The organism is Parafannyhessea sp. LCP19S3_B1, from assembly GCF_052121955.1.
Lineage (GTDB): Bacteria > Actinomycetota > Coriobacteriia > Coriobacteriales > Atopobiaceae > Parafannyhessea.
Genome location: NZ_JBQKDH010000005.1, coordinates 1 through 114,115, shown reverse-complemented (window position 1 = coordinate 114,115; position 114,115 = coordinate 1). Strand labels below are relative to the sequence as shown.

110 protein-coding genes and 2 tRNA genes (1 of these 112 cut by a window edge) are annotated in these 114,115 nt (G+C 65.0%); 54 read left to right on the top strand and 58 right to left on the bottom strand.

The annotated features are described in order from the left end of the window. From ACTQWE_RS03710 to holA, 12 genes are all read left to right on the top strand, one after another. On the top strand, positions 1–727 hold the 3' portion of the coding sequence (locus tag ACTQWE_RS03710) for an aspartate carbamoyltransferase catalytic subunit (RefSeq protein WP_090845656.1). The gene continues 212 nt to the left of window position 1, outside the view; 727 of the gene's 939 nt are visible here — the last part of the coding sequence; the start codon falls outside the window, past its left edge; its stop codon occupies positions 725–727. Further along, positions 711–2,006 carry a dihydroorotase gene (locus ACTQWE_RS03705; RefSeq protein WP_441855622.1) on the top strand — a complete coding sequence of 432 codons (1,296 nt, stop codon included), beginning with the start codon at positions 711–713 and terminating at the stop codon, positions 2,004–2,006. The genes ACTQWE_RS03710 and ACTQWE_RS03705 overlap by 17 nt, the downstream gene beginning before the upstream one ends. Positions 2,007–2,070: 64 nt before the next feature. Next, complete coding sequence (locus tag ACTQWE_RS03700; protein WP_441855624.1) at positions 2,071–2,862, top strand: dihydroorotate dehydrogenase electron transfer subunit; 792 nt, start codon at positions 2,071–2,073, stop codon at positions 2,860–2,862. A gap of 11 nt (positions 2,863–2,873) precedes the next feature. Further along, complete coding sequence (locus ACTQWE_RS03695; protein WP_441855776.1) at positions 2,874–3,782, top strand: dihydroorotate dehydrogenase; 909 nt, start codon at positions 2,874–2,876, stop codon at positions 3,780–3,782. Beyond that, positions 3,776–4,501 carry an orotidine-5'-phosphate decarboxylase gene (pyrF, locus tag ACTQWE_RS03690; protein WP_373576659.1) on the top strand — a complete coding sequence of 242 codons (726 nt, stop codon included), beginning with the start codon at positions 3,776–3,778 and terminating at the stop codon, positions 4,499–4,501. The genes ACTQWE_RS03695 and pyrF overlap by 7 nt, the downstream gene beginning before the upstream one ends. Positions 4,502–4,682: 181 nt before the next feature. Then, entirely contained in the window at positions 4,683–4,991 is a 309-nt protein-coding gene (gene mihF, locus ACTQWE_RS03685; RefSeq protein WP_090845650.1) for an integration host factor, actinobacterial type, read from the top strand. Positions 4,992–4,994: 3 nt separating this feature from the next. After that, on the top strand, positions 4,995–5,570 hold the full coding sequence (gene gmk, locus ACTQWE_RS03680; RefSeq protein WP_441855626.1) for a guanylate kinase: 576 nt from the start codon (positions 4,995–4,997) through the stop codon (positions 5,568–5,570). Further along, complete coding sequence (locus tag ACTQWE_RS03675) at positions 5,571–5,864, top strand: DNA-directed RNA polymerase subunit omega (RefSeq protein ID WP_154540251.1); 294 nt, start codon at positions 5,571–5,573, stop codon at positions 5,862–5,864. 3 nt (positions 5,865–5,867) lie between these two features. Then, on the top strand, positions 5,868–7,154 hold the full coding sequence (thiI, locus tag ACTQWE_RS03670) for a tRNA uracil 4-sulfurtransferase ThiI (RefSeq protein WP_441855628.1): 1,287 nt from the start codon (positions 5,868–5,870) through the stop codon (positions 7,152–7,154). Between the two features lie 217 nt (positions 7,155–7,371). Next, positions 7,372–8,070 carry a helix-hairpin-helix domain-containing protein gene (locus ACTQWE_RS03665; protein ID WP_441855629.1) on the top strand — a complete coding sequence of 233 codons (699 nt, stop codon included), beginning with the start codon at positions 7,372–7,374 and terminating at the stop codon, positions 8,068–8,070. Then, positions 8,063–10,423: a ComEC/Rec2 family competence protein gene (locus ACTQWE_RS03660; protein ID WP_441855631.1), complete on the top strand. Its 2,361-nt coding sequence runs from the start codon at positions 8,063–8,065 to the stop codon at positions 10,421–10,423. The genes ACTQWE_RS03665 and ACTQWE_RS03660 overlap by 8 nt, the downstream gene beginning before the upstream one ends. Before the next feature lie 47 nt (positions 10,424–10,470). Next, positions 10,471–11,433, top strand: coding sequence for a DNA polymerase III subunit delta (holA, locus tag ACTQWE_RS03655; RefSeq protein WP_441855633.1), 963 nt, complete (start codon positions 10,471–10,473; stop codon positions 11,431–11,433). Between the two features lie 128 nt (positions 11,434–11,561). Here holA and rpsT read toward each other — a convergent pair whose 3' ends face one another. Continuing rightward, positions 11,562–11,825: a 30S ribosomal protein S20 gene (gene rpsT / locus ACTQWE_RS03650; protein WP_090845637.1), complete on the bottom strand. Its 264-nt coding sequence runs from the start codon at positions 11,823–11,825 to the stop codon at positions 11,562–11,564. 293 nt (positions 11,826–12,118) lie between these two features. Between rpsT and lepA the strand changes: the two genes are divergently transcribed. The 27 genes from lepA to hflX all read left to right on the top strand — a co-directional run bounded on the left by lepA (position 12,119) and on the right by hflX (position 44,733). After that, a complete protein-coding gene (lepA, locus tag ACTQWE_RS03645) occupies positions 12,119–13,930 on the top strand; it encodes a translation elongation factor 4 (RefSeq protein WP_441855635.1) in 1,812 nt (603 codons plus the stop codon). Further along, positions 13,927–15,012, top strand: coding sequence for a tRNA dihydrouridine synthase (locus ACTQWE_RS03640; protein ID WP_441855637.1), 1,086 nt, complete (start codon positions 13,927–13,929; stop codon positions 15,010–15,012). The genes lepA and ACTQWE_RS03640 overlap by 4 nt, the downstream gene beginning before the upstream one ends. Before the next feature lie 8 nt (positions 15,013–15,020). Beyond that, positions 15,021–16,241 carry a coproporphyrinogen-III oxidase family protein gene (locus tag ACTQWE_RS03635; RefSeq protein WP_441855639.1) on the top strand — a complete coding sequence of 407 codons (1,221 nt, stop codon included), beginning with the start codon at positions 15,021–15,023 and terminating at the stop codon, positions 16,239–16,241. A gap of 188 nt (positions 16,242–16,429) precedes the next feature. Next, entirely contained in the window at positions 16,430–17,563 is a 1,134-nt protein-coding gene (locus tag ACTQWE_RS03630) for a DnaJ domain-containing protein (RefSeq protein WP_441855641.1), read from the top strand. A gap of 75 nt (positions 17,564–17,638) precedes the next feature. After that, positions 17,639–18,832 (top strand): molecular chaperone DnaJ, encoded by a 1,194-nt coding sequence (gene dnaJ, locus ACTQWE_RS03625; protein ID WP_441855643.1) that lies wholly within the window; start codon positions 17,639–17,641, stop codon positions 18,830–18,832. Continuing rightward, positions 18,829–20,109 carry a MiaB/RimO family radical SAM methylthiotransferase gene (locus ACTQWE_RS03620; RefSeq protein WP_441855644.1) on the top strand — a complete coding sequence of 427 codons (1,281 nt, stop codon included), beginning with the start codon at positions 18,829–18,831 and terminating at the stop codon, positions 20,107–20,109. Before dnaJ ends, ACTQWE_RS03620 begins: the two co-directional genes overlap by 4 nt. Positions 20,110–20,169: 60 nt before the next feature. After that, positions 20,170–21,165 (top strand): PhoH family protein, encoded by a 996-nt coding sequence (locus tag ACTQWE_RS03615; RefSeq protein WP_441855646.1) that lies wholly within the window; start codon positions 20,170–20,172, stop codon positions 21,163–21,165. Beyond that, positions 21,155–21,658 carry an rRNA maturation RNase YbeY gene (gene ybeY / locus ACTQWE_RS03610; protein ID WP_441855648.1) on the top strand — a complete coding sequence of 168 codons (504 nt, stop codon included), beginning with the start codon at positions 21,155–21,157 and terminating at the stop codon, positions 21,656–21,658. Before ACTQWE_RS03615 ends, ybeY begins: the two co-directional genes overlap by 11 nt. A gap of 2 nt (positions 21,659–21,660) precedes the next feature. Continuing rightward, the gene (locus tag ACTQWE_RS03605; protein WP_170103538.1) at positions 21,661–22,047 is read left to right on the top strand and encodes a diacylglycerol kinase family protein; all 387 of its coding nucleotides are present in this window, start codon (positions 21,661–21,663) and stop codon (positions 22,045–22,047) included. Between the two features lie 99 nt (positions 22,048–22,146). Beyond that, positions 22,147–23,085, top strand: a complete 939-nt coding sequence (gene era, locus ACTQWE_RS03600) for a GTPase Era (RefSeq protein WP_235927272.1) — start codon at positions 22,147–22,149, stop codon at positions 23,083–23,085. Between the two features lie 6 nt (positions 23,086–23,091). Beyond that, entirely contained in the window at positions 23,092–23,844 is a 753-nt protein-coding gene (recO, locus tag ACTQWE_RS03595) for a DNA repair protein RecO (protein WP_441855650.1), read from the top strand. Between the two features lie 203 nt (positions 23,845–24,047). Continuing rightward, positions 24,048–24,326 carry a 30S ribosomal protein S15 gene (gene rpsO, locus ACTQWE_RS03590; RefSeq protein ID WP_090845618.1) on the top strand — a complete coding sequence of 93 codons (279 nt, stop codon included), beginning with the start codon at positions 24,048–24,050 and terminating at the stop codon, positions 24,324–24,326. Positions 24,327–24,415: 89 nt separating this feature from the next. Continuing rightward, entirely contained in the window at positions 24,416–26,629 is a 2,214-nt protein-coding gene (locus ACTQWE_RS03585) for a polyribonucleotide nucleotidyltransferase (protein WP_441855651.1), read from the top strand. 558 nt (positions 26,630–27,187) lie between these two features. Continuing rightward, entirely contained in the window at positions 27,188–28,852 is a 1,665-nt protein-coding gene (locus ACTQWE_RS03580; protein ID WP_441855653.1) for a ribonuclease J, read from the top strand. Further along, positions 28,853–31,567: a DNA translocase FtsK 4TM domain-containing protein gene (locus tag ACTQWE_RS03575; RefSeq protein WP_441855654.1), complete on the top strand. Its 2,715-nt coding sequence runs from the start codon at positions 28,853–28,855 to the stop codon at positions 31,565–31,567. It begins immediately after the preceding gene. Positions 31,568–31,570: 3 nt separating this feature from the next. Continuing rightward, complete coding sequence (locus ACTQWE_RS03570) at positions 31,571–33,325, top strand: helix-turn-helix domain-containing protein (RefSeq protein ID WP_441855656.1); 1,755 nt, start codon at positions 31,571–31,573, stop codon at positions 33,323–33,325. Between the two features lie 69 nt (positions 33,326–33,394). After that, entirely contained in the window at positions 33,395–33,892 is a 498-nt protein-coding gene (locus ACTQWE_RS03565) for a YajQ family cyclic di-GMP-binding protein (RefSeq protein ID WP_170103544.1), read from the top strand. After that, positions 33,858–35,219, top strand: a complete 1,362-nt coding sequence (gene rimO / locus ACTQWE_RS03560; protein WP_441855658.1) for a 30S ribosomal protein S12 methylthiotransferase RimO — start codon at positions 33,858–33,860, stop codon at positions 35,217–35,219. Before ACTQWE_RS03565 ends, rimO begins: the two co-directional genes overlap by 35 nt. A 4-nt stretch (positions 35,220–35,223) precedes the next feature. Next, a complete protein-coding gene (gene pgsA / locus ACTQWE_RS03555; protein ID WP_170103546.1) occupies positions 35,224–35,823 on the top strand; it encodes a CDP-diacylglycerol--glycerol-3-phosphate 3-phosphatidyltransferase in 600 nt (199 codons plus the stop codon). Between the two features lie 219 nt (positions 35,824–36,042). Further along, positions 36,043–37,143, top strand: coding sequence for a recombinase RecA (gene recA / locus ACTQWE_RS03550; protein WP_170103547.1), 1,101 nt, complete (start codon positions 36,043–36,045; stop codon positions 37,141–37,143). A gap of 2 nt (positions 37,144–37,145) precedes the next feature. Continuing rightward, positions 37,146–37,802, top strand: coding sequence for a regulatory protein RecX (locus ACTQWE_RS03545; protein WP_441855661.1), 657 nt, complete (start codon positions 37,146–37,148; stop codon positions 37,800–37,802). A 268-nt stretch (positions 37,803–38,070) separates the two neighbouring features. Beyond that, positions 38,071–39,621, top strand: coding sequence for a ribonuclease Y (gene rny, locus ACTQWE_RS03540; RefSeq protein ID WP_441855662.1), 1,551 nt, complete (start codon positions 38,071–38,073; stop codon positions 39,619–39,621). Between the two features lie 5 nt (positions 39,622–39,626). Beyond that, positions 39,627–40,709: an ATP-binding protein gene (locus ACTQWE_RS03535; protein WP_441855664.1), complete on the top strand. Its 1,083-nt coding sequence runs from the start codon at positions 39,627–39,629 to the stop codon at positions 40,707–40,709. Positions 40,710–40,809: 100 nt separating this feature from the next. Continuing rightward, positions 40,810–41,127 (top strand): stage V sporulation protein S, encoded by a 318-nt coding sequence (locus ACTQWE_RS03530; RefSeq protein WP_441855666.1) that lies wholly within the window; start codon positions 40,810–40,812, stop codon positions 41,125–41,127. 61 nt (positions 41,128–41,188) lie between these two features. After that, positions 41,189–42,499 (top strand): tRNA (N6-isopentenyl adenosine(37)-C2)-methylthiotransferase MiaB, encoded by a 1,311-nt coding sequence (miaB, locus tag ACTQWE_RS03525; protein WP_441855668.1) that lies wholly within the window; start codon positions 41,189–41,191, stop codon positions 42,497–42,499. Beyond that, the gene (gene miaA / locus ACTQWE_RS03520; protein ID WP_441855670.1) at positions 42,496–43,437 is read left to right on the top strand and encodes a tRNA (adenosine(37)-N6)-dimethylallyltransferase MiaA; all 942 of its coding nucleotides are present in this window, start codon (positions 42,496–42,498) and stop codon (positions 43,435–43,437) included. Before miaB ends, miaA begins: the two co-directional genes overlap by 4 nt. After that, positions 43,438–44,733, top strand: a complete 1,296-nt coding sequence (gene hflX, locus ACTQWE_RS03515) for a GTPase HflX (RefSeq protein ID WP_441855671.1) — start codon at positions 43,438–43,440, stop codon at positions 44,731–44,733. A gap of 24 nt (positions 44,734–44,757) precedes the next feature. Here hflX and ACTQWE_RS03510 read toward each other — a convergent pair whose 3' ends face one another. Together ACTQWE_RS03510 and lexA are read right to left on the bottom strand one after the other, a co-directional pair. Further along, the gene (locus ACTQWE_RS03510) at positions 44,758–45,519 is read right to left on the bottom strand and encodes a heparan-alpha-glucosaminide N-acetyltransferase domain-containing protein (RefSeq protein WP_441855673.1); all 762 of its coding nucleotides are present in this window, start codon (positions 45,517–45,519) and stop codon (positions 44,758–44,760) included. A gap of 7 nt (positions 45,520–45,526) precedes the next feature. Continuing rightward, positions 45,527–46,192, bottom strand: a complete 666-nt coding sequence (gene lexA / locus ACTQWE_RS03505; protein ID WP_170103556.1) for a transcriptional repressor LexA — start codon at positions 46,190–46,192, stop codon at positions 45,527–45,529. A gap of 181 nt (positions 46,193–46,373) precedes the next feature. On the opposite strand from lexA, the gene ACTQWE_RS03500 reads away from it, so the two are divergent. The 6 genes from ACTQWE_RS03500 (at position 46,374) to trxB (ending at position 51,660) form a co-directional block, all read left to right on the top strand. Continuing rightward, on the top strand, positions 46,374–46,850 hold the full coding sequence (locus ACTQWE_RS03500) for a hypothetical protein (protein ID WP_441855675.1): 477 nt from the start codon (positions 46,374–46,376) through the stop codon (positions 46,848–46,850). 112 nt (positions 46,851–46,962) lie between these two features. Continuing rightward, positions 46,963–47,415, top strand: coding sequence for a transcriptional regulator NrdR (nrdR, locus tag ACTQWE_RS03495; RefSeq protein WP_373576693.1), 453 nt, complete (start codon positions 46,963–46,965; stop codon positions 47,413–47,415). Next, positions 47,408–47,854 (top strand): dUTP diphosphatase, encoded by a 447-nt coding sequence (gene dut, locus ACTQWE_RS03490; protein WP_441855677.1) that lies wholly within the window; start codon positions 47,408–47,410, stop codon positions 47,852–47,854. Before nrdR ends, dut begins: the two co-directional genes overlap by 8 nt. A 63-nt stretch (positions 47,855–47,917) precedes the next feature. After that, on the top strand, positions 47,918–49,249 hold the full coding sequence (locus ACTQWE_RS03485) for an NCS2 family permease (RefSeq protein WP_170103560.1): 1,332 nt from the start codon (positions 47,918–47,920) through the stop codon (positions 49,247–49,249). Between the two features lie 63 nt (positions 49,250–49,312). Next, entirely contained in the window at positions 49,313–50,590 is a 1,278-nt protein-coding gene (locus tag ACTQWE_RS03480; protein WP_170103561.1) for a uracil-xanthine permease family protein, read from the top strand. 128 nt (positions 50,591–50,718) lie between these two features. Then, positions 50,719–51,660 (top strand): thioredoxin-disulfide reductase, encoded by a 942-nt coding sequence (gene trxB / locus ACTQWE_RS03475; RefSeq protein ID WP_441855680.1) that lies wholly within the window; start codon positions 50,719–50,721, stop codon positions 51,658–51,660. A gap of 676 nt (positions 51,661–52,336) precedes the next feature. Here trxB and ACTQWE_RS03470 read toward each other — a convergent pair. The 9 genes from ACTQWE_RS03470 to ACTQWE_RS03430 form a co-directional block, all read right to left on the bottom strand. Then, positions 52,337–53,989, bottom strand: a complete 1,653-nt coding sequence (locus tag ACTQWE_RS03470; protein WP_441855682.1) for a chloride channel protein — start codon at positions 53,987–53,989, stop codon at positions 52,337–52,339. Positions 53,990–54,085: 96 nt separating this feature from the next. Next, complete coding sequence (locus ACTQWE_RS03465; protein ID WP_373576699.1) at positions 54,086–54,619, bottom strand: adenine phosphoribosyltransferase; 534 nt, start codon at positions 54,617–54,619, stop codon at positions 54,086–54,088. Between the two features lie 42 nt (positions 54,620–54,661). After that, entirely contained in the window at positions 54,662–55,384 is a 723-nt protein-coding gene (ftsR, locus tag ACTQWE_RS03460; protein ID WP_441855684.1) for a transcriptional regulator FtsR, read from the bottom strand. Between the two features lie 3 nt (positions 55,385–55,387). After that, positions 55,388–55,816: an FHA domain-containing protein gene (locus ACTQWE_RS03455; RefSeq protein WP_090847664.1), complete on the bottom strand. Its 429-nt coding sequence runs from the start codon at positions 55,814–55,816 to the stop codon at positions 55,388–55,390. Positions 55,817–55,861: 45 nt separating this feature from the next. Further along, entirely contained in the window at positions 55,862–56,242 is a 381-nt protein-coding gene (locus tag ACTQWE_RS03450) for a Rid family detoxifying hydrolase (RefSeq protein ID WP_441855686.1), read from the bottom strand. Continuing rightward, positions 56,239–57,468: a MalY/PatB family protein gene (locus ACTQWE_RS03445; protein WP_441855688.1), complete on the bottom strand. Its 1,230-nt coding sequence runs from the start codon at positions 57,466–57,468 to the stop codon at positions 56,239–56,241. The genes ACTQWE_RS03450 and ACTQWE_RS03445 overlap by 4 nt, the downstream gene beginning before the upstream one ends. Positions 57,469–57,531: 63 nt before the next feature. Continuing rightward, entirely contained in the window at positions 57,532–58,389 is an 858-nt protein-coding gene (locus ACTQWE_RS03440) for a hypothetical protein (RefSeq protein WP_441855690.1), read from the bottom strand. 8 nt (positions 58,390–58,397) lie between these two features. Then, on the bottom strand, positions 58,398–59,447 hold the full coding sequence (locus tag ACTQWE_RS03435; protein ID WP_441855692.1) for a D-alanyl-D-alanine carboxypeptidase family protein: 1,050 nt from the start codon (positions 59,445–59,447) through the stop codon (positions 58,398–58,400). A gap of 100 nt (positions 59,448–59,547) precedes the next feature. After that, positions 59,548–60,435, bottom strand: coding sequence for a CDP-alcohol phosphatidyltransferase family protein (locus tag ACTQWE_RS03430; RefSeq protein ID WP_441855694.1), 888 nt, complete (start codon positions 60,433–60,435; stop codon positions 59,548–59,550). Positions 60,436–60,622: 187 nt separating this feature from the next. Between ACTQWE_RS03430 and larA the strand changes: the two genes are divergently transcribed. Then, positions 60,623–61,879, top strand: coding sequence for a nickel-dependent lactate racemase (gene larA, locus ACTQWE_RS03425; RefSeq protein WP_441855696.1), 1,257 nt, complete (start codon positions 60,623–60,625; stop codon positions 61,877–61,879). Positions 61,880–61,970: 91 nt separating this feature from the next. Here larA and ACTQWE_RS03420 read toward each other — a convergent pair whose 3' ends face one another. After that, positions 61,971–62,747 carry a helix-turn-helix domain-containing protein gene (locus ACTQWE_RS03420; protein ID WP_441855697.1) on the bottom strand — a complete coding sequence of 259 codons (777 nt, stop codon included), beginning with the start codon at positions 62,745–62,747 and terminating at the stop codon, positions 61,971–61,973. Positions 62,748–62,899: 152 nt separating this feature from the next. Here ACTQWE_RS03420 and ACTQWE_RS03415 point away from each other — a divergent pair, with 152 nt between their 5' ends. Together ACTQWE_RS03415 and ACTQWE_RS03410 are read left to right on the top strand one after the other, a co-directional pair. Next, entirely contained in the window at positions 62,900–63,409 is a 510-nt protein-coding gene (locus ACTQWE_RS03415; protein ID WP_441855699.1) for a pyridoxamine 5'-phosphate oxidase family protein, read from the top strand. A gap of 149 nt (positions 63,410–63,558) precedes the next feature. Continuing rightward, a complete protein-coding gene (locus ACTQWE_RS03410; protein WP_441855701.1) occupies positions 63,559–63,855 on the top strand; it encodes a DUF1292 domain-containing protein in 297 nt (98 codons plus the stop codon). 180 nt (positions 63,856–64,035) lie between these two features. Here ACTQWE_RS03410 and ACTQWE_RS03405 read toward each other — a convergent pair whose 3' ends face one another. The 10 genes from ACTQWE_RS03405 to ACTQWE_RS03360 form a co-directional block, all read right to left on the bottom strand. After that, entirely contained in the window at positions 64,036–64,662 is a 627-nt protein-coding gene (locus tag ACTQWE_RS03405) for an NUDIX hydrolase (RefSeq protein ID WP_441855703.1), read from the bottom strand. A gap of 48 nt (positions 64,663–64,710) precedes the next feature. Continuing rightward, positions 64,711–65,355 carry a flavodoxin family protein gene (locus tag ACTQWE_RS03400; RefSeq protein WP_441855705.1) on the bottom strand — a complete coding sequence of 215 codons (645 nt, stop codon included), beginning with the start codon at positions 65,353–65,355 and terminating at the stop codon, positions 64,711–64,713. 230 nt (positions 65,356–65,585) lie between these two features. After that, on the bottom strand, positions 65,586–66,605 hold the full coding sequence (locus ACTQWE_RS03395; protein WP_441921260.1) for an aldo/keto reductase: 1,020 nt from the start codon (positions 66,603–66,605) through the stop codon (positions 65,586–65,588). Positions 66,606–66,874: 269 nt separating this feature from the next. Beyond that, the gene (locus ACTQWE_RS03390; RefSeq protein WP_441855709.1) at positions 66,875–68,017 is read right to left on the bottom strand and encodes an aldo/keto reductase; all 1,143 of its coding nucleotides are present in this window, start codon (positions 68,015–68,017) and stop codon (positions 66,875–66,877) included. A 54-nt stretch (positions 68,018–68,071) separates the two neighbouring features. After that, a complete protein-coding gene (locus ACTQWE_RS03385; protein WP_441855711.1) occupies positions 68,072–68,629 on the bottom strand; it encodes a cyclophilin-like fold protein in 558 nt (185 codons plus the stop codon). Positions 68,630–68,644: 15 nt separating this feature from the next. Next, complete coding sequence (locus ACTQWE_RS03380) at positions 68,645–69,163, bottom strand: flavodoxin family protein (protein ID WP_304120779.1); 519 nt, start codon at positions 69,161–69,163, stop codon at positions 68,645–68,647. 1 nt (position 69,164) lies between these two features. Further along, positions 69,165–69,524 (bottom strand): cyclophilin-like fold protein, encoded by a 360-nt coding sequence (locus ACTQWE_RS03375; RefSeq protein ID WP_441855713.1) that lies wholly within the window; start codon positions 69,522–69,524, stop codon positions 69,165–69,167. 188 nt (positions 69,525–69,712) lie between these two features. Then, positions 69,713–70,192: a flavodoxin gene (locus tag ACTQWE_RS03370; RefSeq protein WP_441855715.1), complete on the bottom strand. Its 480-nt coding sequence runs from the start codon at positions 70,190–70,192 to the stop codon at positions 69,713–69,715. 78 nt (positions 70,193–70,270) lie between these two features. Next, a complete protein-coding gene (locus ACTQWE_RS03365; RefSeq protein ID WP_441855716.1) occupies positions 70,271–70,819 on the bottom strand; it encodes a flavin reductase family protein in 549 nt (182 codons plus the stop codon). An 8-nt stretch (positions 70,820–70,827) separates the two neighbouring features. Further along, positions 70,828–71,769 carry an aldo/keto reductase gene (locus tag ACTQWE_RS03360; protein ID WP_441855717.1) on the bottom strand — a complete coding sequence of 314 codons (942 nt, stop codon included), beginning with the start codon at positions 71,767–71,769 and terminating at the stop codon, positions 70,828–70,830. Positions 71,770–71,924: 155 nt separating this feature from the next. On the opposite strand from ACTQWE_RS03360, the gene ACTQWE_RS03355 reads away from it, so the two are divergent. Then, positions 71,925–72,383: a MerR family transcriptional regulator gene (locus ACTQWE_RS03355; protein ID WP_441855719.1), complete on the top strand. Its 459-nt coding sequence runs from the start codon at positions 71,925–71,927 to the stop codon at positions 72,381–72,383. A gap of 441 nt (positions 72,384–72,824) precedes the next feature. Here the strand turns inward: ACTQWE_RS03355 and ACTQWE_RS03350 are convergent, their stop codons facing one another. Next, a complete protein-coding gene (locus ACTQWE_RS03350) occupies positions 72,825–73,436 on the bottom strand; it encodes a hypothetical protein (protein ID WP_441855720.1) in 612 nt (203 codons plus the stop codon). A gap of 66 nt (positions 73,437–73,502) precedes the next feature. Further along, positions 73,503–73,877, bottom strand: coding sequence for a hypothetical protein (locus tag ACTQWE_RS03345; RefSeq protein WP_441855721.1), 375 nt, complete (start codon positions 73,875–73,877; stop codon positions 73,503–73,505). Between the two features lie 305 nt (positions 73,878–74,182). On the opposite strand from ACTQWE_RS03345, the gene ACTQWE_RS03340 reads away from it, so the two are divergent. After that, a complete protein-coding gene (locus ACTQWE_RS03340; RefSeq protein ID WP_441855723.1) occupies positions 74,183–74,425 on the top strand; it encodes a hypothetical protein in 243 nt (80 codons plus the stop codon). Between the two features lie 446 nt (positions 74,426–74,871). Here the strand turns inward: ACTQWE_RS03340 and ACTQWE_RS03335 are convergent, their stop codons facing one another. Genes ACTQWE_RS03335 through ACTQWE_RS03325 form a run of 3 tightly spaced genes read right to left on the bottom strand, consistent with a single transcriptional unit; the run spans position 74,872 to position 77,537 of the window. After that, positions 74,872–75,258, bottom strand: coding sequence for a hypothetical protein (locus tag ACTQWE_RS03335; protein WP_441855725.1), 387 nt, complete (start codon positions 75,256–75,258; stop codon positions 74,872–74,874). Between the two features lie 37 nt (positions 75,259–75,295). After that, positions 75,296–76,429, bottom strand: coding sequence for a nucleotidyltransferase domain-containing protein (locus tag ACTQWE_RS03330; protein WP_441855727.1), 1,134 nt, complete (start codon positions 76,427–76,429; stop codon positions 75,296–75,298). Then, positions 76,422–77,537 (bottom strand): SAVED domain-containing protein, encoded by a 1,116-nt coding sequence (locus ACTQWE_RS03325; RefSeq protein ID WP_441855728.1) that lies wholly within the window; start codon positions 77,535–77,537, stop codon positions 76,422–76,424. The genes ACTQWE_RS03330 and ACTQWE_RS03325 overlap by 8 nt, the downstream gene beginning before the upstream one ends. Positions 77,538–77,819: 282 nt before the next feature. On the opposite strand from ACTQWE_RS03325, the gene ACTQWE_RS03320 reads away from it, so the two are divergent. Both ACTQWE_RS03320 and ACTQWE_RS03315 read left to right on the top strand, forming a co-directional pair. After that, positions 77,820–78,284: a hypothetical protein gene (locus ACTQWE_RS03320; protein WP_441855730.1), complete on the top strand. Its 465-nt coding sequence runs from the start codon at positions 77,820–77,822 to the stop codon at positions 78,282–78,284. A gap of 501 nt (positions 78,285–78,785) precedes the next feature. Next, entirely contained in the window at positions 78,786–79,268 is a 483-nt protein-coding gene (locus ACTQWE_RS03315) for a hypothetical protein (RefSeq protein ID WP_441855732.1), read from the top strand. Between the two features lie 490 nt (positions 79,269–79,758). Here ACTQWE_RS03315 and ACTQWE_RS03310 read toward each other — a convergent pair whose 3' ends face one another. From ACTQWE_RS03310 to ACTQWE_RS03295, 4 genes are all read right to left on the bottom strand, one after another. After that, positions 79,759–80,757, bottom strand: a complete 999-nt coding sequence (locus ACTQWE_RS03310; protein WP_441855734.1) for a restriction endonuclease — start codon at positions 80,755–80,757, stop codon at positions 79,759–79,761. A 120-nt stretch (positions 80,758–80,877) separates the two neighbouring features. Continuing rightward, positions 80,878–84,204, bottom strand: a complete 3,327-nt coding sequence (locus ACTQWE_RS03305) for a DEAD/DEAH box helicase family protein (RefSeq protein WP_441855736.1) — start codon at positions 84,202–84,204, stop codon at positions 80,878–80,880. A gap of 2 nt (positions 84,205–84,206) precedes the next feature. Next, positions 84,207–86,291 (bottom strand): Eco57I restriction-modification methylase domain-containing protein, encoded by a 2,085-nt coding sequence (locus tag ACTQWE_RS03300; RefSeq protein ID WP_441855738.1) that lies wholly within the window; start codon positions 86,289–86,291, stop codon positions 84,207–84,209. 3 nt (positions 86,292–86,294) lie between these two features. Beyond that, on the bottom strand, positions 86,295–86,501 hold the full coding sequence (locus tag ACTQWE_RS03295; RefSeq protein ID WP_441921258.1) for a hypothetical protein: 207 nt from the start codon (positions 86,499–86,501) through the stop codon (positions 86,295–86,297). A gap of 291 nt (positions 86,502–86,792) precedes the next feature. Between ACTQWE_RS03295 and ACTQWE_RS03290 the strand changes: the two genes are divergently transcribed. Beyond that, complete coding sequence (locus ACTQWE_RS03290) at positions 86,793–87,077, top strand: hypothetical protein (protein WP_441855742.1); 285 nt, start codon at positions 86,793–86,795, stop codon at positions 87,075–87,077. 91 nt (positions 87,078–87,168) lie between these two features. Here ACTQWE_RS03290 and ACTQWE_RS03285 read toward each other — a convergent pair. Both ACTQWE_RS03285 and ACTQWE_RS03280 read right to left on the bottom strand, forming a co-directional pair. Continuing rightward, a tRNA-Pro gene (locus ACTQWE_RS03285) sits at positions 87,169–87,245 on the bottom strand. Positions 87,246–87,365: 120 nt separating this feature from the next. After that, positions 87,366–87,899, bottom strand: coding sequence for an acyl-CoA thioesterase (locus ACTQWE_RS03280; protein ID WP_441855744.1), 534 nt, complete (start codon positions 87,897–87,899; stop codon positions 87,366–87,368). A gap of 73 nt (positions 87,900–87,972) precedes the next feature. Between ACTQWE_RS03280 and ACTQWE_RS03275 the strand changes: the two genes are divergently transcribed. Next, the gene (locus ACTQWE_RS03275; protein ID WP_441855746.1) at positions 87,973–88,290 is read left to right on the top strand and encodes an MGMT family protein; all 318 of its coding nucleotides are present in this window, start codon (positions 87,973–87,975) and stop codon (positions 88,288–88,290) included. 88 nt (positions 88,291–88,378) lie between these two features. Here the strand turns inward: ACTQWE_RS03275 and ACTQWE_RS03270 are convergent, their stop codons facing one another. From ACTQWE_RS03270 to ACTQWE_RS03155, 24 genes are all read right to left on the bottom strand, one after another. Further along, positions 88,379–88,762 (bottom strand): DUF1667 domain-containing protein, encoded by a 384-nt coding sequence (locus tag ACTQWE_RS03270; protein ID WP_441855748.1) that lies wholly within the window; start codon positions 88,760–88,762, stop codon positions 88,379–88,381. Between the two features lies 1 nt (position 88,763). Beyond that, positions 88,764–90,125: an NAD(P)/FAD-dependent oxidoreductase gene (locus ACTQWE_RS03265; RefSeq protein WP_441855750.1), complete on the bottom strand. Its 1,362-nt coding sequence runs from the start codon at positions 90,123–90,125 to the stop codon at positions 88,764–88,766. Then, positions 90,118–91,605 (bottom strand): NAD(P)/FAD-dependent oxidoreductase, encoded by a 1,488-nt coding sequence (locus tag ACTQWE_RS03260; RefSeq protein WP_441855752.1) that lies wholly within the window; start codon positions 91,603–91,605, stop codon positions 90,118–90,120. The genes ACTQWE_RS03265 and ACTQWE_RS03260 overlap by 8 nt, the downstream gene beginning before the upstream one ends. Positions 91,606–91,691: 86 nt before the next feature. Next, entirely contained in the window at positions 91,692–93,542 is a 1,851-nt protein-coding gene (locus ACTQWE_RS03255) for an ABC transporter ATP-binding protein (protein ID WP_441855754.1), read from the bottom strand. Continuing rightward, positions 93,542–95,284, bottom strand: coding sequence for an ABC transporter ATP-binding protein (locus ACTQWE_RS03250; protein WP_441855756.1), 1,743 nt, complete (start codon positions 95,282–95,284; stop codon positions 93,542–93,544). Before ACTQWE_RS03250 ends, ACTQWE_RS03255 begins: the two co-directional genes overlap by 1 nt. Positions 95,285–95,327: 43 nt before the next feature. Beyond that, positions 95,328–97,148 carry an ABC-F family ATP-binding cassette domain-containing protein gene (locus ACTQWE_RS03245; protein WP_441855758.1) on the bottom strand — a complete coding sequence of 607 codons (1,821 nt, stop codon included), beginning with the start codon at positions 97,146–97,148 and terminating at the stop codon, positions 95,328–95,330. A 2-nt stretch (positions 97,149–97,150) separates the two neighbouring features. Beyond that, positions 97,151–97,999, bottom strand: coding sequence for a deoxyribonuclease IV (locus ACTQWE_RS03240; RefSeq protein ID WP_441855760.1), 849 nt, complete (start codon positions 97,997–97,999; stop codon positions 97,151–97,153). Position 98,000: 1 nt separating this feature from the next. Next, a complete protein-coding gene (gene coaBC, locus ACTQWE_RS03235) occupies positions 98,001–99,212 on the bottom strand; it encodes a bifunctional phosphopantothenoylcysteine decarboxylase/phosphopantothenate--cysteine ligase CoaBC (protein ID WP_441855762.1) in 1,212 nt (403 codons plus the stop codon). Next, on the bottom strand, positions 99,212–99,925 hold the full coding sequence (locus ACTQWE_RS03230; protein WP_441855763.1) for a zinc ribbon domain-containing protein: 714 nt from the start codon (positions 99,923–99,925) through the stop codon (positions 99,212–99,214). Before ACTQWE_RS03230 ends, coaBC begins: the two co-directional genes overlap by 1 nt. A gap of 2 nt (positions 99,926–99,927) precedes the next feature. Continuing rightward, on the bottom strand, positions 99,928–101,100 hold the full coding sequence (locus ACTQWE_RS03225) for a cysteine desulfurase family protein (protein WP_441855765.1): 1,173 nt from the start codon (positions 101,098–101,100) through the stop codon (positions 99,928–99,930). 2 nt (positions 101,101–101,102) lie between these two features. After that, positions 101,103–101,783: a ribulose-phosphate 3-epimerase gene (gene rpe, locus ACTQWE_RS03220; protein WP_441855767.1), complete on the bottom strand. Its 681-nt coding sequence runs from the start codon at positions 101,781–101,783 to the stop codon at positions 101,103–101,105. 23 nt (positions 101,784–101,806) lie between these two features. Beyond that, positions 101,807–102,826, bottom strand: coding sequence for an NAD(P)H-dependent glycerol-3-phosphate dehydrogenase (locus ACTQWE_RS03215; protein ID WP_170104140.1), 1,020 nt, complete (start codon positions 102,824–102,826; stop codon positions 101,807–101,809). Positions 102,827–102,828: 2 nt separating this feature from the next. Next, positions 102,829–103,506 (bottom strand): glycerol-3-phosphate acyltransferase, encoded by a 678-nt coding sequence (locus tag ACTQWE_RS03210; RefSeq protein WP_170104139.1) that lies wholly within the window; start codon positions 103,504–103,506, stop codon positions 102,829–102,831. 1 nt (position 103,507) lies between these two features. Further along, entirely contained in the window at positions 103,508–104,830 is a 1,323-nt protein-coding gene (der, locus tag ACTQWE_RS03205) for a ribosome biogenesis GTPase Der (protein WP_170104138.1), read from the bottom strand. A 151-nt stretch (positions 104,831–104,981) separates the two neighbouring features. Continuing rightward, the gene (gene ispH / locus ACTQWE_RS03200; RefSeq protein WP_441855769.1) at positions 104,982–105,872 is read right to left on the bottom strand and encodes a 4-hydroxy-3-methylbut-2-enyl diphosphate reductase; all 891 of its coding nucleotides are present in this window, start codon (positions 105,870–105,872) and stop codon (positions 104,982–104,984) included. Positions 105,873–105,881: 9 nt separating this feature from the next. Then, the gene (gene cmk / locus ACTQWE_RS03195) at positions 105,882–107,489 is read right to left on the bottom strand and encodes a (d)CMP kinase (protein WP_441855771.1); all 1,608 of its coding nucleotides are present in this window, start codon (positions 107,487–107,489) and stop codon (positions 105,882–105,884) included. After that, a complete protein-coding gene (locus ACTQWE_RS03190; RefSeq protein WP_441855772.1) occupies positions 107,486–108,160 on the bottom strand; it encodes a histidine phosphatase family protein in 675 nt (224 codons plus the stop codon). Before ACTQWE_RS03190 ends, cmk begins: the two co-directional genes overlap by 4 nt. After that, complete coding sequence (locus ACTQWE_RS03185) at positions 108,153–109,061, bottom strand: pseudouridine synthase (RefSeq protein WP_170104135.1); 909 nt, start codon at positions 109,059–109,061, stop codon at positions 108,153–108,155. Before ACTQWE_RS03185 ends, ACTQWE_RS03190 begins: the two co-directional genes overlap by 8 nt. Continuing rightward, the gene (scpB, locus tag ACTQWE_RS03180; protein WP_170104133.1) at positions 109,061–109,804 is read right to left on the bottom strand and encodes an SMC-Scp complex subunit ScpB; all 744 of its coding nucleotides are present in this window, start codon (positions 109,802–109,804) and stop codon (positions 109,061–109,063) included. Before scpB ends, ACTQWE_RS03185 begins: the two co-directional genes overlap by 1 nt. Then, the gene (locus ACTQWE_RS03175; RefSeq protein ID WP_170104131.1) at positions 109,804–110,622 is read right to left on the bottom strand and encodes a segregation and condensation protein A; all 819 of its coding nucleotides are present in this window, start codon (positions 110,620–110,622) and stop codon (positions 109,804–109,806) included. Before ACTQWE_RS03175 ends, scpB begins: the two co-directional genes overlap by 1 nt. Beyond that, positions 110,623–111,288 (bottom strand): site-2 protease family protein, encoded by a 666-nt coding sequence (locus ACTQWE_RS03170; RefSeq protein ID WP_235927340.1) that lies wholly within the window; start codon positions 111,286–111,288, stop codon positions 110,623–110,625. A 7-nt stretch (positions 111,289–111,295) separates the two neighbouring features. Next, positions 111,296–111,847 (bottom strand): hypothetical protein, encoded by a 552-nt coding sequence (locus ACTQWE_RS03165; RefSeq protein ID WP_170104130.1) that lies wholly within the window; start codon positions 111,845–111,847, stop codon positions 111,296–111,298. Next, positions 111,840–113,846: a ribosomal protection-like ABC-F family protein gene (gene abc-f / locus ACTQWE_RS03160; RefSeq protein ID WP_441855775.1), complete on the bottom strand. Its 2,007-nt coding sequence runs from the start codon at positions 113,844–113,846 to the stop codon at positions 111,840–111,842. The genes ACTQWE_RS03165 and abc-f overlap by 8 nt, the downstream gene beginning before the upstream one ends. A 185-nt stretch (positions 113,847–114,031) precedes the next feature. Then, positions 114,032–114,107 (bottom strand) — tRNA-Ile (locus ACTQWE_RS03155). Positions 114,108–114,115: the final 8 nt, after the last annotated feature.

The following is a 114,115-nucleotide window of genomic DNA, read 5'->3' as shown; positions in this document are numbered from 1 at the left end:
CGCGGACTCGCTGTCCATGGGCGGCAGCACGTCCTCCGTCGTGAAGGGCGAGAGCCTGGCGGACACCATCCAGACCATCGACGCCATGAACGTCGACATGTTCATCTGCCGCGCGAGGCTCGCCGGCACCCCGCAGAAGATCACCGAGAACACCGACGCCGTGGTCATCAACGCAGGAGACGGCAAGCACCAGCACCCGACGCAGGCCATGCTCGACCTGTACACCATCCGCAAGCACTTCGGCCACCTCGACGGCCTGAAGGTCGCCATCGTGGGCGACCTCGCGCACAGCCGCGTGTGCGGCTCGCTTGCCCCCGCGCTCAAGACCATGGGCGCCGAGGTCACGCTCGTGGGGCCCCCGACGTTCCAGGTGGACGACCCCGACTGGTTCGGCTGCCCGCAGACGTGGAGCCTCGACGAGGTCATCGACTCCGTCGACGTCGTATACATGCTCCGCGTCCAGCTGGAGCGCATGGAGGGCGCGACGATCCCGTCCCGCCGCGAGTACAACCGCCTGTACGGCCTCGACATGAAGCGCGTCAGCCGCATGAAGGACAACGCGATCATCTGCCACCCCGGCCCCATGAACCGCGGCATGGAGATCAACGCGGACGTAGCGGACTGCGCACGCTCCAGGATTCTTGACCAGGTCAACGCCGGTGTCCTCACCCGCATGGCCGAGATGTACCTGCTTCTGGGAGGAGAGAACAATGGCATTTCTGCTTAAGGGCGCACACGCCGTCGACCCGCAGATCGGACTCGACGAGGTAGTCGACGTCCTTCTCGACGGAAAGGAGATCGTCGAGGTGGGCCATGGCCTGGAGGCCCCCGAGGGTGCCGAGGTCATCGATGCCGCGGGCAAGTACCTGGTTCCCGGCCTCGTCGACATGCACGTGCACTTCCGCGACCCCGGCTTCGAGTACAAGGAGACCATCGAGACCGGCTCTCGCGCGGCGACGCACGGCGGCTTCACGGACGTGGCGACCATGCCGAACACCGACCCCGTGACCGACACGGGCACGGGCATCCGCTACCAGATCGACCGCGGCCGAGCGGCCGGGCTCTGCCACATCCGCCCGATCGGCGCGCTCACCCGCGGCGAGAAGGGCGAGGCCCTCGCGGAGATCGGCGACATGGTGCTCGAGGGCGCCTGCGCCTTCAGCGACGACGGCCACGGCGTGCAGGGCGCCGGCATGATGCGCACCTGCATGGGCTACGTGTCGCAGTTCGACCGCGTCGCGATCGCGCACTGCGAGGACGAGTCCCTCACGGCCCACGGCGTCATCAACGAGGGCAAGGCCTCCACGCGCCTTGGCATGTTCGGCTGGCCGGCGCTGGGCGAGGAGCTCGAGATCTACCGCGACATCGAGCTCTGCCGACTCACCGGCTGCCCGCTGCACATCGCGCACATCTCCACCGAGAAGGGCCTGGACCTGGTGAGGGCCGCGAAGGCCGAGGGGCTGCCCGTCACGTGCGAGGTCACCCCGCACCACCTGTTCCTGAACGAGGACGACATCGACAGCACCTACAACACCAACCTGAAGATGAACCCGCCGCTGCGCCTGAAGAGCGACATGCTCGCCCTGCGCAAGGGCATCGTCGACGGCTCGATCGACTGCCTCGTGACGGACCACGCGCCCCACGCCCAGCACGAGAAGGACTGCGAGTGGGAGATCGCGTTCTTCGGGACCATCGGCCTCGAGACCTCGCTTCCCCTCATGCTCACGAACATGGTCCGCACCGGCGAGATCAGCTGGAGCAGGCTCGTCGAGGTCATGGCTGTCAACCCGCGCCGCGTGCTCAGGCTCGCCGACGTGAAGATCGAGAAGGGCTCCAAGGCCGACCTCACGCTGATCGACCCCGAGAAGGAGATCACCGTGACCGAGGACTACTTCGAGAGCAAGTCCAAGAACTCCGCGTTTTTGGGCGATACGCTCATGGGCGTCGCCTCGGACGTCTTCGTCGACGGCAAGCGCACGCTCGCCAACGGCGTGGTGGCCCAGTAACGCACTATCATGGTGGCGCGGGGCGCTGGGCCTCGCGCCACCATTCTCTTGAAAGGAGGCCGCCGTGCAGCCAAGTGCCAAGGTGCACCTGTACGACTTCAGCGTGCGCTCGAACGAGGCCGTGGGCAGGGACGTCTTCCGCATGGTGATGGAGTCGCCGGAGCTCGCGGGCGAGCTCGCGCCCGGCCAGTTCATGAACATCGCCGTGCCGGGCGACGCGTCGCACATCGTGAGGATCCCGCTGTCGTTCTCTGGCGCGGACGCGGGCGCCGGGACGATAGAGCTCGTGTACGCGGCGGTCGGCGAGGGCACGCGCCGCCTTTCGCAGATGGGCGCGGGGTCCGGCTCGACCGTGGTGGGCCCGTGCGGCAACGGCTGGCGCGTGGCGCCGGGCGGCCGTGCGCTCGCCGTAGCCGGGGGCGTCGGCGCGCCCCCCGTCATAGCGGCGGCGCGGGCGCTCGTGGCGGCCGGGCGCGACGTGGACGTCATCCTCGGCGCGCAGACGAAGGACCGCCTCTGGGGCGAGAAGGACGCACGCGACCTCGGCGCGAGCGACGTCGTGGTCACGACCGACGACGGCTCGTACGGCCGGAGGGGCTTCACGACCCAGGCGATGGAAGACCTTCTCGCCCAGCGAGACTACGACCTCGTGGTGACGTGCGGCCCGTCCGTCATGATGGCCGGGGTGGCCCGGCTGGCCGAGGCCGCGCACGTGGCATGCCAGGCGTCGCTCGAGCGGATGATGACCTGCGGCTTCGGCGCGTGCAGCACGTGCAACGTCGCCATGCGCGCCGGCGGCTACAAGTCGTGCTGCATGGACGGTCCGGTGTTCGACGCGGAGGAGGTGGCGTGGTGAGCAAGGTCTCCATGGCCGTCGACCTGGGCGGCATAAGGATGAAGAACCCCGTGAACACCGCGTCCGGCACGTTTGGAAACGGCTGGCAGTTCGAGGGGTTCTACGACGTGGGAGAGCTCGGAGCCATCACGACGAAGGGATGCGCGGCCAAGGCATGGGACGGGAACCCCGTGCCGAGGATGTGCGAGCTGCCCTCGGGCATCATGAACTCCGTGGGGCTCCAGAACCCCGGCGTTCGCGCCTTCGTTGCGAGCTACGGCGAGTACCTCGCGGGACTGGAGCGGCGCGGCTGCAGGGTCATCTGCCAGGTGGCCGGACACTCCGTAGAGGAGTACGTGCGGGCGCTGGAGCTCTTCGAGGAGCTGGCGCCGTTCGCGTCCGGCTTCGAGATCAACATATCGTGCCCGAACGTGAGCAAGGGCGGTGCGGCCATGGGCGCTACGCCCGCCGCCGCGGCTGAGGTCATGGCCGCGGTGAGGCCGGTCACGAAGCGGCCCATCGTGGTGAAGATGGCGCCGCACGACGTGGGCGAGATCGCGCGGGCCCTCGAGGCGGAGGGCGCGGACGCGCTCTCGCTCATCAACACGATCCCCGGGATGGCGATCGACGTGCGCACGCGCAAAAGCAAGCTCTCGCGCCCGACTGCGGGCGTATCCGGCCCGGCCATACACGCGATCGCCGTGCGCATGGTGTGGGAGGCGCACAAGGCCGTAGACATCCCGCTCTGCGGCATCGGCGGCGTCACGAGCGGCGAGGACGCGGCGGAGTTCATCCTGGCGGGCGCGACGGCGGTATCTGTGGGAACGGCGAACCTGGTTGACCCGACGGCCGCGCCCCGCGTCGAGCGCGAGCTGGAGGCCTGGGCGGAGTCCCAGGGCGTGAGTGACATCAACGAGCTGATTGGAGCCTTCGAATGCTAAGTGACGACGAGGCGCGCGAGTCCATCATCATCGCGCTCGACTGCGACCGAGACACCGCCATCGACCTTGCGACGCGCCTTCAGGGCAAGGCACGCTGGGTGAAGGTGGGCATGACGCTGTTCTACGCGGAGGGGCCCTCCATAGTGAGGGAGATGCGCGACCGCGGATTCAAGGTGTTTCTCGACCTTAAGCTGCACGACATCCCGTTCCAGGTGAGGGGCGCGGCGCGTTCCGCGTCGCTCACGGGGGCGGATCTGCTCTCCATCCACGGCATGGGCTCGTCCGAGATGGTGCGCCAGGCGCGCGCCGGCGTGGAGGACGCGGCCGAGCGGCGCGGCGGCGACAGGACGCGCCTGGTCGCGATATCGGTGCTGACGAGCATGGACCAGGACGCGCTTGCAGAGATCGGCATCGACGTGCCCGTGGAGCGCGAGGTGGAGCGCCTGGCCGGGATGTCCGTGGGCGCGGGCGCAGACGGCATCGTGTGCTCGCCGCGGGAGGCCGCGCAGATGCGCGAGCTTCTGGGGCCGAAGGCGCTCATCGTGACGCCGGGCGTGAGGCCTAAGGGCGCGGCCGTGGGCGACCAGAAGCGCATCGCCACGCCGGCGAGCGCCATCGGCGCGGGCGCGTCGATGCTCGTCATTGGAAGGCCGATCACCCAGGCGGACGACCCCGTGGAGGCCTACGAGGCCGTCGTGAGCGAGCTTTGCGAGGCGTAACTACCGCCTTTACGTGGAGAAATAGGGCCCAATTGTGGTTTTAGGACCCTGCGAGAACCTATTTGGGAACAATACCCTTGTAAAATGGGTGCCCAATTGGCAAACTATGTGCTTGCGATTGATGACCTGCCCATTTGCGAACGGGCATGCATAGATGTGAAACCTACTGTTTGGAGGAACCATGGCACTACCTCAGCTTACGGACGAGCAGCGCAAGGCCGCGCTTGAGAAGGCCGCACAGGCTCGCCACGAGCGCGCTGAGCTTCGCGACAAGATCAAGAAGGGCGAGATCTCCCTGGAGGACGTTCTCGACTCCGAGGATCCCATCGCGAGCCGCATGAAGGTCTCCGCCCTCATCGAGTCCCTTCCCGGCTATGGCAAGGCCAAGGCCTCCAAGATCATGGACGAGCTCGGCATCTCTGCCACGCGCCGCGTCAAGGGCCTGGGCGCGCGCCAGCGCGAGCAGCTCCTCGAGGTGCTCAACAAGTAAGCGATGAGGAAGCCTCGTTTATTCGTCATCTCCGGACCGTCAGGCGCAGGGAAGGGCACGCTCGTCTCCGCAGTGCGAGAAGAGCGTCCGGACCTGGGCCTGACGGTTTCTGCGACGACGCGTCCGCCTCGGCCCCACGACATTCCGGACGTCTCGTACCACTTCCTCTCGGAGGAGGAGTTTGACCGTCGCATCGAGAGAGGCGATTTCCTGGAGTGGGCCGAAGTGCACGGGCACAAGTACGGTACCCTGCGCAGCGAGGTGGACGGCCTCATGGCCGCCGGCAAGTCCGTCATCCTCGAGATCGACGTCCAGGGCGCGTTCAACGTGAGGCGCATCTACCCGGACGCCGTGCTGGTGTTCATAGAGCCGCCGTCGCTCGAGGTGCTCGAGCAGAGGCTGAGGGGGCGCGGCACCGAGGACGAGGCGTCGATAGAGCTTCGCCTTGCGAACGCCCGCCACGAGATGGACCTTGCGAAGGACTACGACGCGCGCGTGGTGAACGACGACCTCGCGACCGCCGTGAGGGACCTCGCGAACGTTCTTGAAAGCTACGAGATGGATGGAGGCAACTCCTAAATGGCAGTTACCAAGCCAGAGATCGACGATCTTCTCGCCAAGACCGAGCACAACCCCTTCCTGCTGTGCGCCCTTGCGAGCAAGCGCGCCTGCGACATCAACAACATGATCCGCGGGCAGCACCTGCGTGTGACCGCAATCCAGGACTTCGACGACATCACGACCGTGGTGAGCGGCGAGGACACGGTGTCCGTCGCGATGAACGAGATCGAGGACGGCACGCTGAGCTACGACAAGGACGAGTTCGACGAGGAAATCAAGGGTTCGAACGCACTCGTCGACCACAACCTGTAAGCCATGGCTGACAGGGTTTGCCTCGTCCACTACCACGAGATCGGCCTGAAGGGCAAGAACCGCTCCACGTTCGAGAACCAGCTGGTGACGAACCTGCACAGGGCCCTGAGATCGTTCGACGTAGCGGACATCAAGAGGATATCCGGCCACATCCTGGTGACGGCCGCCGACGGCATGGCCACCGACGACATGGCGCACGCCATATCGCGCGTGCCGGGCGTCGCGCGGGTGTCCGTTGCCTACGTGTGCCGCCAGGATCCGGACGAGTACTGCGCGGCCGCGGTGAGGGCGCTTGGCGAGGCCGGGGAGTTCGGCTCGTTCAAGGTGCACGCCAGGAGGTCCTCAACCAACTACGAGCTGCACACGCTGGACATCAACCGCCTTGTGGGAAGCGTCCTGTGCGAGAAGTTCCCCGACAAGAAGGTCGAGATGCACCACCCTGACGTCACGGTCATCGTGATGGTGGTGAACGCGAGCGTGTACGTGTACACGGACACCGGCGTGGGCGTGGGCGGCCTTCCCGTGGGGACGGCCGGCAAGGTCGTGACGCTTCTGTCCAGCGGCTTCGACTCTCCCGTCGCGACGTGGATGGTCGGGCGCCGCGGCGCCGTGTGCGTGCCCGTGCACTTCTCGGGCCGGCCGATGACGGCGGACACGAGCGAGTACCTGTGCCAGGACATCATCAACGCGATGGCGCCCTCCGGCATGGTAGGCCGCCTGTACGTGGTGCCGTTTGGGCAGAAGCAGCGCGAGATATCGCTGTGCGTGCCGCAGAGCCTGCGCATCATCACGTACCGCAGGGTGATGTTTGCCGTGGCGGAGCGCATAGCCCGCCTGGAGGGCGCGAAGGCGCTGGTGACGGGCGAGTCGCTGGGCCAGGTGGCGTCGCAGACGCTCGAGAACATCTCCGTCGTGAACGAGATGGTGAGCATGCCCGTGCTGCGGCCGCTCATAGGCTCCGACAAGCAGGAGATCATGCGCCGCGCGCAGGAGATCGGCACGTACGACATATCCGCGCAGGACGCGGCGGACTGCTGCACGCTGTTCATGCCGCGCCGCCCGGAGACCCACGCGAAGCCGGACATGGTGCACGAGGCGTGGGACTCCTTCGACCACGACGCCATGATCGAGGAGCTGGTGCAGAGCGTGGAGTACGTGGACTTCGACCAGTGCCCCTCGTACAAGCCGCCCCGCCAGCTGAGGGCGCGCCACCGCGAGCTTGCCCCGGCGGTGTTCGAGCGCCGCGGCGAGAAGGACGCGACGGGCGAGAGGGGCGCGGCCACGGAGTAGCGATGCTCCCGGTGGACGGACCTTCTTGCACCTGCCTTTGCGCGACGTGCGCAGACGGGCGAAAGACATCCGCAATGCCGATTTGAACAGACGGACGCATGCGCCACCCCCGGTCCCATGATGGGACTGGGGGTGGTTTGCTATGGCGCAGAGGGCGAGGGGACCCGCGGGAGGGCTTCCGGAGAGATACGGCCTGAGGGGGCGGAAGGGTCCCGTCATGGCAGCGGTGGTGGCGGCCGCGGGCCTGGCGGTGGTGGGGGCGCTGCTGCTGCCCGGAAGGGGCGGGGGCTTCGAGGTGACGCGCGCCGACGCGGGAGGCGAGGTTGCGCAGGAGAAGGCGAAGGGAGGGCGGGACGCGAGCGAGAGCGCAGGGAGGGGTCGTGACGAGGGCGACTCCGCGCAAAAGGCAAAGGCGGAGGAGACGAAGGTCGCCGCCGTGATCGTGCACGTGGACGGTGCCGTGGAGAACCCAGGCGTGTACAGGGTCTACTCGTCGAGCCCGAGGGTGAACGACGCGGTGAGCGCGGCGGGCGGGCTCGCGAAGGACGCGGACACCACGGGCATCAACCTCGCCGCGTCGCTTTCCGACGGACAGAAGGTGCACGTTCCGAGGCAAGGCGAGGAGGTGCCCGAGGAGGCCGCGCAAGACGCCGCTGGCGCGCCGGGCGCGGACGCGGGCGCGGCGGGAAGCGACGGAGGGGGAGCGGGGGACTCCACGGGCTCCGGCCTCGTCGATATCAACACGGCCGACACGACGGAGCTGCAGCGGCTGCCGGGCGTGGGCGAGGCGACGGCCGCGGCCATCGTGGAGGACCGCACGAGGAACGGGCCGTTCGCGAGCCCGGAGGACATCATGCGCGTATCGGGCATCGGCGAGAAGAAGTTCGAGCGGATGCGGGCGATGATACGTGTCTGACCACGAGTGGGTTCCGAACAGGCCGTGCGTGCCCTTCTCGCTCTACCTCCTGTGCGCGTGCGGGGTGGCGGCGCAGACCGTGCTTGCGCTTCGACTGCGCGCGGGCCGGCCGTGGGCGCCGGCAGCGGCGTGCGTGGTCGCGATGGCCCTGGCGTGGCGCGGTGTGGGGAGCACCTCGTGCGCGACGGCGACGCTCTCGCGCGTCGTGCTTGCGGCGGGGACGTGCGGCCTTTGCGCCTGCCTCGCGTCCGCGCAGGTGGGGGTGGCGGAGGGAACGGCGCGTGCGATGGAGCGAAGCGCCGTCTCGTCGTGCGAGCTCGAGGTGTGCTCGGACGCCTCGCTCGGCACGAGGGGATACCGGGCGCGCGCCCACGTGTGGCGCGGCGGCGTGCGCATGGGCGACGTGTGGGTGCGAAGCACGGAGCGATACGACATGGGTGAGCGCCTGCGCGCGGTGGGGAGGTTCGGCAGGGGGGCGGGAGAGTGGAGGCTCGCGTCGGAGCGGCAAGGCGTGTGCGGTACGGTCTCCGTCGTGCACGCGTTGGGCGTGACGCAGGCGCCGGGCCTTCGCGCCTGGGTGAACGAGAGGAGGCGCGTGGCGCTTCTGGCCATGGAGCCGGACCGCTCGTCCGCGCGCGCGATTCTGGCGGGCAGCGTGTGCGGCTCGAAGGACGCCATGGTGCGGGAAGGCTTGGACAAGGTGTTCGCCGCGTGCGGCGTCGCGCACCTCGTCGCGGTGTCCGGGGGGCACATCGCCATCGTGGGTGCGCTCGTGGAGCGGCTGCTGGGCAGGACCAGGCTCGGCCCCGTGTCGCGGACGATCGTGTTGCTTGCCGCGACGGGCCTCTTCGTGCTGTTCTGTGGGGCGCCGGTCTCTGCGGTGCGCTCGTGGCTCATGTGCGTGGTCGCCTTTGGCTCGCGGGTCGCGGGACGGCGCGGGCATTCGCTCTCAGCGGCGTGCGCGGTCGCGCTGGGGATGGTGATGGTGGACCCCTCCGTCACGGGCCAGGTGGGTTTCGTGCTGTCCGTCGCCTCGGTCGTGGGGCTCTGCCTGCTCTCGCCCTACTTCGGCTACGTCATGCGCCAACTGGTGGTTCGTCCGCGGCTTCACGCGCGGGTGCCGCGACCCGTGAGGCGAGGGATGGACGGGGTCGTGGACTTCGCGCGCGACACGCTGTCCGCGTGCCTTGTGGCGCAGTTTGCGACGGGGGCGATAACGTGCTCGATGTTCTCGCAGCTCTCGCTCGTGGCGCCGCTCGCGAACCTCGCGCTTGCCCTGCCGTTCACGGTCATGGTGGGTGCGGGCATGGCGGTCGCGTGCCTTGCCGGGACGCCGCTTGCGGTCGTCGCGCTCGTGCCGTGCGACGTGGCGGGGACGGCGGTCTCTCGCCTGCTTGGGTGGATGGGTCGGCTGCCGTACGCGTGCGTCTCCGTAAGCTGCGACATGGCGGTTGCCGGCGCGGTGACGGTCGGCGTGACGGCCGCGATCCTCGTCTGCTGGCCGCGGGTCAGGCGCGGCCCCGTGCTCGCGGCGTTAGGGGCGCTCGCCGCCGTATCGCTCTGCCTGCTGCTGAGGTGGCGGTTCTTCTCGCCCGCGCGCGTCTGCGTGCTGGACGTGGGACAGGGGGACGCCATCCTCGTGCAGCAGGGGGCGTCGGCCGTGCTCGTGGATGCGGGGCCGGACCAGGCGGCGGCCGCGGAGCTCGCGCGTCTGCACGTGATGCACATCGACGCCGTCGTGGTTACCCACATGCACGACGACCACTTTGGGGGCGTGGGCCAGGTGCTGGGGGAGGTCCCGTGCGACGCCGTGCTTGTTGCAAGGGGCGTTCGCGGCAACGTTCCGGAGGAGCTTGCGGCAGAGCTCGAACGACGCGGGATGGGGGACGTGCGGGAGGTGGGCCTGGGCGACGAGCTCGCGGTGGGCGACTTCAGGCTGAGGGTGGTCTGGCCGGAGGCGCCGGTGGACGGCAGTGAGAACGCAGACTCCATAGAGCTCGCGCTGACGTACGACGACGGGTCGAGGACCATGTCCGGGCTGCTTACGGGCGATGCCGAGAAGGACGAGACCGGAGGCGCCCTCGCGGCGGGCCGCGTTGGCGACGTCGACTTTCTGAAGGTGGGGCACCACGGCTCGAAGGTCTCCGTCACGCCGGACGAGGCGCGCGAGCTGGCGCCGGAGGTCTCAGTCGCGAGCGCCGGCGCCCACAACCGCTACGGCCACCCGTCGGCGGAGTGCCGACGCGTGCTTGAGCGGGCCGGCTCGCGCTTCCTGTGCACGATGGACGCGGGCACGGTGACGCTGGAGCCGGGCGAGAGGGGCGTGCGCGTCGTTACGGAGCGGTCCCCTTGAGCGCGGTCGGGTGTAGTATGGATGTCCTGACGATGGGAGGAGGAAGCATGGCGAAGGCGGCGCTCTTGCCCGCATACCTCATAGTGGGTTCGGACGAGCTCAAGAGCCGGCAGGCAGTGACCAGGCTGAAGGGTCGGCTCGAGCCCGGGCTTGCCGCGTTCAACCTGGACGAGCACGTGGCGGGACCGGACCTCGTGCCCGGGGACGTCGTGGCCTCGCTCAACACCATCCCCATGGGGGCGGGATTCAGGCTCGTGCTCATAACGAAGGCCGAGAAGCTTCCGAAGCCTGTCTCGGAGGCGATCATCGCATACCTGAAGGATCCGAACCCTGGGTGCACGCTCTGCCTCGTGGCGACGACTCTCGCGAAGTCGACGCGCCTGTACAAGGCCGTCAAGGCGGTCGGCGCGCACTCGATAATCGACTGCGCCCCGAAGAAGCGCTGGCAGCTGGCTCCCACGGTCGTGCGCATGGCCGCGCACTACGGCATGCAGACGGACGAGGCGGCGGCGGCGGAGCTCGTGAGCCGCGTGGGAGAGTCGACCACGATGATCGACGCGCAGCTGAGGTCCCTCGCGGCGCTCTGCCGCGACCGCGGGCGCATCACCGTGGCGGACGTGGAGCAAAACGTCGCAAGAACGGCCGAGGTGAAGCCGTGGGACTTCCTGGACGCGGTGTGCGCGCGCGACGCCGCGAAGGCGCTCGGTCTGTACCACCTGATGCAGAACCCGTCGCAGATCGCGCTGACGTCGCTTCTGTGCGGACGCCTCCGCGAGCTGGTGTGCGCGAGGTCGCTTGCGGCCAGGGGGGAGGGCGGGCTCCTCGCCTCAGAGCTCGGCAAGCAGCAGTGGCAGGTGAAGAACCACCTCTCTTGGGCGCGGCGCTTCGCGGACGGCGAGCTCGAGGGCTCGCTCGAGCGCTGCGCGCGGTGCGAGCGCGCGCTCAAGGGTGGCGACGACCCGGAGACCACGTTCGTCTCGCTCGTCCTCTACGTGTGCGGGCGGGCTTAGCGCGAGCGTCGAGGGGGCGGTGACGGCGCCGTGCCCGGCACCGTGCGACGTCATGCGTGAAGACCCCCGATATACAAAAAGACCCCGTCCGTGCGGGCGGGGTCGAGAAGGCAAACTGTCGAGGTGGCCTACTTCAGGGAGTTGACCAGCTTCTGCACGCCAGACTTGCGGTTAGAGGCCTGGTTCTTGTGGATGATGCCCTTGGAGGCTGCCTTGTCGAGGAGGCGGTTGGCCTTGTTGGCGGCAGCCTGTGCGGCGTCGGCATCCTTGGCGGTGACGGCGGCGCGGACGTCCTTGACGGCAGTCTTCAGCTCGGAGCGGACTGCCTTGTTGCGCATGCGCGCCTTCTCGGCGGTGATGATGCGCTTCTTCTGAGACTTGATGTTAGCCACGTGCGGTTCCTTTCGGTTCTGATCCTTGAGGCCTCTATTTTGAGGTGAAGGACGTGGGGTATCCGACACCTGACACGGCGAGGTCGACTTACGGAGTATAGCAGAACCGGTCCCGCATGGTGCCGCGCATCTTGCCTGCGCGCAGGTGCGGGCATAAATTCACATTCTGTCCAACGCGCGGGCGCGTGCGGGCGGGCGATTGGGTTTTGAAAGGCGCCTGCGGGCGAGAAGAGCACGAAATCTGCTTGGGACGTGGCCTCGACTGCGGCCGCGCGTGGGTTATCATGGGTCGCATGAACAAGACAGACCTTTCACTCATCCGCAACTTCTCGATCGTTGCGCACATCGACCACGGCAAGTCGACCATCTCGGACAGGATCCTCGAGCTCACCCACACGGTGGACGAGAGGGACCTGTCGTCGCAGATGCTCGACTCGATGGACATCGAGCAGGAGCGCGGCATCACCATCAAGAGCAACGCCGTCCGCGTTATGTACGCGGCCGACGACGGCAACACCTACCAGTTCAACCTGATAGACACGCCGGGACACGTCGACTTCACGTACGAGGTGTCGCGCTCCCTCGCCGCGTGCGAGGGCGCCGTGCTCGTGGTGGACGCCACGCAGGGGGTCGAGGCCCAGACGGTCTCGAACGCGAACCTCGCAATGAACGCGAACCTGGACATCGTGCCGTGCATAAACAAGATCGACCTTCCCTCCGCGCACCCGGACGAGGTGAAGGAGGAGATAGAGGAGGACCTCGCCATACCGGCGGACGACGCCGTCTGCGTGTCCGGCAAGACGGGCGAGGGCATCCACGACCTGCTCGAGGCCATCGTCTACCTGGTGTCTCCCCCCAAGGGCGACGCGGGCGCGCCGCTGAAGGCGCTCATCCTGGACTCGTACTTCGACGAGTACCGCGGCGTCGTCGCGACGGTCCGCGTGTTCGACGGCGTCATGCGCAAGGGCGACCGCCTGAAGATGATGGCCCTGGGCGACACGTTCCTGTGCGACGGCGTCGGCTGCAAGCGGCCGCTGGAGACCTCGCTGGACGAGCTTGGCGTGGGCGAGGTCGGCTACGTCGTCACGGGCCTGAAGGACCCGGCGCTCGTTAAGACCGGCGACACCATCACGTACGAGGACAGGCCGTGCGCGGAGCCGTGCCCCGGCTACCACGAGGCGAAGCCCATGGTGTTCACGGGCCTGTTCCCCATCGACAACAAGCAGTACGAGAACCTGCGCGACGCGCTCGAGAAGCTGAAGGTGAACGACCCGTCGCTCACATGGACGCCCGAGACGTCCGTCGCGCTTGGCTTTGGCTTCCGCGTGGGATTCCTCGGCCTTCTCCACATGGAGGTCGTGAAGGAGCGCCTGGAGCGCGAGTTCGGCCTGGACCTCATCGCGACGAGCCCGTCCGTTAACTACCACGTGTACAAGACGGACGGCAGCATGATAGAGATCACGAGCCCGCAGGACCTGCCCGACGTCACGCGCATCGAGCGGATCGAGGAGCCGTACCTCAAGGCGAAGGTCATCGTACCGCCCGACTTCATGGGCGCCGTGATGCAGCTGGTGATCGACCACCGCGGCGAGACCCGCGACATGGTGTACCTGTCCGAGAAGTCGGTCGAGATGCACTTCGACATCCCGCTGGCCGAGCTGATTCTGGACTTCTTCGACCAGCTGAAGAGCCGCACGAAGGGCTACGCCTCGCTCGACTACGAGATGGGCGAGTACCGCGAGAGCGACCTGGTGAAGCTTGACATCCTGCTCGCCGGCGAGGTCGTGGACGCGCTCAGCTTCATCGTGCACCGCGACAAGGCGTACGACATGGCCCGCGCGCTGTGCGACAGGCTGAAGGAGATCATCCCGCGCCAGCAGTTCGAGGTGCCCATCCAGGGCGCCATCGGCAACAAGATCATCAGCCGCTCCACCGTGAAGGCGCACCGCAAGGACGTGCTCGCCAAGTGCTACGGCGGCGACATCAGCCGCAAGCGCAAGCTGCTCGAGAAGCAGAAGGAGGGCAAGAAGCGCATGAAGTCCATCGGCTCGGTCGAGGTGCCTCAGGAGGCGTTCCTCGCCGTGCTGAAGGTGGACGACGAATGACGCGGCCGATGCAGCCGCAGACCCCCGCGCAGGTGCTGGAAGAGTTCGCCCCCGCGGCGGCGCTGGGCGAGAAGATCAGCCCGTTTCCGCGCGAGGGCGACCTTCGCTCCAGGCTCGAGGCGGCCCGCTACCTCATGGCGCCGATGGCCGGCGTCACTGACGCGGCGTACCGCCTGATGGCGCGCAGCGCTGGCGCAGGCCTTGCGTACACGGAGATGGTCTCCGTCGCCGGGATCCACTACGGCGGCGAGACCGGCGGCCAGAAGACATGGGACCTGGTGATGCCGCATGACCCCGAGCCGGACATCGCGGTCCAGCTGTTTGGCAGCAAGCCGGAGCAGTTTCGCGAGGCGGCTTCCCGCGTGCAGGAGCGCCTGCAGGGGCCGCTCGCCCTCATAGACGTCAACATGGCCTGCCCCGTGCCGAAGGTCACGCGCAAGGGCGAGGGCTCCGCGCTCCTGGACGAGCCCGGGCTCGCGGCGGAAATCGTGCGCGCGTGCGTGGAGGAGGCGGACGTCCCCGTGACGTGCAAGATCCGCCGCAGCCGCCAGCCGGGCCCCGAGCAGGCGCCGGACTTCGCGCGCGCGATGGAGCAGGCGGGCGCGGCCGCCATCGCCGTTCACGGCCGCACGGCGAGCCAGCTGTATCGCGGCAAGGCGGACTGGGACGCCGTGCGCCACGTGGTCGAGGCGGTCGACGTGCCCGTCATCGGCTCCGGCGACGTGCTCGACGCGCATGCGGCATCGGCCATGAGGGCCTCGACCGGCGTCGCCGCCGTCATGGTGGCACGCGGCTCCTACGGAAACCCGTGGATCTTCTCGGCAGCGCGCGCCTTGGACGAGGGGCGTGAGCCCGCGCAGGTTGGTCCCGCGGAGCGGCTTGCCGCGTTCGAGTGCCACGTGCGGCTGCTTGCCGCCACGGGCGCGCACCTGGCGCGTGCGCGGAGCCTCGCGGGGTGGTACTTCAAGGGCATGCCGTACGCGGCGGAGTGGCGAAACCGCGCGATGGCGTGCGTGACGCTCGAGGACTACCTGGCGCTGGTCGGGGTGCTGCGCGAGCGGCTTGCGGCGGCCGGGCGATAGCGGTGGGCGTGGGTGCGCTGTACGTGCACGTGCCGTTCTGCCGCAGCAAGTGCGCGTACTGCGACTTCTCGTCGTGGGCCACGCGCGCGGGCGACCCGCTCATGGGGGCGTACGCGGCCTCCGCGGCGCGCATGGTGCGCCAGGCGGGGTCGCTGGGGCTCCTCCATGGCTGCCGCACGGGCTATCTGGGCGGGGGCACGCCCACGTACCTGGGCGCGGACGTGCTCGGCGGGCTCGTGGCGGCCATGGCGCCGCACTGCCCGAGCGAGCTTACCGTCGAGGCGAACCCGGACTCGCTTACCGATGACACGCTGGGAGCGCTCCTTGGCGCGGGTGCGACGCGCGTATCTGTGGGCGTGCAGAGCACGAACGCGGCCGAGCTTTCGGCGCTGGGCCGCGTGCACGGGCCAGCCCAGGCGCTCGACGCGCTCTCGCGGGGCGTGGCGGCGGGGCTCGACGTATCGTGCGACCTCATGTGCGCGACCCCGCTGCAGACGGACGAGTCGTGGGAGAGGAGCCTTGCGGACGTGCTGTCCTGCGGCATCGGCCACGTGAGCGTGTACCCGCTCCAGATAGAGGACGACACGGCTCTTGGACGGCGCTACGCGGACGGGGACCCCGCGTTCAACGCGGAGGACGTGCAGGCTGCGCGCATGGAGGCGGCGGAGCGCGCCCTTGGCGCGGCGGGCCTTGCGCGCTACGAGGTGGCAAGCTACGCACGGCCCGGCAAGGCGTGCGCCCACAACCGGGCGTACTGGACGGGCGTGCCGTACCTTGGCATAGGCACGGGCGCGTCTGGCATGCTGTGCGCTGGCGACTACGCGATCCTGCGCACCGCGGCGCCGCGCCTGCCCAAGGCGCCGGACGGCACGTGGCGCGTGCGCCTGACCGTCACGAGCGGGCGCCGCGCGTTTGCGGAGGCCGCGGGCATGGGAGACCTCTCGTACGACCTCGAGTTCCTGACCGAGCAGCAGGCCACGGCCGAGGACCTGATGCTGGGGATGCGCCTTGCCAAGGGCGTGGGAGAAGGACTTCTCGCCCATGCGCGCCGCGCCCTCGGCGCGCAGGCGGTGGACGCGGCCGTGGCCGAGGCGCGGCGCGAGGGTCTTGCGCAGGAGCGCCCGGACGGCGGTCTTGCGCCCACGCGCCGCGGATGGCTCCTGGGAAACGAGCTCTTTGGCATCATGTGGGACCTTGCCCCGGGCACGGTGCTTGAGGCGAGCGCCTGAGCGGGGGCGGCGAGACGAGCCGCGCGCGGCCGCCCCTGCGCGTGACCTGGGGGCATGGGGCGCGAGGTGGGGATTTCCTGCGCGGCGGCGCCGCATGAATAACGGGCGGCCGCATTGGATAGAATTTTGACCGCATGCGCCGTTGGCGCGTGGGAACGCAGACAGGCGGCATGGATTCGGAGCCCCGCATGGCATCAATGAATGAGAAGGACTACTACGCGATCCTGGGCGTGAGCAAGGACGCGTCCACCGACGAGATACGCAAGGCCTTCCAGCAGAAGGCGCGCAAGCTCCACCCGGACGTGAACAAGGCGCCGGACGCGGAGGAGCGCTTCAAGGAGGTGTCCGAGGCCTACGCGGTGCTCTCGGACGAGCAGAAGCGCAGCCGCTACGACGCCATGCGCTCCGGATCCCCGTTTGGCGCGCCCGCGTACGGCGGCGGCTCGCAGGGCTACGGCGCGCCCGCGGACCCGTTTGGCGGCGCGGACCCGTTTGGCTGGGGCTTCCCGTTTGGCGGCGGCGCCTATCGCCGCACGAGCGCCCGCCGTTCGCGCGCGTACAACCCGCGAGCCGGCGCGGACGTCACCATCGACGTGGAGCTGGACCAGGAGACCGCGCGCAAGGGCACGCGCCGCGGCGTCATGTACCAGCGCTACGTCGCGTGCGACGTGTGCCACGGCAGCGGGTCGGTCGAAAGCGAGCACGCGGAGACGTGCCCCACGTGCGGCGGCTCCGGCCACATCAGCCTTGACCTGACGGGGCTGTTCGGTTTCGGCGTGATGGAGATGGAGTGCCCGGAGTGCGAGGGCGCGGGCAAGGTCGTCGCGGACCCGTGCGAGGCGTGCGGCGGGTCCGGGCGCGTGCTCTCCGCGAGCGAGGTCGTGGTGGACATCCCCGCCAACTCGCACGACGGCGACGAGGTGCGCGTGAGGGGCATGGGCAACGCCGGCACGAACGGCTCGTCCTCCGGCGACTTCGTCTGCCGCGTGGGCGTGGCGGCGGAGCGCGTGAACCCGCTGCAGGCGCGCGGGTTCCAGACCGTGGGCTTCATGCTGCCGTTCGTGGTGCTGGGCGCCGTGTCGGGCACGATCGTGTCCATGCTGCCGTTCCTGGCCATCATGGCGGTCATCGCGGGCATGCAGATCAGCCGCGGCGGCGGCGTGGGCCATGGCGGCACGTGGTGGAGGAAGGCCGCGACGCACGTGGGCAACGGCGTGCTGTCGGGCCTTTTGCTCGCGCTGCTCATGGTGTTCATGTTCCAGTGCAGCCCGTACGCGCGCTACTCCGGCGGAGCGGTCGCGCCCGGCGGCGCGAGCTTCTAGCGCGTCCGGCTGGCGCGTTTGCAAAGGTTCCTGCGGGCCTTGGCCCGACGTTCGACATGTGGGAGATAGGTAAGAGTGGCCTCTAAAGACTATTACGAGATTCTGGGCGTCGAGCGAGACGCCGACGCGAAGACGATCAAGCGCGCGTTCCTGAAGAAGGCGCGCGTGCTCCACCCCGACGTCAACAAGGAGCCCGACGCGGAGGAGAAGTTCAAGGAGGTCAACGAGGCGTACTCCGTCCTGTCGGACGAGCGCAAGCGCTCGAACTACGACCGCTACGGCACCGCGGAGGGACCGGGCGGCTTCGGCTCGGACTACGTGGACATGTCGGACATCTTCGGCGGCGGCTTCGGCATCAACGACATCTTCGACTCGTTCTTCGGCGGCGGGCAGGGCGGAGGCTCTTCTCGCGCCGCCCGCACGCGCGGACGCGACATGGGCATCACCCTCAGGGTCACGCTGGAGGAGGCTGCGGCCGGCTGCACCAAGACCATCGCGTACGACCGCCTTGCCCCGTGCGACGACTGCGGCGGCACCGGCGTGGCGGAGGGCGGCCACGTGAAGACGTGCGACAGGTGCCACGGCACCGGTCGCGTGGTAGAGGTGCAGCGCACGATCTTTGGCCAGATGCAGACACAGACGACGTGCCCCGCGTGCCACGGTTCGGGCAAGGTCGTCGACAAGCCGTGCGAGACCTGCGAGGGCCAGGGCCGCACCCCCTCGCGCGAAACGGTGGACGTGAAGATCCCCGCCGGCGTGCACTCCGGCCAGTCGCTCACCGTGAAGGGCAAGGGCGAGGCGGGCGTGCGCGGCGACGCGTCCGGCGACCTCGTCGTGCGCGTGGAGGTCGCGGAGAGCGAGACGTTCCAGCGCCAGGGCGACGACCTGTTCTGCCGCGTGACGGTCGACTCGCTCGAGGCCATCGTGGGCACGACGGTGCGCATGCGGGGGATACTTCCGGACGACGAGGTCGTGGTCGAGGTCCCCGCGGGCTGCTCCTACGGCCAGCAGGTGCGCGTGGAGCGCATGGGCATGCCGCGCGTGGGCACGACGGCTCGCGGCAGCCTCATCGCGGTCATCCAGGTCGTGCCGCCGAAGGACCTTACCGCCGAGCAACTCGAGAGCATCCGCAAGATCGTGGACGCGCGGGGCGAGAAGGACGCGGCGCGCGAGGGCGCGGCAGGTCCGGCGCGGGACGGCGCCTCGGCGGAGACCCGCAGGAAGCCGAAGTTCAAGGGCCGCGGGCGTCGCAACGGAAGGTCGAAGTGACGGCCGCCCCGCGACCGAGGGTCGCGTTCGTGAACCTGGGCTGCCGCGTCAACCGCGTCGAGACCGACGTGATCGCAAGCGAGCTCGAGCGCCACGGCTGCGAGCTCGTGCCGGAAGGCGAGGCACAGGCCATCGTCGTTAACACGTGCGCCGTCACGGGCGAGGCGGAGGCGAAGACCAGGAAGACCGTCCGGCACGCGGCGGGCCTGCCGGGATGCCCCACCGTCGTGGCGACCGGCTGCGTCGCGAGCCTGTTCGCGGAGGAGCTCTCGGCCATCGCGGACAACGTGGTGGTGGAGCCCAACAAGGCGCGCGTCGCGGCGCGCGTTCTGGAGCACCTGGGCATCGTGGACGGCGGCGTGGACGACGCCGGCTCCGTCGTGAGCGTCACGCCCACGCCGACGGGCCGCATGCGCCCGGGAATAAAGATCCAGGACGGCTGCGACAACCGCTGCACGTACTGCATCGTGTGGAAGGCGCGCGGCGCCTCGCGCTCCATGGGCGTGGAAGAGGTCGTGGCGCGCGTGCGCGACGCGCAGTCCCGCGGCGCGCACGAGGTGGTGCTCACGGGCATCAACCTCGGGCGCTTCGGCGCCGAGGCGCCGGACGGCACGAGGGTGGGCCTGCCGGGGCTCATCGAACTTCTCCTGAGGGAGACCTCGATCGAGCGCCTGAGGCTCTCTTCCATCGAGCCGCCGGACGTGACGGACGAGCTGCTGCGCGTCATGGGCGAAAACCCGGAGCGCGTGGCACCGTTCCTGCACGTGTGCCTGCAGTCCGGCTGCGACGCGACGCTGCGCCGCATGGGCCGCGTGTACGACACGGCGTACTTTGCCGACGTCGTGCGGCGCGCGCGGCGGGCGGTCCCCGGGATCGCGCTCGGCACGGACCTCATCGTGGGGTTCCCGGGCGAGAGTGACGAGGACTTCGAGCGGTCGCTCGAGTTCTGCCGCGACATGGCGTTCGCGAAGATGCACGTGTTCCGCTACTCAAGGCGCCCGGGCACGCCGGCGGCGCGCGCGGAGGGCCAGGTGGACCCCCACGTCATGGCGACGCGCAGCCACCGCATGCGCGAGCTTGCGCAGCGGATGCGCCGCGAGCAGGCGCTTGCGCACGTTGGCGAGGAGGAGCTCGTCGTGGTGCAGTACCCGGGCCGCGGCGTCACGGGCGGGCTGTTCGACGCGCTCGTGGACCCGGGGATCGCGCTCGACTCGCTCGTGCGCGTGCGCGTGAGCTCCGTGATGGGCGACGGAACGCTCGTGTGCGCCCGCGCGTAGGTTGGGCGCCGGCGCGAAAGCGTCTATCATAGGGACAACGCATCGTCCGTCAGGAGGAACATGGAACCCACCCACGTCAGGCTCACCATACCGGACTCCGTCGACCCAACGCTGCTCATGGGGCCGGCGGACTCGCTCCTTCGCAGGATAGAGGGGGCGTTCGACGCCATGGTCACCGTGCGCGGCAACCAGGTGAGCGTGATCGGGCCCACGGACGTGGTGGACCAGGTGGTGTCCGTCTTTTCTCGCCTGATAAGGTGCGTGGAGAAGGGCGACGTCCCGACGACCGAAGACGTCGACCTGCTGATAGGCCAGGTGAGTCACGGGGCGAGCGACTCGGCGGACCTTTCGGACGACATCCTGCTCACGTACCGCGGGCGCGCCATACGCCCGAAGACCGCCGGGCAGAAGCGCTACATAGACTCCATCCGCGACAACACCATCACGTTTGGCATAGGCCCCGCGGGCACCGGCAAGACCTACCTCGCCATGGCCATGGCCGTGAGCGCGCTCAAGCGCCGCGAGGTGGGGCGCATCGTGCTCGCTCGGCCCGTGGTCGAGGCGGGGGAGTCCCTGGGCTACCTGCCCGGAACGCTGCAGGAGAAGCTGGACCCGTACGTGCGGCCGCTGTACGACGCGCTGTTTGACATGACGGACATGGAGAAGGGCAACGCCCTCATCGAGCAGGGCGTCATCGAGATCGCCCCGCTTGCGTTCATGCGCGGGCGCACCATGAACGACGCGTTCGTGATCCTGGACGAGGCCCAGAACACGACGCCGGACCAGATGAAGATGTTCCTCACGAGGCTGGGCTTCGGGTCGAAGTTCGTCGTGACCGGCGACCTCACCCAGCGCGACCTGCCCGGCCGGAACGGGCTGGAGTCCGCCCGCGCCGTGCTTGGGGACGTGGACGACGTGAGCTTCGTGGACCTTGGCAGAAACGACATCGTGCGGCACTCGCTCGTGGCGAAGATCGTGGACGCGTACGACAGGGCGCAGGGCGCGCACGCCGCGGGGACCGCCGCGGGAAGGGAGACCACCCGACATGGGGAATAGCTACGACATCGTGCTCGAGGAGGGCATCGTGTGCCCGGTGGACACGGACGAGATCCGCGAGGACTGCGACTTCGTGCTCAGGAGCGAGGGCGTAGGGAGGCCGTGCATGGTCTCCGTCTCCATCGTGGGGGACGCGCGCATGCGCGAGCTCAACGCCGAGTGGCGCGACCAGGACCGCGTGACGGACGTGCTGTCGCTGGAGTGCGAGCGTCCGGACGACGCGGACCTCGCGCCCGGCGAGCCGTGCGAGCTTGGCGACATCGTGCTCGCGCCCGCCTACATCGAGCGACAGGCCAAGGGCTTTGGCACGACGCCTGCGGACGAGTTCCGGCTGCTCTTGGTGCACGGCATGCTGCACCTCCTGGGCTACGACCACCTGGAGGACGACGAGGCCGAGGTCATGGAGGCCCGCGAGGACGAGCTGCTGCGCCAGATCAGGACGGACCGCGCCATCGACCACGTGACCCTCACGCGCCACCGGGGCGGTGAGTAGCGATGATACCCGGCCGCTCGCCGAGCCATCCCTCGTTCAGGCGGAGCTTCCTCTTCGCGCTGCAGGGCTTTCGAACAGCGCTTCGGCAGGAGCGCAACATCAAGGTCATGCTCGCGGGCGGAGCGTTTGCCGTGGCGATGGGAATCATCCTGCGGATTGACGCCGTGAGCTGGGCCATCGTGCTCGTGTGCTGCGGCATGGTCATCGCGGCCGAGCTCCTTAACACCGCGATCGAGACCGTGGTCGACCTGGTGTCGCCGGAGTTCCACCCGCTTGCGGGCCAGGCGAAGGACATCGCGGCCGCGGCGTCGTGGGTGCTGAGCCTGACCGCGGCCGTCGTGGGCGTCATCGTGTACGCGAACGCCCTCGTGAGGCTGTTGGCCGGCTAGGCGCCGCACGAGGAAAGACCGGCACCCGGAGCCGGTGCCTTGGCCGTGCACGGCGCGGCCAAGAACGTAGAGGACGCAATCACCCAGGGGGTGCGCTCCATGGAGAAGGACGAGAAGGGCCAGATGGGCGAGAAGGGCGAGGCGCCGTTCAGGAGTGGCTTCGTCGCGCTGGTGGGACGGCCTTCGGTCGGAAAGTCGACGCTTTTGAACGCCGCGGTGGGCGGCAAGCTCGCCATCACGAGCCCCGTCGCGCAGACGACGCGCAGGCGCATGCGGGCCGTCGTGAACACGCCGGGCTCGCAGCTCGTGATCGTGGACACGCCGGGCCTGCACAAGCCGAAGGACGCCCTGGGCAAGGAGCTGAACAAGGTGGCGCTCGGCGAGCTGGGCGACGTGGACGTGGTGGCGTTTCTCGTCGACGCGACGAAGCCCGTCGGCAGGGGCGACGAGTGGGTCGCGAAGCACGTGGCGGCCTCGAGGGCGCCGTTCAAGCTGCTCGTGATCACGAAGGCGGACCTCGCGAAGCCCGAACAGGTGAGGTCGCAGCTCGACGCGGCGTCCGCGCTCGCGAGGTTCGACGACGCCATGGTCATATCCGCGAAGGAGGGCTTCAACGTCGACTCGTTCGTGAGCCTGGTGGGCGAGCACCTGCCCGAGGGCCCGCGGTGGTTCCCGGAGGACATGGACTGCGACGCGACGGACGAGGAGCTCGTGGCGGAGTTCGTGCGCGAGAAGGTGCTGAACAACCTGCGGCAGGAGGTCCCGCACTCCGTGGGCGTCATCTGCGACGACATCGACTGGCGCAAGGACGGGCTCGCCTCGATACGCGCGACCATCATCGTCGAGCGCGAGGGCCAGAAGGGCATCGTAATCGGCAAGGGCGGCCAGATGATCAAGCGCATCGGCACCCAGGCGCGCCGTGACGTGGAGCGGCTGTTCGACACGAAGGTGTTCCTGGACCTTCAGGTGCGCGTGCAGCCGCAGTGGCGCCGCGACCAGAACGAGATCCGCCGCCTGGGCTACGACTACGAGGAGTAGCGTCCCGTGGCCGGAAGGAGGAGCGTCCGCACCAGGGCGATCGTGATCGACAGGAGGACCCGCCTGAAGGAGCAGGACCTGATCCTGACGCTGCTTACGCAGGACGGCCAGCGCGCGGACGTGATCGCGAAGGGCGGCCTGAAGCCGGGAGGGCGCCTCGCCGCGCGCGTGGAGCTCTTCAGCGAGACGGACTTCCTCATCGCAAGCGGGCGCAGCCTCGGCATCATCACGGAGGCCGCGACGGTAAACCCGCACGCGGGGCTTCGCGGCGACATGGCGCGCGTGAGCGCGGCGTCGTGCGTGTGCGAGGTGGCGCGTCTCACGTGCTTCGAGGACATGCCGGACCCGTACCTGTTCGCGATATGCTCGCGCGCGCTCACGGCGTGCGAGCAGGCGCCGGACCAGGAGCGCCTCGACCTCGTCGTCGCCGCGTACACGTTCAAGGTAACGGCGCACGGCGGCTGGAGGCCGGAGCTGCGGCGTTGCACGCTCTGTGGCGACGAGGACGTCGCGTTCTTCTCGCCCCGCGCCGGAGGCATGCTGTGCGCGAGCTGCGCCAAGGACGTGGCCGGCGCCGTGCCCATGGGGCCTTCGGGCCGCGACCGCCTGCAGGCGCTCGTGAAGTTCACGTTCGACGACATCCTGCGGATGGAGCTTGGCGTCGACGTGACGACGGAGCTCGTCTCGCTCGCGCACGTGTGGGCGGCCACGCACCTGGACGCGCGCCTGCGCGCGTTCGAGTTCATGCTGAGCCTTTAGGGCCGAGCCCGCCGTCCGAGTTGTGTCGCAGTTGTGTTCCAAATGCGGTGATTGCGCCCGGGGCGAGAAAAGACGCGGGCGTCGCGGCTACGGCGTCCCCTCACGTGATACTATCAACCAGTCCGTACCCCCTACTTGGTGGCCCGCCCAATGCCAGACGGCCAACCCAGTTCGGGGCGTATCTATGTGAAAGGGGTTTTACCATGGCAGTAAGCAAGGAGCGCAAGGCCGAGCTCATCAAGCAGTACGGCAAGGACGAGCACGACTCCGGTTCCGCGCAGGTGCAGGTCGCGCTTCTGACCGAGCGCATCAAGGGCCTGACCGAGCACGTCAAGTTCCACAAGCACGACCACCACACCCGTCGTGGCCTGCTGATGCTCGTTGGCCAGCGTCGTCGCCTCCTGTCCTACATCAAGAAGCAGGACATCGAGGAGTACCGTCGCCTCATCAAGAGCCTCGGCATTCGCGACAACATCCAGTAACAAGGTGTTAAGAGGAGGGCGCCGGCATGGCGCTCTCTTTGTTTGTCGGCCCGCCTGCAAAGGGGCAGGCGGAGATAAGAGGAAAAGTAATGGCAAAGGTTACGCACGAGTTCGACCTCTACGGAAAGCACTACAAGCTGGAGACGGGCGAGCTCGCAAAGCAGGCGACGGGCGAGTGCCTGGTTTCCTGCGGCGACTCCACCGTCAACGTGACGGTCGTCGTCTCGAAGGAGCGCAAGAACTACGACTTCTTCCCCCTGACCGTCGACTACATCGAGAAGATGTACGCCGTCGGCCGCATCCCCGGCGGATACCTGAAGCGCGAGGCGCGTCCGAGCGAGAAGGCCACCCTCACGGCTCGCATGATCGACCGTCCCATCCGCCCGTCCTTCCCCGACGGGTTCAGGAACGAGGTCCAGATCGTCGCGATGCCGCTCGTCGCGGACCAGGTGAACTCCGTCGACACCATCTGCATCATGGGCGCCTCCGCGGCGCTGACCGTGGGCGGCGTGCCGTTCGAGGGCCCGCTCGCGGGCGTGCGCATCGGTCGCGACGTCGAGACCGGCGAGTTCATCGTGAACCCGACGTACGAGGAGCGCGACAACTCCGACCTCGACCTCGAGCTCGGCGGCTCCGCCACGTTCATCTCGATGCTCGAGGCGGGCGCGAAGGAGATCTCCGAGGAGGACATGCTCGCGGCCATGGCGTTTGGCCAGGAGGCCATCGCGGCGTTCTGCGAGGAGGAGAAGAAGTTCTTCCAGAAGTGCGTCGAGGTCAACGGACCGTTCCCCGTGCGCGAGTACGAGCTGGACGAGCCCGTCCCCGAGGTGCACGAGCGCGTGTTCGCGCACTTCGACGAGATGTCCGCGGCCCTGAAGGATGCGGACAAGCAGTCCCGCATGGGCAAGGTCGAGGACCTGAAGGAGGCCATCAGGGCCGAGTTTACCGAGGACGAGCAGCTTGAGTGGGACCGTGCGATTCCCGTCGAGCTGAAGAGCCTCGAGAAGCACGCCATGCGCAAGATGGTCGTCGAGACCGGCGAGCGCGTCGACGGCCGCACCGCGACCGAGGTCCGTCCGCTCATGGTGAAGCCGAACTACCTGCCGCTGGTGCACGGCTCCGGCCTGTTCCAGCGCGGCCAGACCCAGGTGCTCTCCGTCGCGACCCTCGGCATGCTCAACGAGTGGCAGCGCCTCGACACCATCGAGCCGGTGGACGGCAAGCGCTACATCCACCACTACAACTTCCCGCCGTTCTGCACCGGCGAGACCGGCCGCATGGGAAGCCCGAAGCGCCGCGAGATCGGTCACGGCAACCTGGCCGAGCGTGCGCTTCTCCCCGTGATCCCCTCCGAGGAGGAGTTCCCGTACACCATCCGCGTCGTGTCCGAGGTCATGGAGTCCAACGGCTCCTCGTCGATGGCGTCGACCTGCGGCTCCACGCTCGCGCTCATGGACGCGGGCGTGCCCATCAAGCGTCCGGTCTCCGGCGTCGCCATGGGCCTCATCCAGGAGGAGGGCAAGACCGTCGTCCTGACCGACATCCAGGGCCTCGAGGACTTCCTCGGCGACATGGACTTCAAGGTCACCGGCACCACCAAGGGCATCACGGCCATGCAGATGGACAACAAGGCCACCGGCCTCACGCCCGAGATCCTGAAGCAGGCGCTGCAGCAGGCGCACGAGGGCCGCATGTTCATCCTCGACGCGATGCTGGAGCAGATTCCCGCGCCGCGCGCCCACACCAAGGAGACCGCGCCGCAGATCATCAGCCTCAACATCCCGACGGACAAGATCCGCGACGTCATCGGCTCCGGCGGCAAGGTCATCCGCGGCATCCAGGACGACACGGGCGCCACGATCGACATCCAGGAGGACGGCTCCGTCTTCATCGCGGGCACCAACGGTGCCGGCGAGGAGGCCGCGGAGCGCATCAAGGCCATCGTGAAGGTTCCCGAGGTGGGCGAGGAGTACACCGGCCGCGTCGTGAACATCCAGCCGTTCGGCGCGTTCGTGGAGCTGCTGCCCGGCAAGGACGGCCTGCTGCACATCAGCCGCGTCGCTAAGGGCCGCGTCGACAAGGTCGAGGACGTGCTCAACGTGGGCGACGAGGTCAGGGTCAAGGTCATCGAGGTGGACGAGAAGGGCAAGATCAGTCTCGACCGTCTTGACAAGCCCGAGGCTCCCGCAGGCGCCGAGCGTAAGGGCGAGAAGCGCGAGGGCGACCACCGTCGTCGCCGCCACGTGGGCGACAAGGGCGGAAGCGGCGAGCAGCGCCAGCCCAGGCGCCACCACGAGGGCTAGGCCCGACGAGAGAGGCGCTACGCATGAAGCGAGCGGGGAGTCCCAACCGGGGCTCCCCGCTCTTCTCGTACGGAGAAATTGGTACGTACGAAGGATGGATGCATTTAGGATGAACTAACGGTTCTTGCGAATGTAGATGACGAGGGCCACGCACAGCAGAACCAAGGCTACGGGCTTGACAATTTCAGAAACTATTTGAAGAATCGATGCGAGTGTGGCGAATGCAACATCGGGAGTCATACATACCACCCCTTCTCAACGAAACAGACTACTTCTATTTCATGATGACCTAAACGAGATGGAACTCGTGGAGTCTCGGTTAACGGAAAGAATCAATCGCTGAAAGCGTCAGGAATTTCTCTTCCTAGACTCAATTGAAATATGTGAAGCGTATGAGCGTTTGTGCGCAATGACGAGAGCTTGTGTTTTCGAATCCACACCTGCATCACTAAAGATGTGGGCGGGCACACTACAATAGTTCTTTGCGAAATGTCCGACAGCACAATGCTGCCGAAAAGATATTTGAGATACAAACCTGTCGAAAGGACAAATCTGACAATGGCGAAAAAGCAGACGCCGCTGAGGATCATCCCGCTGGGAGGCCTCGACGGCATTGGCAAGAACATGACCGCATTCGAGTACGGCAACGACATGGTGCTCGTGGACGCGGGCCTGATGTTTCCCGACGACGAGCAGCCCGGCATCGACCTGGTGCTGCCCGACTACTCCTACGTGCTGGAGAACGAGGAGAAGCTTCGCGGCATCATCATCACGCACGGCCACGAGGACCACACGGGCGCGCTGCCGTACCTGCTGATGGACCTGGGACGCAAGGTGCCAATCTACTCGTCCAAGCTTACGCTGGGCATGATCGAGGCGAAGCTGCAGGAGTTCAAGCTGAACTCGCCCAAGTTCCGCGAGGTCAAGAACGGTACCCACATCAACCTGGGCGTCTTTAGCATCGACTTCTTCAGCATGACGCACTCCATACCGGCGGCGCTCGGCGTGTACATGAGGACGCCGGCGGGATCGGTGCTCCACACGGGCGACTTCAAGCTTGATCAGACGCCCATCGACGGCGTGACGCCCAACTACCAGGCAATCTGCAGGTACGGAACGCTGGGCATCGACCTTCTGATGTCCGACTCCACCAACGCGACGAGGCCGGGCTTCACCCAGTCGGAGGCCGCTGTGGGGCCGCAGCTGCGCCACATCATAAAGAACGCGACGGGCAGGGTGTTCGTGGCGTCGTTCTCGAGCCACATCCACAGGCTGCAGCAGGTGTGCGACGCCGCGACGGCCGTGGGCCGCAAGGTGGTCGTGACCGGCCGCTCCATGGTTAACAACACGAAGATCGCGCGCGAGCTGGGATACCTGAAGATTTCCCAGGAGGACATAATCGACGCGTACGACGTGAAGGACATCCCGGACGACAAGATCGTGGTGCTGTGCACGGGCAGCCAGGGAGAGCCCCTGAGCGCCCTCGGCCGCATGGCCGCGGGTGAGCACAAGTCGTTCACCATCACGTCCGACGACACCGTTATCATCAGCGCGACGCCCGTCCCCGGAAACGAGAAGAGCGTCCAGTCCATCATCAACTCGCTCTCGAAGATCGGCTGCACCGTGTACGACAGGTCGAACACCCTGGTGCACGTGTCCGGCCACGCGAGCCAGGAGGAGCTGAAGCTCATGCTCGCGATGACGAAGCCTAAGAACTTCATGCCGGTGCACGGCGAGGCCGTCCACCTGCGCGCGCACGCGAAGCTCGGCCTGAAGATGGGCATCAAGCCGGACCACATCTTCATCGCGGACAACGGCGACACGCTCGAGATGCGCAACGGCAAGGTCACATGGGGAGAGCCGGTTGAGTCCGGCGTCGTGTACGTGGACGGCCTCTCCATCACGGACGCGGATCCCATCGTGTTCCGCGACCGCCAGAAACTCGCGAGCGACGGCATCGTTACGTGCGTCGTCACGTTCGCGCCGCGCAGCAAGAAGGTCGGCGACGTGGAGATCGCTTGCAGGGGCGTGTCGTTCAGCGGCGACGACCAGCTCATAACCGAGGCGCAGGACGTCGTGCGCGAGCACGTCTCGGTCACGGCCGGCAAGGAGGGCACGAGCATCGACATGCTCAGGAAGAACGCCCGCAACAGCCTCTCAAACTTCCTCTGGAGCAAGACCCACACGCGACCCATGGTCATCCCGGTCGTGATGGAGGTTTAGATGCCCTCTAAACGCAGCTCAAACGCACAACAGAAGAGAAGGGCAAAGGGCTCGGGCTCGGCCGGCCGCGGCAGGGCCCAGCGAGAGTCTCTGGTACCGGCGCGGGGCACCGCGGCGAACGACATCCTCGGGGTGGCGCTCATCGTCGTGTCCGTGGTCATGTTCCTCTCGCTCGTGACCCCCACGAGCGCGCCCGTCACGCGCGCCCTGGGCGAGTTTTTGACCCTGTGCTTCGGCATGGGGGCGTTCCTGTGCCCCGTGGCGCTCATCGTGTACTCGTCCACGTTCTTCGTGGAGCGCGAGGGCTCTGCGGGCACGCGCGTAGCAGTGGGGCTTGCGCTCGTGGTGGCGGCGATTCTGGGAATACTGAGCATCAACGTGCCTGGTGCGGAGGCGAACCCCGACGCCGTGCTCGTGGCGCAGGTCGCGGCGTCGCGCGGAGGGTACGTGGGCGGCGGCATCGCGTGGTGCCTGCTTGAGTCCGTGGGCATGACGGTCGGCAACGTGGTGCTGGTGGGCGTGATAGCCGCCGGCGCGATAGTGTGCGGGTTCTCGCTATCCGGCGCCGTCGAAAGGCTGCGCGAGCGCTACCAGGCGTTCGAGGCGCGCCACGAGGCGGCGCGCCAGCAGCGCATGGCGGGCCGAGGCGCCGCGTACGATGCGTATGACGAGACGCTCGACATGGCGCAGGACCCGTTTGCCGACCAGCACGACGCGGGCATGGCGCCCATCGCGGAGCGCCGCACCACGGTGTTCAGGCGCAACCAGGCCACCGCGGAGGCCGACATGAAGCCTGCGGAGGACGAGCCCGAGCAGAAGACGACCGTGCTCTCGAGCGCGAAGACCAAGATCCTGGAGCGCAGGCGCAAGAAGCACCCGCCCATCGACGAGGACGAGGCCGTTCCCGCGGGCTCCGTCAAAACGGACGGCGCGGAAGCTGCCGTGGCGCCTGCCGTGACGGCGCCGCTGCCGGTGGTGCCCGGCGAAAGGCCCGCCGCACAGCCGGCCGTGCCGGACTTCCTGCGAGACGCGAAGGGCTCGGGCATAGGCCGCAAGGGCTCATCTGACAGCGCGCGCAAGGCGCCGGGCGAGAAGGGCCGGGCGTCCCGGCCGGGCAAGGCCGCCGGGGCGAAGGCCGCGTCCGTGCAGACGGCCATGCCCATCGTGCCCGAGGGCGAGTCCCTCTCGCCCAAGGGTGTCGTGGCGGCGGCGCCAAAGGGCGTGAAGCGCCCCGGCGACGGCGTCGAGGACTACGAGCTGCCGCCGTTCTCGATGCTGAGCTCCAACCCCAACAGCGCGAACTCCGCCTCGAGCAAGGAGGAGCTGGACGAGACGAAGGAGCGCCTGCAGGGGACGCTGCACGAGTTCGGGCTTTCGAGCCGCGTCGTGGACTACGTCTCGGGGCCGCTCGTCACGACGTTCCGTATCGAGATGGGCGAGGGCGAGCGCGTCAGCAAGATCAAGAACCTGGAGGACGACATCGCCCTCACGCTCGCTGCCGAGAAGGTGCGCATCTTCGCGCCCATTCGTGGCACGTCGTACGTGGGCATCGAGATCCCGAACAGCCGGCGCGCCAACGTGCACCTGGGAGACGTGCTGCCGTACGCCACGGGCGGCCCGCTCGAGGTGGCCATAGGCCGCGACTCCGCGGGGAAGCCCGTCGTGGCTGACATCGCGAAGATGCCGCACATGCTGGTGGCCGGCACCACGGGCTCGGGCAAGTCCGTCATGATCAACTCCATGGTGATGTCGCTTCTGATGCGCTCCACCCCCAAGCAGGTCAGGCTCATCATGATCGACCCAAAGCGCGTTGAGTTCAGCTGCTACAACGGGCTTCCGCACCTATACGTGCCCGTCGTCACGGACCCCAGGCAGGCTGCGAGCGCACTGCAGTGGGCCGTGAGCGAGATGGAGCGCCGGCTGAAGGTGTTCGAGCGCGCGGGCGCCAGGAACATCAAGGTGTACAACCAGATGTGCACGACGGGCAAGCTGTCCGAGATGGACAACCCGCCGGAACCCATGCCGTACATCGTCGTGGTGATCGACGAGCTGTCCGACCTCATGATGACGGCCGGAAAGGACGTCGAGGCGTCCATCGTGCGCATCGCGCAGCTCGCGCGCGCCGCGGGCATACACCTGGTCATCGCGACGCAGCGCCCGTCCGCGAACGTCGTGACCGGCCTCATCAAGTCGAACATCGACAGCCGCGTGGCGCTGAAGGTGTCCTCCGGCATCGACTCGCGCGTCATTTTGGACGAGACGGGAGCCGAGCGCCTGCTGGGCAACGGCGACATGCTGTTCAAGGACCGCGGGCTCGCGCCGCGAAGGGTGCTGGGCTGCTACACGTCGGACGACGAGATAGAGTCCGTCGTGAGCTTCATCCGCGACCAGGCGGAACCGGACTACCACAACGAGATCCTCTCGCAGGTCGTGCCCGGCCAGCCGAGCGCGGGCGGCGGCGCTGACGTCGCGGAGGACGACGACCCGCTGGTGTGGGAGGCCGCGCAGATTGTTGTGGACTCTCAGCTGGGTTCCACCTCCGGGCTGCAGCGGCGCCTCAAGGTGGGCTACGCTAGGGCCGGCAGGATCATGGACATGCTCGAGGCGAAGGGGGTCGTCGGACCGCCGGAGGGCTCGAAGCCGCGCGAGGTGCTGCTGGACAAGGACGGACTTGAGGAGCTCAGGGCCGCCGAGGCAAAGTACAGGGAGGTGTAGCGCATGCCACGTCCACGCTTTAGCGAGATGCTCGTCAACAGGAGGCGCCAGCTGGGCCTTTCGGTCAAGCAGGCCTCGAGCGTGCTGCGCCTCAAGGAGGAGGTGCTCATCGCCTTCGAGGAGGGTGACTTCGAGGCGATGCCCAAGAGCGGCTACGCGCAGGGCATGCTGTCCTCCTACGCTCGCTACCTCGGCATGAACAGCCGCGAGGTCATCAACCAGTTCGCGAACGACCTGCGCGAGTGGGAGCGGCAGACCGCGGGCGGCAGGGCGAGAAGGACGAGGGCCGCGGGTCGCGACGAGCCCGTGTACGAGCTGCCGGGAGACCCCGCGAGCCGAAGGGCGAGCTACCGTGGCACGCCGGGCCTGCTACCCACGTCCGGCGGTTTCGCGGGCGACCTCACCACGTTCTCCGCGGTGTCGAGCCCCCGCCCCAAGAACTCGCGCCCGAGCCCGCTCGTGAACTACCGGCAGAGCATGCAGCACGCGACGGGCGACGACGCCTACGGACAGGGCTACCAGCAGGGATACGGCCAAGGCTACCAGCCGGACGACGGCTACGGCCGCGACCGGGGCTATGCCGTAGGCTCGCCGCAGGGAGCCTACGGCCGCGTCTACGACGAGGACAGGCGCTACACGGGACGGGACGTCCCCGCGCGCAGCGGCAGGCGCCGCACCCAGCAGCAGGGCAGGTACCGCCGCCAGCCCGACGAGTACGGCAACGCGGCGCGCTACACCGGTCGCGAGGGCAGGGCGGAGCGCGCCGCGCGGGACAGCGTCATGACGCAGGACGTTTCCGGCCAGTACGTGGACGACCTCCGCTACGACGACGCGCGTCCGTACGAGGCCGCGTCCACGCGCTCCGGCCGCCAGTCGTCTCGCAACATCGCGAACATGCAGCGCCCCAACGTGCGGCGCCGTCCGCCGCAGGGCGGACGCGGCTCGCGCCAGCAGCGCGCCGGCCGGCGCCGGGCCCCGCGTCACGGCGGTGTCCTGGGCGTCGTGGAGGCGTTCTTCTCGGATGGTCGCCGCGCCGCGGCGTTCGCGCTCGTCATAGCGGCCCTCATCATCACGGTGGTCATCATCTCGTCCGTGAGCTCGTGCGTCAGGAACCAGGGCGCCACGAGCGAGAAGACCGTGTCCGTGTCGACGTCGAGCTCCTCCTCAAGCACCAAGAAGAGCTCGTCCAAGACGTCGACCGAGAAGAAGGAGGCGGAGGAGGCCGCGGCGGCCGCTGCCGCCGAGAAGAAGGCGAAGGCCGAGAAGGAGGCCAACACCGAGACGAAGGTCACGGTGTCCGTGGCCGACGGCGAGGTCTCGTGGGTCGAGATCGAGGTGGACGGCAAGAGCGACGTTGCGGAACAAGTGACCGGCCCGTGGAAGAAGACGTACACGGTCACGGACTCCATCACCATACAGGTGAGCAACCCGACGGCCGTCTCCGTCAAGAAGAACGGCAAGAAGCAGAAGTTCGACTCGAAGACCGCGGGCGTCGGCTCGATCACGATCCAGGGCACGAAGGTGACCAAGACGGACGACGCCTCCAGCTCGGACGACGCGACGTCCACGAACGGCCAGGCGACCGATTCGGCAACGGGTACGACGGACGCGACGTCCACGGACGGCCAGTCCACGGACTCGACGAGCGGCACGTCGACGGACGCTGCGACGACGTCGACGCAGCAGACCGGAGCCACGTCGACCCAGACGACCGGCACCTCGACGAACCAGACGGGCCAGACGACGGACAACGGATAGGTTTTCGATTCGCGAAGCGGGCGGGACGCGAGGCCGCGCCCCGCGACCGCGTAAGAAGGGAGATGAGGCATGGCCAAGGAATCAAGCTTCGACGTGGTGTCGAGCATTGACATGCAAGAGGTGGACAACGCGTACCAGCAGGCGGCGCGCGAGCTCACGCAGCGCTACGACCTCAAGCAGAGCAACGCCACGATCGAGTTCTCGCGCAAGGACGAGACGTTCACCGTCACGGCGCCATCGGAGTTCGTGGCGGGGCAGGTCGTGGACGTGCTGAACGGCAAGCTCGTGAAGCGCGGCATAGAGCTGGGCGCCCTCAGGTGGGGCGAGCTCGAGCCAGCTACGGGCGCGGCCGTCAGGCGCCGCGCGCAGCTCGTGCAGGGTATCGACAAGGACACCGCCAAGAGAATCTCGAAGGACATCCGCGACCTCAAGCTCAAGTGCAAGGCGACGGTCGAGGGCGACAAGCTCCGTGTGAGCTCCGCATCGCGCGACACCCTGCAACAGGTCATCGCCGCTCTAAAGGAAAGGGACTATGGACAGCCTCTCCAGTTCACCAACTACCGCTAGCCCGCAGCGCTGCCTCTTCGTCACGCTCGGCTGTGCAAAGAACGAGGTCGACACGGACCGCATGCGCTCGCTTCTGATAGACGCGGGCTACGGCGTCGCGGAAGACGTCGACTCCGCGGACGTCGTCCTCATCAACACGTGCTCGTTCCTGGCGTCCGCCACGTCCGAGTCCATCGACACCACGCTGGACCTCGCGGACGAGGTCAGCGCAGGCGTCCGCAAGAAGCCCATCGTCATGTGCGGTTGCGTGCCGTCGCGCTACGGCGACGACCTTGACGACCAGCTGCCCGAGGTCGCGGCTTTCGTGAAGGCCGACGAGGAGGACGGCATCGTGTCCGTCGTCGACTCCGTGCTCGGCAACGACGGGCGAGAAGGGCGTGCGGACCTCACCGGCACGCACCGCACCATCGAGGGCACGAGCGCGTTCGTGAAGATCAGCGAGGGCTGCGACCGCTTCTGCGCGTTCTGCGCGATCCCCTACATCAGGGGTCGTTACAAGTCGCGAGAAGAGCGGGAGATCCTGGACGAGGTGTCCTCGCTCATGGAGGGCGGCGTCCGAGAGGTGGTCCTCATAGGCCAGGACACCGGCATCTGGGGCACGGACCTAGGCGACGGGCGCAACCTCGCCTACCTGCTGCGCAGGGTCGCGGAGGTCGTGAGGCCGTACGACGGCTGGGTCCGCGTGCTGTACCTGCAGCCCGAGGGCATGACGGACGACCTCGTGAGCGTCATCCGCGACGTGCCGGAGGTTCTGCCGTACATCGACATCCCCATACAGCACTGCTGCGAACGCGTGCTCAAGAGCATGGGGCGCTCCGGCTCCGAGGAGCAGCTGCGCCAGCTCTTCGCGCGCCTTCGCGCCGAGATTCCTGGCATGGTGCTCCGGACCACGGGGCTCGTCGGCTTCCCGGGGGAGACGGAAGAGGAGTTCGAGGCCCTTCTCGACTTCTTCAAGGAGCAGGAGTTCGACTACATGAGCGTCTTCCCGTACTCGAAGGAGGACGGTACGAAGGCAGCCAACATGGAGGGCCAGGTTCCCGAGGACGTCAAGATGGACCGAGCGCAGCGGCTGCTCGACGTTGCGGAGGAGCTTGGCTTCAGTGCCACGGCAAAGCACGTGGGCGAGAGGGTCAAGGTCATCATCGACGGCGTTGACGATTCGGACGACGGGGTGGAGCTCATCGGTCACACCTGGTTCCAGGCGCCCGACTGTGACGGTGCGGTTCACATCGAGTCCGGGGAGGCGACGGTTGGCGACGTCGTGACGGTCGACCTCGTGGATTCGTTCTGCTATGAGTTGGTCGGCGAGATTGTGGATGGAGAGTAGCCTGATGGCAGGAAAAAAGAGCAGTATTTGGACCCCGGCGAACATCGTCACGTCCATTCGAGTCGTATTCGTGCCGATTTGGCTGGTGGCGGCCGAGGTCTGCGGCTCCGGCGACGGCAAGGCGTTCTCTGGCGCGGCGCTGTTCGTCGCGCTTTTCTACATGGTGCTGTCCCTCACGGACAAGCTCGACGGCTATCTTGCGCGTAGTCGCAACGAGGTGACCACGTTCGGTAAGTTCCTCGACCCGATCGCCGACAAGCTCGTCGTCATCGTGTCGCTGTGCTTCCTGCTGGAGCAGGGCGCGGTTTCCGCGTGGGTGCTCCTCATCATCGTCGCGAGGGAGTTCCTGGTGTCCGGCCTGCGCATGGTCGTGGCCTCCGAGGGCACCGTCATCGCGGCGAGCAACCTCGGCAAGTGGAAGACCGCGACCACGATGGTCTCGATCTCCGGCCTGCTGCTTGTGCGCGCGCTTCCCGCGGGGCCCCTGTACACCGTCCTTCTGGGAATCTCGAACGTGCTGCTGATAATCGCGGTCGTCCTGACGGCATGGTCTGGCATCGACTACTTCATGAAGTCGTGGCGCTACATTGCGGACGCAGACTAACCTTCTGCAACCTGAGTTGAATATCGCAAACTAGTTTCGATACTTGGGACTCGGCACCACCGGGTCCCTTTGTTTTTCTCATGCGGCTCGCATGGCAAAGATTTCGGCAAAGCAAATGAGAAGTATCTGCGAGTGCACTGCGCTAACATGGGGTATCAACGTTGACATAGAACGGTTGTTCGTATAAGATTGCGACTGGTAGCAGAGAAGGGGAGGGCAATGGCCAAGAGCAAGGGTTCCGTGCGCGAGGTGCACGAGAAGACGTACGGAGAAGAGCGAGACAAGATGATCGACGCGACCACGTCCGAGATCATCAAGAAGTTTGGCAAGGGCTCCATCATGAGGTACGGCGATGATGGCCCGGACCTCGAGATCGAGGCCATTCCGACTGGCTCGCTCGCGCTGGACGCCGCACTCGGCATAGGTGGTGTTCCACGCGGCAGAATCATAGAGATCTACGGTCCCGAGTCCTCGGGAAAGACGACCCTCTCCCTCGAGATCCTGGCAGAGGCCCAGGCGATGGGTGGCGTGGTCGCATTCATCGACGCGGAGCACGCCCTCGACCCAGGATATGCGGCGAGGATCGGCGTCGACATCGACGAGGTGCTGATTTCCCAGCCGGACACGGGAGAGCAGGCGCTTGAGATTTGCGACATGCTCGTTCGCTCCGGCGCCATCGACGTCGTCGTCGTTGACTCCGTCGCGGCACTCGTCCCGCGTGCGGAGATCGAGGGAGAGATCGGCGATACCACGGTGGGACTGCAGGCGCGTCTCATGAGCCAGGCGCTTCGAAAGCTCGCGGGCTCCCTTGCGAAGTCCAAGACCACGTGCATCTTCATCAACCAGCTTCGCGAGAAGATCGGCGTCATGTTCGGCAACCCCGAGACCACGCCCGGCGGCCGAGCCCTCAAGTTCTTCTCGTCGGTGCGCATGGACATTCGCAGGATCGACTCCATCAAGAAGAACGGCGACGTCATCGGCAACCGCGTCAGGGTGAAGGTCGTCAAGAACAAGGTGGCTCCCCCCTTCAAGCAGGCGGAGTTCGACATAATGTACGGCACTGGCATCTCCAAGGAGGGCTCGATCCTGGACATGGCCGTCGACTACGGCGTCGTGGACAAGAGCGGCTCGTGGTTCACGTACGAGACGGAGCGCCTTGGACAGGGGCGAGAGGCGGCAAAGGAGTTCCTCGCGGAGAACCCCGACCTCAGGGACGAGATCGACCAGAAGGTGCGCGTCGCCTGCGGTCTCGCGCTCGGCGACGAAAGGGTCGGTGAGCCGGTCTCCAAGCCGGCCGATGGCGAGGGCAAGGAAGCTTAGGCATGGAGTCGTGGGAGCTCAACCTCCCGAAAAGGGGCGAGGCTCGGCTCGGCGCGCGAAAGACGCGCGCCGAGCTCGTCCTTTCGGAGGAGGGGTCGGAGCGAAGGCTGTCGATTCCCGTCGTGGTTGCGAAGCGTCTGAAGGTGATCGCCGACGAGAGGCCCTGGGCGGCCGATAGTGCGCGTTCCGTCATGGAGCTGGAACGGGACCTGGAGAGGAAGTGCTGCTCCGAGCGGGCGGAGTCGTTGCTTAACAGAAGGGACTACTCGACCGCCGAGATGAGGGCCAAGCTTCTGGAGGACGGGTTCTATGGTCCGGTCGTCGACGAGTACCTCAGGCGCGCGAGCGACGTGGGGTTGCTTGATGACGCGAGATACGCCGACGCCTTCATACGCTCAAAGGTGTCGTCAGGGTGGGGCGAGCGAAAGGTGTCTGCCGCGCTGAGGGCTAGGGGCGTCGACGCAGGATGCCTCGACGGCTGGCCATTCGAGTACTTCGACGAGGTCAACGAGTTCGAGCGCGCCTTGCAGATCGCATCCAGGAAGACGTTCTCGGAGCGGAACAGGTTCTCCAAGGTGGTTCGCTTCGTGATGGGGAGGGGTTTCTCGGGGGCGGTTGCATATGACGTGGCCCACAAGATTTGTGACGATGCAGAGTGAGACTGCGTTTGCAGTAATTATGTTGCCAGAAGTACGACGCCTCATGTAAGCGGAAGGCCAGATTGACAGTCTGACCGAATAAACTTACGATAAATGTGCCGTTTGAGTATTTTCTCGTCTGCTGTTATGGCAGCTGACGTTCATTAGTTGATATCTGTTCTGCTGACATAGGCTTTCCAGGGCCGGGATTTTCCTCTGATGGCGGGTTCTGCCAAGAATGGCAGTCTCCTGAACCACTATGCACGTTCATACATCAAGGAGCCCAGACATGGAAATCGTAATTGGAATTGTCTGCCTCGTCGTAGGCGCGCTCGTCACCTATTTCGTGGTCACGAGTGGTAACAACTCGAAGGTCCAGGAGGCCAACAAGGCCGTCGAGGACGCGAGGGAACAGGCGGAGCGCATCGCAAGCGACGCGAAGCACGACGCGGAGACCGCGAAGAAGGCCGCGCTCGTCGAGGCGCGCGAGCAGATTCTGCAGCTGAAGCAGAAGTCCGAGTCTGACGAAAAGAAGCGCAAGCAGGAGATCCAGAAGCTAGAGAACAGGATCATGCAGCGCGAGGAGTCTCTCGACCGCAGGAACGACGCGCTCGACCGCAAGGAGCACCAGCTCTCGAGTCTCCAGGGGCAGCTGGACAAGCGCAAGAGCGAGGTGGACCAGCTCTTCCACAAGCAGACCTCGGAGCTCGAGCGCATCGCCGACCTCACGAGAGAGGATGCGCACCAGGAGCTGCTGGACAGGGTGCGTTCCGAGGCCGTCCGCGACGAGGCCCAGATCCTGCGCGAGTCGGAGCAGCGGGTTCGCGCGCAGGCTGACAAGACCGCACGCGAAATCGTCTCCACGGCAATCCAGCGCTGCGCCGCCGACCAGGCCGGCGAGATCACCGTCACCTCCGTGCACATTCCCTCCGACGACCTCAAGGGTCGCATCATCGGTCGCGAGGGAAGGAACATCCGAACCTTCGAGCAGGTAACGGGCGTATCCCTTGTAATCGACGACACGCCCGAGACCGTCGTTCTCTCGAGCTTCAACCCCGTCCGCCGCGAGACGGCGCGCGTGGCGCTCGAGAACCTCATCGCGGACGGCAGGATTCATCCCGCGCGCATCGAGGAAATGTACAAGAAGGCCGAGAAGCTCGTGAGCGAACGCGTCCAGGAGGCTGGCGAGCAGGCTGCGTTCGACGCCGGCATCCACGACCTGCACCCGGAGCTCGTGAAGACGCTTGGCGCGCTGCGTTACCGGACGTCGTTCGGGCAGAACGTGCTGCAGCACTCGATTCAGGTGAGCGAGCTCTGCGGAATCATGGCGTCCGAGCTTGGCCTCGATCCCACTCCCGCCAAGAGGGCGGGACTCCTCCACGACCTCGGAAAGGCAATCGACCACGAGGTCGAGGGCCCGCACGCGGTGATTGGTGCCGACCTCTGCCGTCGCTATGGTGAGAAGCCCGAGATCGTGCACGCGATCGAGGCGCACCATGCCGACATCGAGCCCGACACCGTCCTCGACGTCCTCGTCCAGGCCGCCGACGCCATCTCGGCCGCACGACCTGGTGCTCGTCGCGAGTCCGCCGAGAACTACATCAAGAGGCTCGAAAAGCTCGAGGAGATCTCGAACGCCCATGAAGGCGTCGAGCGCACCTACGCCATGCAGGCCGGTCGCGAGCTCCACGTCATGGTTGAGCCCGAGAAGATCTCCGACGCCGAGGCCACGGTGCTCGCCCACGACATCGCGAAGCAGATCGAGGACGAGATGGAGTATCCCGGTCAGGTGCGCGTCGTCGTGATTCGCGAGTCTCGCGCGGTCGACATCGCAAAGTAGCTGCGATGTCCGATTCTGCGTCAAGCCTCGTGGACTTCGTCGCCTCCATGGGCGGCGAGAGGTCGCTGAGGGTAGAGGAGAACTACGGAGACGGATTCGTCCGTCTCCGGGTTGCCGAGGCCGAAAGGCGTCAGGCAAAGCACGACATCCGCTGCATCGAGGACGTCGTGATAGAGATGCTTCGAAACTCGCGCGATGCCGGCGCCGAGAACATTTTCGTCGCGACGACGCGCGAGGGCGAGAAGCGCTACCTCACCGTCCTCGATGACGGATGCGGCATCCCGGAGGAGATGCAGGACAGGATCTTCGAGGCACGTGTGACCTCGAAGCTCGAGTCAGTCCACATGGACCGGTGGGGAATTCACGGCCGGGGTATGGCGCTCTATTCCGTCAGGGAGAATGCCGAATCCGCACGGGTGATGTCATCGGCACCGGGACTTGGCAGCGCCATCAGGATCGTCGCCGACGCAGAGAGCCTTGCGGAGCGAAAGGACCAGTCTACCTGGCCGACGCTCGGTACGGACGACGAGGGCAATCAGGTCGTCGCCACGGGTCCGCACAACATTGTGAGGACGTGCTGTGAGTTCGCGCTCGAGGAGCGGGGGAGATGCAACGTGTACTTCGGTTCGCCCGCCGAGATGGTGGCGACGGCCCGAAGGCGCGTCAAGCCTACGGTCGAAGGCTCTTCTCTGCTGTTCATCGACGACCTGGGTGAGCTGCCCGTGTTGGAGAGGATGCATGCCGCCGCGGACGCCTCCGAGCTCATGAGGGTCTCGGCGAGCCTTGGGCTCGACATGAGCGAGAGGACCGCGCACCGCATCATAGCGGGCCAGATACATCCGCAGCGGAGCGTGTTGAAGCGACTCACGCACAAGAGCGACAAGTCGATCGAACGCGCGATTGACCTCATGAAGGACAGGCGCGGCCTGAAGATATCGAAGGGGGACGCGGAGGAATTCTCGCGCGCGGTCGAGAGGGACTTCAGGATCCTTGCGGACAAGTACTACCTGAACCTCTCGGACGAGCCGCGAATTCGCGTGTCCCGCGGAAAGATCGTCGTGACGTTTGACATAGACGAATCGGATTAGAATCACGGGATTGACGTTTGCGCAGGAAATGGTACCTTCAGTACGTCAATAACCCATACCAGAAACGAAACAGCTCGCAGCGTAATCAGGAGTTACAGAGATGGAGTTTCTCAAGGTCTCCAGCAAGTCGTCCCCGGCATCCGTAGCAGGTGCTATCGCCGGCATGGTGAAGGACGGCGTCCCGGTAAACATGCAGGCGGTAGGAGCAGGAGCCGTCAACCAGGCCATAAAGGCCGTAGCCATCGCGCGCGGCTTCCTCATCCCCACGGGAGTGGACATTTCCTGTGCGCCCACGTTTGCCGACATCGAAATCAACGGTGACAACAGGACGGCAATTCGCATAGCGGTCTATGTCCATCGCCTGGTTCCCGCGGCTCGTACGGAGTCGTCGCCACACGAAACAACGGAGTTGGTCTAGCTTGTCTTACGTTCCACAGCTCGTAGGGAAAACCTACCACGTCCGAACGTTCGGATGCCAGATGAACCTTCACGACTCGGAAAGGGTGGCGGGTCTTCTGGACGACTGCGGTTGCGTCCAGGTAAGCGACGTCTCCGAGGCGGACATCGTCGTGTTCATGACGTGCTCCGTGCGCGAGAAGGCGGACACGCACCTGTACGGCGAGGCGTCGAACCTGGTGAAGTTGCCAAAGCCGCCCTGCGGGAGGCGCGTCGTTGCCATAGGCGGCTGCATTGCGCAGCGCGATGGCGAGGCCCTCAAGAAGAAGATTCCCAACCTGGACGTCGTGTTCGGCACGAGCGCGCTCGCGTCCGTGCCACAGCTCCTGGTGGACGCCTTCGAGGACGGCGACGATGGGGAGGTGTTCGTCGACACGGTCGAGGAGGGCAGGGGCTTCTCAACGGAGCTTCCGAGCCATCGCGAGCAGCAGTTCCACGCATGGGTTCCCATCATGACCGGTTGCAACAACTTCTGTACGTACTGCATCGTGCCGTACGTTCGCGGACGCGAGAAGAGCCGTGTCTTCGAGCGCATCGTGGACGAGTGCCGCCGCCTGGTGGACGACGGCGTGCGCGAGGTGACGCTGCTCGGCCAGAACGTCAACTCGTATGGCAAGGACCTATATGGCGAGCTTCGCTTTGCGGAACTGCTTCGCGCGGTGGGAGAGACGGGTGTCGAGCGCATAAGGTTTACGTCATCGAACCCGAAGGACCTCTCGCCCGAGATCATCACCGCCATGGCGGAGGTGCCCAACGTGATGCCGCACCTGCACCTTGCGGTCCAGAGCGGCTCGTCGCGCGTGCTGAAGGCCATGAACCGTAGCTACACGCGAGAGCAGTACATCGACCTTGCGAAGAGGATCAAGGCTGCCGTTCCGGGCATCGCGCTTACCACCGACATCATCGTCGGGTTCCCGGGGGAGACGGAAGAGGACTTCGAGCAGACGCTCACGCTTGTCCGCGAGGTAGGCTTCTCATCCGCGTATACGTTCATCTATTCCAAGCGTCCGGGCACGCCTGCCGCGAAGATCCAGGATGACACTCCGCGCGAGGTGATTCAGGAACGCTTCGACAGGCTTGCCAGGCTCGTTGAGGACCTAGCGCACGATGCGAACCAGGTCGACCTGCACACGAAGGTCACGTCGCTTGTGGAGGGGACTTCGAAGCGCGACAGCTCCGTGCTCGTGGGACACAGCCCGAAGAACCAGACCGTCCTGTTCGACCTGCCCGAGGGCAAGGTGGCAGAGGACTTCGTCGGCAAGATGTGCGACGTCGAGGTAGACGTCGCGAAGACGTGGTACCTGCGGGGTAAGCTGGTCGGCGAGCCGCAATGAGCGACGGCAGGCCTAGGCTGATAGCGATCGTGGGGCCGACCGCCTCGGGCAAGAGCTCCCTTGCGGACGAGGTGGCCCTGCGGCTTGGGACGTCGGTCGTGTCGGTGGACTCCATGCAGGTGTATCGCGGCATGGACATCGGCACGGCGAAGGAGCCCAAGGAGTCAAGGCGCGTTCCGCTGCTCATGGTGGACGTTGCGGACGTGAGGTTTGACTATTCCGCCCAGGTGTTCCAGCGGGAGGCGAGGGCCTGCGTGGACGGGTTGCTCCAAAACGGCAGGGTACCCGTGCTGTGCGGCGGCACTGGCCTCTACCTCGACGCCGTGATCGACGAGATGGACTTCCCGCGCGGTACGAAGGGCGGCGACTCAAGACGCAAGTACGAGGAACTGGCTCGTCGACAGGGAGCCGCGTCGCTGTGGGAGATGCTCAGGAGCCGTGACGCTAGGAGCGCGGAACTCATACACCCCAACAACGTACGCAGGGTTGAGCGTGCGCTCGAGTTGCTGGACGAGGGAACGTCCTACGCAAAGGAGCACGAGGGGCTCAAGAGACACGCCCCGCATTACGTCGCATCGATCTTCGCAACGGTTCGTAGGAGAGAAGAGCTGTACAGACGCATCGACGCCCGTGTGGACGCGATGATGGCAGCGGGCTTGGTGGAAGAGGTCAAAGCCCTTCTCGACCAGGGCCTGCGGGAATCGACTACCGCAGCGCAGGCCATAGGGTACAAGGAAGTAGTCGAGTACCTGGACGGAAACTGCGGGCTCGAGGAGTGCGTGGAGACGATAAAGCTCAGGTCGCGGCGTTATGCGAAGAGGCAGCTTTCATGGATACGCCGCGACGGCAGGGCGCGAGAGGTCGACTTGGATGCCATGACGATCGAAGAGGCATCAGAGTTTGTGATTGACGGCTTCAAGAGCGATGGAGATGAGTAGGTGGGAAGGTTCAAGCCACTTTACACCGCGCCGGTCCCCGAGAGGGCGATTCTGGTGGGCGTCGACATGGGCGATTCCGAATGGTCGATCGAGGAGTCCATGGACGAGCTTGAGCGGCTGGCTCAGACAGATGGCGCGGAAGTAGTCTACCGGATGGTACAGAGGCTGGACGCACCCGTACCGAAGACGTTCATTGGAAGCGGCAAGTCCGAGGAGCTCGTAAGCCTTGTGAGGAACCTGGAGGCGGACGTCGTCATCTTCGATGACGAGTTGACTCCGTCACAGCAATCGAACCTTGAGCGTATTGTCGGCCGCGACGTAAAGGTGATAGACAGGACTGCGCTGATACTCGACATCTTCGGCGAACACGCGAAGACGAACGAGGGAAGGCTGCAGGTTCAGCTTGCGCAGCTGCAGTATGTCTACCCGCGCCTCAGGGGCATGTGGAGCCACCTTGTGGGCGAACAGACCCGCGGAGGAATCGGAAGTCGCTTTGGACAGGGCGAGAGCCAGCTCGAGGTCGACAGGCGTCTTGTGAGGAAGCGCATCTCCTGGCTAAGGAAAGAGCTTGACAGGCTCGAAACGCGTCGCGGAGTCCGAAGCAAGGCGAGATGGGACTCTGGCGTCTACCGGGTTGCCCTCGTTGGCTATACGAATGCCGGCAAGTCAACTCTTCTTAACAGACTCACGAACGCCGGAGTCTACGTCCAGGACGAGCTGTTCGCAACTTTGGACCCTACTACACGCGCCATGGACCTTGAAGAGGGCAGGAGGATCACCGTTACAGATACGGTGGGATTCATACAGAAACTTCCAACCATGCTTGTGGAATCCTTCAAGTCGACCTTGGCGGAAGTCACGGCGGCTGACCTCATCCTTAAGGTGGTAGATTGCAATGACAGGAATGCTGGCAAGGAAATCGCTGCCGTAGACTCGATTCTGAAGGAGATAGGCGCAGACGAGATCCCATCGGTTGTCGTATATAACAAGATGGACCTGCTTGACGAAGATGAAAGGGCTCACCTGCTTGCATCGAACCCCGAATCCGAGTTCATCTCTGCAAAAGAGGGCACGGGGATAAAGGGCTTGCTCTATCGCGTTTCGCAAGAGGCCTCTCGCGGGGATAAGACGATAACGGCCTTGATACCGTACGAGAAGGGCTTACTCATGAAGATGGTTCACGAGAGATGCCAAGTCATCAGCGAGAGATACGAGCAGAAGGGCCTGTTGGCTACCGTCAAAGCGTCCGCAAGAATGTATGAGACGCTCAATCCTTATAAGGTCGAGGAAGAGTAGGGAAGACCACGAAGCCGCAGTAAATCAACCCATGAAGGGCAATGAGAGAAGCAGCAGGACAGGCTGGTGGAGCAGGTAAATTGGAAGAGCATGGCGTCCCACGCACTCAAGTGGGGCGCCTTTTAGCTTCGAGAACCACACTGGAAACCCGGACTTTTTCACATGCGTAGTGAGGGAGTTTGCGGAGAGATAGAGGAACGCATAGGGGATAAGGGGATAGTAATCACCAGAAGAGAAGGACGGTCCTGGAAATCCGGCCCAAGAAAGCCAACCGCAATCATAGAGCCCTCGCGGAAGAAAGACTCTTTGACCAAGGAGAGATAGGTACCCCTGAGGAACGTGGAGGGAAGAGAGAAATAGGAGCGCTAGAACAACGGCTCCGAATATTCCCTTGGGTAGGATCCTCAGTCTATCTAGGATATAAGTCGTAAGAGTACATGCCCCCATACAGAAGATGATGCCAAAGTTGATAGGAATGTCCACGCGCGCGACTGACGTCGCGACAAATATGAGGAGAGCTACGAATAGGTATTTGCCCGCTCGTCGTAGGTTGTCATGCGAGTAGGAGTACATGGAGCCGGCAACAAAGACAAACGTCCATGAAATGCTTGCCCTCCATATATCTACGAAGGGCGGAGCGAAGAAGTCCAGGCGGACACCCGCGAGAAACCTAAGGTCATAGCAATAGTGGAACAGAACCATCGATATGACCGAAAACCCACGTATCAAATCAAACGCATGGACTCGATCAAGAACGGCACTCTCTGTGGCGTCTTTGCAAAGCATAAGATCCTTACGAGATGGACCTGAAGAGACCTGTCACCCTGCCGAGAATTATGGGATTTTGAACATAGATTGGCTCCATCGAGTCATTCTCGGGCTGAAGTCGAATGCGGTCCTTCTCGCGGTAAAACGTCTTGACCGTTGCAGAATCATTAATCAGTGCCACGACAATCTCACCGTCATGAGCATCGTGTTGCTCCTTCACAACGATGTAGTCGCCGTCGAGGATTCCGGCGTTAATCATCGAGTGACCATGCACCCTGAGAACGAATGAGCTTGCATCGCCAACAATGCTTGTCGGAAGGGTGAGTGTCTCTTCGACGTTTTGCTCGGCAAGTATAGGTATGCCCGCGGCAACCCGACCAACCAGGGGCAAACTGATGGAGTTCGAATCCAAATCCTGTCTAATCTCCGCAACTCCCTTAGTGCCGATGGCGGAGTTGGAACGACGTCCTTCCCCGTCAACAACCTCAATCGTACGAGGCTTCTTTGAGTCGCGCTTAATGTAGCCACGCTCCTGGAGAACCTTGAGGTGCATGTGCACGGTCGACGGGGACGCAAGGCCGACTGCCTTCCCGATTTCACGCACCGAGGGTGGGAAACCGTGCTCGTCAGTGTATTTGCAGATGAAGTTGTAGATATCTAGCTGACGCTTGCTGAGTCGGTCCTTAGACATGTTCTCCTCCTTCGACTGATGCAATGATATTTCATTTGCCAAATGAATTCAAACAGATGTTCTGATTTGCATTGACACAAACATATGTTCTCCTTAATATCGTACCTATGTTCGGAGTCGAATTGATGTCCACCGCCTCGATTAAAACAGGTGGCAACAACTTCGAGAGAGAGAAGACAATATGAGCAACGCAACTCAGCGCAAGTACACGAGCTATAGCTTTACCACCGACGGATCGCTCGCACTTAGCCCGCAAAGCCATACCTTTGTAGTTATTTCCGGCAACGTTACGAAGCCCGCTTGTGTAAGCAGCCGAAATCAAGGCAGGGTTCGCAACGGACGAGAAGGCGAGAGAGGCGACCGGATCGGGCTGGTGTCAATCGCGGTTCTCGCTCTTGCAATAGTGGCGAGCGTGGTAATTGGAAGCTTCGGCATTCAAGTGGCGGAAGCCTCGAGAATTTCCCATGCTTTCGAAGACGTTAAGGTCAGCAAGGTGGCTGCAAAGCAGGGATCGTCTATATGGTCATATGCAGAGATGTGCAAAGTTAAGGGCGTATCGACTAAAGAGATTGCAGACTGGATTCAGAGCAAGAATGATGTCGGCGTTAACGGACTGGTACCCGGCACTGAGATTGTTTTGCCAAACTATCAAGCGTAAGTTTCTCTCTTTTACTACTAATATTTCGTGAAATGATTCAATTTCCTCCTGAGCGGTTTTGATTGTGGGAATTGTGTTAATCTTCCTACTGTAAAACTGTAAGGGAGGTATTTTGCGCTGTCCCAAATGTGGCTGCACCGAGTCAAAAGTCGTTGACTCTAGGCCTTCTGAAAGTAATGACGCGATTAGACGTAGGCGTGAGTGCGTGAAGTGTGGCACTCGTTTCACTACCTATGAGCGACGGGAAGAAATGCCGCTTCTTGTCATAAAAAAGGATGGTTCCAAAGAAACCTTCGATAGACAAAAGATCATGCGAGGCCTCGTCGCCGCGACGGTCAAACGCGACGTGCCTTTGGAACGTCTCAATGCACTGATTGACGATATCGAGTCATACCTCAGAGACCATGGTATGACTGAGGTTGAATCGCAGGAGATTGGTAAGCTCGTTCTGCAGAGGCTCGTTGCAATTGACAAGGTGGCCTACGTCAGATTTGCATCTGTGTACAGGGACTTCAAAGACGTTGACGAGTTCAACGAGGAGCTTAGGAGTCTTGCGGATGAATAGCAGGCAAATCAATCTGAACATACAGAGGCTTGACAATGATGTCGAGCTGCCCAGATACGCATATCCGGGGGATGCAGGTCTTGATCTGAGGTCGAATGCGGACCTGGTTATCGAACCCTTTGAGCGAAGGTTAATCCCCACGGGTCTTGCCATCGCAATTCCGGAGGGATACGCGGGGTTTGTGCAGCCGCGCAGCGGGCTTGCACTAAGGCAGGGTCTCTCTTTCCCCAATACGCCCGGACTCATCGATTCACACTATCGTGGCGAGCTGAAGATTGTGGCCATCAACCTTGATCCGCACAATCCTATCCGCATCAAGAGGGGCGATAGAATTGCCCAGCTCGTGATACAAGAGGTGCCCGTTGTCAATCTCGTCGAGGTTAAAGAACTGGACGAGACTGATAGGGGATCTGGCGGTTTCGGTTCAAGTGGCGTTTAGACGCCTTTTGGATAGGTCTTTCGACCTGAGTATCTGTTTGTCTGTACCAAGAGGGGGAGTTCCATGGACAAGTTCTTTCATATTGGGGAAAGGGGTTCGTCGATCAGCGATGAGCTACGCGCTGGTCTCACGACGTTCCTCGCCATGGCCTACATCATTGCGGTAAACCCCGCAGTGCTAAGCGGCGCCGTGCTGGGCGCTGACGGTAAGCCTCTGACCAGTGCGCTGGTCACTGCCACCTGCGTTGGCGCCGGCATCATGACCATCATCATGGGTCTCGCCGCAAATCGTCCGCTCGCCTGCGCCTCTGGCCTTGGCGTCAACGCGATGATTGCCGCAGTCACCCCTGGAATGTGCGGTGGCGATTGGCATGAGGCCATGGGCATCGTATTCGTCGAGGGCATGGCCATCCTCATCCTCGTTCTTTGTGGGCTTCGCGAGAAGATCATGGACGCGATTCCTGTCAGCCTTCGACACGCAATCTCCGTTGGCCTCGGTCTTTTCATCGCAATGATCGGCCTCGTGAACGCAGGCATCGTCGTTGCTGGAAAGGGCACCGTCGTTACCCTCGGCAACGTATACGACCCCGCGTTCATTGTTGGCATCGTATCCATCGTCGCAACGCTCATCTTTGCTGCTCTTAACGTTAATGGTGGAATCCTCTTCGGCATCATCGTTGCCGTTCTCGTAGGAATCCCCCTTGGTGTGACTGCCGCTCCCAAGGGCATCGTCGACGCACTGGACTTCTCTACGGTCGGTGCTCCTTTCATGTCTGACAAGAACGGAACCATGGGGCTGATCAAGGTATTTGCGAACCCGACGGCCCTTGTTTTTGCGTTCTCGCTCATGATGTCTGACTTCTTCGACACCATGGGAACTGCAATGGCCGTTGCTAAGAACGGCGAGTTCCTCACCGAGGACGGCAACGTCGAGAACATCAAGGAGATCCTCATCGTCGACTCTGCGGCGGCTGCCGTGGGTGGCGCAATGGGTGTGTCCTCCATCACCACCTTCGTCGAGTCCGCCTCTGGCGCCGCTGATGGTGGCCGCACTGGCCTCACCTCCGTCACCACTGGCGTCCTGTTCATCCTCGCCGCTTTCTTCGCGCCCCTGATTTCCGTTGTCAGCTCCGCTGCAACCTGCGGCGCACTTGTCTACGTCGGTTTCCTCATGATGACTGAGGTCCACGAGATCGACTGGACCGACCTCCTGCAGGGCTTCCCCGCATTCCTCACCACCGCTGGAATCGCAATGACCTACTCAATCTCCTCCGGCATCGGCCTTGGCTTCATCGCCTATGGCCTCACCGCCATTGTCACTGGCAAGGCCAAGGAGATCAAGCCGTTGATGTGGGTCGCCATTGTGGCGTTCATCATCTATTTCCTGATGTCCTAGTCTCGGCTCACGAGGGCCCGGCGCCGCCGGGCCCTTTTTTTGCAAGTATAGAAAGGGGAGTGCATGGCTCACCACGAAAGAGAAATCATAGGCGTCGACGACCGCGTGTCTGTTGGACGTGCCATACCTCTTGGCATCCAGCATATGATGAGCATGTTCGGTTCCACCGTCTTGGTGCCCGTCCTCACGGGTCTCAACCCGAACGTCGCCATCATGTGCTCCGGTATCGGAACGATCTGCTACCTGCTCGTCACGCGTAACAAGATTCCAAGCTACCTCGGTAGCTCGTTTGCCTTCATCAGCCCTATCCTCGCGGCGACCGCGGCGACGGGAAGCATACACACGGCACTCTCGGGCGTCGTGGTGGCCGGCCTCGTGTTCCTTGCTACCGCAGGGATCATCAAGCTCGTCGGTACCGGGTGGCTCGACAGGCTCCTTCCGCCCGTACTTGTCGCCTCGGTCATGGTCGTCATTGGAGTCGGCCTTTCTGCGACCGCAGCGAAGATGGCACTTAACTCGTCAACGGATTCGTTCGTGGCAAGCGGTGCGATAGTCGCTGCAATCACGCTTGTCGCGGCGGTGGTCTTCTCCAGCATGGGAGGCCTCATCGGAACGCTGCCGATCCTCCTTGCCATCATCGTCGGCTACATCGTTTCCAGCTTCTTCGGGCTCGTCGACTTCTCGAAGGTCGTCTCCGCCCCCTGGATCGGCCTTCCGCCCATTCAGGCGCCGCACTTCGATCCGGGTGCCGTGGCCCTCATCGCCCCTGTCGCTATCGTGGTAGTTATCGAGCACATCGGACACCTCCTTGCCGTCGGTGAAATCGTTGGCAAGGACTACCGAGAGATGCTTCCTCGCTCGCTTGCAGGCGACGGCCTGTCCACGCTCATCTCTGGCTTCCTTGGAGGCCCTCCCACCACGACGTATGCCGAGAACATCGGCGTCATGAGCGTCACCCGCGTCTACTCTACGCAGGTCTTTTGGTATGCGGCTGGCTTTGCGCTGCTGGTAGGCGGCTTTTGCCCCAAGCTCGCTGCGTTCATCAACTCCATCCCCGTCCCCGTCATGGGCGGCGTGAGCCTCCTTCTGTTCGGCCTCATCGCGTCGAACGGTCTTAGGATGCTTGTGACCAATCATGTCGACTTCGACGAGAACCGCAACCTCATGATTGCGTCCGTCGTCATCATCCTTGGCGTCGGTATGGAGACCTCCGGCATCTCCATTCCCATTGGGTCCTACACCCTTCCCGGAATGGCCACGTCCACGCTCGTGGGAATCATCATGAACCTGATTCTTCCGCCCGCAAAGCCAAAGAACGAGGCTGTGGATAGCCAGAAGTAGGAAGACGAGAAAAGCTTCCAAGTCCGCAATCGGCCGCATGCATTTTGTATGTGGCCGATTATATTGTGCGCTATTTAAAATAGTCGGGTATACTGCCACTAGAACAGACTCCGAAGAAGGGACCCGACATGGATCAGATCAAGAAGGACCTTGTCATTATCGGCGGAGGGCCAGCCGGTCTATCTGCCGCCATCTACGCTCAGAGAGCTCTTCTCGACAACGTCGTCCTGGAGCAGGAGGCGGTCGGAGGACAGGTAATCCTCACGAGCGAAGTCGACAACTATCCAGGCGTTCCTCACACCGATGGCTACAGTCTCGTCGAGGCAATGCAGACCCAGGTCAAAGACCTTGGCGGAACCATTCAGATGGAAGTTGTCAGAAGCGTCGAGAAGAACGGGGACGTCTTTGTCGTCACGACCTCGGAGCACGAGTACGTTGCCAAGGCAGTGATCGTGTCTGGTGGTGCTACGCCGCGGCATGCGGGATTTGCCGGCGAGAAGGAGTTTGGCGGAAGGGGAGTGTCCTACTGCGCCACATGCGACGGCATGTTCTATCGCGGCAAGCGGGTCTTCGTTGTCGGAGGGGGCAACTCCGCGGCAGAGGAGGCGCTCTTCCTCACCAAGTTTGCGGATAAGGTAACCATGGTCGTGCGCAAGGACCACATGAGGGCTCAGGCGGCCGTGCAAAGCCAGGTCGAGAAGAGCGACAAGATAGACGTCATGTTCAACTCGAAAGTGGTTTCCGTCTCTGGAGACGGCCTCCTTGAGTCGATCACGTTTGAGGATACTGTTACGGGTGAGAAGACTACGCAGGACTTCGATAAGGGCTCGTTTGGGGTCTTCGTGTTTGTGGGACGCGTTCCCGCTAGCGAGCTCGTGCGCGACCTCGTCGAAAGGGATTCGAGCGGCTACGTCATAACGGATGACCACATGGCAACCGCCACGCCAGGACTCTATGCGGCCGGCGACATACGTCAGAAGGCACTCAGGCAGATTGTCACGGCGGCCTCTGACGGCGCCATTGCAGCCACAAGCGTCGCGGGATTCCTTGGGCAGCCGGTTGAGGGCTAGTTTGTTGAAATACGCGTACTGATACGCCGCCCTTGTATCAAGGGCGGCGTTTTTGCTGCTTGTTGACTTTTAACCTGAGAGTTCTGGAAAACCCTCAAGTATATTATGTAACGTTCAAGCTACCTTCCAGCTCCCTAGAAGACATGGTTGAGGGTTGCAGTGGCTCCTGCAACCTGTCGGGTATGGAGCCTGTCGGGTATGGAGCTTGACTGGCCACGCACCCTACGTAGCGCAGGGGCGTAAATGGTAGTGACTGCGGCGGGTTACGTTGCGGACGGACTGCAATTACGGATTGGCAACCACCAAGTACGCCCGGCCGCGTACCTTCATGTACCATCGGGTGTGTTGATAGTATTGGGACGTGCAACATGTCCGGATGACGTGATTACTCCTGCGTATGGGAAGGCGTTGTCGTGATAATTGTTGGGCACTAGGCTGCGACCCGATGGACCAACTTGGGAGCATGCGGAAGACTCAGGTGCCATTTTCGATTACGTGTGGTTCTGGCAATAGTCGTATCAGTCGAGAGAGGATCCGGTAGTCGCAGCACAGTCCATGAACTAGTAAGACAGTCGTACGGTCAAAGTTGACTTAAAACCGTGATAATATATCTTATGTAAAGTAAGAGAGTTTCTCAGTCAAGTTCAGACGACGCTACGAAGCTGACCCGCTCCCCCTACTTCGAGCCGTGCTCGGCTCTAACCTTGCGGATCTTGCGGCGTAGGCGTGATGACTTCGGTCTCCAATTGGACGTCAGCGAGCTGCCAAACATCTGCCACAAACGCTCACGCACCTCGTCCTGCTTGTTAGCGTCCAGAATCAGCAGCAAGTTGTCAAGTGCTTGAAGCTTGACGCTGCCCGTGGGAACGACCTCCTCGCCGGCACGGTCAATCAGCACCACACGTACGGACTTTGGCCACTGTATTTCGCGGATGAGCTTGCCCTCACATTCCGAACCAGCCCCTACGACAAAGTTCTGCAGGCACTTCTCGCCGCTGCCATCCAGGCGGTCGGAATCCTTGCGGCCCATGTTGCCCAGAAGGCGACCCAGCAGGTGCTCGTAGAACGCATCAACTTGCAGGAGGTTGGCGGTAACGTACGAAAGGATGGACACGATGGAGACGGATAGCAGCGCGTCCATGCTTCCGGTGAGCTCGAACGCAAGCACGACGGCCGTCACGGGCGCCCTCACGACGGACGCGAACAGGCCACCGATTCCCAGGACGATGAAGTTTGTGACGAAGACGGACGGAAGCCCCAGATAGGCGACGGCAAGCCTGCCAAACAGGCAGCCAAGGAGCGCTCCCATGACGCAGAGAGGGAACAGCGTGCCGCCGGGCGCGCCAGAGCCAAAGCAGAGCGTCGTGAAGATGTACTTGCCCAAAAGGAGAAGTGCGATCGTGCCGATGGCGAGCGACTGCTGTGTCGCGAGTCGCTCCACGATGGCGTCTCCGCCGCAGGCAAGGTCCGGCGCGAGGAATATGAGGACGCCGGAAGCGAGAAATGGGACGATGAGGCGCATGTACGGCGCATGATGCCTGATTTTGTCGAACTGTTCCGTCATCCAGAACATGCCGCGGTTGTGCGCGGCGCCGGCGATGCCGCAAAAGATGCCGAGCGCAATGACGAACAAGTAGCTGTGGTGAGGCAGGTCTGCCGCGAACACGAACTGCAGCACGGGCTTCACGCCCAGAACCTGGGACACCACGAAGTCGGAGCTGATGGCAGCTGCCATGACGGAAACGATGAGCGGCGCGTTGAACTCCTTGTGGATCTCCTCGATTGCGAAGAGTACGCCCGTGAGCGGCGCGTTGAACGCCGCGGACATGCCGGCCGCCGCTCCACAGGTGGTAAGCAGGCGCTCCTCTCCCCTTTCGCGCCCCATCAGCTTAGAGACCGCCTTGCCGGCCATGCCGCCGAGCTGGACGCTTGGTCCTTCTCGCCCGAGCGAGAGGCCACCCAGCGCGCAGAGCGTGCCCTCGACGAACTTGGCGGAAAGCACGCGCCACCACGGCATGTCGAGGCGGCCGATCACCTCGGCGTCGATCTGCGGGATGCCGGAGCCCTGCGTGTAGGGCTCCCATACCATGAGACGGCAAACGACGCCGCAGATGACGACGAGAAACGCGAACCACAGGGGCAGGAACGTCCAGTTGGACTGGATTGCGGTCGCGATGGCGCGCAGGAGGGTCTCGGCGTGCGAGAGCGCCAGGCGGTAGAGCGAGACGACCGCGCCCGCCGCGACGCCCACGAAGAGGCCCTCGCCGATCATGTATACCTGGAAGCGCCGCGAGAAGTGCCTGCTCACGATGTCCTTGCGTCTTGCCATGCGTCAGTCCATTCCGCGTCCAATGAGAGGCACCTGCCAGCGGAAGCCGACAGGTGCCCGATCAAGCTACTTGCCTGTTGTCACGTTGCCCTACGACTACCTAACCTTGATGAGCGTGAAGACGTCCTGGTCGTAGGCAGCGCCGATCTCCTTGCGCGGGTCGAGGTAGCAGAGCTCGAGGATGAAGCCGAAGCCCTTGACCTCCGCACCGGCCTGCTCCACGAGCTTGGCCGTGGCGACGGCGGTGCCGCCGGTGGCAACGAGGTCGTCGATGATGAGCACCTTGTCGTCCGCGGAGAGCGCGTCCTTGTGGATCTGGAGCTCGTCCGTGCCGTACTCGAGGGAATACGTCTGCGAGTAAACCTCGCGGGGCAGCTTGCCCGGCTTGCGCGCGGGGACGAAGCCGGCGCCCAGGCGATACGCGACGGGAGCGCCCACGAGGAAGCCGCGTGCCTCCGCACCCACGACCTTGGTGATGCCTTCGCCCTTGAAGTGGTCCGCGAGGTCGTCGATGGCCGCCGCGAAGCCCTTGGGGTCCGCCATGAGGGGCGTGATGTCCTTGAAGATGACGCCAGGCTCGGGGTAGTCGGGAATGTCCACAATCAGGCCTGCGTAGTCGCTCTCTGCCACGGGTGTTCCTTTCACTTGTTTCGCACTGCCAAGTACGTAATTCTACTCTTCCATCTCGCTGAAGGTCTTCGAGATCTGCCTGCGGATGAGGGTATCGCGTACCTGCCCCGTGAGCGCGAGCATCTCGGAGAGGGCCTGGCCAAACTGCTGGCGGTTCTCCTCCGTGCGCTCCATCTCGACCCCGCCGCCCTTCTTGGCGAACACGACGAGCGCCTGCTCGAACATGGCGCTCTCGCGGTTGGCTGCCGTGACATACTGGCGGAGGTTCTTCGGGCCGATGCCAAAGTGCCGAAGCTCTCCGCAGGTCCTGATGAGCTGGAAGTCCTTGCCATCCACGAGCGAGCGGCCGTGCGGCGACTCGCGAAGCTGGATGACGCCGGCCTCGGACAGCTGGCGCACAAAGCTCACGGGCACGCCCAGAAGCTCCGGCATGCGGTCGATGGGGTGGAACTTCTGAAGAACCTCCTCGTCGTCCTCCCCTACGTTGGGATACGGCGTCTGTGCAAGGTTCACATGCCCTTCTCCCCCGTCGAGCTGCTGCTTTATGACGGAGAGCGGCATGAAGCGGTTCTTCTGCAGGTAGAGGATGGTCTCGAGCCTGTGGACGTCTTTCTGCGAGTACAGGCGGTATCCCGAGGGCGTGCGAGACGGGTTGAGCAACCCCTCGTCCTCGAGGTACCTGACCTTTGATATGGATAGGTCCGGGTATTGGCCCTGCAGCCGCTTGACTACCTTGCCGATTGTGAGGTATCCGGCATCGGGCATGGCTTAGTTTCCAGTCTCGATCCTCACGTTCTTCCGGTTGGTGTGGAAGATCATGCGGAAGGTGCCTACCTGGATGGTCGAGCCATCCTTGAGCAGCGCGCGGTTGACGATGGCGCCGTCGACCCATGTGCCGTTGAGCGAGCCGAGGTCCTCGATGGTGGCAAGGCCGCTCTCCAGGCCGGAAAGGTCAAGGCGCGCATGGCGACGAGAGACCGTCATGTCGTTCAGGAACACGGTGTTACTGGGGTCGCGCCCGATGGTGACGATGCTATCTGCCAGCTCGAACGTCGATCCCATCTGCGGCCCCTTCACGATGGTGAGGGTGGGGTGACTGGGGGTCGCCGCGGCCATGAGGTCCGGAGAGGTGGCGTCCGTAGCGGGCATGCGGAAGATCTTGGTGGCTCCCGCGTCATTGTTCTTGGTAGGCTGCATGTGCCTATCTCCCCTCTTGTTAGGTTTCCGTACCATGATAGCGCTTTAGCGACACGCGACGCAGTCCATCTCGACGAGCGCTCCCATGGGCAGGCGCGATACCTCCACGACGGTGCGGGCAGGGGCAGGCGCCACGAAGTAGCGCTCGTACACGTGGTTCACGGTGTCGAGGTCGTCCAGGTTCGCCAGGTAGAGCGTCGTCTGGGCAACGTCTGACAGGGTGCAGTCCGCCTCGGCGAGAAGTGCCTGGACTATCTGGATGACGCGTTCGGTCTGGACCGCGGCGTCTCCCGCTATCAGGCGGTCGCAGTTGTTTGGGTCGATGGGCAGCTGTCCGGATGCGAACACGAGCCTGCCGGCAGTCGTGCCTTGGGAGTATGGGCCGATGGACTCCGGCGCGGTAGGTGCGTTTATTGCATACTTCACTTTTGGCTCCCTCCGTTTGGACCCAAGAGGCCAGCGTTTCTCGCCGCGGCGTACAGGCGCTCCAGCGCAGAGTGCAGCACGTGATCGGGACATGCGAGGTTAAAGCGCTCGAAACCGTCGCCCTCGCTGCCAAAAACGTGACCCTCGTCCAGGTAGAGCTGGGCGTCCTCGTGCATGAAGCGCTCGAGCCCCTGTGGGCTGAGCCCCCATGCGCCAAAGTCTGCCCACGCGAGGTACGTGCCCTCCAGCGGGTACACCTCCACCTCGGACATGCGTTCGTGCATGAAGTCGCGAAGCATCTGGTAGTTGGACCAGATGACGCCCAGCAGCTGCTCCAGCCATGCGTCGCAACGGGTGTATGCGGCAATGGTCGCAGGATATGCAAAGCAGTTGAGCTCCGTAGACGCAACGTCCTTAAAACCGCGCACGAAGCGCTCGCGAACGTCCGCGTCTGGCACGTAGTTCACGGACGCCTGGCAGCCGGCGATGTTGAACGTCTTGCTCGGCGCGGTGCACACCACAAGGTGCGGCCAGTCTGCCGGGCGTGCGACGGACATGATGGCCGTGTGCCTGACGCCGGGCATGATGATGTCGTCGTGAATCTCGTCCGCGACGATGGTCACGTCGTGGCGCGCGCAGATGTCAAGCACGCGCTCGAGCTCGCGTCGCGTCCAAACGCGGCCTACGGGGTTGTGAGGGCTGCAGAGCACCAGCATGGTGTTCGCGGGGTTTGAGGCCTTGCGCTCCAGGTCGTCGAAGTCCATGCGGTAGCGGGGCGCGCCGCCCGTGCGGTCCACGGCAAGCGGGTTGCGCACGATGTGCCGCCCGCTTGCCTCGACTGCCATGAAGAACGGGTAATACACCGGCGGCTGCACGATGACGCCGTCGCCGGGGCTCGTGAGCGTGGGCACCGCGTTGAAGATCGCGGGCACCACGCCCGGTGACGTCACCACCCACTCGCGCTTGGGCGTCCAGCCGTGGCGGCGCTCCTGCCAGCCAAGGCACGCAGAGAAGAACTCGTCCGTAGGGTCCGTGTAGCCCATGACGGCGCCGTCCAGCCACTCGCGTAGCGCCTGCTTTACCTCCGGCGGGTTTTCGAACTCCATGTCCGCAACGGAAAGCGGAACGATGTCCGGCCCCAGGTTGGGCTGGTCGCGATACATTTGCTCCCACTTTGCCGATCCCGTGCCGCGGCGCTGTGGCAGAGTCTGAAAGTCGTAGTGCATGGCGTGCCCCCTCGTGTTTGATGTTAGGAATTATATCCAGAGCGGGGCCGTCCCAATCACGCGCTACAGGGCTCGCCCTCCTATGAAGTCGGCCGACGGTCTGATGAGGCCCCATTCCAGCAGGTCGGCACGGTCAAGTCGCACGCGGTCCGGCTTCTGCAGCGCGTCGAGCCACGGCGCGCTGGCGCTCGCCGCATCACACAGCTCCGCAAGGCCCGTCGGACGCACGCCCGTAAAGCTCAAGAGGCTGCGCCACAGCACGCGCGCGAAGCTTGGCGGAACAAGCAGCACGTAGAGCGGCGCCCCGCCAAGAGAAACCGCGCATGCCACCACGGGGATGTGACCGTCCAGCATGAGGTTCGCCACGTGGTCCGCCCGCGGCAGCGAGGAGTCACCGTCCACGTAGTCTCCCAGCACGCGCGGGGCGTCGTTTCCCCACAGGACCAGTGGCACAAGGTCGCGGCTCACGTCCTGGACCTCGAGCCCCTCGTAAGGACGGAAGCCGTTCTGCTCGATGGACGCCACAAACGTGAGCCACGCAGAAAGCACCCCCGCACGCGGGCTCGCGTCGAACGCGAGCAGCTCGTGGTCTCCCGTGCGTGCCGCCAGCGGGATGGACGCGACAGCCCCGTCGCCCAGGAACACGGGCGAGAAGCCCGCGTGCCCCACGGCAAGTGGCTCCGCCGCGAACGCGGCCTCGCCAAACGCCGCCACGGGATCGCCCGAGGCCAGGAGCATTCGCATGCCGGTGGCGTCAGCCAAGAGCGTGCCGTCCTCAAGCGACTCCGCAACGGGCGCGGACGCGCCGTACGCCACGGTCCTGAGCGCCCCCAGCTCCGTGCGCTCGAACGTCGCGCCAAGCAACAGGTGCTCTTCGTACAGGGGTCCCACGACCCCCGGCAACTTGTCCTTCTCGGCCATGAGACCCCCTACGAGACGAGACTTGCCACGTCGTAGAACAGCGGCAGCACAAATACGTTATAGGATGATACTCGGTGTAGCCAGCGGCTGGCACTATACACTTCGCGCGCGACAGGTCGGCCCTGCTGCGTCCACGAGGAGCGGCCAAACGGCTGCTGCGCGCCAAGCATCGTGCCCGAGGGCAGCATCGTGGTATGCCACGTCACGTCCTGGCCGCGATAGACGCGTCCGGCGGCGTTCCACTGCGCCGTGACAACGCGCTTTGCCCAGAAGCAGTCCGCGTCAGAAACCACGCGCACGGGCCACGCCTTGCGCGCCAGGCTGATGCGCCCCAGGTAGGTGTCGTACGCCCAGTCCATCAGGATGGCAGTGTCCGTGAAGCGCCCCTCGTGCGTGGAGCAGCCGAGCACGGCCGAGAAGAGCTGGACGCCCCAGCGGCGGCTCGATCCCAAAAACGTAGTTCCGGACTCGACCGCGCCGGTCTTGATGCCACACAGGCCGGCGTAGCTTCCCATGAGGTCGTCCGTGGATGCGAGCGTCTTCTGCTGGCCTCCGGCCGTCACCGTTACGGATCGCGTGGTGACGGCGGCCGCGATCAGCGGGTAGTTCTGCAGTGCGTAGCGGCCCATGAGTGCGAGGTCGTGCGCACAGGAGTAGTGCCCGTCCTCCTCCAGGCCGTGCGGGTTCTTGAACTGCGTGTTCGTCATCCCGATTTCCTGGGCCTTCTTGTTCATGAGCTCCGCGAACTTGTCGACGCTGCCCGACACCGCGACGGCGATGTTTGCGGCGGCGTCGTTTGCGGAGTACACGAGCATGGCCATCATGAGCTCGCGCAGCGTGGGCGCATCGCCCGCCTTGTAGCCGGCGAGCTGGGCGCCGTCCTGGTACGTCATGTCCTGGATGGTGCACGTCTTGTCCAGGTCCACGCCGGAGTCCAGCGCGACCATGGCCGTCATGATTTTGGTGATCGAGGCGGGTGCCATGTGCTCCGTGGCGTCGTGGCTTGCGAGCACGTTGCCGTCCTGGTCGATGATCTCGTAGCTCTTGGCCTCAGTCACCTGCGGCTTTGCCTCCTCGGCCAAAGCCGGCGCTGCGGGCCATGCAAACAGGGCGGCCAATAGCACGGTCGCCACAAGGAAAATCGCTCTTCTCATCCTGCTAGTTCGCCTCCGTGGCACGGCTGCCCTTCTTCTTGGCGCTGCGCTCCGCACTGCGCTCGGCCGCAGCCTCGCGCACCGCGGCCTCCTTTGCGGCTGCACCGGTTGCAGCCGCCTCCGCGGCGACGGCGGAGGCGGGCGTGGGCTCGCCCTCCGGGGTCTCGTCCGTGCGGTGGCCAAGCTCGAGCGCGCGGCGCTTGATGGCAAAGCCGCGCTTGGTGTACACGAGGGCCGTCACAAGCGAGCACAGGAGCCCCGCGTACACGAAGAAAATGCCAAGGGCGGCGCGCGCGTGGCCCAGACCGGGAAGCCAGCCCACATCCACCAGGCCAAGGCCGTTGACCTTGGGCAGCCCTAGCAGCAGAAAGCTGAAGCCCGTCATGAGGAACGCGGTTGCGAACTTGCCCACGTAGATCACGTCCACCGGGCGGCGCTGGTACTTCTGCAGGATCATCGATCCCGCAAACAGGTACGCATCGCGGCCAATCACGAACACGGCCATCCACACCGGGAGCTCCCCCCTGAGCATGAGGCCGAGCACGCCTGTAAACAGCAGCACGCGGTCCATCACGGGGTCCATGATCTTTCCGAGCCAGCTGACCGTCTGCGTGCGGCGCGCCACCTGGCCGTCCAAAAAGTCAGTCACGGCCGCTATCACGTAGAACGTGAGCGCCAGGTAGCGATTGAGGTCGTTCACGAACATGTACAGAAACACGCCCGTAAGGACAAAGCGGCACATCGTGATCACGTTCGCGATGGTAAATATGCGGTGGGAGGGGTTGTCAGAGGTTCCCTCCGGTGCGTTAGTGCCCTGAGCCTGCGCGATCGCGGCGTCGCGACCGACCTGGTTCTTGACGGATATCTTGAAGTTCTCGCGCTTGGTGCCCAAGGGGTCTCTCCTCGTTTTAGCTTGTAACGTTGCTATGGTACCCGATTGCCCGCGTTTCTCCCAAACTCTGCCAAGATTACGCATGCGTCACGGCACGCGCGCGGGCGGGCCTCGCGGAGCCGCGCCGTAGTACAGTTGCGTCAGGAACCGCGCCGCGGCGGCGGCATCGCGAACGTGGAGGTAACGCATGCGCTACGAGGTTGGCATCGGCACGCGCACGGAGGGCTTCGAGCTTCCGCAGGAAGACGTTATAGAGGTCATGCACGCGAACCCCGTGGCGAGCGGCCCCACGGGCGAGAAGGTCGTGCGCGCCTCGCTTGCGGCGCCCATGGGCACGCCGCGTCTGCGCGAGCTGGTGTGCCCTGGCCAGACCGTGTGCGTGATAACGAGCGACGTGACGCGGCCGCTTCCCACGGCGACGGTGCTGCCGCCCGTGATGGACGAGCTCCATGCCGCCGGCGTGCGCGACGAGGACGTGCTTCTGGCCATCGCGCTGGGTAGCCATCGCCCGCAGACGGAAGACGAGCTCCGTGCCATCATGGGCCCGTACTACGGGCGCCTGCGCGTGCTGAACGGGGACTCGCGCGGGCTCAGGCACTTTGGGACGACCTCGCACGGCACCCCGGTGGACGTGCTTGCGGAGGTCGCGGAGGCGGACGTCCGCGTCGCGCTCGGCAACGTGGAGTACCACTACTTCGCGGGCTACTCCGGCGGCGCCAAGGCCATCATGCCCGGTTGCTCCACATTCGCCGCGATCCAGGCAAACCACTCGCTCATGGTGGACCCGGCCGCGCGCTCCGGCAACATGGAGAGCCCCGTCCGCCTCGACCTGGAGGAAGCCTGCGCCATGGTGGGCCTCGACTTCATCGTGAACGTGGTCCTCGACGAGGAGAAGAACGTGGTGTACAGCGCCGCGGGCGACTTTGTGGCCGCGCAGCGCGACGCGTGCCGCAAGCTGGACGCGCTCTACGGCTGCGAGCTCCACGAGTACGCGGACGTCGTGGTGGTGAGCCAGGGCGGCGCGCCGAAGGACCTTAACCTGTACCAGCTGCAGAAGGCGCTCGACAACGCGAAGCACCCCGTGAAAGACGGCGGCGTCATAGTGCTGGTGGGCTCGTGCGCGGAGGGACTGGGCCAGGACACGTTTGCGAAGTGGATGCACGAGGCGCGCACGCCGCGGGATGTGGTGGACCACCTGCAACGCGACTTCCGCCTGGGCGGCCACAAGGCAGCGGCCATAGCGCAGATAGAGCTGCGCTGCGACGTGTACCTGGTGTCGGACATGGAGCCCGACCAGGTGCGCGACTGCTTCATGACGCCGTTTGCCCACGTGCAGGATGCCGTTGATGCGGCCATGGAGTCCCAGCGCCGTCGACTGGGCCGCGAGCCGCGCGCGCTCATCATGCCGCACGGCGGCTCCACGCTGCCTCTCATGCGCGTGTAGGCGCGGGGCGTCCGGGGCGGCACAGTGCTGGGCGAGAAGTGCCGCCCTCGGGTCCGTGCGGCGTCCTTCTCGCCCGGCGCCAGCGCGCCCGCTAGCTTGCCTGGATCCTGAGCGGCGCGGACTGGTTAGACGGGTCGTCGCTCACGACGCTGTAGAGCGGGGTTCGCCACACCATGCGCTCGTGTCCCGCGGAATCGGCCATGTATTCCTTCTGGTAGCAGAAGCGGGGCGGCTGGTTAAACTGCGTCACGCCCACGTAGTCGCTCAGCAGGAACATGGCTGCAAAGGCAACTGCAAGCGCGGTCGTCGCGGCCACGCGACGCGCACGGGTCGCGCATACATCCGCAAGCAGCGCCCACGCCGCGGCGACCACCACGATGGCGCCGGCCGTCGCGTAGACGGAGCCCCAGCTGCTGTCGCGCGGAAACACCGCGAGCGCGCTCATGACCACGAGCGCCCCAAACGCCGCCAGCATGGCGGCCACCGTCTTCCTGCGGCGCGCGCGAAGCTCGTGCTCCCCGTACGTCGCCATCGTGCGCGCCGTCTCCTCCGTCGCCGCATCCATCGCGGGCTCCTTTCTGCCTCCGCCAATAAGCTCCGGGATGCTCACCCCAAAGGCCTTTGCCAGCTCAACCACCATGACAAGGTCCGGCATGGTCGTGCCTTTCTCCCAGCGCGACACCGTACGCGCGGACACGCCAAGCCGATCTGCCAGCGCCTCTTGCGTCACGTCCTGCTCGCAGCGCAGCTGACGCAGAAATGCGCCCATGCGCCGCAGGTCCACCGCCTGGGCCTGCTCCACGCCCCGCACCTCAGGGGCGGACTCGCCACGCGGGTGGCACCGGCCTTCTTGCGTTTGTCTTTCCATCCCGACCTCCTTCTGCCGAAATTGTAGGCGGAAGCCTCGCAAAGCAACACGACACGCATGTCGCATGCGGGTTTGTTTTTGGTTTAGGGCAAAGGTGTCCGCATAACAAACTAAAGTGTGGGTGTCGAACGGGCACGAGGATCGGAGGACGCATGGTCAACTACGACGAGGCAGCGGCACACTGGCAGGCACGGGAGAAGGACGCGGCCCGCATGCCGGAGGAAGAGCTTCAAGACGCAATGGAGAAGTTTGTTGAGAACCACAGGGTGTGCGCGCTTGCGTGCGCCAGCTCCGACGGGTCGCTCGTGCGCAACACCCCCATCGAGTACGAGTGGTTCGACGGCGCGTTCTGGATGTTCTCTGAAGGTGGGCTCAAGTTCCGCGCACTCGCCACTAACAAGCGCGTGTGCCTTGCGATCTTCGACCCGGATCCCACGTTTGGCCACCTTGCGGGCATGCAGGTGACGGGGACCGCGGAGGTGCTTGAGCCGTTTGGGCCGGACTACCTTGCCGCATGCGAGCACAAGGGCATCCCCACGGATCGGCTTTGCGCTCTGCCGTTCACGATGATGGTCATTCGCGTGCAGCCTACGCGCGTGGACATGCTGTGCTCCGCGTTCAAGGATGGGGGCTACGACGTAAGGCAGTGGCTGGAGCTGTAGCCAGGACGCTTGCACACCATGATGCCGGGGCCAAGCCGCTTGCCAGCCAATGGGCACCTCGTGCGAGACGGCGTGCGTTTGCGCAGATACGCACAAGATTGAGCGCCTAAGATTGAGACATCACGTGGACGAGTGCGAGGGAGGCTTCTATGGCAGACGAGACTTCGAGCGACGTGGACGTCGAGCTGGGTGACGACTACTTCATCACGCTTGACTACGACGACGGGACCTCGGAGGAGTGCGAGGTCATCGGCATCTTCGAGCACGACGGCGGCGAATATATCGCGCTGGGGCCCGAAGAAAGCGACGACGTGTACATCTATGGGTACCGCGAGACGGGCGCCGGCGGCTTTGACCTGCTGGAGCTGGACGAGTCCGTGTTCGACGACGTGAGCGGCGCGTACCTGGCGATTCAGGACCAGCTTGAGGGCGAGCTGGAGGGATAGGACCCGGGCGGCTCCGAGTTCGCTGCGGGTTTAGCCCGCACGACGTGCACGACTCCTTGGAAGAAGCAAGCGAGACTCAGAAAAGCTTCCTCCACAGCCGACGACCGCTAACCAGACCCAAAAGACCTGCGCACATCGTTGCATCGACTGCACCGCATCCGGTATCGGATGCGGTGCAGCTTACATAAGCCGCAGCAGCTTGGGGTACACCCAACGCTCCATCCACGGCTCGGCCACGTTTGCGAGGACCTCGTCCTTCTCGAACCAGCGAACCGCCTTGTTCTCGTCTGGCTTCGGGCGGATGGGCTCGGCCGGGTCGGCCTCGATCAGATACGTTAGGTTGAGGTGCAGGTGGCTGCACACGTACGCGCCACGCTTGACGTGGCCGTTCACGCACAGCGTCTCGAGCGAGACGGGCGACGGCACGGCAAGGCGCGCGTGCGCAAGGCCGGACTCCTCCCCCACTTCGCGCAGCGCCACGCGTGCCAGGTCAAAGTCGCCGTCCGCATGACCGCCCAGCCACGCCCAGGTGTCGTATATGCGGTGGTACGCCATGAGAATGCGCGTGCGATTTGCATCGACCACCCACGCGGACGCCGTCAGATGCGCCACATCATTTTCGCGCGTGCTGACGTCGGGGCAGTCGCGGCGCTCGAGCCAGCGCAGAAACAGCTCCTGGTCCTTCTCCTCCTGTTCGCACGTGGGCGAGAAGTGCCTCACGTCTGCCACGAGGCGCTGCCTCTCGTGCGCCCGCGCATCTACCGAGTCGCGCTCGACGCCCTTTTCACCATCCTGCTCGAACGTCATCCGTCCACCTTTCAAACGCGCCCTTGGTACGATGCTAAGGGTAGCAGCTCACTCGCAGGTCTCGCGCACCAGCCTCTGCCCAATCTGGTAGGCGTTCTCCAGGTCCCTCGGGAAGTTCTTCTCGCGCGAGAGCCTCTTCCTCTCGGCGTCGAAGCCCGCCATGGCAAACCGGGAGTAGTCTGCCACCTGCAGCGTGTCGAAGCATGGGTACAGGCAGACCTCGCCATTGAGCATCTGCAGCTCTTGCGCGTAGCCCTCGAACGCGTCCTTGTAGAGCCTGTCGTAGAACTCCTTCGACGCGTTCATGCTGACGAAGAGCCCCACGTTCACCTTTCCGGTGAAGTAGTTGCTGTAGTCGTCGTAGGAAAGCGAGCAGAAGTGCAGCCGCTCCAGGACTTCGAAGTAGCGGCTCGTAGGCCTACCCAGGTATATCGCGGTGCCGATGAGAAGAACGTCCGCCCGGAATACCTTGTCGATGATCGGGGACAGGTCGTCCTTCCAGTAGCAGCGGCACCTCTGGGCGCCTTTCCGCTTGCAGAGCATGCAGCTCCTGCAGCCGGTGAAGTTGAGGTCGTACAGGTCTATGTACTCGACCTCGGACCCGGCGCTCCTGGCGCCCTCGGCCGCGGACTTCAAGAGCTTGGCGGTGTTCCATGCCTTCCTCGGGCTTGCGCTGAGCGCTAGCGTTTGCAATCCATGTCTCCCCTCCGCACCAAGTGTCGTCATACCTATTCTCTACGAGAAGTCACCGTGTCGGCTACTCAGAGTTCCTGCAGAACGTGTATTTGTTGGATTGAAGTACGTCCTAACAGATTCGTTGCGGTCAGTCCTGCGTTGGCCAGGTGGGCTTACTTGCGATGCTCATAGGGATGCTGCGCGCGGGTGGCTTCGTCGGCTAGCCGGAAAGCGCGGCGAACGTCTTGCTACGTTGGGTCGGTCGTGCCTGCAAGGGGTCTCTCCCCCGGCCGCGCGAGGGGGCCAACGAGCTCGTGGGGGCGGTATGGATCCTCGAGGAAGCCCACCTCCTCGGCAGAAAGGCTCAAGTCCAGCGCCCTCACGGCATCGTCCACGCGGTCGGGCCTGGAGCAGCCCACGATGGGCGCGGTAACCCCACGGGCCCAATGCCACGCGAGCGCGATGTCGGCCATGGGTACGCCTCGCCTTTGCGCCAGCTCGGCAACGCGCGCGACGACCGGCAAATCCAACTCCCTGTCGTGGTCGTACTTCTCGCGCATGGTGGAGTCGGTCTTGGAGCGCCTGCTTTCGGAGTCCCACGTCGGACGCGTGAGGTGGCCGCTCGCGAGCGGGCTGTACGGGGTAAGCGACACGCCGTACTGCCGGCACACGGAAATCATCTCGCGCTCGTCCTCGCGGTACAGCAGGTTGTAGTGGCACTGCATGGCGCTGAACGGGGTCCAACTGTTTTCTTGCGCCGCGACCTGCATGTTGTGGAACTGGTAGCCGTACATCGCGCTCGCGCCCAGTGCCCGCACCTTGCCAGCGCGCACGAGGCCGTCCAGCGCCTCCATGGTCTCCTCGATGGGCGTGTCGTAGTCGAAGCGGTGGATGATGTAGAGGTCCAGGTAGTCGGTGCCAAGGCGCCGTAGGGTGCCGTCGATTTCGTGCTCTATCGCGGCCTTGGTAAGGTGCCCGAGGCTTCCCTCGTTGAAGAACACCTTGCTCGCCAGCACAACGTCCTCGCGCCTCACCCCGAGGTTCCTCAGAGAAGTGCCTATGAACTCCTCGCTCGTACCGTGCGCGTAGCAGTTCGCCGTGTCGATGAAGTTTACGCCGAGCTCGAGGGCGCGCTTGAGGACGGCTTGCGTTGCCGGCTGGTCGATGACCCACTGGTGAAAGTCGGGAAACACCTTGCCAAAGCTCATGCCGCCGATGCACACGCGTGATACCTTGATGTCGGTCTTGCCAAGAGTTGCATACTCCACGATTGCCTTCTTTCGACAAAAAGCCAGCTATATCCCAAGCCCATCGACCCACTCGGCAAGGCGACGCCCTGACGGCGAGCCGTTAAGGACGCGACCGTCGAGCACGCGGGCCTCGGGATGAAGCTTCCTGACGCGCTCCGTCGCGCGAGTGATCCCGCTCCCCCACTTGTCGCGAAGGGGACCCGGAGACCACACAAGCGTCTCAGGTGGAAGTGCCCCTGGGAGGTCTACCACCGCCATTCGTTGCACTTGCTCTGAGGATTCGCCCTCTAGAAGAACGAATTCTCGATCAGCCAATCCGCTGCCTTGTTCACCAACTCCGTCTCATCGGTCCCATCAGGGAGGATGGTGCGCGGGTGGGGCACATCACCGTGCATATCGATACCGGCATCGGCAAGAGCACCCCGGAAGTAGTTGTTGTCATCGGAGAAGCCGGGGTCGGGTTGGATCTGGCAGATGCTGTAGGCCTGGAGGATCGCTGTGGTAGGTACACCGTTCCACGTCAATCCGATGAAGCTCTTCATCATATGGGGTGTGATAGGCGCACTGTTGCGGTAGATGTCCATGGCACGCCAGAAAGCCAACTTCTCCTCCTTCGAGAAGCGCTTATCCGCCTGAGCGGTTCGGATGTTGTCCTCCATCTGCTCCATGTTCGACATGCCCGACAGGATGGCGATGGTGTCCTCCAGGTCCAAGCTGAAGCGCAGGGACCACGAGGTCATGGAATCATCGGGCCGGTAGGAACGAAGGAGCTGCTCGGCCTCTTCGGGCAACGTCGACAGGCCGCCGCCCTTTACCATTTCCATGCCGACTACCGGAAGGCCGTGGCGGCGAACTACTTCGTAGCACTTAGCCGCTTGGACGAGCTCGCTATCCCAATCGATGGGATTGATGGCCAACTGCACGAACTCCACCTCGGGATGCTCGGTCAGCAGCCTGTCCAGAAGCTCGGCAGACGCATGGAAGGAGATGCCCAGATGCTTGATGCGCCCCTGGGCCTTCCATTCCTTCATGTGCTCGAAGAGATGCGTCTTCGGGATGATGCCGTCCTCGCCCCCAACGCCCTCGTAGAAGACTGTCTGGATGTCGTGCATCAGGTAGTAATCGATGTACTCGACGCCCAGGTTGTCTAGCTGCGCCTGGAACGTCTCCTCGACCTTGTCCTCGGGCACGAGGTTGAATGTGGGGAACTTCGTCGCGATGGTGAACGAATCGCGCGGATGGCGCTCCACGATGGACTTGCGGGCAGCCTCTTCGCTCTTGCCTGCATGGTAGGCCGCGCTGGTATCGAAGTAGGTGAACCCCGCCTCCAGGAAGCGGTCCACCATGGCGTTCAGCTCTTCGTAGTCGAAGTCCGTCACATCGTCGCTCTTGAGCGGCAGACGCATCATGCCGAAACCTAGTTTCCCCATGCCCTTTCCTTTGCTCTTATTATGACTATGTCATGTATATTTACTTACATTTACTCACGCGGCATCGAAGCTTGCGCTGATGGAGCCGCTTCCCACCACGGCCGCCAAATCCGATGCATCCGCTATCTTGCCAATGCGCGTATAGGCATAGGAGGTGGCGTGGGATTCGTAGAAGACCACCAGGCAGTTGTTCCCATAGAGCATCACATCCCCTGCCTCGATGGTACCGGGGTTGGATGCGTTGGCCGGGAGCAAGCTGTCCAGATAGACGTATTTCTCGTTCCTGTTGAGCTCGCTCATCTCCGTCTGCAGCGGAATCATCGCCGCGAAGGCTGCTGCCGTCTCATTATCAGCCAGGTCGATGGCGAACTGGTGTCCCTCAACCGAGAGCATGACCGTTGAAATGGACGGGTTCATAGAGGACTCCTCCCCTTGGTTGGTAGCAGATGACGTCGCATCCTGGTTCGCAGGATCAATCTCTTGAGGTGCGATCGCATCCGCACTGGATTCATTCACGCCATTCTTATCGCTGGATTGCTCCTGAGCGCATCCTCCAAGGAAGGAGATGAAGAGCGCGGACGCTAAGGCAGCTGTCAACAGGATTCTCTTCACGGGGGCCCTTCCTCCTCACAAGCTCCGCCCGAACTGGCGAACCTCTTCCAGGCTCTGGGGAGAGGACGCGGCTGCGCCGGGATATTCGAAGATGCCACAGTCCTCCACGCCGTACCAGCCTTGCAGGAACCCATGGTAGATGCGCTCGGCCGCGGCATATACGCCCGAAGATCCGGAATCCAGGATCATGGCCATCTTCTTGCATGCCTTCGGGATTTCAAGGGCATAGGTCCGATGGATGGCGCAGTGCAGCTGCCCCGTGAACGAGCCATAGTAGATCGGGCTTGCCAGCACAATCATGTCAGCGCTGGCGTAATGGGGGTAGATCTGCTGCATGTCATCCTTTTGGATGCATTCGCCGTTCCCTTGGATGTGACACCACTCGCACCCGATGCACCCATGGATGTCCATGGAGGCAACGTCGAACACGGTCACTTCATGGCCCGCTTCGCGCGCTCCCTCGGCGAACGCCTGGGCCAACGCGGTCGTATGCCCATTCTTGCGGGCGCTTCCCTGCAGGACGAGTATCTTCATGCTATGCCTTCCTGATCGTGATGTCATAGGACCCCTTCAGCCCGCGCAAGGTCTCGATGGCTCCATCGTCCAAGCGGCCCATGTTCACCTGGTCCCCATAGGACCCTGAAGCGTCTTCGCCATCGAAGAAGACGGCGAACCAACCGCCGCCGGGGTTGTAGTTGATGTCACCGTTCGACCATCCATACCCGACTTGTTCCGCGTCATAGGGAAAGCCCTGCTCCATCTGGCCACAGAAATCCATTCCCGAGGACCCCACATGAACGGAGATGGGGAGCGCTTCGAAGAACGCTTTCGCGGTTTCCGAATCGTTCAGTGTTCCCGAGACGATGGTTCCGTCAAAGTCTATCTCAATGTGCATTTCTGACCTCCTGCATCTTTACGATAGGTTGCGGCCAAGCTCGTAGGCATCCTGCAAGAAAAGTGATGCGGCAGTCATATTAGGATTACCGCAGCTAAGCCCCAACACCATGCCAGCTTCTCAGCGGCGCGCTTCGCCGTGCCTGTGGCGCTGAAGTATGTCGCTAACTTATTGCCGCAGAAAGCCAGCTACACCCCAAGCCCATCGACCCACTCGGCAAGGCGACGCCCTGACGGCGAGCCGTTAAGGACGCGACCGTCGAGCACGCGGGCCTCGGGATGAAGCTTCCTGATGCGCTCCGTCGCGCGGGAGATCCCGCTCCCCCCACTTGTCGCAAAGGGGACCACGGTCGTGCCCGCAAGGTCCACGGAGTCGAGGAAGCTGTCAACAATCCGGGGCTCCACGGCCCACCAGATGGGAAACCCCACCAACACGGCGTCGTAGGCAGAGAGGTCCGGCGCCTTGCCCGCAAGCGAGGGGCGCGCGGAATCGTCGTTCCGCTCGGCCGACGTTCTACTGGACGCGTCGTTCCAGTCTAGATCGCGCCTCGTGTACCGCTCTTTGGGCTCAATCCGGTAGAGCTCGCCGCCAGTTGCCCTGGCAAGCGCCTTTGCAGCGCTCTCCGTCGTGCCGGTAGCGCTGAAGTACGTGACGATCATTCTTGTCATAGTGAACACTCCCTCATTTGGATTGGCGCCGTCCGGATGTCGCGGTATCCGAGCCCACCGTTCACGCCAGGCACGAAGCTACTCCCTGTCGAGGCGCAGGCATCCCCCGACGCGCTCGCCAAGACTCCAGTACGAGTAGGTGGGGAACTCGAAGAGGACCGGCGCCACCCTGCCGTAGTCGATCTTTCCCTTCTCGTCCAGGCATGCCTCGTCCACATACGTGCCGTCGATCGCGAGCACGAAGGTCTCGAAGCCGTCCGTCTCGTACACATCCACGACGGAGCAGGCAAGCGAGAGGGGCGACTCGTCGACGAGCGGCGCGCCGTCCTCGGCCGGGCTCCACGCAAAGGTGCAGAACTTGTCCTCCTTGGTGCCGCTCACGCTGCCCACGTGGTCTGCCGCGCGAAGGAGCTTCTCGTCGACCAGGTTGACCGAGCAGGTGCCGTTCTTGCGGATCCACTGGTTGGTGTAGTGCTGCTTTGCGCAGCTGATGGTCACCCTGTCGTGCCCTATGATGCCGACGTGCGCGACGAGAAGCCAGTTGGGACCCTTGTCCGTCATGGCGCCCACGACCGTCACGGGCGTGGGGTACAGTGCGAGCTTCGCCCCAAGGTTCTTCTTTGCCATTGTCTCTCCTAGTCCATCTTCTTTTCCCAGGCGCGCACGGCGTTGATGCCGAGAGAGTCCGCGACACTTTCGAGCTCGCGCACCTCGTCAGCGGATAGCGCGACGGAGCCTGCATTTGCGGCATCCATAACGTGGGACTCCTTCGTGACGCCCACGATGGGGCGCGTCCCCTTGGCGATCGCCCAGGCGACGGGGACCTGCGCCAACCCCACGCCGTGCGCCTCCGCGACCTTGGCGAGCTCGGCGTTGAGGGTCTCCAGCCTGTCGAGGACCGGGTTGTACTTCTGGGCGCGGGCGGAACCCTCGGGCATGGGGTGCGACGTGTCGTACTTGCCGGACAGAGCGCCCTGCTCGAGCACCATGTACGACCAGAACTCGACGTCGTTCTGGTGGCACCAGTCGAGGATGCCAGAGTCCTCGGACGAGCGGTTGACGAGGCTGAAGTGGTTCTGCACGGCACCCAGGCGAAGGCCATGCTCGCGCAGGATCGCATCTGCCTGCTCGACCTCCGCGAGATTGTGGTTGGACACGCCGATCACAGGGGCATCGTCCCTACCCTCGAAGTACGCCGCGAGTTCCCCGATCCAGCGTGGGGCGTCCACCGTGTTGTGCACCCAGTACACGTCGAAGCGGTCGAGTCCCATGGTGCGGAGCTGCGTCTCGTACATGTCGGCCACGGCTGTCTTAGACGACGCGTCCATGCACTGCGGCGTGAGCTTGTCGGAGACGCGATAGTCCTCGCGCGGCAGGTCCTTCAGGAAGCCTGCGAGCATCCTCTCGGACTCGCCCATGCCATAGACGTACGCGGTGTCCCACAGGTTGAGGCCTGCGTTCATCGCGGCGTCAAACACGGGCCGAAGCTCGTCTGCGGCAAGCCCATGCCCAAACGTGCCATCGTTTCCCCAGGCCCAGGCACCCAGCACGATCTTGGGGTCCTTCTCGTCGTTCATCCCTGTCTCCCATCGTCCGAGTTGTGTCTTCCTCAAGTCGCTGAGACGATTCTCAGACTTAGACCATGGTTTAAGTCAATATACTTCCTCTAAATTATGTAAGCGGCTTCACATCCTGTGACGGGGTGCGAGGCGCCACTAGGAGGGGAAGCGTTTTGGAGAAGGTCTACACCATTGGGGAGGCGGCGTCTGCGCTGGGAATGCCGGCGTCGACCATCCGCTACTACGACAAGAACGGCCTGTTCCCGGACATGGCGCGAAGCCAGGGCGGCATCCGCGTGTTCACCGAGGACGACCTTGAGTGGGCACGCTTCATAGAGCGGCTCAAGGTGTCTGGCATGCCCATCCGCGAAATCAAACGCTACATAGACCTCTATCGCGAGGGGGACTCCACCATCGAGGAGCGCCGGCGCATTGTGAACGAGCGGCGGGAGGCCATCCTGAGGCAGATGGAGGACCTCAGGCTCTCGCTCGATTTCATCACCTACAAGTGCTGGTATTACGACGTGGCGGCAAAGTCGGGCACCTGCGACACGCCCAAGAACATGCCAGTCGAGGAGCTTCCGGAAGACATCCGCCGCATCAAGGCGGAGTGTCGAATCAACAGGTACTAGGTTGCCGGGAAGCGCCGCGCGCGGAGGGCTCGACGGCGGCAAGTGTCTATCGGAGAGCGCATGAGCGATACTTTGACACGGTGACTCGAGTCCCTGTTCACGCGCGTCGCCTTGAACATAGCCCTGCAAAACGCAGAAGAAAAACTACGGAACTTTGGCCTCCTTTGACAAGGAGAAAGCTGGGTTCTCTCCCCCGTATTTGACGTCAACATCAATCCCGACCCAGGCAAACAGCGAGTCACGTCGGTCTTTGGCAAGACGGGCAGGCCCGAGATCGATGGACAGCGGTAGCTGGCAGAAGCATGTGGCTTACAGCCGAGAAGAGCATATCCGCGGTCGCGAGGGTAGTGGGCGCGACACGTTCGTGGAGGAACCTAGCCAAGCGAAACGGTTGCAAGGAGGCGGAGGGCGACATAATGGTCCGCATTGTGGACGAGCGTGTCAAAGCGTTAAGTGAGGCGTTCGGCTGAGTCGCCATGCCTGTGCCCACTCGGCCGCCGTCATCAACGAGCTCGGAACCAACGGCCACGTTGCAGGGCCGGCGCCAAGCGAGCTCACGATCGCTCTCCGCGAGGCAGGGTTCTCGAAGCGGTCACGCTCCTCGCGCATGAGGAACCCGCGACTCCAGCAGATGGCGACAATCCTGCTCCTCCACAGGCCCTCGTTCGACTCCTCGTTGCTCCTGGCCTCCATGCGCGCCATGGCAGCGTCTATGTCCTCCCAGCTGCCCACGTCCCGGCCATGGGCGAGCAGCCGGTTCACGAAGCGGTTCGCGCTCTCGTCCTTACCCTTCGTCTGGGGCGCCCTAGCGCCGCAAGGCTCTATCCTGAAGCCCGTCCTCCCGGCGAAGGCGAACGCCCTCTCTACCCCGTGCCTCTTCCCGCCGGAATCTATCGTGACGAGCGCGGACACGTTGTCGGTGAGCCACTCGGGAGGGACCCCGCCGAGCCTCTGAGCGGTCTGGTAGGCGCATCCCACAAAGTCGTCCGTCGTGATCGTGTTAGAGCGGATGTAGATGCGCCTCCTCGAGTATCCGAGGGTTGCGCTCCACACGTTGAATAGAAAATCGGCGCCGTCCCGACCATGCAGGAGCAGCCTCTCCTTCCAGTCGAACTGGAGCTACCTTCCCGGCTCCGTCTCGTAGCGGGGATGCGCGTCGGGGAGGTGCCGGCCCGCCTTCAGCCCGCGTGCATCCATCCAGTGCTTGAAGGCGCCGTACTTGGGGAGCTTCCCGTCCGGATGCCTGTCGAGGAGCCACTCCTGTATCGCCTTCATCGTGACGCCGGGTATCTGGGCCCTGTCCCCTGTCTCATCCCTGTATCTGTCGAAGCCGCTGCGCCTTGCAGAGCCCCCGTCCTCCATCTCTGCGCCTTCCTTCCAGTGCTTCGCGACCGTATCCCGGTCCATCCCGTATCTGCGTGCCATCTCCGAGAAGTTGGGGCGCACGCCCATCTTCCTGAGCATATCCATCTCTCCGCTCAGGTTGGTCTCCATCCTTGCTGCCTCCGGATCCGTCTCCGTATATCCGTACGGAGCGGATTCTCGCTGCCCTGGATGGTGAAACTGTATTGACCTGGATGGTGGAAGTGCACTGCCCCTGCTGGAATATCGCTTTGCCCTGACTGGTAGCCTCTAGATTGCCATTAACACGGGATCCTCCCCGAGAGGCCAACGCCGCAACCAGGGTGGAGGCCGACAGGCTAACCAGGCACGCATGGCAACCACAGGACAGGTCAAGAGCACTACGGCAACAGCCGCCCCGCACGCCAGCAGACGAGAAAAGACGAGAGGCCCGGGCGATGAGGGTCACCGTGCGGTTCCACAACGGGGCCATCGAGGTGTTCGACACCAACACGCTCACGACCGACAGCGCGCTCGGCAGGACGAACGCTCTCAAGAAACTGCGGATTGTTCTGGACGGCGGGCTCTGGATCGAGGCGAGCTGGTACCGGGTCACGAGCTCGGAGGGCGCCGACATGCCTCTGGCCCAGAGGTCCACGGGATGTCGCCTGCACGTCCTGTCCGTGGAGGAGATTGAGTAGATCCGCTCCATCGAGCTCGACGGCCGCCTCCAGTGGGTGCGCGTCGGGCCCGACCCCTGCGACGTGTCGTGGCTCTACGAGACGGCCGACCTCTTCTACGACGCCGACGAGCCCTCACGCTCCATGGCGGGGCGTGCGGTGTGGCTGCACGACTACCTGAGGGATACCATGCCGGCGACCTTCATGGTTCCGATGGGGAGCGGCTCGTATGCGCGATGCTCGGCATGACGGAGGCTAGCTATGAATTTGTGTCCGGCGTGGCTGCTAATGTTTACTCGGACGATTCTTTTGAGTGGGAACGTGTGAGATGGGCGTGGCCACGCGTGTTCTAGGTGCGATAGGCAAGTTCTTCCTGATGTGGATGAGGTTCGTGGCCAGGGTCATCCTGCTCTTCTGGCACTACGGGTCGCAAGAGGCAGGTACAAGAGAGGTGAAGGCGGGCGCCCTCATGAGGGGTGAATGCCTCCGCCGTGCCACTCGTCCGTTGCCATCCAGATCTCGAAGTGGAGAATCCACTCGCTACACCAGGGCATGACGGTCTTCGTGAACAGCTGATTGGTTGACCAATCCCCGTATTGGAGGCAGACGTGTACTCGCGGTGGCCTCTCCTCGTAGCCGAACTTGTGCGGCACCGAGGGGAGGTCCTTGCAACGATCGACCGCACCACCAGAGACCCAGACCTGAGGAAAAGAGCGGGGCTTTGCTTCGATGAACACCTGGTAGATGTCGCTGAGAGCCGATGGCTTCACCGTCGCCCGCCAGACCAGCCTGCCACCATGGAGGATGCTGCCCGAGGAGTCAGGATAGGCCCTGAGCAAATGCAGGAGCTGCATGGGCAGGGAGAGGCCCCCTCCCTTAGGGGGTCTTCTGCTACGCACCGTAGAACCTGTGGCTCGGAACTGCCACGGTAGTCGCCGAAGCAGCGAGCGTGATTCCCTCCCTTGTGCCATAGTGAAGGGCACCCGACTGGCGCTCTGCATACATCCTGTTGCCGAACCTCGAGAACGCCCTGACGACCACATTCTCCGACAGCGGCCCCTTGAGGCCGTCCGACAGTGCGTCGATTCCAGCAGAACCGAGCGGCTTGTCGACGAGGTCGCGGCGTGCGGCACTCACCCAGTCGAAGTACGCCCGTGCCTTCCAAGGCTCGGTGTTCCACCTGTCCGCGAAGTTTTCCTTCGGATCGACGGGGTTCTCGATTACGTAGAGGCCTCCCTCACGTCGTATGTGCCCGCTCATCGAGCCCAGTACGTCGGACACCGTATCGAACACACCCACCTGCTGGTCGTAGGAAAGGGCTGCGAGCGTGGTGATGATGATGGAGATCGGCGCATCGTCGCGTCCCTCGAACATGACGTCGCGGTGGTGCTTGAGGATTCTGATGGCCATTTGCAGCGGAGTGGCAACGGCAAACGTTGGCACCTTGTCGACCGAGGCATAGGCCTTCCCAACCGCGCGGCGTCGCGCGTGAGCGAGGGAATCGCCCATGCGCCGCTCGAACCAGCTCTGGTAGGCCCTCGGGTTGCTCGACCTCGTGGTGTACTCGCCTCCGGGCTCTCGGTTGGTCAGAGTGATTGCAGTCATGCTGCGCGCCGTCGGATCTGGCGTACAGGGGAGGACGTCCATGTGGAACTCGTCGAACTGCAGCGTCCAGCAGCGCTTGCCCTCAGGCTCGAGCTTCTGTGCGTAGGTCCCATGTTCCTTGAGGCGGTTGCCCACGTGGTGCTTGATGGTCCGGGGGCCGAATTGGGTCATGCCGGGGAGCTCGCTAACCAGGTCGATGTCGTAGTCATCGTCCTCGCCGCTCGTAGGCCTGGTCACGGTGCCGAGGGCAAAGGAGCCTTGGACGAAGACGTCGGCAGGCTGGCCTGTGCCACCGTCGATCCACTCTCCAACGCTCGTGTAGGCCCTCTCCGCCTTCCCGCGCATGGTCTCGGAGATGTCAAGCTCCTGCGCGAGCGCGGCATACAGTTCGTTGAGAAGGCTGTTGTCCTTATTATTCATCGCGCCTCCCGATGCATAGCGTCTCGTCGAACGTTCCGTCGGCTTTCTCGTGCACAACGTAGTTGCTTATCAGGTTGAACCTGAGGGCGGTTCCAAGCGCTACGGCGAGGGATGCAGGCATCGCAGGGTAGATATGCAGCTCCCTCACCCCGGGAAAGCTCTCATGGATGCTGTCGACGAGCAAGGTTGCCTCCTTGACGAAGGTCCTCACCGTTTCGTCGCATGTGACGATTTCAGTACCGGGGCTCGTCGTAGTGAGCTCGTAGACTGGGGTGCCTTCGGGGATGTCCACGACAGTCCTCATGCTGACGACGCCGCTGAGGCTGACCACCAATGAGGCACGGGATGAGTCCGGCTGGCCATCGCTTATTTGGCGAGCTGAGAAATCAATTGGATTCCCGCCCTCGGGCCAAGCCCAGCCTCGTTCGACCCTGCAAGGCTGGAAAACCCTGACGTCACGCATCCCGCCAAGGAGGCTGCCGAGCTTAATCAGGAGCGGCTGGGGCGCGAGGGCGAATACCGCCACCGGCATTGTCTGGTCGTCATACGTGTCCTCGAATGCAGCCATGCGATGCTCGATCTGGCTGCCGGCCTCTTGGAGTCGGCATGGGATAGCAACGCCCTTCGCGAAGTCGTACGCCTTCGGGTTGGCGGCGTACAGCCTCTCCCTATGCAGGGCAGCTTTAAGCTCGGCGTCGGTGACGTGCGGACTCATTCCCCCTGCGGGCAGGAGCATCGTTGCGACGAGCGCGCGAGATGGTGCGAGCCCCTCGACAAAGTCAGCTATCGAGTCTTCCCAGTATGCCTTGTGCCTCTTGAGTACCTCCTCGGGATAGTCGTCAGCGTTGTCGTCAACCATCTTGTGGTGCTCGTGGCAGAGGAGCATGAGGTTGTCGATGCTGTTCAGCTCGTCCTCGGTCATGTCGGCCTTGTAGCGTGGGCCACCCGGCGAGTAGGCGTTGATGTGGGCGACTTGCGCGAAGTTGCCCAGCTCGTCGAAGGTGTGCGCGACATCCAGCTCCTTGCCGCAGAGCTCGCACCTCCCCGCGGCGCGAGACCACAAGGAAAGCAAGACCTTCTTTGAGATGCTCTTTCTGGTTCTGCTCATCATCACTCTCTAATTAGACCACAAGATATTGTGGTTATAAAACCAATAACATAATAGATATAGATTATATAGAGGTGATTAGTCAAAGCAAGACGTTGTAGAAAACTCGACTCCTCGTCTTGTTGAAAAGTATACCCTTCACCGGCGACTCTCATACAGGTGTGGAGAGCGCTGACCCGAAGGGACGTCGCTCGTGCTCCAGGCCTTACTTTACATATCCACTCTCGCAACAACTGAACCGTTACGTTTCAGTTTCTTCAACATATGAGAGCGAGGGGAAAGATGTCACGCCGAGAGGAACTTCTTGATCTGGATGAGGACCTAAACGCGCGCAAGCGCAAGCTCTTCAGTCGGGAGTACATGACAACCAAGCAGGTGCTACTCCGTCGAATAGATGACGTAGTGAAACGGACGGAGGGACAAGTTTCGAGGAGCCTCGAAGAGGACCTAGAGGGCAAACGTTACCTCGAGGCGAAGCTGGGCAACCTGCGCGGGTTCAGAGACTGCGTGAGGGAAACCACCCTATTCGAGGTGCTCGACGAGGTATGGTGCTACGAGTTCGCGATCGATAACCATGGAACCTCGCTCCTTCTCCGCCATGTCTCGCATGCCGAGGTAGCGGACAACGTGCATGACGAATGGCTTGAAGTCGAGGAATACGACTCGCAACTGAAGGTCATCGAAACGAGGTACAGGCTTCTCGGCGTAGACGAGTTTGCGAGCGAGGTGTTGCCCCGGCGACGATAAGGGTCTGAGGCGAGGCGTCTGCAGGGCTCCGCCCCCTGGCAGACGACGTGAGGGCTGTGCTCTCCGTCACCCGCCCCGACGCCTCCGCGGAGGCGTCCATGGAATTCCTCGCCGAGCTGGTCGACCGCTGGTTCTGATCGGGTATAGTGCATTTGGATATCAAAACCCGAGAGGTTTTTATGTGGCGGAGACGCGCGAGCGCCTCCGCCTAATTTTTTGCTTTTCGGATCCGGCGCGGCCGACGCCTTCCGGGATCGTAGCGTACCGGCTTCGGGGCGTGCGCGCGACACTTCTGCCACGGCGGCCGATCCGACCGCCATCCAAAGCGGGTCCGCCGCGAGGCGTCCGGGCGCCGGACGTCACGATTCGCGGGGTGCCCACTCCGGCACCAAATTCCCAGTATGTGCCCGGATAATCCCAGCAGCGAATTGTCACCAATCTCTCCCGTCCGTCGTAGCATGGCTGCCGCATCAAGCGGTCGCGAGGACTGGAGGAAATGCCATGAGGTGGATCTACGACGACTGCGGCAACGCGGACCTCGAAGAGGCCGCATTCGCGGAGAAGGGCGTCTCTACGATACTGGAGCACGTCGACCTCTCCTACGCCCCGAGGGACGCCGCGACGTGCCTCCTGGGGCGCTTGGTAAGGGAGCTCGCCGAGACGACCGGGGCGCATGGCAATGTGGGGGGGGACGACGAGCCTACGCGGTGCGAGGACGCGCCGATAGTGGCCACGGACTTAGACGAGAAGGTGCTAATAGCCGTCATCTCCGCATACGAGGAGGGCTCGGCCAGGATGCCCGAGCTCAGCGTCAGCGCGGCCGAGTTCGAGATAATGCGCCACGCGTGCCTGCCCTACCTCGCGGACCACGGCAACGTGGACGCGATACGACACGACGTGGTCTCCATCGTCGTGGCGGGAGAACGCCAGGCGAAGCTCCGCCACCTCATAGGCGCCTGGCAGTGGCCGGAGAGCAGGGAGTGACCTGGGACGCCATAACACAGACGCCGCCCGCGGCAGGAAGGCGGCCGCTCGGGGGAAACCCGGGCAGCCGCCCCTTTCCCGCCGCCACGGACGCAGCAAAGCCCTCCCGCGGCCACCCTCCCCGCCGTCAGGAACACCTAATGACGGCGGGGAGGGAAGAGCAACCTTACCGTTTCTCGGCCGGGCTCATGGCGGGGAGACGGGCATTCGGAATCGGAGACAATTGAACGAAGGCGTTGCAGGCGTCTTGAATCGTTCCCCCGCCGGGAAACGCGGAGTTGGATTGGAAGGACCCGGCCCCATCCGATGAGCGCTCGTGACCCGTCGCTTCCGCGTAGAACACCTCTCCGTACCGGGAAACGAGACTGCGCGGGGTTCTGGTTGAAGGGCAGGTTCCTGCGAATGCCCGGGGAGCTTTGCGAGCGAGCGCGGGAGAGCCCGGGCCGCGTCTTTTGAGTGGGCGGCGTCCTGTCAGCTCCTTCGAGGACCCTCACATCTGCTCTGGCGGAACTGGTATATAGACCATCTTCAGCGGAATCATCCTGGCGTACCTGTCGCTCAGGTCCTTGTAGTACTTCAGAATCAGGTCCGCCAGCTCCGTGCCATTGATGCCGCGGATGATGGGCGTGCTGTCCAGATACCGCTGCGCGTTCTTCGTGTAGTCGGAGAGCGTGACGAACAGTCCGTAGTCGCCCTCGCGCATCGCTCCCTTGAGCGACTGGATCGTCGCCTCCCGAATGGCGCCGTCTCCGCTCTTCACCTGCACCAGGATGCGGGGAGGAAGCTCGTCCTTGTAGGCGACGATGTCGATGCCGCTGTCGCCCCCGTGGGGAGACACCCTCGTCCTGTACCCCATCGCCCCGAGTAGGTCTGCCACGAAGAGCTCAAGGTCGTAGCCCTTGAGCTTCCGGCTCAGCTCCTTTAGGACGAAGTCCCTCGTGCTCTCGACGATGTCCTCCGCGGTGGCTCCGACGCTCTCGTCCTCGGAGCCATCAGTTGCGACCGCCCTCTTGAAGCCGCTGTCCAGGGCTGCGAGGTACTCGTCCGCGTAGTTCTTCACGGCGAAGAATGACATCGCCGAGCCAATCTCGTAGAGCGCACCCTGCGAGAAGGAGGTGCGCGGCAGGTGCTTCAGCCACCTCACCTTCCTCCGATGCACGTACTCGGGTGCTGACGGCTCGTAGGTGTAGCCGCCATCGATGACTCCGATGTTAATCTTCCTGTCGCTCTTGGATGGAAATACGATGTAGTCGCCGGCCTGAGCCTCGCAGGCGAACCTGAAGAGTATTCCCGCGGAGATGGAAACGTTGCCCTTCTTTGCGCTCGGGTACGCTTCGGCGTAGCGCTCCTTGAATGCGCCGCGGTCTACTCCGACCTTTCGAAGGTCTCCCATCTCGCGCCAGCCGATGGCTATCACGCCGTCCCGGAGGAAGAGGGCGTCGTCCCGCGTGTGAATCCCCCAGATCCTCACTTCTTCACTTTGGGCCATTCTTCTCCTATAGATCTCGCTCCGGGCCAAACGCGCAGCGCCCTAAGTATCCCGACCTGGCGTTCCCCGTCTTCAACATCCCTAACGCGACCGTGGCCATCGCGAATGGGATGACCCTGCTCACAGCTTGCCTCCAAACGTACGCTCGACGAATTCGGCGAGCTTTCCCTCCTTGGCGAGCTCCGCGGAGTCCGCCCTCACGAAATTGGTGTCGCAGCCCCCACCAACCTCGTTGTTGTACCCGAGGATGTAGTGCGTCGCAATCTGGTAGATGATCTCCGTTGGCGCAATGCCGAAGACCTGCTTCTCGAGGATGTGGTCGAGGCGCTTGCGGTCGTCTGGGAGCAGCACCTTCATCTTGTCGCTGCGGTAGAGCCGTTTGATGATCTCCGTGATGTAGAGTCCGCTCTTCATGTACAGGTCCGCGAAGGTGTGATTCGGGTCGTCGAAGCAGCCTGGGTTCTCCCTCTCGAACAGGTCGACCATCTCGACCACCACGCTTCGGGGGGTGAATATCTGGTTCGTCTTCTGCGGCGGCACGTAGTCGAAGATGTCCTCGTCCTGGCTGTCGTCGAAGTAGTTGGCGAGCTTGCCACGCAGGCTGATGAACTCGCGCACCGAGTCATCGAACACCACGGGGTCGAAGAGCCGTCCCTCGAAGTGGACCGCCTCGCCGGTCTCTGAATCAATGACGTTGCCGCCGTCGCGCAGCAGGCGGAACTGCTCCACGGTCACGCTCGTGACCTCCTGGAACACGTCCGCAGGGATGATCTGGTCGAACTTGGCGAGCGTCGTCTCCTCGTCTCCGTATGCCATGAGGAACGAGGGGATCGTGCGGGAGAAGCCACGCAGGTGGTCGCGGATGCCGCCCTCGATGGTCTGCTTCTTGCTCTCCCTCTTTGCGGTCTCCACCTCTCGCACCACGGTCTCGCCGGCCTTCTTTACCAGATCATCGCGCGAGTCCCTGAGGCTTTCCACGAGGCTTTGGCGCGCTCCCTCGAGCTGCTCGTCGTGGGCGCGGTTAATCTCGTCCGCCTCTTCCTGCGTCTGCGCGAGGTCTAGCTGGCTCGCGCGGTCCCTCTCGATGCGGTTCCTCTCGATGGTGAAGTTGCCCACCTCGCGGTTCAGCCTGATGTCCACGTCGGCCTTGATGCGGCGCTCCACCCTCTTCTGCTGGGATGGCCTGAAGTCATTGCCATAGTTCTGGTTTGCCGCCTCGACGAGCGGCTTCGCAATGCTCTCGCCGAACGTCTGCTGCAGTTTGTCCAGGAACGCGTCGTCTGGGTCGTCGCCCTCGTCCAGGGCAATGGAGCCAATGGCGTCGTCGAGGTCGTCTGCGATGGAGCCGTAGACCTTGTCGCCGAACATCCCGTTGGCGAGGCCTATCACCTGCTCCTGGGGCACGTCCACTTCTCCGTCCCCGTCGAGGTCGAGCTCGTCGGCCGTGTCCTCCCGGATGCCCAGGTCCTTGTTGGGCGCCTTGTAGGGCTCGAGCCTCTGAAGCACCTCGAGGACCTCGGCGGGAGCGCGGAAGACGTTGCTGATGTTCTGGAACAGGAAGTCGCTCATGAAGCCGCAGCGCACCACCTCGCGCGAGCGGATTCTGCGCGGGATGGAGAGGACTCGCTCGGCGTCGAGTTCCACCATCTCGCCGTCCTCGTCCTCGCCGATGACCGGGAAGAAGTTGAGCAGCGTCCTCACGCGCTGCTTGCGGTCGTCTGCGGTGCCGCCACCCGAGGCGGTGTCCGTGTAGAGGTCGTTGGCGAACTCCTCGAATATGGTGAGGGTGCGGGCAGGGTCGAAGTCGAAGACGTATGCGTTCTCCTTGCGCAGGAACTCCCCGCCCCTGTTGAACAGACATGGGTTTTGGGCGCGGAAGGCCGCCTGCATGTAGAGCGAGGGGCTCTTCATGTTGGAGAGCATGAGGACGGCGGTCCACTCGGGGACCGTGACTCCTGTTGTCAGCTGGCCGACTGAGAGCGTGATGGTGCGCTCGTGGGTGGCGATCGCCTCGCGCACCCTGTCGAGCGAGCGGGCGCTCGCCTCGTCGTCGTCCAGTTTCCCGTCTCCGGCCGCCAGGACGACCTCGTAGTCCTTGAACACGGGATGACGTCTAAGCTTTTTCGCGAGCGCCTTCGCCGAGTCCACGCGGTTGAGCATCCAGAAGGTGTGGCGCAGCTCGTCGCGAAGCTCGGGCGTGGAGAAGGGAAACTTCCTCTGCGTGGTGAGGGCGTCCAGGAATCTGTCCACGTCCTCGTTGTGAAGGAAGCAGCCGTTCTCGTTGGTGGCGAAGAACTCGTTCAGGTCGAAGGCGTACTCGACGCTCTCGCCGTCTATTTCCACACCGTGCCTTACCTCGTCGGCGACGATGTCGGACATCTGGTAGGTGAACATGTTGAGGCGCGGCAGGTCTGCGTAGGGGTTTGGTAGCTCCGGGTCGTTCCAGTCAAGCTTCGCCTTCTGCTCGTCGGCGTAGGTCCAGTTGAAGATGGCCTCCTCCGGGAACTTCTCGTTTGCGATGGCTTTGAATGGCGTGCCCGAGAGATGCAGCGTGAACCTGCGCCTGATGTGGTCGAAGGCGACGTCGGTCTTGAAGGTGTCCACACCCTCGTGTGCCTCGTCGATGATTAGGACGTCCCAGATGATTTCGGCAATGTGCCCAAGCTTGTCATACTTGCCGCCGAAGTCGATGGCGCCCTTGAGGTCCTGCAGGCTCACGAACTCGATGAAGCCCTTGGCCTCCCCTTTGCGGAGGCCCTGAAGGTACTGCTCGCGCGTTATGCAGAAGGGCTTGTCCTGGAGTGCGCTTGCGGAGCTGATGAACACGAGGCCTGACGAGCGTCCGACGAACTTCACGTAGTCGTCATACCAGGAGTTCGCGATGGCGGGGCGGTTGGTGACGATGAGGACCTTATGGGCGCCCAGCCGCTTGCAGAAGTCGTACGAGGCGAGCGTCTTGCCGAAGCGGGGCTTCGCGTTCCAGAGGAACTCACCGCCCTCGTGGCTGCGCGCGTAGCTGGCGGTCTCCTCGGAGGCGCGTTCCTGCTCGTCGCGCAGACGGTATTCGATGGTGGGAGCAGCGTCCTGGACGACGCCGTGGTTCTCGCGGAACTCGTAGAAGCGCTGGTGCGCGGGGACAGGTTCTATCTGGAACCACTCGGTACCGGGCTTGCTCCTGACGTCGAGCTTTCGGAGGTAACCGTGGAAGTCGGTGTCGCGGAACGTCTCACCCGTGTCCTCGAAGGTCGCGTTGCCGTGCCATTCGAGCTTGACGGCAACGTCGGCGGTATGCGTCTGCTGCCTGAGTCGCCTCTCAACATTCTGCTCCGTGTAGCCAATCTTAGTCCAACCGTCATGGCTGCGAATCTCGGGCGTGGTGTAAGCGTATATCTGCGGCAGCGCCGGGCGCGATGTCTTGACGAGATCGCTGATGTCAGTGAAGGCCATGGCTAGTCCATCTCCTTCACGTGGGTCTCGATGAAGTCGATTTCCTCATCGGAGAGGCCGTACTTCGCGTAGAGCTGTTGGTCGATTTCAGCAACAGACTTGGACCAGTCAATGTCTGAGCTATCTGTGAAGTCCTGAAGCGGAATCGTCCTCCAAACTTGCGACGGGCTGTGCTGAGTCGCCTTCTTCACACCGAGAAGAGCTCTGAAAAATTTTGTTTTGTAATAGCGTGCAAGATTACGAGCTTCACCCTCAGTTTTGAAAGGCCCAGCGTTCAGGAATGTATCCGATGACCCAGTATTGGGGCCAGCTACTATTGGCTCTGCGAGCGTTTCTCCGTATTTTCCTGAGTTGTTAGCTTCCGGAATCAACAGCTTGAATCCATCTAAATATTCGTTCTCGCTGATGAACCTCTTTGCTATATAGCGATGCCCTCTCTTACCATTTATCCGGCCAAAGAACTTATAGACGTCTGCCTCAGGACCGTTCGGCTTGACTGTAAAAATTTCAGGCAACGTCTCCATTACCTTCGAGACAATTTTGATTCGATTCCCTGGTCCTAGCTGTCTCGAGACATTCTCGTTCTTAGCGTTTTCCTGGTAGAAGAGGTCAGAGAATTTGTAGCAACGCTGAGACGCAAAGATGCTGTCAAGGCGCAACTGCCCACGTGTTGCATGATTGACTTTCTTTAATATCCCGTTGAGCTCCGGGTAAATTGTGAAAGTCTCTATTGCCCCATAATCAGAGGTGGCATCCCTCAGCGTGACTGCAATTCCACCCTTAATGTCTGTGTTGGGGAAGACCGTTGATGCGTCTGGCTCGTATGACAGAACTTTCAAGTGCTCGTCATTAAGCATTTTTTCATTCCACGCTTTAGGCGTTTGGCCAGCATCGAAAAGAAAACGTGCAGGCGTGACAAGTTCAACCCGATCACTCACTTGATAAGCTGCGTCCATGAATACATCGTATATTGGCGGCTTACGGTCGTTGTCATCCTTATCGCTCTGGTACGGAGGATTTCCGATTACCGCATAGAATTTCTTGTCCATAGGACGTGTCTTGCCTTTCATTGCCTGGAACTCGAGGGGCTCGTTCTTCTGCCAGTCATATATGACGCAGAGGGGCACCGTCTCGTCGGACTCCTCTTCCTTTTCTGCTGTAGCGTCGAAGGGCGATTCGTCTAAGAGATCAAACAGCGTGGGCTGCAGGGGCTCCGGTACGGGCTCCTCGTATCCGAAGAGCGCCGACTGTACGACGGCGTCCATCTTGTTGGTGGGTACCGCGCAGGTGAAGCCGTTCATCTGCCAGAAGTTCCACGAAATTATCCACGCGGCCTGGTCCAGCTCCTCATCGGATATGCTCGAACCCCAACGCTCGCGCAGGTGCTCGCAGAACGTCTCGAGCACGTTGATGCGCGCGAGGAGCAGGTTGTCACCCTGGTACTCGAAGCCGTAGGAGGCCTTAAGGGCGGCGAGACCCCAGCGCACCCACTCGCGGCGCGACTTTGTCTTCTCGCTCACGACACGCAACTTCCGGTCGAGGAAGCCGATGCGCGCCGCTACGGGGATGGAATCTCCCGTGACGGTGTCGTAGCGCGAGCACACGAAGGGAGCCTCACCACAGGTAATCTCCAAACGGGGACTCTCAACGTAGGCGTGCCAGCCGAAGCCCTTCCTCTTGGGGAAAGCAACCGGCACCGCGCTGGGGCACCATGTGGTGTCCGCCTCAACGTTGAAGATGTCCCGCGCGCCGAACCAAACGGCGTCGAGGTCATTGTTCATGCGGTTCACCAGCCACGATGGAGTAAACACTTCAGCGCGCGTCCTGGTGCGCTGAGACTGGTGCTCCTGCTCCTTGGCGATGCGGGGCTTGATGACGCCGGAGGAGAGACCTGTAATCTTCTCCACGGTTATCTCGTCATCTCCCATGTAGCCGTCGCCGAGCGCCTCGTACTCGTTATCGGCCCAGATGATGTTGCGTCCGGTGGTGCGGTCGCAAAGGAGCGTCTCCAGGATACGCGTCGGGTAGCGCGAGTCAAAGCTCTCGATGAAGTCCGACCCGGCGATATGTTGCTCGTCAAGAGCCACTAGCTATTGCCCCTTCTTGACGAGTTCGTCAATCATGCACACGCAGATGAATGCACTGAAGCTAACGCCCCTCAGCGTCGCTGCCTCCTTGCCGGCGTCACGAAGGTTCTTCGGAATCCTGATCGTGATGGACGCCATTCCGTCTCCCGCTAGGAATTCCTGCTTCTTGTTATCATTCGCTCCGTCTTCGACGAGGTCTGAGTACTTCACTGGGTGGCCTCAGCAGGAGTAGGAATGCAATACATTCGATAGACATCGTATCATTTGGGAGCGTTTCACGCATCGCTTCATCGAGCTAACTCCACTGATATCAAGTAGCCCATCCTGTACACCCACGGTGGCCAGGATGGACACTGCGGACGGAGTGGACAGGGTGGCCGCAGGATCTGTCCCGATGGCTCAGACTTTCGTCTGTGCCCCGGGAGATGCCTCCGCGGCCGCACCGTCCGAACGTCCCTTCTCTCTGCGGGGGATGCCCCGCGCCCCTGGGGGGTGACCGACTTGAGCCGTGACGCCATGCCGAGGCGCCTGAACGTCCGGATCTCCGACGTGGAGCTCGGGGTCCTGGACCGGGCTTCTGCCGAGATGGGCTGCTCCAGGAGTCAGGTGGTTAGGCTCCTGATACACTGCCTCACGGACGGCGTGATGCGCATGGGGGCGGGCACCGTCGCCTTAGACTACGAGACCTCACACGACATCGTGCGCAACCCGCGCTCCATAGGCACGCTCTACAACCAGTCCGTGGCGGCGCTCAACACGATTGCGAAGGTCGCCCGCGAGTCTTGAAACAAAAGTAGGATAAGAACGTTCGACGCGGTACAAAAACTGTACATATAAGAAAAAGGTCAGAAGCTTAAGCCTCTGACCTGCGGTTTCGTGGTCGGGTGGACTGGATTCGAACCAGCGACCCCTTGACCCCCAGTCATGTGCGCTACCAAGCTGCGCCACCACCCGTTTGTGCGTTTGAGCTCTCGCCCGCCTGCGGTTGAATAATATAGCAGGACGAGGAGGACGGGGCAAGCGGAAATTGCGACAATTTTCGAAAATCAATCGCCGACGATGACCCGACGACCGCTAGATGCCCTGCTCCTGGCGCTCGCGGCGGATCATCTTGCGAATCTGCGCCATGTGCCACTCGTTGCGCTGCTCATCCGTGTCGAGCTTCAGACCAAACGGAATTCGCCGGGGTCGCTCATCCTCCCCTACGCAGACCTCCGTGAGGTAGGCAACGTTGATCTGCTTGCGCTCCCCCGTCGCGACGTCCTCCACGTAGGAATCGACGCGGACCTCGAGTGATGTCTTGCCGACATACGTGACGTATGCGTCGATAACCACGATCTCGTTGAGGTAGGCCGGGTTCTTGAACACCAGGCTGTCCACGCATGCCGTTGTGACGGAGCCTCCGCAGTGTCGGCGAGCGGCTATGCCCGCGGCCTCGTCTATCCACTCCATAAGACGGCCGCCAAACAGGCGGTTCTCACCGTTCATGTCGCCGTGGACCACCGTGTGCGTCGCGCGCGTGCGCGAGCGCTCCTGCGATCGCAGGGGGCGCGTCTCCTGCGGCGCCGTGGTCTGGCTCACGAGTTGGTTTAGGTCGCTTTCCGTCATGCTGTCCTTCTCTGTTGGCACGGCCGGCGCCGTGGGATATGGTACGTAGCAAACATAGCAGATGGGGGCACGCATGGACGAGGGCTTTTTCGAACGCGCATACGACGTAGTGCGACAGGTACCGCGCGGCCGCGTGGCGACGTACGGGCAGATAGCCGCAATGATGGGAGAGCCGCGCAAGGCGCGTTACGTGGGCTTTGCCATGCACGCGAGTCCCGGCGTTGCCGGCGGCGTGCCGTGCCACCGCGTGGTGTTTGCGGACGGATCCCTCGCGCCCGGCTTCGCGTTTGGCGGGCCCGGCGCCCAGCGCGCCATGCTTGAGGACGAGGGCGTTGCGTTTACTCCCAGCGGCAGGGTCGACATGCGACGCTGCCGCTGGGAGGCGCTGTAGGATCTTTTTAGGGCCGCGGGGCGTGGGGCCGCAGGACGCGCGGTGCGTCGAGGCACGGCCCGGAGGGCGCGCGGCGTAGGGCCGTGCGCTACACGTCCTTCGTGGCGATCACGTCCACGCCCGTGCCGCAGACGTCTGCAAGCACCACGTCGCCAATGTGCACCGGCGCCGCCATGCTCACGCCGGAAAGCGCGCGCACAACGTCCAGCACCTTCGCCTTCGGCACGTCGCCCGCGGTCTTGACCGATACCATGCGCGAAACGTCAGACCCGCTCACGGGCACCACCGTCGTCACCACGCGCGTGGGGTCCGTCACCTCCTTGCGGGCGTACGCGTCTCCGCGCGGACAGCCGTTGCCCGAGACGGACGTGACCTGGCCGCCTTCCAGCGTCACCGTCACCTGGCAGCCCTTGGGGCAGCGTATGCACGTGAGCGTGACGTCGCATGCGGCGCCTCTCGTTTCCTGCGACATGCTACTCATCCTCCAGCAGAACGCGGACGGCATCCCCGGGGCGGGCGTCCGCAAGGTCGGCCCGCCTCAGCGTAACCTCCTGCATCTCGCCCGGTGCCATCACGGGCTTGCGACGGTGCGACACGCGACGGTCTCCCACGTAGACGGACACGTAGCGGTCCTGGTAGACCGCGCCCACGCGAAAACGCAGTTTCATCGTGTCCGCCATGCGCCCGGGCGAGACAAACGAGGGCACGGTGTAGCGCACCCCGCCCGTGGCCTCTATGGGAAGCTCGGTCGCGGCGGCGGGGTCGTCCTTCTCGCCCGCGCCCTCTTGCACGTAGCGCGCGGCGCACGCACCGGCGTGCGCGGACTCCTCGCTCACGTAATCAACCAGGTCGTGCACGTGCAGAACGTTGCCGCAGGCAAACACGCCCGGGACGCTGGTCATGAGCTGGTCGTTCACGTACGCGCCGCGCGTGACGGGGTTTATGCGCACGCCGGCCTGTCGGCTGAGCTCGTTTTCCGGCAGCAGCCCCACGGAGAGCAGCAGCGTGTCGCACGGGTAGCGCACCTCCGTGCCGGGTATGGGGCGCAGGTGCTCGTCCACCTTGGCGATGGTGACGGCCTCGACGCGGCGCTCGCCCTCCACGTTCACCACGGTGTGGGACAGCTTGAGCGGTATGCCAAAATCGTCCAGGCACTGCACGATGTTGCGCTTGAGGCCGCCGGAGTACGGCATGAGCTCCGCCACGCATGCCACGTGCGCTCCCTCGAGCGTGAGCCTGCGCGCCATGATGAGCCCTATGTCACCGGAGCCCAGGATCACGACCTCGCGTCCCGGCAGCAGGCCGTCGATGTTTACCAGACGCTGCGCCGTGCCGGCCGTGTACACGCCGGCCGGGCGCGTGCCGCAGATGTCCAGCGCGCCGCGCGGCCGCTCGCGGCAGCCCATCGCAAGCACCACGGCCCTCGCGCGCACGCGGAAGATGCCGCGCTCCGCGCTGACGGCCGTCACCACGCGCTCCGGGGACACGTCCAGCACCGTGGTCCTCAGCATGCGCTCGATGTTGCGCTCGCGCGCCCGTGCCACATAGCGGGCCGCGTACTCCGGGCCCGTGAGCTCCTCCTTGAACGTGTGGAGGCCAAAGCCGTTGTGGATGCACTGGTTGAGGATGCCGCCCAGCTGCGGCTCGCGCTCAAGCACCAGCACGGACTCGACGCCGGCGTCGTGCGCGGCAATGGCGGCGGCAAGGCCTGCGGAGCCCCCGCCCACGACCACGATGTCGCGCGCCAGCTCTGGCACGGCATCGGCCGCGGCGGCGTTCTTCTCGCCCGCGCCGGCAGTGGCGCCGGCATGTGCGCCTGTGGCCATGCTAGTCATGGCGCTCGCCCCCTTCCGCCTGCTTGTCGTGGCCCACGACCATGCGCGAGCCCGGACCGCACTTCGTAACGTCCTCCATGGACAGGCCGTCGACCTCCTCTGCCAGGATCTCCATGATGCGCGGCGTGCAGAAGCCCGCCTGGCAGCGGCCCATGCACGCGCCGGTGCGGTGCTTCACGCCGTCCAGCGAGCGCGCGCCAGGCACGCGGCGGCACGCGTCGCGGATCTGTGCCTCGCTCACGCGGCAGCAGCGGCACACGATGGTGCCGTACGCCGGGTCGCTCTCTATCAGGCGCTCCCACTCGCCCTGGCCTATGCGCTTGAGGTCTGGGATGGGGCGGCGGCGCGGCTCGAAGCTCTGGTTGCGCGGCAGGCCCAGTATGTCGTTTGCCTGCGCGGCTACCATGCGGCCGATCGCGGGGCTCGCCGTGAGGCCCGGGCTCTCGATGCCGGCGCAGTCCAGGAACCCCGGCGCGCCCGCGACGGGCCCTATGATGAACTCGTGGCCCGGCTGGTGCGCGCGCAGGCCCGAGAACGACGTTATGGTCTCGCGGAACGGGATGTCCCTCACCGTGAGGGCACTCTTGCGGCGCACGGCCTCAAGGCCGGCCGGCGTGGTCTGGGTGCCGCGCTTGTCGTCGATGTCGTCAGCCGTGGGTCCCACCAGCAGGTTGCCGTGGACCGTGGGCGTCACGAGCACGCCCTTGCCCATCTTGGTGGGCAGCATGAACACGGTGTGGCGCACGTGGCCGCCGGCCGTGGTGTCAAGAAGCTCGTACTCGCCACGGCGCGGCACTATCGTGAGCGTGTCCACGCTCACCATGTTGTGGATCTGGTCCGCGTACACGCCGGCCGCGTTTATGACCACGCGCGAGAAGAACGCGTCGCCGCCGGCCGTCACCTTCCAGCCGGGCGCGCCGCCCTCCAGCGTCACGGGCTCCACCGCCGTGACCCGCGCGTCAAAGCGGAAGCTCACGCCGTTCGTGGCGGCGCTCTCCGCCAGCGCGGCCGTGAGCGCAAACGGGTCGCAGATGCCGGCCGTGGGCGCCCACAGCGCCGCGACGGCTCCGTCCGCGATGTTGGGCTCCATGCGCACGAGCTCCTCGCGCCCCACTATGCGAAGCTCTGGCACGCCGTTTGCGCGGCCGCGCTCCAAAAGTGCCTCGAGCGCGGGCATGTCCTTCTCATCCGTGCAGACCACGAGCGAGCCAATGCGGTCGAACGCAAAGCCCAGCTCGCGCGCAAGCTGCGGAAAGAGCGCGTTTCCCTCCACGTTGAGCCTCGCCATGAGCGTGCCGGTCTTGGCGTCGAAGCCAGCGTGCACGATGGCGGAGTTCGCCTTCGACGTGCCAGCGCACACGTCGTCCTCCGCCTCCAGCACAAGGAAGCGCCCGTCCAGGCGGCTGAGCTCGCGGGCTATGGAGCACCCGCTCACCCCGGCGCCTATCACGAGCGCGTCATAAACTATGGTACCGTCCATCGGTCCTCCGTCCTGCAAGGGTGCGTCCGGGTCATCCGGCGGTCCATATGCTAGCGCGCGCAGGAACGATGGGGGCAAGGCCTCGGCTAGCGGGCGAACTGGCTCTGGTAGAGGTCGCGATAGAAGCCGCCGGCGGCCAGCAGCTCCTCGTGCGTGCCCTTCTCCACCACGCGGCCGTCGCGCATGACGATGATGCAGTCCGCGTTGCGCACGGTCGAGAGCCTGTGCGCCACCACGAGCGACGTGCGGCCTTCCATCATGCGGTCGAACGCGTCCTGCACCTGCAGCTCCGTGCGGGTGTCGATGGAGCTCGTCGCCTCGTCCAGAAGCAGCACCGCCGGGTCGCACATCATGACGCGGGCGATGCACAGCAGCTGGCGCTGCCCCTGCGAGAGGGCGCCCCCGCCCTCGCCCACCATCGTCTGGTAGCCCTGGGGCAGCTGCACGATGAACTTGTGCGCGTGGGCGCGCTTTGCGGCGGCCACCACCTGATCGTCCGTGGCGCCCGGCACGCCGTACGCTATGTTGTCGCGCACCGTGCCCTCGAACAGCCACGTCTCTTGCAGAACCATGCCGAACGCGGAGCGCAGGCTCTGCCGCGTGAGGCCGCGCGTGTCCATGCCGTCGAGCGTGATGGTGCCGCCGTCCACGTCGTAGAACCGCAGCAGCAGGTTGATGAGGGTGGTCTTGCCGCAGCCGGTGGGCCCCACCAGCGCAAAGCGCTTGCCGGCCGGCACGTGTATGCACACGTCCCGCAAAAGCGGACGGTCCTTCCTGTACGAGAAGAACACGTGGTCCAGCTCGAGCTCGCCCCGTGGGGCGGGAAGCTCCCTCGCGTCCGCGGCGTCCGGCTCCTCCTCCGCGGCATCCATGAGCGCGAGCAGGCGCCGCGCGGAGGCGAACGCGGTCTGCACCTGCGTCACGACGGCGGAGATCTCGTTGAACGGCTTCATGTACTGGTTCGCGTACGAGAGGAAGCTCTGCACCTGCCCCACGGAGAGCGGCGTGGGCCAGCCGGTGATGACGCTCGCGCAACCGGCGATGGCGACCGCGGCGTACGTGACGTTGTTCACGAGCCTGGTGGACGGGTTGCTGAGGCTGCTTATGAACTGCGCACGCACGCCCTTCCCGTACAGCTCCGCGTTCACGCGGCCGAACGTCGCGACGTCCGCCGGCGCGTGCGCGAACGCCGTCACGAGCTTCTGGTTGCCGATGACCTCCTCCGCAAAGCCGCCGAGCTCGCCCTGCAGCGCCTGCTGCGCCGCGAACGAAGAGGCGGACTTGCGCGTGATGAGCCCGGCCGCGAGCACGGACAGCGGCGTGAGCAGGATGACGACGAGCGCGACGGGCACGGATATGGACAGCATGAACGCGATGGTTCCCACGATGGTGGCGACGCCGTTGAACAGCTGCGTGAAGCCCTGCAGCAGGCCGTCGCTCACCTGGTCCACGTCGTTTATGACGCGGGACAGCAGGTCGCCGTGGGAGTGCGAGTCCACGAACGACAGCGGCAGGCGGTCGAGCTTGCCGTACGCGTCCACGCGCAGGTCGCGCGCCGTGTTGTACGAGAGGCGGTTCGTGCAGTAGCCCTGCACCCACTGGCAAGCGCCCGCGGCGGCCACCACAACGGCGAGCCGCCTGAGCACGGGCGCCAGGCGCGCGAAGTCCACGCGGCCGGCGGCGACCATGCAATCGATGGCGTTGCCTATGAGCACGGGCACGTACAGCTGCAGCACGACGGAAGCGGCGGAGGCCACAAACGCGGCGACCAGAAGCGGCAGGTGCGGCCGCACGTAGCGCATGACGCGGCGCAGCACCGTGCCCACGCCGTAGCCCGCAACGTCCATCCCCTGGTTGGGGTCTGTGCCGCCCACGTTTCCGCGCACGTTCGACATGGTTGCGGAGGCGGATGCCCCCGCGGCATACGGGTTGGCCATTACGCTGACACCTCCTCCGGAGAGAGCTGCGACAGGCAGATCTCGCGGTACAGCGCACACGTGCGCAGCAGCTGTGCATGCGTGCCGATTCCGGCCACGCGGCCGTGGTCCAGCACGAGCACCTTCGTGGCACCCATGACCGCGCTCACGCGCTGAGAGACGACGACGCTCGTCGTCGTGCCCGAAAGCGAGGCCAGGGCCTGCCTCAGGCGCGCGTCCGTCGCGAAGTCGAGCGCAGAGGCGGAGTCGTCCAGCACCACGACGCGCGGCGACCCCACGAGGGCGCGCGCGATGGTGAGGCGCTGCCGCTGGCCGCCGCTGAAGTTCTTGCCGTCTGCCTCCACCGGCTCGTCCAGGCCCGCCGGCTTCGCGCGCACGAAGTCTGCCGCCTGCGCAAGCTCGAGTGCCGCCCACAGCTCGTCGTCAGTGGCGTCCGGCTTTCGCCACGTCAGGTTCGATCGGATCGTCCCCGTCATGAGCGAGGCGCGCTGAGACACGATGGCGACGGTGGCGCGCAGCTGCTCAAGCGGCCATTCGCGCACGTCGCGCCCGAGCACGCTCACGCTTCCGGACGTGGCGTCGTACAGGCGCGGCAGCAGCTGCACGAGCGTGGACTTGCCCGACCCCGTGCCGCCGATGATGCCCAAGGTCTCGCCCTCGCGCACATCGAGCGTCACGTGCGCGAGGGCCGGCTGCGACGACCCCGCGTAGCAGAACGTGGCGTCGTCCAGGCTCACGGCAGGCGCCGCGCCGCGCGCGGGCGGCTCCACGCAGCCCGCCTCCGTCTGCGCAAGGGCCGGGCTCGCGTCCAGCACCTCCATGACGCGCTGGGCGGAGGCCGACCCGCGCGTGAACGTGACCACGAGGTTCGCCACGTACGCCACGGCAAGCAGCGTCTGCGTCATGTAGTTCACGAACGCCATGACTTCGCCCTGCGTAAGGTCGCCCGCGCTCACGCGAAACGCGCCGCTCCACAGAATCGCGACCACGCCCGCGTTCAGCACCACAAACGTCGCCGGGCTCAAGAGCGCCGTCAGCCTGCCCGCGGCGACAGCCGTGGCGGCCTGGTCGTTGGCGGCGTGGCGGAAGCGGGCAAACTCGTCCTTCTCGCGGCGGAACGCGCGGATCACGCGCACGCCGGAAAGAGACTCCCGCGTGATGAGGCTCACGCGGTCAAGGCGCGTCTGCATCTGCCGGAAGTACGGCACGGCGCGCGACATCACGAACCAGAACACGAGCCCTATGAGCGGCGTGCACAGAAGGAATATGCAGCCCAGCTTAAAGTCGATGAGAAGCGCGGCCACCATGGAGCCCACGGCCAAAAACGGCCAGCGTATGAGCTGACGGATGCCAAGGGCGATCGCCACCTGCACCTGGTTCACGTCGTTCGTGATGCGCGTGGTGAGCGACGGCGTGCCAAAGCGGTCCACGTCCTCGGCGGAGAGCTCCATCGTCTTCTTGAAGAGCGCATTGCGCAGGTCCGTCCCCACGCCCTGCGATACCAGGGCCGCCATCCTCTGGCACACCAGCGTGAAGCAGTAGCCCACGCACGCAAGGCACACCAGCAGCGCGCCCATCCTCAGCACGTAGCGGGCGTCGTGGTGCGCGACGCCCACGTCTATCATGCGCGCCACGATCATGGGCGTCATGAGGTCGAACGCGACCTCGACCACCTTTGCCGCCATGCCCACGGTCACGCGCCCGCGGTATCCCCGCAGGTACCTCATCAGCAGCTCACGCAAAGCATACTTCCCTCCGCGGCCCCTCTGTCCCAGCACGTCGCGGCTAGTCCAGGCCCAGCTTGTCCGACAGCTCTATCCACTCCGTCTCGAGCTCGTCCACCTGGGCCTCGACGTCGTCTATCTGGGACTGCGCGTCCATGAGGCCTTGGTAGTCCGACGCGTCCAGCTCCGCCATGCGCGCACGCAGCCGCTCCGGCTCTCCCTCGAGCTTCTGCAGCTTGCGCGCCACGGCGTCGTAGCGCTTCTTCAGCTCGCGGCGCTCGGCGTTGGAAAGGCCCGTCGGCGCGGGGCCGCCGTCCTTCTCGCCCTGCGCAACCACGTTAGCCGCGGCGGGCGCGGATGTCGAATTCGACTTTTGTATGCTGCCATCCAAAAGGGATAGGTATTCGTCCACGCCGCCCGGCACGTGGCGCACGTGGCCGTCTATCAGCGCAAACTGGTCGTCCGTCACGCGCTCCATCAGGTAGCGGTCGTGGCTCACCAGGATGAGCGTGCCCGGCCACGTGTCAAGCAGGTCCTCAAGCACGGCGAGCATGTCCGTGTCGAGGTCGTTTCCGGGCTCGTCCAGGATGAGCACGTTGGGCTCGCGGAGAAGGACGCACAGTATCGACAGGCGCCGCCTCTGGCCGCCGGACAGGTCCTTGATGAACGTCGGGAACTCCCTGCGCTCGAAGCCCAGGCGCTCCAGCAGCTGCTCCGGGCTCTGCGGCTTGCCGTCCACCACGTAGTACTTCTTGAACGTGGCCAGGAGCTCCTCCACGCGCCAGTCGTCCTTCTCGCGCAGCTGGTCCAGGTGCTGGGACAGTATGCCGAACTTCACGGACTTGCCGATCTTGACGTAGCCGGCGCTCGGCAGCATGCGGCCCGTCATCACCTTAAGGAGCGTGGACTTGCCGGCGCCGTTCTCGCCCAGGATGCCGTAGCGGTCGCCCGGCCCTATGAGCCAGCTCACGTCCCTCAGCACCTGGCGCTCGCCGTAGCCGGCGCTCACGTCCTTAAGCTCCATGACCTGCTTGCCCAGGCGGCTCACGGCAAGGCGCTTCAGCTCCGTGGTGTTGCGCAGCGGCGGGTCGTCCGCCAGGAGCGCCATCGCGGCGTCGATTCTGAACTTCGGCTTGCTCGAGCGCGCCTTCGCGCCGTGCGCGAGCCAGTTGAGCTCCTTGCGCAGGGTGTTCTGGCGTCGTTCCTCCGTCACGACCGCCTGGCGCTGGCGCTCCACGCGCTGCTGTATGTACGCGGAGTAGCCGCCCTCGAACGGGTCGATCACCCCGTCGTGCACCTCCCACATGTGCTCGCACACCTCGTCCAGGAACCAGCGGTCGTGCGTCACGACGAGAAGGGCGCCCTGTCCCTGCTGCCAGCGGTACCTCAGGTGCCGCGCGAGCCACGTGATTGCGCCCATGTCCAGGTGGTTCGTGGGCTCGTCCATCAGGATCACGTCCCACGTGCCCACGAGCACGCGCGCCAGGTCGCAGCGGCGGCGCTGCCCGCCAGAGAGCTCCCCCACCCTCGCGTGCCAGTCAACGTCGCCCAGAAGCTCGTCCACCACGGAGCGCACCTTGGGGTCGGACGCCCACACGTACTCCGGCACGTCGCCCACCACGGCGTGCTCCACCGTGTCCGCGTCGTCGAGCGCGTCGTCCTGGGCGAGCATGCCCACCTCGATGTTGTTGCGGTACGTCACCTTGCCGGAGTCCGGCTCCAGGCGCTTAGCCACAAGCTCCAAGAGCGTCGACTTCCCGTCGCCGTTCCTGCCCACGATGCCTATGCGCTCGCCCTCGTTTATGCCTATGGTCTGGTCGCGCAGCACCTGCTTGCCCGGCCACTCCATGCTCAGGTGCTCGCAGCCAATCAGAATTCCCAAAGCTATTCCTCCACGTCCGCCGCAAGCCCACGCAGCAGCGCTATCTCGCGCCTGTATCCCGCAAGGTCGTTCGGCGTCTCCAGTATCATCGGCAGGTCGCGCGTCCTTGGGTTCGTGACCACCGCGCGGAAGGCATCCAGGCCCAGCGTGCCCTCGCCTATCCTCTCGTGGCGGTCCTTGTGCGACCCGCGCGGGTTCTTCGAGTCGTTCAGGTGCAGCGCGCACAGCCGGTCCAGGCCGATCACGCGGTCGAACTCGTCCAGCACGCCGTCCAGGTCGCCGCCCACGTCGTAGCCGGCGTCGCTCACGTGGCACGTGTCAAGGCACACGCCAAGCAGCTGGTCCTCGCGCGTCCCGTCGATTATGCGCGCCAGCTCCTCGAAGCTGCGACCCACCTCCGTGCCCTTTCCGGCCATGGTCTCTAGCAGCACGCGCGTGCGCTGGCCGGGTACCAGCACCTGGTTCAGCCCCTCGCAGATGAGCTCGATGCCGCGACCTGCCCCCTGCCTCACGTGGCTGCCGGGGTGGAAGTTGTAGTAGTTGCCCGGCAGCGCCTCCATGCGCTCAAGGTCGCCGGCCATGGCCTCGCGCGCGAACTCCACGGTCCGCTTCGTGGCGGAGCACAGGTTCATGGTGTACGGCGCGTGCGCCACCAGCTTCCCAAAGCCGTGCTCGGCCATCAGGGTCAGAAGCGCCTCCACGTCCCTGGGGTCCAGTGCCTTCGCGCTGCCGCCCCGGGGGTTGCGCGTGAAGAACGCGAACGTGTTCGCGCCGATCTCGAGCGCCGTCCTTCCCATGGCCTCGAAGCCCGCGGAGGTGGACAGGTGGCAGCCGATCGTGATCGCGCCCACGCTAGCGCACCCTCCCCAGAAGGGCGCCCAGCCTGTCCAGGAGCTCCGCCGCGACCTGCTCCAGCGGCAGCGTGTCCATCTGCTCCACGCGGTCCGGGTACACGAAGGCAACGCGGTCGGTGTCGGACCCAAACGTGCTGTCCGCACGGCTCACGTCGTTCGCGACTATGAGGTCGCAGCCCTTGCGCTCGAGCTTCTGGCGCGCGTGGGCAAGGAGGTCGTCCGTCTCGGCGGCGAACCCCACCACCACGCGGTCGCCCTTGCGCGCGCTCAGGTCGCGCAGGATGTCCGCGGTCTCCACGAGCTCGATCGCGTCCAGGTGCTCCTCCGTCTTCTTCAGCTTGTGGTCCGCCGGGGCCTTCGGCGTGTAGTCAGCCACGGCCGCGGCGCATATCGCGGCGTCCGCGCCCCCAAACGCCGAAAGCGCCGCCTCGTGCATCTGCGCGGCGCTCACCACGTCCACGCGGCGCACGCCGTCGGGCGTCGCGAGCGCCGTCGGACCGCTCACGAGCGTCACGTTCGCCCCGCGGCGCGCCGCCTCGCGCGCTATTGCGTAGCCCATCTTGCCGGTTGACGCGTTCGCGATGTAGCGCACCGGGTCTATGGCCTCGTGCGTGGGACCCGCCGTCACGACGACGTCCCTGCCCGCGAGCGCCGCGTACTTCTCGCCCGCGCCCTCTGCCTTGCCGAGAAGGGCGAGCGCCGCGGCCACGATGTCCTCCACGGGCGCAAGCTTGCCCTCGCCCACGTATCCGCACGCGAGCTCGCCGGACGCCGGCATCACGAAGCGCACGCCGCGGCCGCGCAGCAGTGAAACGTTAGCCTGCGTCGCGGGGTTGCGCCACATGTTCACGTTCATGGCGGGCGCCACCAGCACGTCGGAGTGCGCCGCGAGGATCGTCGCCGTCGCCGCGTCGTCCGCGATGCCGCACGCCATCTTCGCCATCACGTTCGCCGTCGCGGGCACCACCAGCACCAGGTCCGCGAAGTCCGCGGACTCCACGTGCGGGATGGCCGTCTCGCGCATGCCGTACAGCGACGTGACCACCTCGTGGTGCGAGAGCGCCCTGAACGTGGTCTCGCCCACGAAGCGCGTCGCGTCCTGCGTCATGGCGACGCGCACGTCGCAGCCGGCCTTCTGCAGGCCGCGCATGACCTCGCACGCCTTGTACGCCGCGATGCCGCCGCACACCACCAGCGTCACGTTCGCCATCAGTCGGCAACCTCCTCGGTCACCAGCAGGCGGTGGCAGTACGGGCACTCCGCGATCGAACCGGCGTGCTTGAGGTCGCTGAACAGGCTCGGCTGCAGCTTAACGCGGCACACGGACGGCACGTTGCCCTCGAGCTTCTCGACGGCGAGTCCGCCAAAGCGCTTCGCCGCGGCGTCGTAGCGCGCGAGCGTGTCCTCGTCCAGCGCCGCGACCATGCGCTTGCGCTCGTCGGCAAGCTGGCGCACCCGCGCCATGATGTCCGCGGTGTCGCGCTCGAACGACGCCTGCTGGGCCGCGCGCTCCTCGTCGAGCTTCGCGTCCAGGTCGCGCGCGTTCCTCTCGGCCTTCTGGAGGCGCTTCAGGCGGTCGGACGTCTCCTTGTAGTTGAACTCGATCTTCTCCATCTTCTTGGCGAGCGAGGTCAGCTGCTGCTCGATGCTGGACGCCTGGCGGTAGTCGCCCTCCTGCGCGAGGGCCCTCACCTCGTCCGTCTTCTGCATCAGGTGCTCGTGCTCGGCCTCCGCGTCCTGGAGCTCGAGCTCGGCGTCCTTGCGCTGGCCCACGATCTTCGTGAGCTCGCCGGCCACCTTGCGCTTCGCCGCGTCGGCAGCGGCGATCCTCTTCTGCTGCGGCATCGCCTTGAGCCTGCGGCTGTCGCGCATGAGCTCCAGGTCGATCTGCTGAAGGCGCAGGAGCGCCTCGTAGTCGTTCATGTCTACCTCCGGTTGCTAGAGACGATGCCAAGGAGGGCGTCCGCGAAGCGGTCCAGGTCGCCCTCGCTCACGCGCTCGTCGAACGAGATCCTGAGCGATCCCAGGGCGTCGCCCCGGGCGATTCCCATGGCGGAGAGCACGTGGCTGGGGTCGAGCGAGCCGGACGAGCACGCGGAGCCCGCGGACACCTCGAACCCAAGCTGGTCGAGCTTCAGGATGAGCGTCTCGGAGTCCAGGGTCGGGACCATGACGGAGACCATGCCAGGCAGGCGTCCCTCGTCCACCGTTGCGCTCACCGTGGGCAGGATGCCCGTGCCCTCCGCGCACAGGCGCGAGAAGAGCGCGTTTGCCCGGCCCTGGACGACCGCTCGCGTGCGGTCCAGCCCGTCCGCGCAGCTCTTGGCCGCCGCCGCGAACGCGAGCGCCCCGCGCACGTCCTGGGTACCGGGACGGCGCCCCTGCTCCTGCCCGCCGCCGAAGCTCTGGGGCCGCAGGGGGCAGCGCGAGCGCACCATGAGCGCGCCTATGCCCACGGGGCCGCCGATCTTGTGCGCGGCGATGCTCACGGCGTCGGCATCGGCCACGTCGAGCGGGATCCGCCCGAAGGCCTGCACCGCGTCCGTGTGGAACAGCGCGCCGGCCTCGTGCGCCGCGCGGGCGATCTTGCCCACCGGCTGCACGACGCCCGTCTCGTTGTTCGCGCTCATCACGCTCACCAGCGCCACGTCGGGCCCCAGGAGCCTTCGTACGGCGTCCTCCGTCACGACGCCCTCGCGGTTTGGCCTGGCGAGCTCCACCTCGAAGCCGCGGCCGCGCAGCGCCGGCACCACGTCAAGCTCGCTGTCGTGCTCGATGGCCGAGACGATGACCCTCGTCCTGTTGCGGTCGCGGTCGCGCGCGCCCTCGGCCATGCCGTACAGCGCGAGGTTGTTCGACTCCGTTCCGCCGGAGGTGAACACCACGTCCGCCGGCCTGAAGCCGCCGCCCACGCAGCGCGCTATGTCGCGCCGGCACTGCTCCAGCCGCGCGTACGCCATGCGCCCCAGCGTGTGGAGCGAGTTCGGGTTCGCACCCGCTATCGGCGACCCCTCGTAGAGCCGCTCCGCCTCGCTTGCCTCTTCGCACATGGGCGCGGAGGCCGCGAAGTCCAGGTACACGTAGTTCTTGTTCTGCATCCCTATGCCCTCTTGGCGAGCCCCATGGTGCCGTTGCGGCGGAGCTCCTCAATCGCTGCGGCGTGGTCCGCCGCCTTGAATACCTTGCTTCCGGCCACTATCACGTTCGCGCCCGCGGCGACGACCTCGCCCACGTTGTCCGCGCCGATGCCGCCGTCCACCTCCACGAGCGGGCTCACGCCGTGCTCCGCGCACATCCTGCGCAGGGCCCTGAGCTTCCTCACGGAGCCGGGGATGAAGCTCTGCCCGCCAAAGCCGGGGTTCACCGTCATCACGAGCACCATGTCGAGCTCGTCCAGGATCGCGTCGAGCGCAGCCACGGGCGTCCCCGGGTTCAGCGCGACGCACGCCTTCGCACCCGCGTCGTGGATGAGCCCCACGAGCCGGTCCGCGTGCGTCTGGGCCTCGTAGTGGAACGTCACGACGTCCGCGCCGGCCGCGAGGTACCACGGCACCTGCTCCTCCGGATTCGTCACCATCAGGTGCACGTCCAGGGGAAGCCTCGTCGCGGCCTTAGCCTGGCGCAGGATCTCCGTGCCAAAGCTCAGGTTCGGCACGAAGTGCCCGTCCATCACGTCGTAGTGGACGAGGTCCGCGTTCTTGATGCTCTCGAGCTCCTCGCCCAGACGCGTGAAGTCGGCCGAGAGGACCGACGGTGCAATCAGTACGCTTTCGTTTGGCATGTTTCGATCTTCTCCCCCGTGCTCTATTCCCTTGTGTCTAGGCCGTAGAACTCAACGTGCGGGTCACGGTCCAAAAGCAGCTGGGCCGCCTCGCCCAGCTCCGTCCCATCATACAGAATCGAGTGGACCGCGTTCGTGAGCGGGGCCTCGATCCCAAGCTCCCGCGCGAGCTCCCACGTGCTCTGCGCCGCGCGGGCGCCCTCCACCACCATGCCGGTGCGCTCCTCGTACGCCTCGAGGCTCTCGCCGTGCGAGAACGCCTCGCCGAACGTGCGGTTGCGCGAGTGGCGAGAGGTGCAGGTGGCCACGAGGTCGCCCATGCCCGCCAGGCCCATGCACGTCATGGGGTCGCCGCCCACGGCGCACACGATCCGGCTGATCTCGGCGAGGCCGCGGGTCATGAGGACCGCGAGCGTGTTGTCGCCCAGGCCAAGGCCCGCGCAGATGCCGCACGCGATCGCGACGACGTTCTTCACGGCCGCGCACACCTCGACGCCCTTGATGTCCTGCGAGCGGTACACGCGGAACTCCTGGGACACGAACGCCTCCTGGAAGTATGCCGCGAGCGCCTCGCTCTGGCACGCCACGACCGCGGCGGAGATCAGGCCCTGGCAGATCTCCTCGGCGTGGTTGGGGCCCGAGAGCGCCGCTACGCGCCCGGGGTTTCCCAGCACGTCCGCCACGACGTCCGCCATGAGGAGGTGCGTCCCCGGCTCGATGCCCTTCGTGAGCACCACGATGGGCAGGTCCTCGCGAACGAGCCCCCTCAGCCCCTCGCATATGCCGCGCAGAAACGAGGACGGCACTACCATCACCATGGACTCCGCGCCGTCGAGCACCTCCGCGAAGTCGTGGCTCGCGCTCACGTTTGCCGGCAGCTCGTAGTCCTTGAGATGGCGCGGGTTCCTGTGCGTGCGGTTGATGGCCTCGGCCACCTTGGGCGAGTGCGCCCACACCCGCACGTCGTTGGCGTGCGCCGCAAGCAGGCCCGCGGCCGCCGTGCCCCAGGACCCCGAGCCGATGACGGCTATCCTTCCCGCCATCGCTACCTGCCTTCCTTGTCGCCGCGCCTGTGAACGCTGAACTTGCGCTCCTGGCCGTACGCGAGCTTCTTGATGTTTCCCCTGTGCGCGAACACCACGACGGCCGCCACCACCAGAAGCGGCACGATCGCGACGCCGCGGATGCCCCACGCGAACGAGATGATGGGAAGCGATATGGCCGCGCTCACGGAGCCGAGCGAAACGTAGCGCGTCGGCACGGCAAGCACCAGGAACACCGCGAGCATCATGAGCGTGACGGGCCAGCAGAAGCCAAGGCCGGCGCCCAGGCCAACGCTGATGCCCTTGCCGCCGTGGAAGCCCAGGTACGGCGAGTACACGTGGCCGAGCACGCACGCCATGTACAGCGCGGTCGTGGACCAGCCCGCGGCGCCGAGCGCGGCCGTCTGCGAGAAGTCCCCGCCAAAGGCCACCTGGGACACCACGAGGCGTCCGAGCATGATGGCGAGGTAGCCCTTGCCGGCGTCGCACAGGAGCGTGAGCGCGGCCGCGCCGCCGCCGGCCGATCGCGCCACGTTCGTCATCCCGATGTTACCGGAGCCCACCTTGCGCACGTCCACGTGCTCGCTGGAGTGCCGCGCGATGATGAGCCCGCTCGGGATGCCGCAGATGAGAAACGCACCCGCCATGCACGCGAGCGTCGCGATAGCGATTGTTGGCATGCTAGTCGTCCTTCCGCCTGAACCTGAGCCTGAGCGGCGTGCCCGCGAAGTCGAACGTCTCGCGGATGCGGTTCTCCAGGAACCGCTCGTAGTTGTCGTCCACGAGGTCCGGCGCGTTGCACCAGAACGTGAGCGCCGGCGGCTTCGTGCCCGTCTGCGTGGCGTAGTGGATCTTCAGGCGGCGGTTCTTGTACGTGACGGTGTGGCCGCCCTCGCGGATGGAGGTGACGAGCCTGTTCAGCTCCGACGTCCGCACCTGGCGCGCGTGGTTCTCGGACGCCCTCACTGCCGCGGCGAGCACCTTGTCCGTCGCGCGGCCCGTGAGCGCGCTCACGTTGACGGAAGGCGCCCATCGCGCGAACGTCATCCTCTGGTCGAGCGACGACCTCACGGCCTCGCGCTTCTCCTCCGTGTCGATGAGGTCCCACTTGTTCAGCACGACGACGATGGCGCAGCCGCGGTCGATGGCCATGCCCGCGAGCTTCTGGTCCTGCTCCGTCACGCCGACGCTCGCGTCGACGACGAGCAGGCACACGTCCGCCTTGTCCATCGCCTGCAGGCCCCTCACGAGGCTGTAGTACTCCACGTCCTCGTGCACCTGGGTCTTCTTGCGCATGCCGGCCGTGTCCACCAGGCGTATGCGGCTGCCCTTCCACGCGATCTCGATGTCTACGGCGTCGCGCGTGGTGCCCGCGACGTCGCTCACGATCGATCGGTTGCGCTTCGCCAGGCGGTTCGTGAGCGAGGACTTGCCCACGTTCGGCCTGCCGATGATCGCGACGTTCAGCACGCCGTCCTCGCGCTCCGGCTCTGGCTCGCCCTCGTCGGGCAGCGCCGCGACCACGTCGTCCAGCAGGTCGCCGGTGCCAAAGCCGTGGCCGGCGGAGATGCCGCGCGGCTCGCCCACGCCCAGCGAGTAGTAGTCCCAGCTGTTCAGCTCCCTGGCCGGGTCGTCCAGCTTGTTCACGCACAGGAACACGGGCTTCTTAGAGCGCCGCACCACGCGCGCAACCTCCTCGTCCTCGTCCGTGACGCCCACGGTCCCGTCCACCACGAAGATGATCGCGTCCGCCTCGTCGCACGCGGCGAGCGCCTGCTCGCGGATGCGCGGGGCAAACACGTCCTTGCTCTTGGCGGACTCGATGCCGCCGGTGTCTATCAGCACGAAGTCGCGACCGTTCCAGTCGCAGTCGTGGTACGAGCGGTCGCGCGTGACGCCGCGAGACTCGTGGACTATGGCGTCACGGTTGACGGAGAGGCGGTTCACCAGCGTGGACTTGCCCACGTTGGGCCGGCCGACAACGGCGACGATTGGCTTTGACATATCACTCCTTGCTATAGGGGCACAGTTACGCTCAGTCTACCATTCGCTCGCGCGGGCTATTCGGTTGAGCGGCGCCCTCACCAACACAGCGAAAGCGCGCATGGCAAGGCGGGCGCCACGGGCGAGAAGATCGCACGGCCACGGGCAGGCGCTAGCCCTGGGCCCCGCCCTTCTCGCCCGCGGCAGGCGCGCTTGCGCACGTGGCGCCCGTGAGCCTGCCGATGGCGGCCACGACCTCGTCTATCTGCTCCTGGGGGGTCGAGGCGCCCGCCGTCACGCCGATGGCCTCCGCGCCCGCGAACCACGCGGGGTCGAGCTCGTCCGGCGTCTCTATGTGGTGGGTGCGCGCGCACGCCCCCGCGCAGATCTCTGCGAGCCGTCGCGTGTTCGCGGACATCCTGCCGCCTATGACCACCATCGCGTCCACGCGGGCGGAAAGCTCCGCCGCGGCGGCCTGCCGCTCTGACGTCGCCTCGCAGATCGTGTCCATCACGCGTACCTCGTCAGTGCGGCCCAGCAGGCGCCTCACGAGCTCTGCCAGACGCGCGCGGGACTGCGTGGTCTGCACCACGACGCCCACCTTGCGCCCGAGCTCGAGCGCGTCCGCGTCCTCCGGGCGCTCCACCACCGTCGCGCCCGGCGCGTGGCCGAGCGTGCCCAAGACCTCGGGGTGGCCCGCCTCGCCAAACACCAGCACCCGGTAACCCTCGCGCGTGAGCGTCTCGGCCGCTCGGTGGGCGCGCACCACGAACGGGCACGTCGCGTCCAGCACGCTGTCCGCGGCTTCGCGAGCGCGCGCCTCCTCGTCCGGCGTGACGCCGTGCGTGCGCAGCACCAGCGTGCCGCCCAAGAACTCGTCCGGCGCGTCTGCCACCGTGACGCCGTCCTGCGCAAGGGACTCCACGACGGTGGGGTTGTGGATGAGCGGCCCGAGCGTGTGGATGGGTCCCTCCGCCTGCGCCGCGGCCTTGCGCACCAGCTCGAGTGCGCGGTTTACCCCGTAGCAGGCCCCGGCCTCGCGGGCCACCTCGATCGTCGGCATGCGTCCTCCCTACATCTTTCCCGGGTGCTCGCGGCGGAGCTCGTCGCGCAGCGCGTACACGCGCTCCATCGCGACCTCCTCCATCCTGAGCGCCTGCTGCTTGCGGCCCCTCACGCCCAGGTCGGAGAACTCGATGCACTCCCCCGCCTTGCAGAACACGCGTCCAAAGCGCTTCCAGTGCGTGCCCTTGGGCGTGATGTCGCGCGCGCCCACGATGGCGACGGGCTGCACGGGCGCCTTCGCCATCTGCGCCATGAGCGCGAACCCGCCGTGTATGGTGACGGGCTGGTCGTCGCTCTTGATGCGCGTGCCCTCCGGAAACACGAGCACGCACTCGCCGCGCTGCAGCGCCGCCTGCGCCCGGCGCACCGCCTTCAGGTCTGCGGTGCCACGCCTCACGGGGATGGCCCCCGCGCGCGAGAACAGCCACGACACGAAGTCGGTCTTGTTGAACTCGCTCTTCGAGATCGGCCTCACGCGGATGCCGTGGAAGTACAGCCCGCAGACGATCACCACGGGGTCGAGCATGGAGGTGTGGTTCATCACGATCATGCGGCCGCGCGCGTCGTCGCGAAGCAGCCTCACGTCCTCGATCCTCCATGGCCACAGCACCTTCGTGACCGCCCACACGATGGTGGCGGCCACGGCCAGAAGCGCCCGCGCCGGCAGCGGGAACTCCTTCATCCCGTGGTCGTAGTAGTCGTCGAACGAGTTGCCCGCAAACGCACGCATCCGACCCGCCTTGGCCTTGGGCCGTACGGCTGCCCCTGCGGCCGGCTTGCCCGCGCCCTTCTCGGCCGCAGCGTCCTTTGCGCGTTCGCTTGCGGAGGCGTCCGCCGCCCCGCCGTCTGCGGCGGGACTGGGCGAGGTGCGCTCGCCCCCCCTGTCAAAAGGGGCGACCTCGCCCGCCTTCGGCGCGCCGGCCCGGGCGCGGGCGGCGTCCATCAGGTCCACGATCTGTTGCACCACCTGCTCCGGCGTGAGCGCGGAGTTGTCGATCATGTGCGCGTCCGCCGCGGGCCTCAGCGGAGACTCCTTGCGCGAGCTGTCAAGCTTGTCGCGGCGCACCAGGTCCTGGAGTATCTGCCGCTCCTCTGCCGCGTCGGCCTTCGCGGCGGCGTCTCGACCAGCGTCTCCGCCCTCGCGCTGCACGGCCCTGCGGTGGGCGCGCGCGGCGGCATCGGCCGTCAGGAACACCTTCACCTCCGCGTTGGGGAAGACGACGGTGCCGATGTCCCTTCCCTCCGCCACGACGTCCCCGGCCGCGCCCAGCTCGCGCTGGCGCGCCACCATGGCCTCGCGCACCCGGGGGTAGGCGGACACCACGGACACGTTGCGGTCGACCTCCGGCGTGCGGATCTGGCGCGTCACGTCCTGTCCGTCGATGCTCACGGTCTGGCCGTCCGCGGACTTGCCGAACACGATCTTCGCGCGCTCCGCCACGGCCGATACCGCGTCTCCGTCGCTCACGTCCACGCCCGAGTCGAGGCAGCGCCACGTCACGGCGCGATACATGGCGCCCGTGTCCAGGAACGTGAGGTTGCACCGGTCCGCGATGGCGTGGGCCGTCGTCGACTTGCCCGATCCCGCCGGTCCGTCAATGGCTACTATCATCATGCGTCCTTCCCAGAGATGTTCTGCGTCGTGTCGATTCCTATGAGCCCCGGCTCCCGCATGCGCCTGACAACCTCTTCCGGCGCAAGGGCAAGCGCCGCGAGCGAGAAGTGCCCGCCTCCGTAGGTGAGGATCTGCGAGCTCACGTTGGGGAGCGTCACGTGCCAGAACGTGGAGAGCGGCGTCCCGAACACGGCGCCCAGTATGGCGCGGGACATGCCGCCGTGGCTGATGCACGCCGTGCGGCCCTCCAGCGGCTCCAGGGCCGCGAGCACGCCGCGGGCGCGCCCAAGCAGGTCCTCGAAGCTCTCCGCGCCCGGCGCCGGCATGGAGCGCCCGTCCTCGTCCAGCGGCCACGGGAAGTCGTAGCCAAGCTCGTGCACCTCATCCATCCGCATGCCCTGGATGCTGCCGAAGTTTATCTCCGCGAGCCCGGGCTCCACGCGGCACTCGACCCCCAGGCGAAACGCCGCCTCCTCCGCGATGGAGCGGCAGCGCGACAGCGGGGAGCACCAGATGCGGTCGGGCTCCCACGCCACGACGGCCTCAATGGCGCGGCGCATCTGCTCTTCTCCCCTGGGCGTGAGGTCCACGTCGATGCGGCCGGAAAGCACGCCCGCCATGTTCTCGCGCGTCTCGGGGTGACGCATCAGAAGTATACGTTGCCTAGCCACGATGGGCCTCCCTCCCGTCTCTGGGCGCACGCGCGCCCCGTTGGCGCGGCGCCCCATAAGAACCCGCCGCCTTGGGCGCGTCGGCCTTGCCCAGCCCCTCTATCATCGCACGCTCGGCGTCCGTGAGCGGCCGCCACTGGCCGGGCATCAGGCCGGTGAGCGCAAGCGGGCCAAACTCGTCGCGGTGCAGCCGCACCACCTCGTGGCCTATGGAGCGCAGCATCTTCTTCACCTGGTGCTTGCGCCCCTCGTGGATGGAGAGGCCCACCACGGCGTGGTTGTACGGCAGCCCCTCGCCGACGACGGGCAGCGCGGCCGGGTCGTCCGCGGAAAGCAGCCGCGCCTTCGCGGGTGACGCCATGCCGTCCGGCATGCGCACGCCGTCGCGCAGCATCTGCAGCTGGTGGCGCGTGGGCACGCCGCGCACGAGCGCAACGTAGTGCTTCCACACGTGGTGCGACGGGTGAAGCATCTGGTTCGCGACGTCGCCGTTCGTGGTGAAGAGGAGAAGCCCGGTCGTGTCGGCGTCGAGCCTCCCCACGGGGAAGAGCCCCGGGTAGCGCTCCGTGGGCACGAGCGATGCGACACACGGCCTGCCCTGCGGGTCGCTCATGGTGGTGACGTAGCCGGACGGCTTGTACAGCATCACGTACGCGGAGTCGTCCGCGAGCGTGCACTCGCGCCCGTCCACCGTCACCACGTCCACGCCCGGCGTCACCTTGCTGCCGAGCTCCGTCACGACCAGGCCGTTCACGCGCACGCGGCCTGCGGTCATGAGCGCCTCCGACCCACGGCGGCTCGCGACGCCGGCACGCGCCAGGTAGCGCTGGAGCCTCATGGTGTAGGCGATGTCGAGGCCGGCGCCCTTCTCGGCGCCGTCGCCTTCCCTGGCCGCCGCCATCAAAGGTCCGCCTCGCCCTCGCCGTACGCGGGGGACTCTTCTGCGGTGGAGTCCTCGGAGTCGCCCACCCCTGGGCTCGCATCGTCGTCCTCAAACGCGTCGCCCAGCAGCTCCTGCTCCTCCTCGATGTCGGCCGAGGCCTCCTCGAGCGTGGAGGATATCGCGCTGCCGGAAAGCCGCTCGCGGATGAAGCGCTTCGACTCCTCGTCCGGGGCGAAGTCCTCAAGCGGCGGCAGGTCGCGCAGGCTGCGCAGGCCAAACGTCTCCAGGAAGCGCTGCGTGGTGCCGTACTGCATGGCGCGGCTGCGGTCGCGCTCGCGCCCCACCTCGCGCACGAGGCCCTTCTCCTTGAGCGAGCCGATCACGCCGTCGGAGTTGACGCCGCGGACGGCCTTCACGCCCTCGCGCGTGACGGGCTGGTGGTACGCGATGACCGCCAGCGTCTCGAGCGCGGCCTGCGAAAGGCGGCGCGTGTCCCAGGAGAGCACGTAGCGCTCCACGACGTCGTGGTAGGCGGGGTGCGTGAACAGCCGCCAGCCGCCCGCGACCTCGCGCAGCTGGAAGCCGCGGTCGGCGTCGGAGTACTCCGCCGCGAGCTCCGCCAGGGCGCCCGCCGCCTCGCTGGGGGCGATGCCCAGCACCTTGGAGAGCTCCGTCGCGGGCACGGCGTCCGTGGATACCAGAAGGAGCGCCTCGAGCGCGCCCTTCAGCGAGTCGTGGTCAAGATGTTCCAGGTCCTGCATCAGGCATCCTCCTCGATGCTCGTGAGGTCCGAGTTGTCGAGCTCGAACGGCTTCGCGCCCTCGACGCGCGCGACGTCTATCTCGCCGAACGTGTGCTCCTGCGTCAGCACGACGGACCCGCGCTTCTCGAGCTCCAGTATCGCGAGGAACGTCGCGACGAGCGTCTCGGGCCGCAGGTCGCCGTCGAGCAGGTCCGAGAAGCTCACGAGCGGGTGCGCGCGCGTGACGCGGTCGACGGACGCCACGGTGAGCGCAATGGGCAGGCGCTTGGGGGCGATGTGCTCCGCCTCCAGCAGGAAGCCCTGGCGGCGGCTGTCCAGGTCCGCGCAGATCACCGCGAGGGAGCGCAGCGTGATGCCCTCGAGGTAGTCCGGCATGAGCCCCATGAACTCGGGGTCCGGCCCGGCCGTGCGCGGCTCCATCAGGCTCTCGGCCTCCATGCGGCTGCCGAGCGCCGCGGCTGCGTTGCGGAACTGCTTGTACGCGATGAGCCGCGCGATGAGCACCTCGCGCGCCTCGTCCGGCGAGAGGTTCGCGAGGTCGTCCTCGTCGTCTTCCTCTTCTTCCTCCTTGCGGGGGCGCTGCGGCTCGTTTGGAACGAGCGCAGCCGCCTTCATGTCGAGCAGCGTGGACGCCACGAGCACGAAGTCGCTCGCCACGTCCAGGTCGAGCTCGCCCATGGACTGCACCTCGCGCATGTACTGGTCGGCCACCTCGGCGATCGAGATGGACCCGATGTCGAGCTTCTGCCGGCTGACCAGCTGCAGCAGCAGGTCGAACGGGCCCGAGTACGCCTGTGTCTTTACGTTGTACGACACCTACGCCCCCATCATGAGCGTCGCGAGGCTGCCGGCGGTCGCGTCCAGGTACATGCCCAGCGGGTCGAAGCCCAGGACCGACGGCAGCACGTACAGCACCACCAGAAGGATGGGCATGCTGTACTGCTGGATCTTGTAGTAGCTCTGCCGCGCGCCGCCGTGAAGGAGCGGCATCACGATCTTGGAGCCGTCCAGCGGCGGCAGCGGGATGAGGTTGAAGAACATGAGCGTCAGGTTGACGTACACGTAGATCTGCAGCGCCATGAGCACCCAGTACAGCGCGTCCTCCGCGCCCGACCAAGAAGCGAACGCCAGCCTGAACGCGACCGCGCCCACGAGCGCCTGCAGCAGGTTGGACGCCGGCCCCGCGAGCGCCACCAGCACCTCGTCGCGGCGGGGGTTCCTGAGGTTGTACGGGTTGTACGGCACCGGCTTCGCGAACGCGAACACCGGCCCGCCGATCCACGCCATAAGGAGCGGCAGCAGCACCGAGCCCACAGGGTCCAGGTGCGCGAGCGGGTTGAGCGTGAGCCTTCCCGCCTGCTTCGCCGTGGGGTCGCCCAGCCTGTACGCGACCCAGCCGTGGGCCACCTCGTGCACGATTGCCGAGAGCATCACGAGGGCGACCGAGCCCACGATCATGAATATCCGCTGGTTAGAGAGCATGTCTTCCCTACCTTGCCCCAATCGTGCGCGCCTTGCGCACAAGCAGCCAGTCGATCACGAACAGCGCGACGGCCACGGCGACGAAGTCCCCGCGCAGCACGCCGCCAAACGGCGTCTGGAACACGAGCGTCCCGGAGACGGAAGACGGCAGCCATGCCGTGAACGCCGCGGTGAGCTCCACCACGTGGATGCGCCACGAGCCCAGCACCACGGCGTTTGCCGCCACGAGCGCCGCGAGCGCAATCGCGTACAGCCTGCACGCGAGGGCGACCACCCTAAGCAGCCACGACAGCGCGCGGCCGTACGCCTGGCGCGCCGCGGGCGGCACCTGCGCGCCCCCGGGCGAGAAGGGCGTCTGCCTCGGGCCTTCTACCGGTGCCACGTAAGGCCGCTGCGGTGGCGCGGCGTACTGCTGCCGCGCGTACGTCTGGGTCCGCACCTCGCCGGCGTAAGGCGTGGCCGCGCCCTCCGCCTCGGCGTCCTGCGGCTGGCGGCGCGTCTGCGTCGCGGGATACGCCTGCGTCCTCTCGTCCCAGTCAGGGGCGGCATGCCTAGGCATTCAGACTCTCCTCGATCTTCTCCGTAAGCTCCAGCCACTCCTCCTCGAGCGCCGGGATCTTCTTCGAGAGCGCGTTGTACTCCTTCATGCACTGGTCGAACTTCGCGGCGTCGTTGTACAGCGCCTCGTCGGCCATCATGTTCACGAGCTCCTTGTAGCGCGCCTGCGCCGGCTTAAGCGCGGCCTCCACCTGCTTCAGGCGCTTCCTCTCCTCGCGGACGGCCTTGTTCGCGGCGTTTCTGGCCTCCGCCTCCGCGCGGCGCTGCTCCTTCGTCTTCACGTTGCGGCCCGCGGGCGCGGGGGCCGCCGCGGGCGCGGCGGAATGCGCCGCCTCCTGCCGGGACGCCGCGTCCTTCTCGCCCGCCTGGGCGCCCTGCGCCTGTCCCTCGAGCTCCGCGCGCTTGTACAGGTAGTAGTCGTAGTCGCCGTCGTAGAGCGTCACCTTGTGGTCGCGAACGTCCACCACCTTGTTCGCCACCGCTCGCACCAGGTGCTCGTCGTGGCTGATGAGCACGATGGTGCCCGGGAAGTTGACGAGGGCCTCCTCGAGCACGTCCACGGAGTCGATGTCCAGGTGGTTCGTGGGCTCGTCCAGACACAGCAGCGGGTCCGGCGCCACGAGCATGCGCGCGAGCGCCAGACGCGCGCGCTCGCCGCCGGAAAGCACGCCGACCTTCTTTTCCACGTCGTCGCCGTGGAACAGGAACGCGCCCAGCAGCTTGCGCTCCTGGGAGGTGGTCCAGCCGGGCGCGGCCTCGTCCATCTCCTGCAGAACGGTGTACGACTCGCGCAGGGTCTCCAGCTGGTGCTGCGCGTAGTACGCCACGGTCACGTTCTGGCCAAGCCTCACGGAGCCCGCCGTGGGGGCCTCGTGGCCGTTGATGATCTTCATGAGCGTGGACTTGCCCGCTCCGTTGGGCCCCACGAGTGCCACGTGGTCGCCGCGGTACAGCTTCAGGTCGACGCCGTCGTACACGTCGTTGTCCTCGTAGTGCTTCGAGATGCCCTCCAGGCTCACGACCTCGTCGCCGGTGCGCGGCGGGTCCGGGAACTTGAAGTGCACCTTCTTCGAGGACTCCGGCAGCACCACCAGCTCCTCGCGCACCTTCTCGAGCTTCTTGATGCGCTCCTGCACCTGCCTCGCCTTCGTGGGCTTGTAGCGGAAGCGCTCGATGAACACCTCCATGTGCTGGATGTCGCGCTCCTGCGCCGCGCGCTTCGCGCGGAGCTGCTCCAGGTTGTCCTCGCGCTGGTGCAGGTAGCTGGTGTAGTTTCCCGTGTACGTCATGAGGCGCTTGTTCTCGAGCGACGCGATGTGGCTCACGCACGCGTCCATGAACGAGCGGTCGTGGCTCACCAGCAGCACGGCGCCGTCGTAGCCCGCCAAGAACGACTCGAGCCACTTGACGGACTCCAGGTCCAGGTGGTTGGTGGGCTCGTCCAGAAGGAGAAGGTCGGGGTGCCTCAGCAGCAGCTTCGACAGGGCGATGCGCATCTGCCAGCCGCCGGAGAACTCCTTCGCCGGCTTGTCGAAGTCCTCGACGGGAAATCCCAGGCCGCCCAGGATCTGCTTCGCCCTGGCCTCGAGCTCGTAGCCGCCCAGGCGCTCGTAGCGGTCCTGCGCCGCGCCGTAGCGCTCCAGGAGCGCGTACTGCTCGTCGCCCTCGGGCATCTCGGAGATCTGGCGCTCCATCTCCTTGATGCGCGCCTCGAGGCGCTTGACCTCCACGGCGGAGTCCACGACCTCGCCGAGCGCGCTCTTCTCGCCCGCAAGGTGCGTCTCCTGCTCGAGGTAGCCTACGGAAGCGTCGCGCGCGAACGACACGGTGCCCTCGTCCGGCTCCTCCTGCCCCATCATGATCTTGAGGAGCGTGGTCTTGCCCGCGCCGTTCGGTCCAACGAGGCCCCAGCGCTCCCCCGCGTTCAGCTGCAACGTTGCGGCCGTGTACAGGACACGGCCGCCAAACGACTTCGTGATCTTGTCTGCAAGTGCTATCAAGTGCTGTCCGTTCCACAATACGGGCGTCTGCCCGAGAAGTACAATCCACTTGATTATACGTGGGTCCGGCACCAGCCGCGCACGCCGCCCGTGACGCTTACCAAAGCACCATTGCGTCACAGCTCCATTTGCCTGATGCAAACTCGCCCAACAAAAAAGGACCCCCGAGGGGGTCCCGTCGCATGTGGTGGGCCCAGAGAGATTCGAACTCCCAACCCAGGGATTATGAGTCCCCTGCGCTAACCGTTGCGCCATAGGCCCGGAAACTG

Bases quoted from the DNA above. Each gene is read 5' to 3' on its own strand.
- ACTQWE_RS03570 (WP_441855656.1), top strand. From the start codon at position 31,571: ATGCCACGTCCACGCTTTAGCGAGATGCTCGTCAACAGGAGGCGCCAG.
- ACTQWE_RS03185 (WP_170104135.1), bottom strand. From the start codon at position 109,061: ATGGCGGCGGCCAGGGAAGGCGACGGCGCCGAGAAGGGCGCCGGCCTC.
- pgsA (WP_170103546.1), top strand. From the start codon at position 35,224: ATGGCAGGAAAAAAGAGCAGTATTTGGACCCCGGCGAACATCGTCACG.
- ACTQWE_RS03605 (WP_170103538.1), top strand. From the start codon at position 21,661: ATGATACCCGGCCGCTCGCCGAGCCATCCCTCGTTCAGGCGGAGCTTC.
- cmk (WP_441855771.1), bottom strand. From the start codon at position 107,489: ATGATGATAGTAGCCATTGACGGACCGGCGGGATCGGGCAAGTCGACG.
- ACTQWE_RS03410 (WP_441855701.1), top strand. From the start codon at position 63,559: ATGGCAGACGAGACTTCGAGCGACGTGGACGTCGAGCTGGGTGACGAC.
- ACTQWE_RS03255 (WP_441855754.1), bottom strand. From the start codon at position 93,542: ATGGCCAACCCGTATGCCGCGGGGGCATCCGCCTCCGCAACCATGTCG.
- ACTQWE_RS03695 (WP_441855776.1), top strand. From the start codon at position 2,874: ATGGCCGTCGACCTGGGCGGCATAAGGATGAAGAACCCCGTGAACACC.
- ACTQWE_RS03265 (WP_441855750.1), bottom strand. From the start codon at position 90,125: ATGACTAGCATGGCCACAGGCGCACATGCCGGCGCCACTGCCGGCGCG.
- ybeY (WP_441855648.1), top strand. From the start codon at position 21,155: ATGGGGAATAGCTACGACATCGTGCTCGAGGAGGGCATCGTGTGCCCG.
- ftsR (WP_441855684.1), bottom strand. From the start codon at position 55,384: ATGCCCGATGCCGGATACCTCACAATCGGCAAGGTAGTCAAGCGGCTG.
- miaA (WP_441855670.1), top strand. From the start codon at position 42,496: ATGAGCGACGGCAGGCCTAGGCTGATAGCGATCGTGGGGCCGACCGCC.
- dut (WP_441855677.1), top strand. From the start codon at position 47,408: ATGAATAGCAGGCAAATCAATCTGAACATACAGAGGCTTGACAATGAT.
- ispH (WP_441855769.1), bottom strand. From the start codon at position 105,872: ATGCCGACGATCGAGGTGGCCCGCGAGGCCGGGGCCTGCTACGGGGTA.
- ACTQWE_RS03305 (WP_441855736.1), bottom strand. From the start codon at position 84,204: ATGGCCTTCACTGACATCAGCGATCTCGTCAAGACATCGCGCCCGGCG.
- scpB (WP_170104133.1), bottom strand. From the start codon at position 109,804: ATGCAGGACCTGGAACATCTTGACCACGACTCGCTGAAGGGCGCGCTC.
- ACTQWE_RS03580 (WP_441855653.1), top strand. From the start codon at position 27,188: ATGGCGAAAAAGCAGACGCCGCTGAGGATCATCCCGCTGGGAGGCCTC.
- ACTQWE_RS03485 (WP_170103560.1), top strand. From the start codon at position 47,918: ATGGACAAGTTCTTTCATATTGGGGAAAGGGGTTCGTCGATCAGCGAT.
- ACTQWE_RS03535 (WP_441855664.1), top strand. From the start codon at position 39,627: ATGTCCGATTCTGCGTCAAGCCTCGTGGACTTCGTCGCCTCCATGGGC.
- ACTQWE_RS03225 (WP_441855765.1), bottom strand. From the start codon at position 101,100: ATGCAGAACAAGAACTACGTGTACCTGGACTTCGCGGCCTCCGCGCCC.
- ACTQWE_RS03575 (WP_441855654.1), top strand. From the start codon at position 28,853: ATGCCCTCTAAACGCAGCTCAAACGCACAACAGAAGAGAAGGGCAAAG.
- ACTQWE_RS03405 (WP_441855703.1), bottom strand. From the start codon at position 64,662: ATGACGTTCGAGCAGGATGGTGAAAAGGGCGTCGAGCGCGACTCGGTA.
- era (WP_235927272.1), top strand. From the start codon at position 22,147: ATGGAGAAGGACGAGAAGGGCCAGATGGGCGAGAAGGGCGAGGCGCCG.
- ACTQWE_RS03360 (WP_441855717.1), bottom strand. From the start codon at position 71,769: ATGAACGACGAGAAGGACCCCAAGATCGTGCTGGGTGCCTGGGCCTGG.
- ACTQWE_RS03510 (WP_441855673.1), bottom strand. From the start codon at position 45,519: ATGCTTTGCAAAGACGCCACAGAGAGTGCCGTTCTTGATCGAGTCCAT.
- ACTQWE_RS03415 (WP_441855699.1), top strand. From the start codon at position 62,900: ATGGTCAACTACGACGAGGCAGCGGCACACTGGCAGGCACGGGAGAAG.
- ACTQWE_RS03370 (WP_441855715.1), bottom strand. From the start codon at position 70,192: ATGACAAGAATGATCGTCACGTACTTCAGCGCTACCGGCACGACGGAG.
- ACTQWE_RS03615 (WP_441855646.1), top strand. From the start codon at position 20,170: ATGGAACCCACCCACGTCAGGCTCACCATACCGGACTCCGTCGACCCA.
- ACTQWE_RS03340 (WP_441855723.1), top strand. From the start codon at position 74,183: ATGAGGGTCACCGTGCGGTTCCACAACGGGGCCATCGAGGTGTTCGAC.
- ACTQWE_RS03640 (WP_441855637.1), top strand. From the start codon at position 13,927: ATGACGCGGCCGATGCAGCCGCAGACCCCCGCGCAGGTGCTGGAAGAG.
- thiI (WP_441855628.1), top strand. From the start codon at position 5,868: ATGGCTGACAGGGTTTGCCTCGTCCACTACCACGAGATCGGCCTGAAG.
- ACTQWE_RS03215 (WP_170104140.1), bottom strand. From the start codon at position 102,826: ATGGCGGGAAGGATAGCCGTCATCGGCTCGGGGTCCTGGGGCACGGCG.
- der (WP_170104138.1), bottom strand. From the start codon at position 104,830: ATGTCAAAGCCAATCGTCGCCGTTGTCGGCCGGCCCAACGTGGGCAAG.
- trxB (WP_441855680.1), top strand. From the start codon at position 50,719: ATGGATCAGATCAAGAAGGACCTTGTCATTATCGGCGGAGGGCCAGCC.
- rpsO (WP_090845618.1), top strand. From the start codon at position 24,048: ATGGCAGTAAGCAAGGAGCGCAAGGCCGAGCTCATCAAGCAGTACGGC.
- ACTQWE_RS03260 (WP_441855752.1), bottom strand. From the start codon at position 91,605: ATGGACGGTACCATAGTTTATGACGCGCTCGTGATAGGCGCCGGGGTG.
- lexA (WP_170103556.1), bottom strand. From the start codon at position 46,192: ATGTCTAAGGACCGACTCAGCAAGCGTCAGCTAGATATCTACAACTTC.
- ACTQWE_RS03320 (WP_441855730.1), top strand. From the start codon at position 77,820: ATGTCACGCCGAGAGGAACTTCTTGATCTGGATGAGGACCTAAACGCG.
- ACTQWE_RS03165 (WP_170104130.1), bottom strand. From the start codon at position 111,847: ATGCCTAGGCATGCCGCCCCTGACTGGGACGAGAGGACGCAGGCGTAT.
- ACTQWE_RS03480 (WP_170103561.1), top strand. From the start codon at position 49,313: ATGGCTCACCACGAAAGAGAAATCATAGGCGTCGACGACCGCGTGTCT.
- ACTQWE_RS03420 (WP_441855697.1), bottom strand. From the start codon at position 62,747: ATGGAAAGACAAACGCAAGAAGGCCGGTGCCACCCGCGTGGCGAGTCC.
- ACTQWE_RS03500 (WP_441855675.1), top strand. From the start codon at position 46,374: ATGAGCAACGCAACTCAGCGCAAGTACACGAGCTATAGCTTTACCACC.
- mihF (WP_090845650.1), top strand. From the start codon at position 4,683: ATGGCACTACCTCAGCTTACGGACGAGCAGCGCAAGGCCGCGCTTGAG.
- ACTQWE_RS03675 (WP_154540251.1), top strand. From the start codon at position 5,571: ATGGCAGTTACCAAGCCAGAGATCGACGATCTTCTCGCCAAGACCGAG.
- ACTQWE_RS03345 (WP_441855721.1), bottom strand. From the start codon at position 73,877: ATGGAGACCAACCTGAGCGGAGAGATGGATATGCTCAGGAAGATGGGC.
- ACTQWE_RS03170 (WP_235927340.1), bottom strand. From the start codon at position 111,288: ATGCTCTCTAACCAGCGGATATTCATGATCGTGGGCTCGGTCGCCCTC.
- ACTQWE_RS03375 (WP_441855713.1), bottom strand. From the start codon at position 69,524: ATGCACATTGAGATAGACTTTGACGGAACCATCGTCTCGGGAACACTG.
- ACTQWE_RS03705 (WP_441855622.1), top strand. From the start codon at position 711: ATGGCATTTCTGCTTAAGGGCGCACACGCCGTCGACCCGCAGATCGGA.
- coaBC (WP_441855762.1), bottom strand. From the start codon at position 99,212: ATGGCGAACGTGACGCTGGTGGTGTGCGGCGGCATCGCGGCGTACAAG.
- ACTQWE_RS03390 (WP_441855709.1), bottom strand. From the start codon at position 68,017: ATGGGGAAACTAGGTTTCGGCATGATGCGTCTGCCGCTCAAGAGCGAC.
- larA (WP_441855696.1), top strand. From the start codon at position 60,623: ATGCGCTACGAGGTTGGCATCGGCACGCGCACGGAGGGCTTCGAGCTT.
- ACTQWE_RS03365 (WP_441855716.1), bottom strand. From the start codon at position 70,819: ATGGCAAAGAAGAACCTTGGGGCGAAGCTCGCACTGTACCCCACGCCC.
- pyrF (WP_373576659.1), top strand. From the start codon at position 3,776: ATGCTAAGTGACGACGAGGCGCGCGAGTCCATCATCATCGCGCTCGAC.
- rpe (WP_441855767.1), bottom strand. From the start codon at position 101,783: ATGCCAAACGAAAGCGTACTGATTGCACCGTCGGTCCTCTCGGCCGAC.
- ACTQWE_RS03630 (WP_441855641.1), top strand. From the start codon at position 16,430: ATGGCATCAATGAATGAGAAGGACTACTACGCGATCCTGGGCGTGAGC.
- lepA (WP_441855635.1), top strand. From the start codon at position 12,119: ATGAACAAGACAGACCTTTCACTCATCCGCAACTTCTCGATCGTTGCG.
- ACTQWE_RS03380 (WP_304120779.1), bottom strand. From the start codon at position 69,163: ATGAAGATACTCGTCCTGCAGGGAAGCGCCCGCAAGAATGGGCATACG.
- ACTQWE_RS03565 (WP_170103544.1), top strand. From the start codon at position 33,395: ATGGCCAAGGAATCAAGCTTCGACGTGGTGTCGAGCATTGACATGCAA.
- ACTQWE_RS03315 (WP_441855732.1), top strand. From the start codon at position 78,786: ATGAGGTGGATCTACGACGACTGCGGCAACGCGGACCTCGAAGAGGCC.
- ACTQWE_RS03545 (WP_441855661.1), top strand. From the start codon at position 37,146: ATGGAGTCGTGGGAGCTCAACCTCCCGAAAAGGGGCGAGGCTCGGCTC.
- gmk (WP_441855626.1), top strand. From the start codon at position 4,995: ATGAGGAAGCCTCGTTTATTCGTCATCTCCGGACCGTCAGGCGCAGGG.
- ACTQWE_RS03530 (WP_441855666.1), top strand. From the start codon at position 40,810: ATGGAGTTTCTCAAGGTCTCCAGCAAGTCGTCCCCGGCATCCGTAGCA.
- ACTQWE_RS03275 (WP_441855746.1), top strand. From the start codon at position 87,973: ATGGACGAGGGCTTTTTCGAACGCGCATACGACGTAGTGCGACAGGTA.
- ACTQWE_RS03440 (WP_441855690.1), bottom strand. From the start codon at position 58,389: ATGGCCGAGAAGGACAAGTTGCCGGGGGTCGTGGGACCCCTGTACGAA.
- ACTQWE_RS03270 (WP_441855748.1), bottom strand. From the start codon at position 88,762: ATGTCGCAGGAAACGAGAGGCGCCGCATGCGACGTCACGCTCACGTGC.
- ACTQWE_RS03455 (WP_090847664.1), bottom strand. From the start codon at position 55,816: ATGCAGCCTACCAAGAACAATGACGCGGGAGCCACCAAGATCTTCCGC.
- ACTQWE_RS03310 (WP_441855734.1), bottom strand. From the start codon at position 80,757: ATGGCCCAAAGTGAAGAAGTGAGGATCTGGGGGATTCACACGCGGGAC.
- ACTQWE_RS03470 (WP_441855682.1), bottom strand. From the start codon at position 53,989: ATGGCAAGACGCAAGGACATCGTGAGCAGGCACTTCTCGCGGCGCTTC.
- ACTQWE_RS03445 (WP_441855688.1), bottom strand. From the start codon at position 57,468: ATGCACTACGACTTTCAGACTCTGCCACAGCGCCGCGGCACGGGATCG.
- rimO (WP_441855658.1), top strand. From the start codon at position 33,858: ATGGACAGCCTCTCCAGTTCACCAACTACCGCTAGCCCGCAGCGCTGC.
- ACTQWE_RS03665 (WP_441855629.1), top strand. From the start codon at position 7,372: ATGGCAGCGGTGGTGGCGGCCGCGGGCCTGGCGGTGGTGGGGGCGCTG.
- rny (WP_441855662.1), top strand. From the start codon at position 38,071: ATGGAAATCGTAATTGGAATTGTCTGCCTCGTCGTAGGCGCGCTCGTC.
- ACTQWE_RS03280 (WP_441855744.1), bottom strand. From the start codon at position 87,899: ATGACGGAAAGCGACCTAAACCAACTCGTGAGCCAGACCACGGCGCCG.
- ACTQWE_RS03325 (WP_441855728.1), bottom strand. From the start codon at position 77,537: ATGAGCAGAACCAGAAAGAGCATCTCAAAGAAGGTCTTGCTTTCCTTG.
- holA (WP_441855633.1), top strand. From the start codon at position 10,471: ATGGCGAAGGCGGCGCTCTTGCCCGCATACCTCATAGTGGGTTCGGAC.
- ACTQWE_RS03230 (WP_441855763.1), bottom strand. From the start codon at position 99,925: ATGAACGACTACGAGGCGCTCCTGCGCCTTCAGCAGATCGACCTGGAG.
- ACTQWE_RS03335 (WP_441855725.1), bottom strand. From the start codon at position 75,258: ATGCAGCTCCTGCATTTGCTCAGGGCCTATCCTGACTCCTCGGGCAGC.
- miaB (WP_441855668.1), top strand. From the start codon at position 41,189: ATGAACCTTCACGACTCGGAAAGGGTGGCGGGTCTTCTGGACGACTGC.
- ACTQWE_RS03210 (WP_170104139.1), bottom strand. From the start codon at position 103,506: ATGCCAACAATCGCTATCGCGACGCTCGCGTGCATGGCGGGTGCGTTT.
- recA (WP_170103547.1), top strand. From the start codon at position 36,043: ATGGCCAAGAGCAAGGGTTCCGTGCGCGAGGTGCACGAGAAGACGTAC.
- ACTQWE_RS03585 (WP_441855651.1), top strand. From the start codon at position 24,416: ATGGCAAAGGTTACGCACGAGTTCGACCTCTACGGAAAGCACTACAAG.
- ACTQWE_RS03330 (WP_441855727.1), bottom strand. From the start codon at position 76,429: ATGAATAATAAGGACAACAGCCTTCTCAACGAACTGTATGCCGCGCTC.